We start from the raw sequence: 102,718 nt of genomic DNA, 5'->3' as shown, positions 1-102,718 counted from the left end.
ACATGCCTGAGCCCGGCGGACGGGGTCCGCCGGGCTCAGGTGCTGCCGCCGTCCGGTGCGGAGGGACGGGGGCGTCGGTCGTGCCTGATTCCGCTGGTCAGTGGCTTCGGTGGGTCTCGCCGGAGTCGGCGAGACGCTTGATGGAGTTGGTGATCTCCTCCTCCGCCTCGGCGCGGCCGACCCAGTGGGCGCCCTCGACGGACTTGCCCGGCTCCAGGTCCTTGTAGACCTCGAAGTGGGCACGGCCGCGGAGGAGCTGGCCTGTCGTTGCTGGGGCGTGTCTGTCGTTGTTGGCCACCCCCGAACGGCCGAGAGACCGCCCCGAAAACGGCCCGGCTCACGCGTTCGCGACTTGGGCTCGGGCCCCTTCTCGTTCATCCTTCTAGCTGTCGATCTCCGCCAGCCCCTTCAACTGCGAGTACATGTCCTTTCGTACGGTGCTGCGGAACTGAGCATCGCGCAGTTGCTCCTGGCGGTTCGGCAGCTCGCCGAGCGGCTGCCGCAGCCACTCCATGCACTCGGTCGTGGCATCCAAGCGCTTCACGCCAAGCAGTTCACGCTCGAAGCACCACTCTTCGACAAGGTCCGCCTCTTCGTACACCGCCACGTTGCGCTCGTGAAAGGTCAAGGTCGGTACAACCACTCGGGTCGTGTGGTGCACCCAGCGCTGCATCAGCAGATTGATACCCGAAGTGCTCAGGCACGCAATGCGTTCGCCCTCTTCCAACTGCTCCGGGGTGACGTAGCAGCCCTGAACGAACATGGCTGCGGCGTGTGAGCTGCCCAACTCGACCACGAGGTCCGGGAGAGGCATGAAGCGAAAGTTCCCAGTCCAGCTGCTCTTGGACTCACGGGGTTCAACCTCGACTGTGAGCAGCTTGGGAACGAGGTTGACGCCGTCCAGTCGAAGTGCACAGGGGTGCTCAACGAGCATGACCGTACGGCGCCGAATGGTCCCGTCAAGGTCAAGTGCCGGCACCTCACCGAAGATGTCTCCGGTCAGGATAGGGCGAGTGTCTGCGACCTCCTCCGAGCTGCGGGCGCGGTAGAGCTCGGAGCTGTTGCGAGGCTTTTCAAGGGAATGGGACACGGATCACTTGTCCTTGAGGCGAATAGACAGCTCGCCGTCTGATTCCTCGTAGACCTCAAAGTCCGACCGGAACCGTTCGCGCCACGCCCCGTCGTAGTCCGTCAGCATCTGCTCCGGATCGCCGTGGCCGCTGGCATGATCGAAGAGGATGTCCATGCGTCCCTCGGCGTAGAGATCGGTGGGAGTGAGCGGTGCATCGCCTGAGATGGGCATCTCGAACCAAGATGCGATCTCCTCAACAAGGTAGCGCTCGCTGATCAGGTCGCAGAGCGCCAGCAGGTTGGCGATGTTGCGCCTGTTGTGTCCGGTGATGCCGCCGCTTCTCCGCCACTTCTGGACCGCAGGGACACTGACCCCCAACATCCGGGCCACATCGCGCCAGGAGAAGCCAAGCCTCGCAAGCTCGTCGAGCAGCGTAAGCGGCGCAGTCTTGGCACGGCGGGCAGTCCGATGCTGCCAATCCTTGAAGAGCGCTTCCTCGTGCAGGCCGCGTACGTCCTCGTGAAGAGCCTTGGTTTGGCTGCGCAGTGAGCCAACGGTGTCGGTTAGGTCCATGACCAGACCAGAGGAGGTCGGGATGGGGGGCGCCTGATCGGTCAGCTCGGCACTCGGAATCGTCGGGCTCGTGCCGGGCCGGGTTCCAGCAGCGACTGAGATGCGGACGGAGCCGAAGGGGTCACCGGACATAACGCAACACCTCTTCCCGAAGCTTGTCTGTGATCAACTGCTCGAACAAGTCGTAGGCGCTGAGGCTCGCTTCGTTGTACCTCGCCTCCAGCTCACCCCACTCAAGAGGCGGTGTCTCGCCTTCAGGAGTCCAGAAGCAGTCCATATCGAGCAGGAAGAACGGACCTGGGGGCGGAGCAACACGCTGGAGATCACCGACAGGGTTCACGGCGTACCCCTCGAAGGCGCCATGCCGTACGACCACCCCAGCCGTCTGGGTGCCGAAGATTGCCAGACCCTGCCAGCTCTGCAGCTCCATGCCATTGGCTGGCTTCAACGAAGCCGGCCCGGTGAGGGACGGTGCAATCCAGCGCGACCACTCGCTAGGGGACTCCAGCTCTGGCACCCGAATCTCGTTCACAAACCGGATGCCCAACCGCTCCACGCCATCGATAGACGCGACCTTCTGCCTCGCGGCCACTGCCATCTCAAGCAGGGCGCGAAGCTCACTGCGGCGCTCATATCGGGTCGTCTCAACCACGATCGCGTCGTCCCGGTAGGTCACCGACGATGTGCGGTCTCGGGACATGAACCGAGGGTCGGTGGTCACCGTGGCCGACGTGCCCGAAGCGTTAACACCAAGGTTCATCCGCTGAGCGGGCTTCCACAGCGGGAAGGAGGCAGATAGGAGTGACTTGAGAGCCGTCTTATCCGGCTCGGACAGGGGCGGAGAGGTCGAATGCCGCACCTCGGCCGCTACCAGCGCTAGAGGTGCACTGGGGTAGATCTCGCGGGGGGCCATGCTTCGAGAGTACTGAGGTGAAACCACAGCGACAACCAAAAAGACAACTCAGGAACCAATCGATCACCCGAACGAGATCGGTTGAGGCCGAGGGCCTACGGCGACGCCCACCGCCTCGCGCCCCCGGGTGCCCTTGACCCAGTTCATTCCCCGCATGCCCCGCCAGCGACTTCCCAACCGCGTGGGCTCAGCTGCTCCGTCGAGCAGTTTGCATTCGCCTTGAGTGCGTCGTAGACCAGCTGGACCTGTAATCGCAGTTGCTCCAGGCGCGCGGCCTCCAGCTGGTACACATCTCCAGCTGCTCCTCAATCTGCTGCGGCTCGAAGTGCTCACCAAGCTTGACTCGTGCGGTCCGGTACGCCTGCCGGAGGCCAACGAGCTGGCCAACGGGGTAGGGGCCATTGGGGGCGAGCATCTGCGGGTACTGTCGCCCGTTCAGGCGCTTACGCCACTCGCCGGGGATCTGGTCAAACATCCGCTTCACGGCAGACTGCTCCCATGGGCCGCGTGCGGTTCCGGGCGGATCAATGGGCTCGGGCCAGCCCTCTGTCCGCACCCTGCGAGTAGCTCACATGTTCGCGTTTCTCGCGCTCGGCGACCCGTGCCGGTCCCGCACGGTCACTGCTCCGGGCAAAGCGACGGGACGGGCACAGCCGTTGACTGCTGAGCGCGCGTTCTCGGTTCGTCAGGTCTTGCCTGTTCGTTACCGGGCGATGGTCGACGCGGCCGGCGGCTGCGGACTCCGCCAGGGCGGGGTGTTCGGTCTTTCCGTGGACGAGATCAGGTTCGACACTGGGTGGCTGCACGTCGGCTGCCAGGTCAAGGACCTCAGCGGACACCTGGTCTTCGCTCCGCCGAAGCGCGGCAAAGTTCGGGACGTTCCCCGGGCGGGCGCGATCGCCCGGGCCGTCGAGGAGCACATGGGGACGTTTCCCCCGTCGAGGTGACGCTCCCTTGGCTCACACCGACCGGACCTCTCGTGACGAAGCGTCTGCTGTTCACCACCCAGACGCCGCTGCGGTGGAGCGGAGTGTCTTCAACAGGTACTCCGGGAAGCCCGCACTGGCCAGCGCTGGCATCATCCCCGTGCCCGAACGCGGCAAGGCGTACCAGGCAGCACGGGAGGAGGGCATTCGCGCGCTGAGGCACTTCTACGCCTCGGTGCTGCTGGACGCCGGGGGAGCATCAAGACGCTCAGCACGTACCTGGGCCACGCGGACCCCGGCTTCACGCTCCGGGTCTACATCCACCTGCTGCCGAACAGTGACGAGCAGACGCGACAGGCCGTTGACCAACTCTCTGGCGGCGGCGATGACGAGAGCGATTTGGAAGGAGGGTTAGACACCTCACCGTAGGTGGGGCCAAGGGTCTTCCCACACGGCCCGAATCTGCTGCTCCTCGCGCCAGTGCATGTACATCGGTCGGTCCGATGCTATGACTCCCACCCATCCCTCGTCGAGGTGGGTGAGGAGACTGATGATGAAGTCGATCGAGCGTCCTTCAAACGGAAGCCATTCGCCGTGGCGGGCAAGGACCATCACGGGCCACGTATCGGGGTCGGGGTCTGTGGTGTCCCAGAAGACGTGGTTGCCGGACCAGTCCATGGCCCATGAGAGGCGATTCGTGAGATCCGGATCTTCCCCAGGGACCAGCCCGAGAAGCCCGAAGCCGGACTCGTTCACCGTGGTCAGGGTGAGCGGACTGTCGGGGTGAGTCCCAGCGTCGACCGGGATGCCGACATGGAAAGAGTTATTGAGCGACCCGGCCCCGTAAAGAGCTACGAAGTCCCTGTAATCGGTCGGAAACCGAAGACCCCACCGCTCCGCGACGACGTCCCAGTCGACGAGATCCCCGGAGCCGGGGCGTGGGGGCATCAACTCCGACAGCCTGTCAACGCTCGGATGCATGGTGGACCCCTCACGATCGCCCTAAAGAAGACCAGATGATAGGCACGTGGATCACCCGGCCGACATCGGAGCATCGGCGGTCATGCTTGCGTGTCCGCGCTGACAGATGCGGCTTGGTCCTTTGACGGCCCACAGACGACCCCAGAAATGATCACATGCCTGAGCCCGGCGGACGGGGTCCGCCGGGCTCAGGTGCTGCCGCCGTCCGGTGCGGAGGGACGGGGGCGTCGGTCGTGCCTGATTCCGCTGGTCAGTGGCTTCGGTGGGTCTCGCCGGAGTCGGCGAGACGCTTGATGGAGTTGGTGATCTCCTCCTCCGCCTCGGCGCGGCCGACCCAGTGGGCGCCCTCGACGGACTTGCCCGGCTCCAGGTCCTTGTAGACCTCGAAGAAGTGCTGGATCTCCAGGCGGTCGAACTCGGAAACGTGGTGGATGTCGCGCAGGTGCTCCCAGCGCGGGTCCGAGGCCGGGACGCAGAGCAGCTTGTCGTCGCCGCCTGCCTCGTCGGTCATGTGGAACATCCCGATGGCGCGGCACTTGATGACGCAGCCAGGGAAGGTGGGCTCCTCAAGGATGACGAGCGCGTCGAGCGGGTCGCCGTCCTCACCGAGGGTCCCGTCGACGAAGCCGTAGTCGGCCGGGTAGCGGGTCGAGGTGAAGAGCATGCGGTCGAGGTAGATGCGGCCACTCTCGTGGTCCACCTCGTACTTGTTCCGCGAACCCTTCGGGATCTCGATCGTGACGTCGAACTCCAAGGCTCTCCTCCAATATCAGTGGGTGCAGCCAATAGTGTCTCCTACGGCGTGGAGTGCTCAGGAATGGGGAAGGGCCGGATGGGGAACTGGCGGGCAAAGGCGCAGGCCGTGTGGGCGGCACGGGCTGCGGCGGCGGCTCGGGCATGGGCCCGGACGAGAGAGACGCGCGAGCGGACGACGGAGCGGACCGCGCGCGTGACCGCACGGGTGACCGCGCGCGGCAGGGCGCGGGCGGCGACGACCGCGCGGGCCCTCGGGACGCGGCTGCGTCCGCTGCTGCCGCACGCGAGGCGCCTCGGCCGCCGGTACGCGTACGCCCAGACCCGGCAGGTGGCCGGGATCGCGGGCGGGACCGGCCTGGTGCTCGCTCTCGTCCTGATCACCGTGACCGGCCCGTGGGCGGGCGGCCAGCGCGTCAGCGAGCAGCTGCCCCGGAGTGTCTCCGGCGGAGCTCACGGCGCGCCCAGGCCCGCCGGGCCGTCCGCGCCGTCCTGGCAGCAGGCCGCCGCCGTGCTGGCCCCGGTGGGCGGTGCGGCGGGTGCCGCCGGAACCGTCGGGCTCCCGACGCAGAGCGGGCTGAGCAGCGCGCTCGCCGGACCGCTGGCCGACCCCACCCTGGGCACCGTCACCGCGGACGTGGTCGACGTCGCCGACGGGCGGACGCTCTACAGCGCGAACGCCGACCAGCCGCAGACGCCCGCCTCGACCAACAAGCTCGCCACGGCCACCGCCGCGCTGACCCTGCTCGGCCCCGACCACCGCTTCACCACCCGCGTGGTCGGCAACGCCCGCACCGGCCTGGTGCTGGTCGGCGGCGGGGACGCGACGCTGAGCGCGAGCACCGGTCCGGACAGCCTCACCGCCCTCGCCGCCGCCACCGCGACGGCGCTGCACGCCCAGGAGAAGCAGCAGCCGACCCACGGGAAGACGACAAGCGCCCCGATCGCGCTGCACTACGACCTCTCGCTGTTCGGCGCGCCCGCGCTGCACCCGATAGGGGTCAACGACAACATCGCCCTGGTCCAGGCGCTGACCGCGGACGAGGGCCGGATCGATCCGACCAGCACCGAGAACGCCCCGCGCTGGCCGGACCCCGCCGCGCACGCCGCCGCCCAGTTCGTCGCGGCGCTGGCCGCCGACGGGGTCCAGGTCGCCCCGGCCCCGACCGAGGGCACCGCCCCGGCCGGTGCGGCGACGCTGGCGCAGGTGCAGAGCGCGCCGCTCAGCGACGTCGTCGAGCAGATGCTCACCAACAGCGACAACGACATCGCCGAATCGCTCGGCCACGCCTGCGCCGTCGCGGCCCACCAGCCGGTCACCTTTTCGGGCGGCGCGACCGCGGTGATGTCGACGCTCACCCGTCTGGGCGTCACCTGGGGCTCGGCCCGGCTCCTCGACTCCAGCGGCCTCAGCGACCAGGACGCGATCCCGGCGCGGGTGCTGACGCAGCTGCTCGTCCTCGACGCCTCTCCCGCGCACCCGGAGCTCCGCCCCATCGTCACCGGTCTGCCGGTCGCCGGGTTCACCGGGACGCTCGACAACCGCTACGGCGGCAACGGCACCGAGGCGGGACTCGGCGTCGTCCGGGCCAAGACCGGCTCGCTCACCAGCGTCAACACGCTGGCCGGGCTGGTGGTCGACCGCAGCGGGCGGCTGCTCGCCTTCGCGTTCATGTCCAACGCGGGCGGCGACGCCACCACCGCCCGCGACGGCCTCGACCGCCTCGCCTCCGCCGTCGCCCAGTGCGGCTGCGGCGGGTAGCCGACAGGCGAACGGCGGAGTCTCCTCGGCCGGGTCCGGCGTGTGGCCGCATACGGTCCCCAGAACGCCGAAGAGAACGTACGGTTGAACGCATGACGAGCGCCGGTGGTAGCGGACACAGCGGTAACAGCGGTAGCAAGGGCACGGACATGATCGACTGGGATCTCGCGGTCGCCACCGCGAGCCGCTTCGCGCGGCCCGGACCGGAGGTCACCCGTGAGGAGGCCCGCGCCGCCGTCGCGGAGCTGCGCGCCCACGCCCGCGAGGCGGAGGCCCACGTCCGCGAGTACACCCGGCTGAGCTCGCCGCACGGCGGGACGCCGGTGCTGGTCGTGGACCGGCCCGGCTGGATCAAGGCCAACGTGGCCGGGTTCCGCACCGTCATCTCCCCGCTGGTGCAGAAGATGGCGACCCGCAGGGCCGCCACGCCGGGCGGGGCCGCGCTGGGCGCGGTCGGCGGCAAGGTGACCGGCGTCGAGCTGGGCCTGCTGCTGGCGTTCCTCTCCACCAAGGTGCTCGGCCAGTACGAGACCTTCGCCCCGGCGGACGTGCCCGCCGACCTCTCCGGCATGGACAAGCCCGCCACGCCGCCCGGCCGGCTGCTGCTTGTCGCCCCGAACATCGTCTCCGTCGAGCGCGAACTTGACGTCGACCCGCACGACTTCCGCCTCTGGGTCTGCCTGCACGAGGAGACCCACCGCACCCAGTTCACCGCCGTGCCGTGGCTGCGCGACCACATCGAGGGCGAGATCCAGGCCTTCCTGGCGGAGACCGAGATCGACCCGGCCACCCTGCTGGAGCGGCTGCGCGAGGCGCTGAGCGGCGGCGGGCTGACCGGTGGCGGGCAGGGCCCCAGCAACCTGGTCGAGGTCGTGCAGACGCCGAACCAGCGCGAGATCCTCGGCCGGCTGACGGCCGTCATGTCGCTGCTGGAGGGCCACGCCGACGTGGTGATGGACGGCGTCGGCCCGCAGGTCGTGCCGAGCGTGGGGGAGATCCGGGAGAAGTTCCAGCAGCGCCGGGCCAAGGGCGCCGGACGGATGGACCTGTTGCTGCGTCGCCTGCTGGGCATGGACGCCAAGCTGAGGCAGTACCAGGACGGCGCGGTCTTCGTGAACGCGGTGCTGGACGCCGTCGGCATGGAGGGCTTCAACAAGGTCTGGACGTCCCCGAACACCCTGCCCACCAAGGAGGAGATCCACAATCCGGCCGCCTGGGTGGCCCGCATGCACCGCTGATCCGCCGATCGGCATCGCCTGAACCGACGTCAATTCCCGTCCGCGTTCCCGGGCAGTTCACTCGAACGCGGGAACAGAAGATGCGCGACGACGACGCAACAGCGTGTCGAACGTGACTTCTGCGACGATCTGCGACCAGACGGTCACTCTGGGTATGAGAAGATGCGGCAGCCTCCTGCGGAGGCCCTGCTCCCCAAACCGCACGCTCCGAGGAGTGATCGACCATGGGTCCCCACCCCGCAGTGGCGGCGATACGCCTGGCGGTGCGCCGGGTGCTTGCCGAGTTCGCCGACGACATGCCCGCCGTTCCGGCCACCTTCGCCGGTGCGGAACACCCTGACGCCCGCCCTCCCGTCGCCCGCCCGCTCATCAATGCTGTCGGTGACGTCGATCCCCGTCACGCAAAGTACCGAAAGCCCCGGCCGCGCCCGGCGGACTCCGCGCCGCTGGTGCTGGTGGCCTGCTCCGGCGGCGCCGACTCCATGGCGCTGGCCGCAGCGACCGTCTTCGAAGCCGCCAAGCTCGGCGTCCGCGCCGGTGCCGTGACCGTCGACCACGGCCTGCAGTCCGGCTCCACCACCCGTGCCCTGGAGGTCGCCGCCCGGCTGCGCGCCCTCGGGCTGGACCCGGTGGACGCCCTCGGCGTGAACGTTCCCGCCTCCCGCGGCCACGGCGGCCCCGAGGCCGCCGCCAGGGACGCCCGCTACGCCGCGCTGGCCGCGGCCGCCGAACGCCACGGCGCCAGCGCCGTCCTGCTCGGCCACACCCGCGACGACCAAGCGGAAACCGTCCTGCTCGGCCTCGCCCGCGGCAGTGGCACCCGCTCGCTCAGCGGGATGCCCGCCGTGACCGGCCGCTACCGTCGTCCCTTCCTGGAGCTGGAGCGGGCCACCACCCGCGAGGCCTGCACCGTGCTCGACCTGCCGGTCTGGGACGACCCGCACAACATCGACCCCGCCTACGCCCGCGCCCGCGTCCGCCACGAGGTGCTGCCGGTGCTGGAGAAGCACCTGGGCGGCGGTGTGGTCGACGCCCTGGCCCGCACCGCCCGGCTCTTCCGTGACGACGCCGACGCGCTGGACGTCTGGGCGGCCCAGGTGGAGACCGAAGTCACCCACCCCGACGGCCTGGACGCCCCGCGCCTGGCCGAGCTGCCCGCCGCCGTCCGCCGCCGGGTGCTGCGCCGAGCCGCGCTGGACGCGGGCGCACCCGGCGGTGAGCTGTTCGCCCGCCACGTCGAGGCCATGGACCTGCTGGTGACCTCCTGGCGCGGCCAGGGCCCGGTCCACCTGCCCGGCAACGTGCGGATGCGGCGCCAGTCGGGCCGCCTCACCTTCCGCCGCGCCTGAGCTGCTTCCGGACGGTCCGTTGTGCCGGAGTCGCTCCCGTAAGGTTGACGATGCAGCCGCAGGGTGGACGACTCTGCGATCTCCATGATCTCCAGCTCTGAGGAAGTAGCGCGGGTGGACGAGAAGGACATGGGCACCGACCTTGCCAAGGTGCTCATCAGCAAGGACGAGATCGACGCCAAGCTCGCGGAACTCGCCGCGCAGATCGACCGCGACTACGCGGGCAAGGAACTGCTGATCGTCGGCGTGCTCAAGGGCGCCGTCATGGTGATGGCGGACCTCGCCCGCACCCTGCACTCGGACCTGACCATGGACTGGATGGCGGTGTCCTCCTACGGCATGGGGACCAAGTCGTCCGGTGTGGTCCGCATCCTCAAGGACCTGGACACCGACATCTCCGGCCGGGACGTCCTGATCGTCGAGGACATCATCGACTCCGGCCTGACCCTGTCCTGGCTGCTCAGCAACCTGCAGTCGCGCAACCCGGCCTCCCTGGAGGTCTGCACCCTGCTGCGCAAGCCGGACGCGGCCAAGGTGTCGATCGACGTCAAGTACGTCGGTTTCGACATCCCCAACGAGTTCGTGGTCGGCTACGGCCTGGACTACGCCGAGAAGTTCCGTAACCTCCCCTTCGTGGGCACGCTCGCGCCGCACGTCTACGGCGGCTGAGGGATTTCTCTCCAGAACGTGGGGAACCGGGCGGGAACAGTGCCCGGTTTCCCTCCGTTGGACCCTGGGAAGAGCCGTTTGACACGGGAACGCAACCATCTCGATGGAGAATGGCTGCGGTACCGTCCAATAATTCGCTGTTCCTATCGGGACGGTCGAGGACAAACACAGACATAGGACGCACCCCCGGCGTAGAGCCGTGGAGGTGCCGCACAGTGGCAGGAGGGACGGGGCGGCTCTGGTCGCCCCGCATGGATGGACGTGAAGCGATACTTCCGTGCGCCGGTGATGTGGATTGTGCTGGCCGTCCTCGCCGTCGTCGTGCTGATGCAGGTCGTCTCCTCGACCCAGGGCTACAAGACCGAGGACACGAGCCAGGTCATCAGCCAGATCGACCAGGGCAACGCCCAGTCGGTGCAGGTCACGACGGGCGACAGTCAGTTGATCAAGGTTCAGCTGAAGGACGGCAAGACCGTCGACGGCACGAACATGATCCAGGCGCAGTACGCATCGGACCAGTTCGCGGCTGACCTGCAGAACAACCTGCAGCAGTCGGTGGACCAGGGCAAGCTCGGCAGTTACACGGTCAAGCAGGACAAGCAGAACGCCTTCGTCGGCATCCTGCTCTCGCTCCTGCCGTTCGTGCTGATCGTCGTGGTCTTCCTGTTCCTGATGAACCAGATGCAGGGCGGCGGCTCCCGCGTCATGCAGTTCGGCAAGTCCAAGGCGAAGCTGATCACCAAGGACACCCCGAAGACGACGTTCTCGGACGTCGCGGGCGCCGACGAGGCGGTCGAGGAGCTCCAGGAGATCAAGGAGTTCCTGCAGGAGCCGGCCAAGTTCCAGGCCGTGGGAGCCAAGATCCCCAAGGGTGTGCTGCTCTACGGTCCGCCCGGAACCGGTAAGACCCTGCTGGCCCGCGCCGTCGCCGGCGAGGCCGGGGTGCCGTTCTACTCGATCTCGGGTTCCGACTTCGTCGAGATGTTCGTCGGTGTCGGCGCCTCCCGAGTCCGTGACCTGTTCGAGCAGGCCAAGGCGAACGCCCCGGCGATCGTCTTCGTCGACGAGATCGACGCGGTCGGCCGCCACCGCGGCGCCGGCCTCGGCGGTGGTCACGACGAGCGCGAGCAGACCCTGAACCAGCTGCTCGTCGAGATGGACGGCTTCGACGTCAAGGGCGGCGTGATCCTGATCGCGGCGACCAACCGGCCCGACATCCTCGACCCGGCGCTGCTGCGTCCGGGCCGCTTCGACCGGCAGATCGCCGTGGACCGGCCGGACCTGATCGGCCGACTGGAGATCCTCAAGGTCCACCAGAAGGGCAAGCCGGTCGCCCCGGACGTCGACCTCATGGCCGTCGCCCGTCGCACCCCCGGCTTCACCGGCGCCGACCTGAGCAACGTCCTCAACGAGGCCGCGCTGCTCACCGCGCGTGGTGACAAGAAGCTGATCGACAACAACACCCTGGACGAGGCGATCGACCGCGTCGTGGCGGGTCCGCAGAAGCGCACGCGGATCATGTCCGACAAGGAGAAGAAGATCACCGCGTACCACGAGGGCGGTCACGCCCTGGTCGCGGCGGCCTCGCCGAACAGCGACCCGGTGCACAAGGTCACGATCCTCTCCCGCGGCCGCGCCCTCGGTTACACGATGGTGCTGCCGGACGAGGACAAGTACTCGACCACGCGCAACGAGATGCTCGACCAGCTCGGCTACATGATGGGCGGGCGCGCGGCGGAGGAGCTGGTCTTCCACGACCCGACCACCGGCGCGTCCAACGACATCGAGAAGGCGACCGCCACCGCGCGGGCCATGGTCACCCAGTACGGCATGACCGAGCGCCTCGGCGCGATCAAGTTCGGGACCGACTCCTCCGAGCCCTTCCTGGGCCGTGAGATGGGCCACCAGCGCGACTACTCGGAAGAGGTCGCCGCCCTGGTGGACGAGGAGGTCAAGAAGCTGATCGAGAACGCCCACAACGAGGCGTGGGAGATCCTGGTCGAGAACCGCGACGTGCTGGACACCCTGGTTCTGGAGCTCCTCGACAAGGAGACCCTGAACAAGGAGCAGCTCGCCGAGATCTTCGCCCCGATCGTCAAGCGTCCGCCGCGTCCGGCGTGGACCGGCTCGCCGCGACGGACTCCGTCCACCCGCCCGCCGGTGCAGTCGCCGCGCGAGCTCACCCTCACCAACGGCGTCAGCGACGCGACCCCGTCCCTGGACAAGGGCACCTCGCTCCCGCCGCTGCCGGGTCTGGACCAGCCGGAGCTGTAGTCCCTGGCGGCTATCCGGAATGAACGCTGCTGCCCCAAGGCTATTAGCCTTGGGGCAGCAGTCCGTTTGTCCGACGTTTTTTGCTCTGCTTCGTTCTGAGGAGAACCGCCCATGATCGACCCGGTGACCATCGACGGTTCGTCCGGCGCCGTCCGGGAGTTCGACCAGAAGCGAGCGGAGGACGCGGTCCGGGAACTGCTCATCGCCGTCGGCGAGAACCCCGACCGCGAGGGCCTGCAGGACACCCCGGCGCGCGTGGCACGGGCGTACAAGGAGATCTTCGCGGGTCTCTTCCAGGAGCCCGAGGACGTGCTGACCACCGTCTTCGACCTGGGCCACGACGAGCTGGTCCTGGTCAAGGACATCGAGCTGGTCTCCTGCTGCGAGCACCACCTGCTGCCGTTCCACGGCGTGGCGCACGTCGGTTACATACCCGCCGAGAACGGCAAGATCACCGGCCTCTCGAAGCTGGCCCGCCTGGTCGACGTCTTCGCCCGCCGCCCGCAGGTCCAGGAGCGTCTGACGACGCAGATCGCGGACTCGCTGATGCGGATTCTCGAGGCCCGCGGCGTGATCGTGGTCGTCGAAGCGGAGCACATGTGCATGAGCGTGCGCGGCATCCGCAAGCCCGGCGCCAAGACGATGACCTCCGCGGTCCGCGGCCAACTCCGCGACGGCAAGACCCGCGCGGAGGCCATGAGCCTCATCGTCAGCCGCTGACTTTTCGCAAAGGGCCACTCAGGGGCGCGGGGAACTGCGCGACAAGCCACCCAGACAGGTAGAGCCCCGAATGTTCAGGGCCATCCGCTCCGGGTGGTTTCTCGCGCAGTTCCCCGCGCCCCTGGGTGTTGCAACTGAACGTCAGGCGGTACCGGTGCTCCCCGGGACGACCAGGTGGTTTGCCACCCACGGGACCGCCAGCGGGGTTTCCTGGTTCCACGTAGTGAAATTGTGGCCACCCGACACCAGGAACAGCGACGAGATCGCGAACGGCGGCTTCCCCTCGACCGCCTTGATGAACGCCTGCGTGTCCTTGTAGTCCGCCTCGGTCTTGCTGCTGGTCACCAACAGCGACACCGGCGAAGCCGGAAGGTGCGCCACCCGCCACATCAGGTCGGCCTGGTTGCGCAGCGCCTGGCTGCCGCCGAACAGGTTGCCGGTGGTGGAGTCCTCCGCCGCCTTGTAGTAGCCGGAGAGCGACGCCGCCGCCGTGAACGAGCCGGGCTCGCGCATCGCGAGCGACAGCGCGCAGTAGCCGCCAGTGGAGTCGCCGATCACGCCCCACGCGCTGCCCGCGGTGGAGACGTTGTACTGCGTGGCCAGCGCACGCCGCAGGTCCTTCGCGAAGAAGGTCTGCGCCTGCGGCCCGCCGGGGACGTCCTGGCACTCGTTGTCGCGCGGCATCACCACGGACGGCCGCATCAGCACCATCACCGTCGGCGGCATCTTCTTCTGGAAGATGTCCTGCGCCGCGATCGTCGGGTACTTCATCCGCGAGATCAGGTTGTCCGGCGTGCCCGGGTAGCCGGTGAAGACGACCATCACCGGGAACTTCCTGTGCGCGCTCGCCGCGTCCTTGTACGCGGCCGGCAGGTAGACGAACGCGGGCTCGGTCAGGCCCGTCGAGCCGCCCTGTATCGAGACCTGCTGGACCGAACCGCCGCTCGCGCCGGCGCCCGCGCCGCCCAGCTGGAGCGCGACCGGCTTGCTGTTCTGGACGGTGACGCTGCCCACGCCCTTGCTGTCCGACGTCTGCCTGCTGTGGTCGACGATCGTCGGCGCCGGACCCTGGTCCGTGCCGAAGAGGTCGCTGAAGGAGCTGTAGAAGCCGCCCCAGTTGTTGGCGACCAGCCCGATCGCGACCAGGCTCAGTACCTGGCTCAGCAGCAGCGTGCCGACCCGTCCGCTGACGGCCTTCCAGTTCCGCCCGCTCAGCCTGGGCCAGAGCCAGACCGTTCCGACGAAGCTGGCGATCGCCAGTACTGCGACGAGCAGCTCCAGTTTCTTGCTGGTGAGTCCCATGTCGTGCCTGCGCCCAAACCTCTGTCCCGATGACCGCCCGTCGCTGTCCGGCGACGCCGCGTGTCCTGCTCCGGCCCGATTGGTGGTTCGGGTCCGGAGGTCCGACGTTCCAGCATGCCTGAGCGGTTCCTGAGCACCCGCACTGTAGTCCCCGTACGCCTGCTATTCATGTGTGCTCATCACCTACGACGTCCCGCCGGGAACCAAGTCCTTACCTGTGCGTCTACGCTTTGCTCCCATGAGTGAACCCGTGGCCACCGAGCGACCGACCCGCAAGGGCCTGCCGATCCCCAAGGTCTCCCGCCCCTGGGTGCCACGTGCAGTCGGCTACGCCACGGCCCTGATCGGCATCTTCGACATCGTCGCCGGGGTGGAGCCGCACTTCCGCGAGAGCGACGCCCACAAGATCGCCAGCCTGCTGCCGGGCACGGTCACCACGCTGGCCACGGCCGCGTCGCTGGTCGTCGGCATCCTGCTGATCATGCTGGCGCACGCGCTGCGCCGCCGTAAGGCGCGCGCGTTCCGTGCTGTGGCCGTGCTGCTGCCGGTCGGCGCGCTGGTCGAGCTGCTGCGCTGGCACCACACCGGCACGGCGGTGATCTCGCTGGTCGTCTGGGTGCTGCTGCTGGTCAACCACCGTGAGTTCTACGCCCTGTCCGACCCGCGCACGCGGTGGCGGGCGCTGTTCAACTTCGTGCTGATGCTCGCGCTGAGCTTCGGGCTCGGCATGATCATCGTCAGCTCGCACGCCAAGACGACCGTGGGCGATCCCACACTGCGGGAACGATTCTGGGAGGTCTTCTGGGGCCTGCTCGGCATCGGCGGCCCGATCCAGTACGTCGGTGACCGCACCGGCGACCTGGTCTACTACTCGCTGGCCGGCCTCGGCCTGTTCACCGCGGTCAGCACGGCGTGGCTGGCGCTGCGCCCGTCCAAGCCGGTCGCCCGCCTGGACGCGTCCGAGGAGCAGCGGGTCCGCGAGCTGCTGATCAAGCACGGCGCCCGCGACTCGCTCGGCTACTTCGCGCTGCGGCGCGACAAGAGCGTGATCTTCTCGCCCACCGGCAAGGCAGCGGTGGCCTACCGCGTCGTCTCCGGTGTGATGCTCGCCTCCGGCGACCCGATCGGCGACGTCGAGGCGTGGCCGGGCGCGATCAAGTGCTTCATGGAGGAGGCCTACCGGCACGCCTGGGTCCCCGCCGTGATGGGCTGCAGCGAAACCGGCGGCGAGGTCTGGACCCGCGAGGCGGGCCTGGACGCGCTGGAGATCGGCGACGAGGCCATCGTCGAGGTGGCCGACTTCACGCTGGAGGGCCGCGCCATGCGCAACGTCCGCCAGATGGTGAAGCGCATCGAGCGGGCCGGCTACGAGTGCCGGGTCCGCCGCGTCGAGGAGCTGGACGCGACGGAGCGCGAGGCGATCCGCCACGCCGCGGACACCTGGCGCGGTACGGAGACCGAGCGCGGCTTCTCCATGGCGCTGGGCCGCTTCGGCGACGTCCGCGACGAGGGCTGTGTGGTCGTCACCGCCCACAAGGCGGTCGAGGGAGCGCCCGAGGGGGCCTCGGACATCCGCGCCGTGCTGCACTTCGTGCCGTGGGGCAAGGACGGCATCTCGCTGGAGCTGATGCGTCGCGACCGCGACGCCGACCCGGGCCTGAACGAGCTGCTGATCGTCAAGGCGCTGGAGGCCGGTCCGTCCCTGGGCGTCAACCGGGTCTCGCTCAACTTCGCCATGTTCCGCTCGGCGCTGGCACGCGGCGAGCGGATCGGCGCGGGCCCGGTGCTGCGCGCTTGGCGCGGGCTGCTGGTCTTCCTGTCGCGGTGGTTCCAGATCGAGTCGCTGTACAAGTTCAACGCGAAGTTCCGCCCGATCTGGGAACCGCGGTTCCTGGTCTACCCGAGCGCCTCGGACCTCCCGCGCATCGGCATCGCCGCGCTCCAGGCGGAGGCGTTCATCGTGATGGAGCTCCCGAAGTCGCTGCGGCGCTTCCAACGGGCGGTCTCCGACCCGAACGAGGCGATCACCATTCCCGCGCCGAGGTAGTGCAACTTCCCGCTCTGCGTGTGGCGGGATAATCAGGGCATGGAAACTCCGCGCCGTACTCTCCCCGGGCTGCCTGACTGGGGCCGCTGTGGGGTGATGGGCATTGTCAACGTCACCCCGGACTCCTTCTCCGACGGAGGGCTCTGGCTCGATCCGGACAAGGCCGTCGCCCACGGCGTCGAGCTCGCCCGGCGCGGAGCCGATCTCGTGGACGTGGGTGGTGAGTCCACCCGTCCGGGGGCCAAGCGCGTGACCGAGGAGGAGGAGCTCCGGCGCGTGCTGCCGGTGGTTCGCGGCCTCGCCGCGGAGGGCGTGGTGGTGAGCGTCGACACCATGCGCGCCGCCGTCGCGGACGCGGCCGTCGCCGCCGGGGCGAAGGTGATCAACGACGTCAGCGGCGGGCGTGCGGACGCGACGATGGTCAAGGTCGCGGCCGAGACGGGTGTCCCCTTTGTGGTGATGCACTGGCGTGGCCAGTCGACCGAGATGGACGCCCTGGCCCGCTACGGGGACGTCGTCGGCGAGGTGGTCCGCGAGGTCGAGCAGCAGATGGAGGCCGTCGTCGCGGGCGGCGTGCGCCCGGAGCAGGTGATCGTCGACCCGGGGCTGGGCTTCGCCAAGACCCGCGAGGACGACTGGGCGCTGCTGGCCCGGGTCGACGCCTGGGCCCGGCTGGAGCGGCCGGTCCTGGTCGCCGCCTCGCGCAAGCGGTTCCTCGGGACGCTGCTGGCCGACGCGCAGACGGGCGAACTGCGCCCCGCGCGCGAGCGGGACGCCGCGACCGCCGCGGTCACCGCGCTGGCCGCGGCCGGCGGGGCGTGGGCGGTCCGGGTGCACGAGGTGACCGCCAGCGCGGACGCGGTGCGCGTCGAGGCGGCCCTGCGGGCCGCGAGGTGACCGAGGGAGTGCCCACGGGCACCGACGCGGACGTCGCCGCCGTCACCGAGGCCAACCTCGCCCTCTACACCGCCCTGGAGGAGGGCGACCTGGACGCCCTCACCGACGTCTGGGTCTCCGGCGCGGACGCGGACGACGTGCACGGCGCGGTCTGCGTCCACCCGGGCTGGCCGGTGCTGCGCGGGCGGGCCTCGGTGCTGCGCTCGTACGCGCTGATCATGGCCCACACCGACTACATCCAGTTCTTCCTGACCGACGTCGAGGTCGAGGTGCTCGGCGATGTGGCACTTGTCACCTGCACCGAGAACATCCTCTCCAGCGGCGACGTCGAGACCGAGGGGGAGCTGGGTCCCCTGGTCGGGGGACGGGCGGTCGCGACGAACCTGTTCCGACGTACGAGTGAGGGTTGGCGGCTCTGGTCGCACCACGGTTCCCCGGTGCTGACGAGCGGTGGGGACGACGACGGCGAGGGCGACGACGAGGGCTGAGGCCGGGGCTGAGACGGGGCCGACGCGGACTGAGCCGTACGGCCGCGTGCGGCTGTGTGCGTCAGGTGGGCATTCCGGTCGTATTCGTTGGCTACAGGGCGCGCCCCTGGGATTCACAAGGGGGCCGCGCGGGATTGTCAGTATTGCAAGGTAGCTTGGACCTGTAGGCAAAGAAGCCTGATCGCTCCCGCGTGTCGTCGGTGAGCCGGACCACAGGGAGTCGTCACATGCTCGACCGGATTGCGGTCAAGGGCCTGCGGGCCCGTGGCCACCACGGGGTCTTCCCGCGTGAACGGGAGCACGGCCAGACCTTCGTCGTCGACGTGGTGCTCGGCGTGGACACGCGCAAGGCCGCGTCCGGCGACGAGCTCGCCGCGACGGCGCACTACGGTGTCATTGCCGAAGAGGTCGTCGCCGTCGTCACCGGAGACCCGGTGGACCTCATCGAAACCCTCGCCCAGCGCATCGCCGACCAGTGCCTCACGCACGCCGCCGTCGAGGAGGTGGAGGTCACCGTGCACAAGCCGGACGCGCCGATCACCGTCCCCTTCGACGACGTCACCATCACCATCGTTCGGAGCCGCGGATGAGTCCCATGATTCCCATGACGCCCGACCCCACTGCCTCGCCGGTCCCGGCCGAGATCAAGGCCGCAGTCGACTCGGCCGACACCACCCTGCACAACCCCCGCCGCGCGGTCATCGCCCTCGGCAGCAACCTCGGCAACCGCCTGGAGACCCTCCAGGGCGCGGTCGACCTGCTGGAGGACACCCCCGGTGTCCGGGTCAAGGCCGTCTCGGCGGTCTTCGAGACCGACGGCGTCGGCGGCCCGGAGGGCCAGCCCTCCTACCTCAACGCCGTGCTGGTGCTGAAGACCACCCTGCCGCCGCTCTCCCTGCTGGAGCGCGCCAACGCCATCGAGGACGCCTTCGGCCGGGTCCGCGAGGTCCGCTGGGGCCCGCGCACGCTCGACGTCGACATCGTCGCCTACGAGGGCGTCGAGCAGGACGTCCCCGACCTGGTCCTGCCCCACCCGCGCGCCCACGAGCGCGGCTTCGTGCTCGCCCCGTGGTTCGACGCCGAGCCGGAGGCCGAGCTGCCGGGCCGCGGCCGCGTCGCCGAGCTGCTCGCCGTGGTCGGCGAGGAGGGCGTCCGCCGCCGAGAGGACATCGCACTGCACCTGCCGCGCTGAGCGCGGTAGCGGTCCGCGTTCCACCGACCCGCCGGCCCACCCTTCCGCCGACCCGGCAGCCGGGCAGCCCGTCGGCCCGCCGACCCGCGCTGACCTCGCGTCAGCGTGTCGTGCGGCAGGTACGGTAGAGCGCATCCTGGCTTGGAGGGACCGCTGTGAAGCCGCTTCGCCCACTCGTACTGACCGTGATCACCCTGGTCGCGGGGGTGCTGTCCTGGGCGGGCGCGCGCCTGTGGAACTCGGTCGGCACGCTTCCCGGCGTTCCGGCCGCTGCCCCGATCGTGCTGGCGGTGATCGCGGTCGTGCTTGCCGCGACTGCGATCTCGCTGCGCGGGCGGCTGCGTGCCCAGCGCGAGCGCGTACCGGGCGCCAAGGGCGTTGATCCGCTGTCGGCCGCCCGTGCGGTGGTGCTGGGCCAGGCGAGCGCCCTGGTCGCGGCGCTGGTGACCGGCGTCTACGGCGGCATGGGCGTCTTCCTGCTCACCCTGATGAGCAGCGTCCCGGCCCGCAAGGGTCAGGCGCTGACCGCCCTCTTCGCGGTGGTCGCGGGCGTCGCTGTGATGGCCGCCGGGCTCTGGCTCCAGCATGTCTGCAAGCTCCCCGAGGACGAGGACGAGCAGGACCCGCGCCAGCCCCGCTGACCGGCCGCCGGATCGGCCTGCATGATCGGGTCGCCGGATCAGGTCGCCGGATCGGGAAATGTGTCAGGGAAGTCAGCGAATATGTCAGCGAACGAGCCCCTGACGGCCGTGTCCACAGCCTGTCAAGGGTGTATTTGACCCCTCGCCTGACATAAGTCGGACGATCACGCTAGATTTTTGGCCATGTCTCGTGGTCGCCACCGCCAAGCCTCGTCGCTTCGCCGGACGCTCCCCTCGCTCGCCTCTACCGTTCTGGCGCTCGCCGCACTTGCTGCGGCGTTGCTGACGAACAGTCTGACCGTGCAGCGGGTGCTGGTGATCAGCGTCGCGGTCGGCGCGTGCGCCATAGCGGCGTTGCTACGCCAGCGAGACCGGGCGGCCGAGCTGGACGTCGTCGCCGAGCAGTCGGCCCGCACCCGGGACCAGGAGCGCTTCGAGGAGCGGATCGCGGAGCTGGAGTACCAGTCCGAGGTCGCCGAGGAGCAGGTCAAGCGGCTGGAGCGCCGGGTTCTCGCGCACCGCAGCCAGGTGGCCCAGGCCGAGGCGGCCAACGCCCACCTGCTGCGCGAGCGCGCCCGGATCGTCGCCGAGCAGGCGCTGCGCGAGGCCGAGACCAGGCAGAACCGTGAGGTGTCCCAGCGCGGCACCCGGCCGACGCCGACGCTCTACCTGCGGGCCGCCTCCGCCCTGCGCACCATGGAGCGGCGTGCCGAACAGGCCGAGGCCGGTGCGACGCTGGCGCTGCGTCAGGCGCAGCTGCCGAACGTCGCGCGGCCTGCCCAGTCCGCGCAGCCCGTCCCGGTGCCGGTCCAGGTCCCCGTTCCGCCGGCGCCGGTCGCGCCGAACCCGGGCATTCCGGCGCAGTCCACGCCCAAGGCGGGCACCCAGGACGCCGCGCGGGGCGCCGATTCGGTGAGCATTCGTCAAGAACTTCCGGGCGCACCGGCCGCACCAGCAGCACCGACCGACCGTCCTACGGAGGGTCAGCAGCCTGCGGCGGCCGAGCAGGAGCGGTCGAACGGGCCGTCCTCGCAGGTGCCGGCCCAGCCGTCCTCCCGGGTGGCCGCCCAGCCGGGTTCGGCGCTGGACGCGTTCGCGGCGCGGCAGGCGGCGACGGGGCGTCAGCCGTCCGGCTCCACCGCCGTCACCGGCACGGGCGGGGCCCAGCGCGGGCTGGTCGCCCCCTACATGTCCGGCCCCGGGCGGTCCGTCGCCTCGGGCGTGGAGCCCTCGGCCGCGATGGCCCCGGCGTGGGCGCGGGCTGCGCTGCCCCCGCTGCGTCCGGCGGCGGCCGTGCCGCCGACCGCGATGCCGCGTCAGGACCGGGCGACGGGCACGTTCAACTTCTTCTCCCGCCAGGAGACGGCGATCGGCGCCAAGCTCGGCGAGGAGCAGACGGAGTCCGCCGCCCCCGCGGCGAAGCCGGTCGACACGGCGGCTGCGCGGGCCGACAGCATGGACACCGCGGACGTCGTCGGCGACGAGGCGGTGGCCGCCCAGGCCGGGTACGTGGCCGCGCCCACCGCGCCGTCGGTCCTGCCGACCCATGACCGCGAGCGGATCGAGCACACCCTGGTCGACCTCACCGCCGAGGACGAGACCGAGCCGATCGACGTCCGGGCCGTCCGCGCAGTCTGACGTACCGACAGCCGAGCCCCGCTCCACCGACGGTGGAGCGGGGCTCGTGTCGTTCGTTCGGCCGGCCGCGTGCTACTTGTCGACGTCGCCGACGACGAAGAACATCGAGCCCAGGATCGCGACCATGTCCGGGACCAGCGTCCCGGGCAGGATCTCGCTCAGCACCTGGAGGTTGTTGAACGACGCCGAGCGCAGCTTCAGCCGCCACGGGGTCTTGTCGCCGCGCGAGACCAGGTAGTAGCCGTTGACCCCCAGGGGGTTCTCGGTCCACGCGTAGGTGGTGCCCTCAGGGGCCTTGAGGACCTTGGGCAGCCGCACGTTGATCGGACCGGGCGGCAGCTCGGCGATCCGGTCCAGGCAGGCGTCGGCCAGGTCCAGGCTGTTGTGGAGCTGCTCCAGCAGGCACTCGAACCGGGCCAGGCAGTCGCCGGTCTCCCGGGTCGGCACCCGGAGCACGTCCGCCAGCTCGCCGTAGGCCAGGTACGGCTCGTCCCGGCGCAGGTCGAAGTCGACGCCCGAGGCGCGGGCGATCGGCCCGCTCACCCCGTACGCGTGCACCAGGTCCTGACGCAGCACGCCGACGCCGGTGGTCCGGGCGCGGAAGATCTCGTTGCCCAGCACCAGCCGGTCGAAGATCTCCGTCTTGGCCCGGACGGCGGCGACCGCGCCGCGCACCCGCCCGTACCAGCCGGCGGGCAGGTCCTCCTTGAGGCCGCCGACGCGGTTGAACATGTAGTGCATCCGGCCGCCGGAAGCCTCCTCCAGCGCCGCCTGGAGCCGCTCGCGCTCGTCGAAGGCGTGGAAGATCGGCGTGATGCCGCCGAGCTCCAGCGGGTAGGAGCCGAGGAACATCAGGTGGTTGAGCACCCGGTTCAGCTCGGCCAGCAGCGTCCGGGTCCAGGTGGCCCGGACGGGCACCTCCATGCCCAGCATCCGCTCGACCGCGAGGACCACGCCCAGCTCGTTGCCGAAGGCGGACAGCCAGTCGTGCCGGTTGGCCAGCATGATGATCTGGCGGTAGTCGCGCGCCTCGAACAGCTTCTCCGCGCCGCGGTGCATGTAGCCGATGACCGGCTCCGCCTCGCTGATCCGCTCGCCGGAAAGGCGAAGCTTCAGCCGCAGCACGCCGTGGGTGGACGGGTGCTGCGGACCGATGTTGAGCACCATGTCGCTGGTGCCCAGCTCGGTCGCGGCGCCCGCGCCAATGCCGACCGTGGTCTCCTTCATGTGCACAGAGTCTGCCATCCCGCCGGGATCTCCATGTCCACAGCCTGTGCACCCCAGAGGAACGAGCCCAGCCCGCCGACCGCGATCAGCTCGGCCGCCTCCCCGGCCGCGGACAGCGCGCGCAGGTATCCGGCCGGGTTGCTGGAGGCCAGCGTCAGCGGCGGACGGGCCCCGGAGACGCCGAGCGAACGCAGTGCCTCGCGCTGCGTTGTCCACAGGCTGTGGGTGACGCGCGGGTTCGCGCGGACGGCGGCGTCCAGGCAGGCGTCGAGGGCGACGTGGGCGGTCAGGTCGCAGCTGCCGTCCGGGACGGGGGCGACCTGTCGGCCGTCCCGGTAGCCGGTGAGGGTGCCGAACGGCGGACGGGAGTCGCGGGTGTGCGCGTAGTCGGCGGTCACCGCGAGACCCCGGCCCAGCGCCGCGACCGCCGCGGACCACGCCCGGTCGCGGGGGAGGCCCAGCTCCGCCCGGCCGCCACGTGGGAGGGCCGGGTACTGGGCGGCCAGCCAGGCCGCGTCCTCGGGCGTGAGCGCAGGGCCCGGCTGCTCCTCGCCGGTCGCCGGGTCGACGAGCAGGTAGCGGGCGGTGCCGTCGTCGTCGACCTCGGCGACGTCCACCGGGACGTTGTCCAGCCACTCGTTGGCGAAGAGCAGGCCGTGGGGGAGCGGTTCGATCTCCGCACCCCACGCGATCGCGTCCGGCAGCCCGTCCGGGCGCGGGGCGCGCTCGACGGCGCGCAGCTCCAGCCGCGCGCCGAGCTCCGTGCCGTCGGTGAGCTGCGCGAGCGCGACCAGCAGCTCACCGCGTCCGGCGCCGACGTCGCAGACGACCAGGCGGTCCGGTCGGCCGAGGTCCTCGTCCACCCACTCGACCAGCCGCAGCACCGCTCGGGCGAAGAGCGGACTGGCGTGCACGGACGTGCGGAAGTGCGCAGCCGGTCCGGCCAGCCCATCCGGCTGCTCGGGCCGGTCGGGCAGGCCAGGCCGGTCGGTGTCCGGGCGGACGAAGAACCCGTTCGGCCCGTAGAGGGCCGCCTCCGTCGCCTGCCGCCAGGGCACCATGCCGGTCCCGCCCTCGTTCATGGCCGCGCCATCGCTCATGACCCCACCATCCCAGCGGGTGCCGAAGCCAACCAACTCCGACCTGCGGAGGATGCGCGAGTCCGCCCGACGGCGGACGGTTCGGGCGTTCCGGGCTGCCTAATCTGTAACCGTGCAACTCCTCTACAGCTGGTTCCGCCGCCACCCCACGGTGTCCGACACCGCCTGGGCCGCGTTGGTGTTCCTGCTGTCGCTGATGGGAGTCATCGGCGAGCGCAGCATCGGCCAGCTGCTGCTGGCCTTCGCGCTCTGCGGCCTGATGTGCGTCCGACGCATCTATCCGGACGCCGCCATGTGGGCGGCCGTGGCGCTCGCCTTCGGGCAGATGGCGTACGGCAACAACGTCTACCCCTCCGACATCGCGCTGCTGGTCCTCACCTACGGCGCCGCCGCGTTCGGCCGTCCCTGGACCTCGCGGGCCGCACTGCTGCTGGCGTTCCTGTCCGGCCCGTTCGCCATCCTTGCCTTCAACAGCGGACCCCCGCACGGGATCTTCCAGCTGATCGTGATCTCGCTGGTCGCGTCGACGCCGTTCGTGCTCAGCTGGGTGCTCGGACGCTTCACCAGCATCCGCCGCGCCTACTACGCGCAGCTTGAGGACCGCGCCGCCCGGCTGGAGCGCGAGCGCGACGCCCAGGCCAAGATCGCCGTCGCCGCCGAGCGCGCCCGGATCGCCCGTGAGCTGCACGACGTGGTGGCCCACAACGTCTCGGTGATGATCGTCCAGGCGGACGGCGCGTCCTACGTCATGGACTCCTCGCCCGAGCAGGCCAAGGAGGCGCTGGCCACCATCGCCGGCACCGGCCGCCAGGCGCTGGCGGAGATGCGCCGCCTGCTCGGCCTGCTGCGGGCCGAGGACAGCGTCGGCGAGTACGTGCCGCAGCCCGGCGTCGAGCAGCTCCCTGACCTGCTGGAGCAGGTCCGCAGCGCGGGCCTGCCGGTCGAGTTCCGGATCGAGGGCGAGCCGCGCCCGCTGCCGCGCGGGGTCGAGCTGACGGCCTACCGGATCGTCCAGGAGGCGCTCACCAACGCCCGCAAGCACGGCGGCCCGGAGGCCTCGGCCAAGGTGCAGCTGCGGTTCCATGACGGCGACCTGGCCATGGTCATCGAGGACGACGGCCGCGGCGCGAGCGCGGAGCTGGCCCGGGGCGGCGGCGAGGACGGCTTCGGCCACGGCCTGATCGGCATGCGCGAGCGCGTCGGCATGGTCGGCGGCAGCCTGGACGCCGGCCCGCGCAGCGGCGGCGGCTTCCGCATCGAGGCCGTGCTGCCGCTCGGCCCGGCCAAGATCTGACGCTGGACCTGACGCTGACGCGACGAGGCTGACGCGCACGAAGAAGGGGACTCTGGGGTGACCGTCCGGATCATGCTGGTCGACGACCAGGAGCTGTTGCGCACCGGCTTCCGCATGGTGCTGCAGTCGCAGCCCGACATCGAGATCGTCGCGGAGGCGGGCGACGGCGCCCAGGCCCTGGAGGTGCTGGCGCAGACCCCCGTCGACGTGGTCCTGATGGACGTCCGCATGCCGCGGCTCGACGGCGTCGAGGCGACCCGCCGCATCTGCGACGGCTCGGTCCCGCTGGCGTCCTCGCCGCGGGTGCTCATCCTCACCACCTTCGACCTGGACGAGTACGCGTTCTCGGCGCTGAAGGCCGGCGCCAGCGGCTTCCTGCTGAAGGACGTCCCGCCGACAGAACTGGTCGCCGCGATCCGCGCCGTCAGCAGCGGCGAGGCGGTGGTCGCCCCGACCACCACCCGCCGGATGATCGACCGCTTCACGGCAGTGCTGCCGTCCGCGTCGGCCCCCAAGCTCACCCCGGAGCTGGAACGCCTGACGGAACGTGAACGCGAGGTCCTGCTGCTGGTCGCCCAGGGGCTCTCCAACGGCGAGATCGCGGAACGCCTGGGCCTGTCGGAGGCGACGGTCAAGACGCACGTCGGAAGGATCCTGACGAAGCTGGATCTCCGCGACCGGGTGCAGGCGGTTGTGCTGGCGTACGAGACGGGACTCGTCCAGGCCGGGGGGTAGCTGCACTATCAGGGGCGCGAGGAACTGCGCGAGAAACCACTGATGAGCGGATTGCCCTGTTAGGTCGGGGCTCTACCTCGCAGAGTGGCTTGTCGCGCAGTTCCAGACTCACCCGAGCAGCGTCAGGAACTCCTTGAGCGCGTCCGCGACGTCCTCCGTGGTCCACTCCAGCGCCGGGCCCGCGACCGTGATCTCCGTCAGGGCGAAGCCCGGGATCGCCGAGTCCCGCCAGCCGCCGAAGAGGACCCTGCGGGACTCCTCTGCCTGACGGAGCGTCGCCTCGTTCAGCTGGTCCGCCGTGAACGGGAGCCAGAACTGGAACTGGTGCGTCTGCGGCACCTCGGGGTGCACCCGGCCGCCCGGCGCAGCCGCCAGCGCTGCGGCGACCGTCTTCGCGTGGTCCACGTACGCGTCCAGGCGCGGGAGTTCACGGTCCAGCCCGACCAGCGCCGCGAGCACCGCGGGCCACTGCTGGAAGAGCTGGCCGCCGTAGCGGTGCCGCCAGGCCTTCGACTGGGCGATGAACTCGGTGGGACCGGCCAGGGCCGCGCCGCTGATGCCGCCGAGGGTCTTGTAGAACGAGACGTAGACCGAGTCGGCCAGGCCCGCGATCTCCGGCAGGCTGCGGCCGAAGTGCGGTTCGGTCTCCCACAGTCGCGCGCCGTCGAAGTGGACCACCGCGTCCCGCTCGCGCGCCGCCTCGACCGACGCGGCCAGCTCGTCCCAGGACGGGAGCACGAAACCCGCGTCGCGCAGCGGGAGTTCCAGCATCAGGGTGCCGAACGGCTCGTCGCAGTCGGCGATCTCGGCCGCGGAGGGGAGCCGCGGCGCGGTCGTCGGCCAGACCGTGCGCATCCCCGTCAGCTGGGAGTACGCCTGGCGTTCGTGCACCTCGGGGTGGGCGAGCGGGTGCATCGCCACCAGCTGGTTGCCGGTCCGCTCCGCCCAGCAGCGCAGGGCGACCTGCTGGGCCATGGTGCCGGTCGGGAAGAAGGCCGCAGCCTCGGTGCCGAGCAGCTCGGCGACCCGGTCCTCCAACGCGGCGACGATGCCGTCGCCGTAGACGTCGGGGCGCCCGTCCAGATCGAACGCGGCGCGTCCGTCCTCGCCGGAGAGGTCGGCGAGGCGCTCGGCGAGGCTCTGCGGCCGGATCCCGGACAGCTGGCGCTCGCAGCCGCGCACCGCAGCGAAGCGGCGGTCGGCCGGGTCGATACCGGTGGCGGTGGTGCTCTCGTCTGTGTGTCCCATAGGGCCCAGTCTCACAGCTCACGGCCCATTCCGGCCGAATGTTCGACCCGGCCGTCGGGTGGTCAGGTTGTCGGCCGGGACGTCGGCGTCGCTCCGGCGTGTCCTGGAGGCATCGGCCATGTCCGGACAGACCCGGTGCTGCCTGTCGCGACCGGCCGGGGGAGTCAGTGGATGCGCACGCGACCGTTGGTGAAGTGGGCAAGAGCCGCGTCGATCTCCGGCAGTGGCCGACGCAGTGTTCGGACCGAGAGCCACAGGCCCCTCATGCCCAGAACCTTGCTTCGCAGAGCACGCTGGATGTCGGGGTGATCGAGTCCGACGACTCCCGGCGTGGCCGCGGTGACACCGTCCGCGAGATCCAGCACGATCACCGGCCCGCCGCGGGCCTGGTGATTGACCCGGAGCCCGGCAAGGGCGGGCCACGGAAGAAAGAGCGGTGCGGTGGAGAAGGTGCAGCTCAACCCAGTGGCGGAGATGCGCATCGCCACCGGTGGGATACCGTCGGCCGCCCAGGTTCGCCGCAGGCGTCGCGCCGCGGTGAACTGGCGTGAGCTGCTGGACGCCAGGATCAGGCCAGGCAGGAGGAAGAGCAGGAGCGCGCTGCTGTTGCGCCACCCGAGAGTGATGCCGGCAGCGAACGGAATGGCGCAGATGATGCCGCCACCGACCACCCCCGTCCATGCGGATATGTTGAGCGCGCGGATGGTCGCCCTCCGGGCGCGGGCCACCGACTCGGTGTCGACCTCGACGACGTACTCCGGCATGACTCCAGGTACCTGATGCATCAGCACATTCTGAAGCAGGGCGTTGGAGGCGCAAACCCCCGGACGCCTGCCGCCTCCCGACACGGCTACCGCCCCGAACACGGCTGCCGTCCTGGGGGGAGGATGGCGTACGATCCGCTGCGCCCGCCCGTCAACCCCGGAGGAACCGTGTCGCAAGCGCTCGCCAAGCTGGTGCTGTCCCCTTTGACGCGGATGGTCTACCGGCCCGTCGTGGTGGGCCGGGAGAACGTGCCGAAGCGCGGCCCGGTGATCATTGCGAGCAACCACCTGGCGGCGATCGACAGCGCGGTGATCCCGCTGCTGGCACCGCGTCCGGTGTCGTTCCTGGCCAAGGCGGAGTACTTCACCGGCTCGGGGCTCAGGGGGCGGCTGAACAAGATCTTCTTCACCGCGATGGACTCGATCCCGGTCGAACGCGGCACGCACCGCTCGGCTCAGGCGTCGCTCGACGCGGGCCTTGAGGTGTTGCAGGGCGGCGGGGCGTTCGGCATCTACCCGGAGGGCACGCGCTCGCGGGACGGTCGGCTGTACCGGGGCCGTACGGGCGTGGCGTGGCTGGCGCTCGCCTCGGGCGCGCCGGTGGTCCCGGTCGCGTTGACCGGCACGGAGCGGATCCAGCCGGTGGGCAAGCTGCTGCCGCGGATCCGGCGGGTCACCATCCAGTTCGGCGAGCCGCTGGACTTCTCCGCGCGGATCGGGGAGACGCCGGTGGGACCGGTCCGGCGCGAGATCACGGACCAGATCATGGACGCGATCCACGCGCTGAGCGCGCAGCCGCGCGCGGACGTCTACAACGAGCCGCCGAAGGCGTAGCCCGCACCTCACTCCATGACACAGGCCACAGCGACAGGCCCGCCTCCCGCCGTACACTGGCTCGGAACGTCTGGTACCCGCTGAGGACTGGAACGGAACTGCACCGCTGTGAGGCGTGAGCAATGAGCACAGACGACTTCGGGCTGCCCACCCTCGGGTCGCCGGACCCGGACGCGCCCGACAACAGGCCGGGGCGTCTCGCCGTCGGCGTGGTCGGGACGGGACGGGTCGGGCCCGCGCTCGGCGCGGCGCTGCAGTACGCCGGGCACAAGGTCGTCGCCGCCTCCGGCGTCTCCCTCGCGTCGCAGCGGCGTGCCGAGAAGCTGCTGCCGGGCGTACGGCTGGTGACGCCGCCGCAGGTGATGGCCGCCGCCGACCTCGTGCTGCTGACCGTGCCCGATGACGTGCTCGCCGATCTCGTCGCGGGCCTCGCCGCGACCGGCGCCGTGCGACCGGGCCAGCTGATCGTCCACACCTCCGGTGCCCAGGGCATCGCCGTGCTGGAGCCCGCCACCCGGGCCGGCGCGCTGCCGCTGGCCCTGCACCCCGCGATGACCTTCACCGGCACCAGCGTCGACGTCGCCCGCCTCGCGGGCTGCCCCTTCGGCGTCACCGCGCCCGAAGAGCTGCGCCCGGTGGCGGAAGCGCTGGTCGTGGAGATGGGCGGGGAGCCCGAGTGGGTGCCCGAGGAGGCGCGTCCGCTCTACCACACGGCGCTGGCACACGGCTCGAACCACCTGGTCACGCTGGTCTCCCAGGCAATGGAGCTGCTCTCCCTCGCGGGGGTCAACGAGCCCGGCCGGATGCTCGGGCCGCTGCTCGGCGCCGCGCTCGACAACACGCTGCGCGCCGGCGACGCCGCGCTGACCGGCCCCGTCGCCCGGGGCGACGCCGGGACGGTGCGCGCCCACGTCGCGCAGCTGCGCCGGACCACGCCCCAACTGCTGGACGCCTACCGGGCCATGGCCCGGGCCACCGCCGACCGCGCGCTCGCGAACGGGATGCTCAAGCCCGAGGCCGCCGAGGCTCTGCTGGACGCCCTCGCGGACGAGACACGGGAGTTCTGATGACCGTTCTGGTGCACACCAAGGCCGAGCTGGAGGCGGCGGCCGCCGCCTCCGGTCGTCCGCGCGCGGTGGTGATGACCATGGGCGCGCTGCACGAGGGCCACGCGACGCTGATCCGCACCGCACGGCAGCAGGCGGGCGCGGAGGGGACGGTCGTCGTCACCGTCTTCGTCAACCCGCTCCAGTTCGACCAGCGGGACGACCTGGACCGCTACCCGCGCACGCTGGAGGCGGACCTCGTCCTGGCCGCCGACTCCGGCGCGGACGTCGTCTTCGCGCCGAGCCTGGACGAGGTCTACCCGGGCGGGGAGCCGCAGGTGCGGCTGAGCGCCGGGCCGATGGGCACCGGCTACGAGGGCGCGTCCCGGCCCGGCCACTTCGACGGGATGCTGACGGTGGTCGCCAAGCTGCTCCACCTCACCAGCCCCGACCTGGCCTTCTTCGGCGAGAAGGACGGCCAGCAGCTGGCCCTGATCCGGCGCATGGTCGCCGACCTGAACTTCCCGGTGGAGATCGTGGGCGTGCCGACCGTCCGCGAGCCGGACGGGCTGGCGCTGTCCAGCCGTAACCGGTTCCTCTCCGCCGCGGAGCGGGAGCGCGCGCTGACGCTCTCCCGCGCCCTGTTCGCCGCCCGCGACGCGCGGGAGGCGGGAGGCGACCCGTCGGCGGTACGCAAGGCCGCCTCGACCGTCCTTGAAGAGGCGGGGAGCACCATCGCCCTCGACTACCTCGGACTGATCGACCCGGCCGACTTCACCGAGATCGACCGGGACGACTTCACCGGCGAGGCGGTCCTGGCCGTCGCCGCCAAGGTGGGGGCGACCCGGCTGATCGACAACGTCCGACTCCGGTTCTGACCGCCCGGTCCGCACCGGCATGTATCCCGACCGGCATGTACTTCCACAGGAGACGTGACCACCCCATGATCCGCACGATGCTCAAGTCCAAGATCCACCGGGCCACCGTCACCCAGGCCGACCTGCACTACGTCGGCTCGGTCACCGTGGACGAGGACCTGCTCGACGCCGCCGACATCCTGCCCGGCGAGCTGGTCCACATCGTCGACATCGACAACGGCTCGCGCCTGGAGACCTACACGATCGCCGGGGAGCGCGGCACCGGCGTGATCGGCATCAACGGTGCGGCGGCCCGTCTGGTCCACCCCGGTGACCTGGTGATCCTGATCGCCTACGGTCAGATGGAGGACGCTGAGGCCCGCTCCTACGAGCCGCGTATCGTCTTCGTCGACCGCGACAACCGGATCACCCACACCGGCGCGGACGCCGCCGCTGCCCCGGAGGGCAGTGGTCTGACGCGGGGCGACGCGATCGTGCCGAACCCCCTCGCAGCAGTACGGAGTCACTCATGACAGCGGCATCGGCAGGGTCATCGGCATCGGCGTCGGTCCGGAGACTGGCCGCACCGGCCCCCGGCTGGACGACGACCGCGGACGTGGTCGTCGTCGGGTCCGGCGTGGCCGGGCTGACCACCGCGCTGCGCGTGCGTGCGGGCGGCCTGCGGGTGCTGGTCGTCACCAAGGCGATGCTGGACGAGGGCTCGACCCGCTGGGCGCAGGGCGGCGTCGCCGCCGCGCTCGGCGAGGGCGACACCCCCGAGCAGCACCTGGCGGACACCCTGGTCGCGGGCGCGGGCCTGTGCGACGAGGACGCGGTGCGGATGCTGGTCACCGAGGGCCCCGGCGCGGTCCGCCGCCTGATCGAGACCGGAGCGTCCTTCGACACCGACGCCGAGGGCGAGATCCTGCTGACCCGCGAGGGCGGCCACCACCGCCGCCGGATCGCCCACGCTGGCGGTGACGCGACGGGCGCGGAGATATCGCGTGCGCTGGTCGAGGCCGTCCGCGACGACGAGGGCATCGAGCTGATCGAGCACGCCCTGGTGCTGGACCTGCTCACCGACGCCGAGGGCCGCACCGCCGGGCTGACCCTGCACGTGATGGGCGAGGGCCAGCGCGACGGCGTCGGCGCGGTCCACGCACGGGCCGTGGTGCTGGCCACCGGCGGCCTGGGCCAGATCTACTCCGCCACCACCAACCCGGCCGTCTCCACCGGCGACGGCGTCGCGCTCGCGCTGCGGGCCGGCGCGGAGGTCGCCGACCTGGAGTTCGTCCAGTTCCACCCGACCGTGCTCTGGCTCGGCCCGGACGCGGAGGGCCAGCAGCCGCTGATCTCCGAGGCGGTCCGTGGCGAGGGCGCCCACCTGGTGGACGCGGACGGCGTGCGGTTCATGGTCGGTCAGCACGAGTTGGCCGAGCTGGCACCGCGCGACGTCGTGGCCAAGGGCATCATCCGGCGGATGGCCGAGACCGGCGCGGAGCACATGTTCCTCGACGGCCGCCACTTCGGCGCGCAGATGTGGGAGGAGCGGTTCCCCACGATCCTCGCCTCCTGCCGGTCCCACGGCATCGACCCGGTCACCGACCTGATCCCGATCTCCCCGGCCGCGCACCACGCCTCCGGCGGGGTCCGCACCGACCTGCGCGGGCACACCTCCGTCTCCGGCCTCTACGCCTGCGGCGAGGCGGCCTGCACTGGCGTGCACGGCGCGAACCGGCTGGCGTCGAACTCGCTGCTGGAGGGCCTGGTCTTCGCGGAGCGGATCGCGGCGGACATCATCGAGCGCGACCGGCTGGGCAAGCTGGCCCCGCGTCACGAGGACACCACCCGCCCGGTCGAGGTCGTCCCGCTGCTGGCCGCGGAGTCGCGCGCGGAGATCCAGCACGTCATGACGCGCGGCGTCGGCGTCCTGCGGAGCGCGGCCAGCATGGCCGACGCGGTCGAGCGGCTCGCCGCGCTGGCGGAGTCGGAGCCGGAGACGGAGAAGCGCGAGCCGGTCCAGGTCGAGACCTGGGAGGCCACCAACCTCCACCTGGTCGCTTCGGCGCTGGCCGCGGCGGCGCTGCTCCGCGAGGAGACGCGCGGCTGCCACTGGCGCGAGGACGCGCCGGATCGCGACGACGAGCGGTGGCGCAGGCACCTGGTCACGACGCTGGTCGACGGAACGCTCCGAATCAGTGAGTGAGTCGTGGGTGCGGCACTTCTGGACGTGGGGACGTTGCCCTTCCTAGGGGCGCGGGGAACTGCGCGACAAGCCACTCCGTGTGGTGAGTCCCCGAACGGGCAGGGCCATCCGGACGTCGGTGGTCTCTCGCGCAGTTCCCCGCGCCCCTGGACAGTGCATGGCTTCTCGCCTGCAGAACCTCTGCGCCCCTGATAGTGCAACAACCCTCTGAGTACAAAGGATCTGACCAGTGCACACCCACGATGAGCTCCCCGTCGTCCAGGACGCCTGCGGCGACGACTGCGCCTGCGGCGAGTACGAGACAGGCCTCGACCCCGAGCTCGCGGCCCTGCTGGAAGCAGCGGGGCTGGACCCGGTCGAGGTCGAGGACATCGCGACCCTCGCGCTCGCCGAGGACCTCGCCGGGGGCGAGGACGTGACCTCGGTGGCCACCGTCGCGGCCGACGCAGTCGCGACCGCGGACTTCACCGCGCGTCAGGCCGGGGTCGTCTCCGGGCTGCGCGTCGCGGAGGCCGTGCTCTCGCTGGTCGCCGAGGAGGAGTTCACCGTCGAGCGGCACGTCGAGGACGGCGCGAGCGTCGAGGCCGGCACGGTGCTGCTCTCGGTGACCACCCGGACCCGTGACCTCCTCACGGCGGAGCGCTCCGCGCTCAACCTGCTCTGCCACATGTCCGGGATCGCGACCGCGACCCGCGCCTGGGCCGACGCCCTCGCGGGCACCGGCGCCGTCGTCCGGGACACCCGCAAGACCACCCCGGGCCTGCGCGCGCTGGAGAAGTACGCGGTCCGCTGCGGCGGCGGCGTCAACCACCGGATGGCGCTGTCGGACGCGGCGCTGGTCAAGGACAACCACGTGGTCGCCGCCGGTGGCGTCGCCGAGGCGTTCCAGGCCGTGCGCAAGGCGTACCCGGAGCTGCCGGTCGAGATCGAGGTGGACACGCTGGAGCAGATCCCGCCGGTGCTGGAGGCGGGCGCGGACCTGATCCTGCTGGACAACTTCACCGTGCCGCAGCTGCGCGAGGCCGTCGCGCTGGTCGCGGGCCGGGCGAAGCTGGAGTCCTCCGGCGGGCTCACCCTGGACACCGCGCGCGAGGTCGGCGAGACCGGCGTCGACTACCTGGCCGTGGGCGCCCTGACGCACTCGTCCCCGGTCCTCGACATCGGCCTGGACCTGCGCGGCTGACCACCGCGTCCTCTCTGTCCTGTCCCTGCCCACCCCACGACCAGGAACGGCGCGCCCATGCTGCTCACCATCGACGTCGGCAACACCCACACCGTGCTCGGTCTCTTCGACGGCGAGGAGATTGTCGAGCACTGGCGGGTCTCCACCGACCCGCGCCGCACCGCCGACGAGCTGGCGGTGCTGATGCAGGGGCTGATGGGCGCGCACCCGGTGCTGAAGACCGAGTCCGTGGACGGGCTGGCTATCTGCTGCACCGTGCCGTCGGTCCTGCACGAGCTGCGTGAGGTGACGCGGCGTTACTACGGCGACGTCCAGGCCGTCCTGGTCGAGCCGGGCGTCAAGACCGGCGTGCACGTGCTGACCGACAACCCCAAGGAGGTCGGCACCGACCGGATCGTCAACACGCTGGCGGCCAAGCACCTCTACGGCGGCCCGTGCATCGTCGTCGACTTCGGCACGGCGACCAGCTTCGACGCGATCAACGAGCGCGGCGACTTCGTGGGCGGGGCGATCGCGCCGGGCATCGAGATCTCCGTGGAGGCGCTGGGCGTCCGCGGCGCGATGCTGCGCAAGATCGAGGTGACCCGGCCGCGCGGCGTGATCGGCAAGAACACCGTCGAGGCGATGCAGTCCGGGGTGCTCTTCGGCTTCGCCGGACAGGTCGACGGGATCGTCAACCGGATGGCGGCGGAGCTGGCCGAGGACCCGGACGACGTCCAGGTCATCGCGACCGGCGGCCTGGCGCCGCTGGTGCTGGGCGAGGCGACCAGCATCGACGTGCACGAGCCCTGGCTGACGCTGGTCGGGCTGCGGCTGGTCTTCGAGCGCAACACCGCGACCTCGTAGGGCAATTCCGATTCGAAAACGGAAAGGGAGAAATCGGACGACCCGCCGAAACTGGCGTGGTTCATCCGATTTTCCCTTTTCGTTACGTACAGTCGTCCCATGCCTACGCCTCACGGGTCTCGCGGCGGCATGGCCTTCAGCGCAGACGAGCTGCGGGTCCTCCGTCGGGCCCTCGCCCACGTCCTCAATCCACCCGTCGCGTTGAATGCGACGAGCACGGTCAGCACGGTCAGCGTCAGCGCTGTCAACGCCGAGAACAGACCCGACGTCTTCGGTCTGGTCCCGCGAGCCGCACACGGCTCACACGTCCCGCACGGCGCGCGCGCCGCCTGGGTCGAGGACGTCCAGGACGTTCTGTGCCTCTCCGAGGCGATCGACGAAGCGGTGCACGAAGGCGGGAGGATGCGGGCGTTCGCGCTGGCGGAGCTGGTCCGCTACCGCGCCGCGCTGCCCGGCAGTGCCGGCGGCTATCTGGAGCGACTGGAGGAGGCCGTCGCCGACGGCTACCTGCCGGACTCCGACGACCTCTCCGCCCTGCGCGCCCTCGGCGCGATGCCCTGCGCGACTGCCGAACGCAACCGCCGCCAGGCCCTGCGCCGCCGCTGCGCCGAGCTGGCGGAAGCCAGTGTCCGCAAGCGACTTGACGGTCCGTCCGGAGTGCCGCGCCCGGCGCTTCCCGAGGGGGAGGGGCGCGAGCCCGCCGCTCAGCTGGTCGCGTTGAGCGCGCCGCGTGGTCAGCAGCAGGTGCCGGAGCGGCCCTCGCCGGGCCCGTTGGCGCCGATCGGGGGAGCGGCGCAGGCGGTGCCGGAGATTCCGCGCCCGCCGCGGATCGCCAGCGTGCTGAGCGGGGGGAAGGTGGCGGACTTCGCCCGAGCGAACCGCCCGGCCAGGCTGCGCGAGAAGACCCGCGCGGAGTCGTACCCCCTGCCCATCCGTCGTGGAGGAACGATCGCCATGAGCAGCAACACCGAGCGCCCGACCCCGGCGTCCACCCCCGCGTCCGAGTCCGACCCGCAGCGCCGGACCCCGGCCCGCCCCGCCGCCGACCGCCCGGTCCGGCCGATCCCCACCCCGGGCGACCTCTTCCCGCGCGGCGTCCGCCCGAACACCGGCCAGGACGAGGAACTCGCCACGGGAACCGGCTGACCGGCCGTCACCGGCCTCGGTCCGGCGATGCCCTGACCGAGCGCCCCGGCTGAGAGCGCCCTGACCGGCGGATAACGGTCGGGCCACAGCTCTGGCCTGCGAGAGCGGTGAAGTGGTTGGATCCAGCGCACCCTTCACACTTCGCTCACGTGGGAATCACAGATGCCTTTCATACGCACGCGTGCCGCAGCTCGTCTCGGAGCTGCGGCCGCTGCCGTTCTCATCGTGGGCGGCCTCACCGCCGTCCCGGCCGGCGCTGCCGGTGCGCAGTTCGTCGCGGTGGTCTCCACACCGCAGGTGACACTGCTTCCGCAGTCGTCCGGCGCGCAGGCGCTGCAGTACCACAGCGTCGGCGTCTCGGTGATGGCCGAGCAGGCTCCGCTCTCCGGTGTGCAGGTGGCCGTCGACGCGAGCCGGGTCGCCGGTGTGGCGGGCCTCTCGCTGCCGGGCAACTGCCGCTTCACCGACGCCGCCAGGCTCCACGCCGCGTGCTCGCTCGGCTCGGTCGACGGGGTCGGCCAGGTCGAGGTGGGCCTTCGTTCGCTGCCGGGAGCCAAGGTCGCCGCCAAGGGCTCGGTGCGGTTCACGGTCACCGCCGCCAACGCCACCGAGGACCCGAGCAGCCCGCCCACCACGACCACGGTCGTCGTCGGCGACGGCCCCGACCTCGCCGTGCTGCCGCTGCCGACCACCCTGAGCCTCACCCCGGGCGGCACCCTGACGGTGAATCCGCAGGTGGCCAATGTCGGTGACCGGGACGCCTCCGGCATCACCCTGCTGCTCGACTCGGTCGAGGGCGGTGCCTGGTCGGTGGGCGGCGGTTTCGGCAACTGCCGCTACGGCGCGGACGCGGGCCTGGGCGCCCCGACCGCGGTGGTCTGCCACTTCAACACGGTCGTCAAGCCCGGCGAGACCTACCAGCTCGCCACCCCGGCCCCGGTCTCGGCCGTGTCGCAGGCCCCGGACGGCGTGCTGATGTACGGGTGGGACGTGACCGGCGGTCAGATCGACTCCTCGATCACCGGTGGCACGCCCGGCCACGGCGCACCACTCGCCCTCGTGCCGGTCCCGGCCTCGGCCCGGCATGCGCTGCCGAACGTGGCCCCCGACATCAACTACGACAACAACGTCGCCGTCTCCCAACTGCATCTGGTCAGCGCGGACGACGTCGCCGCGGTCGCGCACGACGTGACCGGCACCGTCGGCCGGAAGGTCACCACGGTGTTCGGCGTCCGCAACGACGGGACGGTGCCGACCCGTCAGGTGCCCGGCGCTCCCGGTGGGACCACGGCGGCGCTGCTCGCGATGCTGCCGCAGGGCGTCAGCGTCGTCTCCGCACCCAAGGGCTGCCAGGCCGAGTCCCTGGACGGTCCGCCGCCCGTGGCCGCGCTCGCCCGCGTGCGCGCCCAGGCCGCCGGTGACGGCGTCCCCGGCGCGGTCTACGCCTGCCTGGTCACCCGGGCCCTGCAGCCCGGCGCGGAGGCGGACTTCGCCTTCACCCTGAAGCCGACCCGGACGCTGCACGCGGCGCAGGGCACCGTCGTGGCGGTCGGTCAGCCGGACGACAACACGCCGCTGGACAACATCGCGACCTTCCAGGTGACGGCCACCCCGGCGGCAGGGACCCCGTCGGCCTCCGCGTCCCCGGTCGCGCACCCGTCGGCCTCGGCGACCGCAGCCGCGACGGCTCCCGCTGCGCCGACCGGTCCGGGCGGCTCGCTGGCGCACACCGGCGGCGGCGACGACACCCTCCCGCTGGTCGGTGCGGGCCTCGCGGCCGTCGTCCTCGGCGGAGCGGCACTGGCGCTCACCCGCCGTCGTCGCGGCGGAACGGCGGGCGGCAGCCACAGCTGACGCTCCGACCCGCGCCCAGCACGGCAGGACGCGAGGACGGGAGGACGGGACAGAAGTCGGTAAGAACTGATGGCTCTTTGCCGTCGGCTGTCCCGTCCCGGCGTCGGAATTCAGTTTGTCGACGATGTGTCGATCCTTGGAGCATCCCGAGCATTTTCTGTGTTTCCCGAGGCTGAACAGCGGCTCCCCGCGCCGCGCTCCCACGCTTATCGAGTGGCGGGGCACGCCCGTGCGGTCGATACCCTGGTGGCGTGAGCGATGAGCAGACCCCCGCAGCCGCAGCAGGCACCGCCGTAGGCGCGTCCGACGAACTTCCCGAGCAGATGCGCGTCCGGCGCGAGAAGCTGGAGCGGCTGCGCGCCGCCGGCATCGACCCGTACCCGGTCGGGTTCCCGCGTACCAGCACGCTGGCGGACCTGCGGGCGGCCTACCCGGCCATGGAGCCGGACACCCAGACGGGCGACCGCGTCGGCATCACCGGCCGCGTGATCCTGAGCCGCACCGGCGGGAAGCTCTGCTTCGCCACGCTGCGCGACGGCACCGGAGACCTCCAGGTCATGCTCTCGCTCGACAAGCTCGGCGAGGAGCGCCTCGCACAGTGGAAGACGGACATCGACCTGGGCGACCACGTCGGCGTCGAGGGCGAGGTGATCACCTCCCGCCGCGGCGAGCTGTCGGTCATGGTCGACCGCTGGGAGCTCACCTCCAAGTGCCTGCGTCCGCTGCCGGAGAAGCACAAGGGTCTGGCAGACCCGGAGGCCCGCGTCCGCCAGCGCTACGTGGACCTGATCGTCAACCCCGAGGCCCGCGAGATGATGCAGCTGCGCGTCCGCGTGCTGCGCTCGCTGCGCGACACCTTCGAGCGCCGCGGCTTCCTCGAGGTCGAGACGCCGATGCTGCAGCCGATCCACGGCGGCGCCAACGCGCGTCCGTTCACCACGCACATCAACGCGTACGACATGACGCTGTACCTGCGCATCGCCACCGAGCTCTACCTCAAGCGGCTCATGGTCGGCGGCGTGGAGAAGGTCTTCGAGATCAACCGGAACTTCCGCAACGAGGGCGCCGACGCGACCCACAACCCGGAGTTCACCGCGATCGAGTCCTACGAGGCCTACGGCGACTACGACACCCAGGCCGAGCTGACCCGTGAGCTGATCCTCAACGCGGCCAAGGACGCCCTCGGCACCACCGTCATCAAGGGCCTGGACCAGCACGGCGAGGAGGTCGAGATCGACCTGGCCGAGCCGTGGGAGCAGGTCAGCGTCTACCCCGGCATCAGCGCCCACCTCGGTGTCGAGGTGACCCCGGAGACGTCCGTGGACGAGCTGCGCAAGCTCGCCGACGAGCACGGCGTGCCCTACGAGAAGAAGTGGGGCCACGGCCAGCTGATCCTGGAGTTCGTCGAGCGGCTGCTGGAGCACAACGCGGTCAAGCCGACCTTCATCCGGGACTACCCGACCGAGGTCTCGCCGCTGACCCGCAAGCACCGCTCCATCGACGGTGTCGCGGAGAAGTGGGACCTGGTGATCTTCGGCAAGGAGGTCGCCACCGCCTACTCCGAGCTGATCGACCCGGTCGACCAGCGCGAGCGCCTGACCGCCCAGTCGCTGCTGGCGGCCGGCGGCGACGTCGAGGCGATGCAGGTGGACGAGGACTTCCTGCGGGCCCTGGAGTACGGCATGCCGCCCACCGGCGGCATGGGCATGGGTGTGGACCGACTGGTGATGCTTCTTACCGGCAAGCCGATCCGGGAGACCCTCCTCTTCCCGCTCGTGAAGCCCGAGTAGAGTCGAGCCCATGCAGTACATCGAGGCACTCACTCCGCCCACCGTGATGGCCGTCTTCTTCGGCCTGATGATCCGTGCGCTCTTCCGCAACCAGGGTGGCGCGGCCGCCGCCAAGGAGGACGCGGTGGCCGAGGCCATCACGTCGTCGCAGAGCGCGCAGTGAGTCTCTTCTGAGCCTCTTCTGAGGGGCGCGACGGCCTCCGGCCGCCCTCGCGCCCCTCAGTCGTGCCTCCGGGCCGCCATGCCTTGTGGATTAATTCGGGCAAAAGTGATATTTGCACTGTCATGGCCCGTCCCCTCGGTGAACTCGAGAACGAAGTGATGACCCGGCTCTGGCAGTGGAACCGGCTCGTCACCGTTCGCGAGGTACTGGAAGATCTGCAGCAGGAACGCGAGATCGCTTACACCACCGTGATGACGGTGATGGACAAGCTGTTCCAGAAGGGGTGGCTGCGTCGGGAACAGGAAGGCCGCGCCTATCGATATGCGCCGGTCTCGACGCGCGAGGCGTATACCGCGACCCTCATGAACGACGCGTGGGAGACGAGTGACAACCCGGCGGCGGCTCTGGTGCACTTCTTCGGCATGATGTCGCCGGAGCAGCAGGAGGCGCTCGGCGACGCATTGCGGGTGTTCGCCCCGTCCATCTTCCCCGTGGAAATCGACGCCTCCGACGAGGGGCCCGGGGAGGCCCGGTAGCCGACGCGGTAGCGTCTCTCCATGCAGGTCACCATCCGCCGCGCGCGGACCACCGATGTGTCCACGATCCGCCGTCTCGTCGACAGCTATGCGCGTCAACACATCCTCCTCAACAAGCCGACGGTGACCCTGTTCGAGTCGTTGCAGGAGTTCTGGGTGGCCGAGCGCGACGACAATGCGGAGGTTGTCGCCTGCGGCGCGCTGCACGTGATGTGGGAGGACCTGGCCGAGGTGCGTACGCTGGCCGTGGACACCTCCTGCCGCGGCACCGGGATCGGTCACCTGCTGCTGCAGAAGCTGGTGGAGACCGCGCGCTGGATCGGCGTGCGTCGTATTTTCTGCCTGACGTTCGAAGTCGAGTTCTTCACCAAACACGGCTTCCAGGAGATCGCCTCGACTCCGGTCGACGCCGACGTCTACGACGAGCTGTTGCGGAGCTACGACGAAGGTGTCGCGGAGTTCCTGGATCTCGAACGCGTCAAGCCCAACACCCTCGGCAACACGCGGATGCTCCTGCATCTGTGAGAGATGAGTTCTACAGGGCCGGTTGAATTTTTCGCGGGAAGACGGTTTGCTTTCCTACAAGTAATCCAGGCTTTTGAGGAAAGGGACGCCCGTGGCGCAGAAGGTCCAGGTCCTTCTTGTCGACGATCTCGAAGGCGGCGAGGCGGACGAGACAGTGACGTTCGCTCTCGACGGGGTTGCCTACGAGATCGACCTCACCCATGCAAATGCGGGGAAGCTGCGCGAGCTGCTCACTCCCTACACGGACAAGGGCCGCAAGCAGAGCGGCCGCGCCGGTGCCCGTGGCGGACGGGGTGGCCGTGCGGCCGCCACCGCGCGTCCGGTCGGCGGCAACCCGGACACGGCGAAGATCCGTGCCTGGGCCAAGGAGCAGGGCTACGAGGTCAACGAGCGCGGCCGGGTGCCGAGCAACGTCCGTGAGGCGTACGAGAAGGCCCACGGCTGAGCCACCCCCGTTCGCCGGTGCCGCTCCAGCTGCACGCGGGCACAGGCGTCCGCGCAGGTGTCGACGAGGCGGGCCAACGGCTCCCCGCAGGGGGAAGCGTCGGCTCGCAGCAGCCGTAGGCCGACGGGACGCGGGGCCTCGGCCGGAACGGCCGTCAGCACCCCGTCCAGGTGGGCCCAGCCCAGCCAGCACAGCAGGCCCGACAGCTGCTCCGCCGCCCCCGCGGGGACGGTCAGCAGCAGCCGGTCCCGCACCAGGAGGACCGGCCCGGTCGGCCGGGCCAGCCGGTCCATCCGGGCCACCACCCGCACCCCTGCAGCGAACGGCATGCCGAGCAGGTCGCAGCTCCCCACGTCGGGAGCCGCGGCCTGCTTGTCATGAGGCTGCGTGTCACGAGGCCGCCCGTCGCGAGGCTGCGTGTTGTGTGCGGAATGGGGCACACTCGTAGCAACTGCTTGCAGCAGATTCCGGTTACGGCTGGACCCCGAGCCGACCGGGTCGACGCTGGATTCCTCGGTGGGCGAACACCAGACGGAGTCACCCCGGTATGGACGGGGTACGCCAGAGGGTATGAATGCCCATGTGGGAGGCCGGATGCGGTGGCGTCGCGGCGTGTCGGCGGATGCGTTCGCCGTCGGCGTAGCGATTCCAGGTGGATCTGCCTGGCCTGCGGGAACACCATCCCGCAGCATTCGGTTGGAGTCATTGTCGGCCGTCGCACGGTCCCCCACTGGCGGGTGTCGACGGTTGGAGTGAGGAGCTGTTCCGGCCCCCGGGACTAGCATGCGGTAGGACAGGGAGGGGATTCCCTCACTGCCCCGACCGCTCTGAGGAGCGATTAACGATGTTCGAGAGGTTCACCGACCGCGCGCGGCGGGTTGTCGTCCTGGCTCAGGAAGAAGCCCGGATGCTCAACCACAACTACATCGGCACCGAGCACATCCTTCTTGGCCTGATCCACGAGGGTGAGGGTGTCGCCGCTAAGGCCCTGGAGAGCCTCGGGATCTCGCTCGAGGCGGTTCGCCAGCAGGTCGAGGAGATCATCGGTCAGGGGCAGCAGGCCCCGTCCGGCCACATCCCCTTCACCCCGCGGGCGAAGAAGGTCCTGGAGCTGTCGCTCCGCGAGGCCCTCCAGCTGGGTCACAACTACATCGGCACGGAGCACATCCTGCTCGGCCTGATCCGCGAGGGCGAGGGCGTCGCCGCGCAGGTCCTGGTCAAGCTGGGTGCCGACCTGAACCGGGTCCGGCAGCAGGTCATCCAGCTGCTCTCCGGCTACCAGGGCGGCGGCAAGGAGGCCGCGACGGCCGGTGGTCCCGCCGAGGGCACCCCGTCGACCTCCCTGGTCCTCGACCAGTTCGGCCGCAACCTGACGCAGGCCGCCCGCGAGGCCAAGCTCGACCCGGTCATCGGGCGCGAGAAGGAGATCGAGCGGGTCATGCAGGTGCTGTCCCGCCGCACCAAGAACAACCCGGTCCTCATCGGCGAGCCCGGCGTCGGCAAGACCGCCGTCGTCGAGGGTCTGGCCCAGGCCATCGTCAAGGGCGAGGTGCCCGAGACGATCAAGGACAAGCAGCTCTACACGCTTGACCTCGGTGCCCTGGTCGCCGGCTCCCGCTACCGCGGTGACTTCGAGGAGCGCCTGAAGAAGGTGCTCAAGGAGATCCGGACCCGCGGCGACATCATCCTGTTCATCGACGAGATCCACACCCTGGTGGGTGCGGGTGCCGCCGAGGGCGCGATCGACGCCGCCTCGATCCTCAAGCCGATGCTGGCCCGTGGCGAGCTGCAGACCATCGGCGCCACCACGCTGGACGAGTACCGCAAGCACCTGGAGAAGGACGCGGCCCTTGAGCGCCGCTTCCAGCCGATCCAGGTCGCCGAGCCGTCGCTCGCCCACACCATCGAGATCCTCAAGGGTCTGCGCGACCGCTACGAGGCGCATCACCGCGTCTCCATCACGGACGCCGCCCTGGTCGCCGCCGCCACGCTGGCCGACCGCTACATCTCGGACCGCTTCCTGCCGGACAAGGCCATCGACCTGATCGACGAGGCCGGCTCCCGGATGCGCATCCGTCGGATGACCGCGCCGCCGGACCTCCGCGAGTTCGACGAGAAGATCGCCGACGTCCGTCGCGAGAAGGAGTCCGCGATCGACGCGCAGGACTTCGAGAAGGCCGCGTCCCTGCGCGACAACGAGAAGCAGCTCCTGACCGCGAAGGCCAAGCGCGAGAAGGAGTGGAAGGCCGGCGACATGGACGTCGTGGCCGAGGTGGACGAGGAGCTCATCGCCGAGGTCCTGGCCACCGCCACCGGCATCCCGGTCTTCAAGCTGACCGAGGAGGAGTCCTCGCGGCTGCTCCGCATGGAGGACGAGCTGCACAAGCGCGTCATCGGCCAGAAGGACGCCATCAAGGCGCTCTCCCAGGCTATCCGGCGCACCCGTGCGGGCCTCAAGGACCCGAAGCGTCCGGGCGGTTCGTTCATCTTCGCCGGCCCGTCCGGCGTCGGTAAGACGGAGCTGTCCAAGACGCTCGCCGAGTTCCTCTTCGGCGACGAGGACGCGCTGATCCAGCTCGACATGTCCGAGTTCAGCGAGAAGCACACCGTCTCGCGGCTGTTCGGCTCCCCGCCCGGCTACGTCGGGTACGAGGAGGGCGGCCAGCTCACGGAGAAGGTGCGCCGCAAGCCGTTCTCGGTCGTCCTCTTCGACGAGGTCGAGAAGGCCCACCCGGACATCTTCAACTCGCTGCTGCAGATCCTGGAGGACGGTCGCCTGACCGACTCCCAGGGCCGGGTCGTGGACTTCAAGAACACGGTCATCATCATGACCACCAACCTCGGCACCCGGGACATCTCCAAGGGCTTCAACCTGGGCTTCGCCGCCCAGGGCGACATCCAGACCGGCTACGACCGGATGAAGGCCAAGGTCGGCGAGGAGCTCAAGCAGCACTTCCGCCCCGAGTTCCTCAACCGTGTCGACGACATCGTGGTCTTCCACCAGCTCGGCGAGGACGAGATCATCCAGATCGTCGACCTGATGGCCGCCAAGGTGGACGAGCGCCTCAAGGACCGCGACATGGGCCTCGAGCTCCGTCCGGCCGCCAAGGCGCTGCTCGCCAAGCGCGGTTACGACCCGCTGCTGGGCGCGCGTCCGCTGCGTCGCACGATCCAGCGCGAGATCGAGGACATGCTGTCGGAGAAGATCCTCTTCGGCGAGCTGCGCTCCGGCCACATCGTGGTCGTGGACGTCGAGGGTGAGGGCAAGGACGCCAAGTTCACCTTCACCGGCGCGGACAAGACCCCGGTCGCGGACGCTCCGCCGGTCGCGGCGGGCCCGGACCTGACCAAGGGCTGATGCGCTAGGCCGTAAGGCAACGGAAGGGCCCGGTTTCCCCGAGGGGAGCCGGGCCCTTCGTCATAGCACGACGTACCAGTTGAACCGCTCCGCGGAGGCGATGCGAGGGCTCGGGACCCGCTCCGTCCCGAGCGGAGCAAAGGGGTGCGTTGTCGCGAGCAGGGTCTCCGGGCGGAGCCCCTCCACGTCGGGGATGCCTTCGTGGAACCAGACGGCGTGCAGGCCGGGGAACGTCGTCGCCACCCGGTCCAGTGCCGTCGAGCCCGAGTGACGACGGAGGTGCAGGGTGTGGACCTGGGGGAGCGGCGCCATTCCGGTCAGGGCGCGCAGATCAAGCTCTTCAAGGTCCAGATCGGTCAGAGGCTGGTGACGTCGCAGAGTGTCCCAGTCGGCTGGGGTCAGGTCGGGTGCCATCAGCCGAAGTGATGCCAGTCTGGGCGCTCCCAGAACCAGCGGCAGGTGAAGCTCGCCGCGCTGGGAGGCCCCGATCGCAGCCAGGCTGAGGTGTTCCAGCGCCGTCATCCGCCCGAGCGCCGCCAGGCCGGTCACGGCCGCACAGCCCAGGACGATCACGCGCTTGACCGCCGTCCTGGCCAACGGTGCGAGGTCGAAGCGGCCGGTGTTGTTGAGCAGCATGAACATCGAGAGCGTGGGCGCATCGTGGACCAGGGACAGGTCGATGCCGTAGGGGTTCTCGTGGAACCGCAGCTCCTGCAGATCCGTTCGTGGGACCAGGCGGACGGTCTCCTCGGTCAGAGCGCCGGAGAACTCCACCCGGTGCACCGCGGGAAGCGTGGCCAGGAACTCCGCCTCCGCCCTGCTGGTCACCATCAGTCGGACGTCCTCGCGCGCCGCGAGCCTTGCGACCACGGCGCGTCCGTACTCCCTGGTGTCGAACCGCGGCCAGGAGAAGGCGAGTTGCGACCGCACTTCCAGCGCGGGATGGTCCGCGTAGGCGGCGAGCAACGGGATCGCCCGCTCGGTGCCGATCGTGGTGGCGCAGACGACCACCGCGTGGGCGGTCGCGTCGTCCAGCCCCTCCGGGCCGGGCAGCAGCTCCAGGACGACCGGGCCCGCGTCCGCCAGCTCCTTGGCAGCCTCCGTCGTGCGCGGCGGTATCAGCGCCGCTGCGGCTGTCGTGACCGCCTCGCGTACGGCCGGGTCCAGCTCGACCGCGAGCTCCAGGCAGGCGGCGGCGAGCAGCCGCAGCCGGTGCGCGTGCTGCGGCTCCTCCTCCGCACGGCGCAGGATGCGCGCCAGCAGCTCCGCGCGCTCGCGACGGCGCGCGTGGCCTACGGCGAGGCGGATCACGTCCTCCCACTGGTCCTCGTGCGCGTGGTCGACCAGCATCGGGATGTCGCCCTCCTCGATCGCCGCCTGCGCGCCGAGGTAGTCCTGGAACGTGCGGTGTACGAAGTCGACCACTCCGGGCTCCGGTTGACGCAGCACGCCGCTGCGGACCGTCAGCTGCCGCAGCACCCGGCCCGGGTCGCCCTGGATCTGCGGCATCTGTGGCAGCGCGTGCTCGATCCGGCCCAGCGCCTGGTGCTCGGACAGCTCCGACTGCCCGTTGCGGATCAGCCAGTACGCGAGCTTCTGCAGCAGCGCCTGCTGCTGCAGCTCGCTCAGCGCCAGCCCCTCCGACGCCGGGTCGACGCCGCGCTCCTCGTCGCGGCGGACCAGCAGCATCTCCAACGCCGCGTCGTAGAGGGCCATCCGGCCGGACGGCAGGTGGCCCTGCCGGTCGGCGTTGAGGGCGCAGATCAGCGAGCACATCAGCGGGTTGGCGGCGAGCCGGCCCAGGTCCTGGATACGGCCGACCGCGTCGACGAGCAGCTCGCGCCAACGGGCGAGTCGTTCCCGCTGCTCCTCGTCCCCTTCCGCCGCAGCCGCAGCGGCGGTGTGCCAGCGGTCGATGAACGCGGCCACGTCGCCCCGGCTCATGGGCAGCATGTCCAGCTCGGCGAAGCCGAGTTCGGCGAGCCAGCCCTCGCGGACGGCGGACGGCCGGGTGGTGACCAGGCAGCGGACCCCGGGATAGGCGGCGAGCAGCCCGGTCAACCACTCCCGGACGCGCCGCCGTTCGCCCGCGGGCGCCTCGTCGATCCCGTCAACCATCAGCAGCACCCGGCCCTCGGCCATCCGGCGGCTGACCCAGCCCTCCGATCCGGGGTAACCGGCCAGGGGATTGCCGGAGGCCTTCAGGAACTCCTCGGGACCGGGCAGGGGCTGCCCGGGGCGGGCGATCGTGCGCAGCTTCAGCAGGATCGGGATGCAGTCCTTGAACTGGTGCAGTTGGTCCGGCAGTTCGTCGCGAGCAGAGCGGGTGGTGAGCCACTGCAGCAGCGTCGTCTTGCCGGACCCGGCGTTGCCGCGCAGCAGGATCCGCTGCTGCTGCGCGAGGGCGTCCTCCACGCGCCGGGCCGCAGGGGCGGGATCCTCGTCGCCGAGCTCGCGCTGCGGGCGTTCGCTGCTTGCCAGTTCGAGGCTGAGGTAGGCGACGTCGAGCTGCCACGCGCCGTCCCCGCGCCCGGAGCGGGTGACGCCGTAGATCCGGACCTTGCCCCACTCCCGGCCGAGGTACTCGCGCAGGCGGTCCTCGAAGGAGTCGGTGGGCGGCTCGAGGGACGTCATGGTGAACGTGACGTTGTTGTCCTCAAGGATGCGGCGAACCTCGACGTGCAGCATGAACTCCTCGCAGAGGGTCAGCTCCAGCCGCGCCTCGCCCCACTGCTGCGGCACCGAACGGACCAGCCCCACCAGGGAGTTGTCCAGGAAGACCGGCGCGCCGGACATCCCTGCCCAGGGCGGGCCGTCCGCCGAGGCGGCCGGGGGCGCGTGCTCGCTGTCCAACACGGGCCGACCGCTGACGAGCCCGGTGGCGGGTTTGAGCGTGCCGACGATCTGCTCGCTGTCCAAGCGCCGGTCGGGTGACCGCTGGACCTGGGGGAATCCGACGGCTGCTGCCCCGGCCAGCGCGGTGAGACCGTTCAGCAGCCCCCAGGAGAGTCGTTCGAATCCTCGGACCGCGTTGCTCGGCAGGAGATCCTCCTCGGCGGCCAACAGCGCGGCGTCGCACCGGTCGTCCTGCCGTCGCCACACCACCCGGCACGTCTTCGGCCCGCCGGATCCGGGAATCGCCACCTGCGCCGTCGGCTCCTCGCCCACGACGTGCGCCGCGGTGACCACCGTCCACGGATTCAGCAGGTACCCGCTGCCCTGGCCGCCCGCGCCGAGCACCACCGCCAGCCGTTCGCGCTGCGGATGCGCCACCCCTCGTCCTTCCCCCGAAAGCCCTGCTCACCGCTGTTGCACAGCGGTGACAGTTCACGGATCTTTCACATACCGACCGTGCGCCAAGATTCTCGTGTCGCCGGGGAACGGACCGCAAGCGAAGCGGTCGGGGGTCGAGTCGCCGGACGCCGGACATCCTTTCGTTCTTCATCATGCGCCTGGGGGGCCACTCATGAACATTCGTCACCGTCTCGTCGGGGCCGTCGCCGTCGTCGCCGCCGCCGCATCCGGCGCGCTCGCCCTGCTGCCCGGCACCGCGAACGCCGCCACCCCGGCCACCGTCGGCAGCCCGCTGACGATCTCGTCCACCGCCGCGCAGGCGGGCCCGCTGCTGCCCGGTGTGGCGAAGACCTTCGACTTCTCGGTCACCAACCACTCCGACGCGGCCCTGCCGGTCACCGGCGCCCTCGGCGGCTCGCTGCACGGCGCGATCCCGGCGCAGTACGGCGGTGTCACGGTCGGCGTCCAGGCGGTGCACGCACCGGCCACGACGTCGATGTTCGGCAGCCAGGACGGCGGCTACATCGGTGCGTTCTACCCGAAGGGCGGCCAGTGGGGGAGCGACTTCAAGCTGCCCGCGCACGCCACCTACACCTGGAAGATCACGGTCGAGGCGGGCAAGGCCTTTCCGATCAACGACGACGGCTTCCAGCTCAACTTCGGCGTGGACGACACCGCCAACTACAAGAACTCCGTGGGCCGCACGCTCGACTTCCGCGTCGGCACCTGGAAGTCGGGCGGCCCGATCGTCACCACCGTCCAGGGCCACGGCACGTTGACGCCCCAGCGGCCGGTCGACCTCCAGGTCACCTTCACCAACCGCACCGGCCAGCCGCTGGCCGAGCAGCTCAGCCCGTGGATCGGCACCGAGCTCAACTCCGGCTCGCTGAAGAACGTGGAGCTGGCCTTCGACCTGTGGAAGAACGGCCACTGGGTGCAGCTCGGTGACTACAACGGCGGCCTGCCGGTCCTTCCGGCCCACCTGGCGAACGGCTCGTCGGTGACGGAGATGGTCCGCGTCCGCGTCGTGAGCTGGGGCGCGACGAAGGCGACCGCCGGCGAGATCCCGGTCTCGGTCGCGTACGACGGCTTCACCGGCCTGGTGACCAAGGACGTCTACACCGTCCGCTGAGCATCACCGGCACTGACGGCGAGCGCGCCGGGACCCCTTGGGACCCGGTGCGCTCGTCGTTCTGCATTGAGGCTTCGTCAGAAGCCCGACAGATCCGGTGCCGTGTGGTTGCCAACCTCCAGTGACCCGCCGGTCGTGCGGGACTTCGGCGTGAGCGTGACGGCGACCCGATGGGTGCGGTCGTACGCTTCGCCCACCTCCCCGTCGACGGAGAACACCCACGCCCGCACCCCGCCCTTGGCCCGCGCGTCGCGCTTCAGCGCCACGGTGAACTCCAGCTCGATCGGCCCGACTTCGAAGCCGATGTCCGCGCCGGCTCCGCGCCCGGCGGCGTCGACCAACTGGTCCCGGATGGCGGTGATCGCGTCGGCGAGGTCGATGGGGTCCTCGGGGTTCGTCATACAGGTCATGATCCGTCATGCATCCGATGGACCGTCAAGCGCTTCCCCAACTCGTCGCCTCCGGTCAACTGTGGTTCCTCTTCGCGATCCCGGGTGAAGGAGACACGGATCGACGTCGTTGTGTTGATGAGCGGACGCAGGTCGAAGGAGTCGACACTGTTCGTGAGGAGGAGTTCGATGTGCCCCAGAGCAGGGAAAATCTGCAGTATCTCGCCGAGCCACTGGTCCTCTCCGGGCTCTCCGTGGGCGTTGAGGAAGGTGCTTCGTACGCCGGGCTGTGTGGTTCGGCCCGCGAGCCCCCGTACCTCGGCGGGGCCGAGACAGATCTCGGTGCAGGAGTCCAAAGCTTGCACGATCTCTCGAAGGTGCTCGGTCGGGACCGCCGGGAGGTCCCACAGGCTCAGAGATTCCGGGCGGAGCGCCGGGATACACCCGAGATCACTGAGAGCTGGACAACTGCTCAGAGTCAGTTTCCGCAGCGTCGTGTGTCGGCTGAGGAGTTCGAGATCCTCTAGATCTGGCGAGTTCACCACATAGACGCGAGAGGTCCCGGGGGGCAATTTATGTGCGCGCAGGTCGGCCGCCGACAGGTCGAACAGTGTTACTGCCTCGGAGGAACCCAGCCTGTCCAGTTCGCGTAGGTGTTCCCGACTGGACAGAAAGAGGTGTCGTTCAGCCGGTTGAAGTGGCGCCAGCACCAGGTCCGCAAACTGTGCCGCGTCGAAGCATCTCCACTCCGTTGTCAGATCGTCGAGGCGGTTGTCGGCCCGGCACTGGTCGATTCCGGTGGCCAGGGTGCGCAGAGCGGCGGAGGTACCGAGTCGTCCGAGCAAGGTCGCGTAGTCCGAGGAGCGTTCGGCCCAGATCGTCGGCGGGACGATCGTCAGTACGTCATCGCCCACCCGATCCAGTTCCCGTAGCCGGCTGGTGTGCACCAGCGGCTCCAGCCGATCCAGGACGAGTGCACGCGTCTCCGGAGCGAGACGCGGAGCGAACGGGAGACAGCTCCCGGCGAGCAGGGCGCGGTTCTCGTCGCGTGGATCCTCACCCAGCCTTTCGAGCAGCAGGCTCCGGTCCCGTGGGGCGCAGTGGCCGACGGTCATCCGGATGACGTCCGCCCACTGTTCGTCGTCCGCATGCGAGAGCAGGCTGTTGAAGGAGCGGTCCTCGCTGAACTCCTTCGCCGCCAGGTAGTCCTGGAAGGTGCGGTGGATGAACTCGAAGGTGTCCGTCGTCGGCTCGTAGAGCAGTCCGCTCCGCTCCAGCACGTACGCGTAGAGCGACTCGGCCGAGCGCCCGCGCAGATCCGTGCTCAGGTGGCCCTGCAGCCGTCGGATCTGGTTGACGGCGTCCGCGCGGTCGCCCTCGACCCGGCCCTCCTTGACCAGCCAGTGGGCCAGCCCCTGGAGCAGCGCCAGGTGGTCCTCCTCACTCAGCTCGACCTCGACCTGGCGCTCCATGTCGCGGCGGGCGAGGAGCATGCTGAGGGCGGCAGCGTAGATGGCCATACGGCCTTGGGGCAGGGCGCCGTTGCGGTTGCGGTGCAGGGCGCAGAGCATCGCGCAGAGAAGCGGGCTGGCGGTGAGCGAGGTGAGAGCGGGGGACCTGTCCAGGGTGCGGAGCAGGCCTTCGCGCAGTTCGCCCGGTGCCCCTGCGGCGCGGTGCCACAAGTCGACGAAAGTCTTCCGGTCCTCGCCGGTCATCGGCAGCAGGGTCAGCTCCTCGAAGCCGTCTGCAGCAAGCCATTCCGAGCGGACGGCTGACGGCCGGGCGGTGACGACCGCTGCCGTGCCCGGATAGAGCCTGAGCAGTTCGGAGAGCCATTCCCGGGCGCCTTCGCGTCGGTTCTCGGGGATCTCGTCCACGCCGTCAACGAGGAGCAGACCGCGTCCTGCACGGAGAACCGCCGTGGTCCACCCGCGTGGCTCGCTGTCCGCCACCACACTGCGGCTCGCGACGAGGAACTCTCCTGGACGCGGGAGCTTGTGGAGGCTGCGCAGCTTGAGCACGAAGGGGATCCGGTCCTCGAATCCGCTCAACTCCGCGGCATGGAGGGCGAGCCACTGCACGAGGGTGGTCTTGCCGGAGCCGGCCCCGCCGCGCAGCAGGGTTCGCGTGCGGTCGGCGAGCAAGGTCTCCGCCCGGCCGGTCCGCCGTTCGGTGATCTCGGGCAGGATGTCCCAGCGCCGACTCTGGTGGGCACTCAGGCTCAGGTACGCGGTGTCCAACTCCATCCGGTCGACGGTGTCGCGCACCCGGTCGTCGAGGTCCAGGCCGAAGATCCGGATCCGGCCGTACTGAGCGTGCAGCGACTCCCGGTAGTCGAGCTCGAATGCCTCGGATTCGGTGAGCGTCGGCGGCGGCACGAGGACGGTTGCCTTCGAGGCGTGCCTGAGCAGGGCATCCGACAGCTCCTCGTCGAGTTCCTGCACTTCGAGTTGGCTGTGGCCCCATCGGGCTGGGCTGTGATCGGCCGTCACGATGCCGAGCAGGGTGGTTCCGTGGAAGACGCCGGCCCCGGACAGCCCCGCCCACGGGGAGTCGGTGCCCGCGGACGGGATGGACGGCACGGACGGCCTGGACGGCGTCGGAGGTCGGTGGGCGGTCTCCAGGATGCGCCGACCGGGAGTACGCCCGGGGCCCGGCTTCAGGGTCCCGGTGACCTGGTGACTGCCGAGTGTTTCCTGGGCGTCGCGCTCAGCGGCCGGAAACCCGGTCGCGTGGCAGCCCGGGAGCGGGATGAGTCCTTGTGGCCGGGCGACCGGCAGGGGGGACAGCTCGCCGTCGACCAGTGGTCGGGCGGCCTGGAGGAGCACCACGTCGTCCACCCGGACGACGACCGTGCACGAGGTCCAACCGGTGCCGCCCCTGACCGCGGCTGTGACCGATTCGGCGTTGCCGACCACATGCCCGGCACTCAGCAGGAAGGTCGAGGTCAGCAGCACCCCGCTGCCCTGCGCACCGTCCGCGCCCCTGACCACCGCCACACGTTCGAGCTCCAGCGCCATACCGGCATGATCCCTGAACTGCCCTGCGCGCAGGGCCGGTTCCGACTGTTGCAGAGCCATGACACTCCGGGGATCGGACACGAACCGTTCGTCCGCGAGGATCTAGGTGTCGCCGGGAGGGCGATCGCTGAAGGTGCTCGTGGTGTGGGGGGTTGGGACATGTCCGCTCGTCGTAAGGTCGCTCGTCGCAAGGCTGTTGCGGGGGCCGCTGCTGTTGTCGCCGCGGCTGCGGCCGTCGTTCTGCCCGGGGTGGCGCAGGCGGCGCCGGCCGGGGTGGGGGCCGGGGCGAAGAGCCCGCTGGTGCTGACGTTGGGTCGGATGCAGGCCGGTCCGCTGATGCCGGGTGGGCGGGCGGAGGTGTTCGACCTGTCGGTCACCAACACCTCCGGCACCGACGTCGCGTTCGGGAGTGAGCTGGGCGGCGGGGCGCGCGGGGCGCTGCCGGTGGGGGACAGCCAGGTGACGCTGGGTGTGACGCCCGTGCACGCGCCCGCCACGGCGCTCACGTTCGGCGGTCAGGACGGCGGGCTGCTCGGGTCGTTCTACCCCAAGGGCGGCCAGTTCGGCGACGCGTTCACGCTGCACGCGCACGCCACCTACACCTGGAAGGTCACCCTGGCAGCCGGCAAGGCCTGGCCGGTGAACGACGACCGCCTGCTGCTCGGCTTCAACGTCGGCACCATCGGCGGCGGGGCCACCGTCTCCAAGCAGGTGGACCTCCAGGTCGGCACGGCCAGGACCGGCGGTCCGATCGTCCAGACGCTGACCGGCGGCGGCAGCGCCGTCTCGGCCTCGCAGCCGCTGGTGATGCGCTACACCCTCACCAACCGCACCGGCGCGCCCGTCGCGCAGTCGCTCGTGCCGGGACTGCTGACCACGTCCTACGAGTCCGTGCCGCTCACCACGAGCCTGGCCTACGACGTGTGGGAGAACGGCCGTTGGGTGCCGCTCGGCACCGACAGCGCCGGGCTGCCCGCGATCCCGGCCCACTGGGCGAACGGCGCATCCGTCAGCTACACCGTCCGGGTGCGGGTGGCCGGTTGGGACGCCGGGGCCGGGAAGGGCGACACGGTGTCGGTCGAGGCCTCGTACGACCCGTTCGCGAGCTCCGCGGACCGCGTGGTGACCGTCACCCGCTGACGGTCACCGGTCACCCCATTCAGCGGTCGCGAGGCGATCGCTCAGGCCTCCGCGCCCTGGGCCATCGCCTCGCTGACCTCGTCGACACGGGCCGTCTCCTCCGCCGCGAAGCGTTCGGCGTCGAGCTTCTCGGCGATCTCCTCGTCCTGCTGCATCAGCAGGTCCAGGTTGGAGTCGCCGAGGTCGAAGACGCCCATGTCGACGTAGGCCTGCTGGAGCTTCGGGCCCCACAGGCCGATGTCCTTGACGCACGGCACGATCCGCGAGAAGAGCAGCTTGCGGAAGAACTGCAGGTACTCGCTCTGCTCGCTGATCTCGTCCGCGTCCTTGGCCGGGATGCCGAAGTGCTCCAGCACCTCCACGCCGCGCAGCCGGTCGCGCATCAGGTAGCAGCCCTCGATCACGAACTCCTCACGCTCGGCCCGCTCGGCGTCCGTCAGCTGCGCGTAGTAGTCACGCAGCGCCATCCGCCCGAAGGCCACGTGGCGGGCCTCGTCCTGCATCACGTAGGCCAGCAGCTGCTTGGGCAGCGGCTTGGTGGTGGTGTCGCGCAGCATCCCGAACGCAGCCAGGGCCAGGCCCTCGATCAGCACCTGCATCCCGAGGTACGGCATGTCCCAGCGGGAGTCGCGCAGGGTGTCGCCGAGCAGCGACTGCAGGTTGTCGTTGATCGGGTAGAGCATGCCGATCTTCTCGTGCAGGAAGCGCGAGTAGATCTCGACGTGACGGGCCTCGTCCATGGTCTGCGTCGCCGAGTAGAACTTGGCGTCCATGTCCGGCACGGACTCGACGATGCGCGCCGCGCAGACCATCGCGCCCTGCTCACCGTGGAGGAACTGGCTGAACTGCCAGGAGGCGTAGTGGCGGCGCATGTCGGCCTTGTTCGCCTCGCTCATCTTGTCCCAGTAGGGCGTGCCGTAGAGGGTCATCGCCTCGTCGGGGACGCCCAGCGGGTCGTACGGGTCGACCTCCAGGGACCAGTCGATCCGCTTGACCTGGTCCCACTGCTTGTCCTTGCCCTTCTGGTACAGGTTGAGCAGCCGCTCCCGGCCCTCGTCGTACTCCCAGTTGAAACGTGCCGAGCCGGAGGCCGGAACGGTCCACAGCTGCTCGGTGGGCGGGGTGGCGTAGAGGTCGTTCGTCGACATGCTTGGCTCCTTTGCCGCAGGCTCAGCAGGAGCGTCACATGGTGTTACCAACCGGTCAACCACGGTCGGGGACAGCGCCGAACCACCTGGCTCGGTACGAACCTTGTGGCCACTGGCTATTGACATCCCGTCGAATAAAGGGAGTTCCAGGTCGGGAGCTCGCGTGCGAATGCGGTGCTCAGCGCGCCGGGTAGAGCGCGTAGCCGGGGAAGTTGCCGAAGAGCTTCTCCTCCGCGCCGCCCGGCCCGTAGGTGACCGCCTGGACGAGCAGGTCGCCGCCGACGAACGCGCCCTTCCAGGACGCCCCGAGGCCGCCGAAGACCTCCGCGCGGTCGCCGCGCGAACGCGGCTTGTTGACGCCGACCTTGAACGCGAGCAGGTCCGGCGCGATCCGCTCGGCGAAGTCCGGGTCGTCGGTGGCGATGCTGGCCACCAGCGATCCGTTGCCAGCGTTCATCGCGGCCAGCAGCTCGGCCTCGGTGTCGACCAGCACGATGGAGTCCAGCGGCCCGAACGGCTCGCTGTGGTGCAGCGACCAGCTCGCGGGCGGCGACAGCACGGCGGCCGGCGCGAGGTAGGCGGAGGTGTCCTGGCCGTCCAGGAACCCGCCGTCGGCCAGGGAGCCCTGATGCAGCGGGATCGCGCACCCGGCCACCGCCTCGTCGAACTGGCCGCGCAGCTCGGCCGCCTTCGCCGCATGGATGACCGGCCCGAAGTCCAGGTCCGGCAGCGGATCGTCCGGGGAGGCGACGGCCAGCGGATGGCCGAACCGCAGACCGCCGAGGACCGCCAGATAGGCTTCCAGGAACTGCGGGAAGAGCGACCGCTGCACGACGTAGCGCGGATAGGCGGTGCAGCGCTGCTTGGCGTACTCGAAGCCCTTGCGCAGATGCGCCGACAGCGCCGTCCAGTCGCTGAACTCCCAGATCCCCCAGGTGTTCAGGCCTTCCTGCTCCAGGAAGTGACGCCGGTTCAGATCGGCCAGCGCCGTGGCCGCCCGACGGCCGTTGGCCCGGCCGCCGACGAACGCGAGCGCGCCCAGCCCCGGCGCCCGGATCAGCGCGTCGGCGAGCAGCGAGCCCGTTCCGGACAGCAGCGTGACCGGCAGCCCCGCCCGGTGCATCAGCGCGTGGGCCAACGTCAGGCAGTGGAAGCCGCCCTGGGACGGTGTCTTGGCCACCACCGCGTTCCCGGCGAGCAGTTGCACCAGCTCGCCGTGGACCTGCACGCTCATCGGGTAGTTCCAGCTGGCGATGTTGGAGACCGGACCCGGCAGCGGCGTGCGCGGCGTCGCCGAGCCGAGGCCCAACTGGCGCTCGATCTCGGCCAGGTACCAGCGTGCCCCGTCCAGGCAGCGGTCCACGTCGGCGCAGGCCAACCGCCAGGGTTTGCCGATCTCCCAGACCAGCAGCATCGCCAGCAGGTCCCGGTGCTCGGCGAGGGACTCTACGGCGGCGGCGACCCGCTCGCGTCGCACGTCCAGCGGGACGCGGGACCACTGCGCGTGCTCGGCGATCGCGAAGTCGACGGCCGCGTGGGCCTCGTCCACGCCGACCCGGGGCGGACCGGGGATCGGCGTCCCGTCGACCGGCGTGGTGTGCTCGCCGGGGACGCCGACGGCGTGCCAGTCGCCACGGACCAGGTTGCGCAGCCGGTCGGCCGCGAAGGCCTCAGGGGCGGCGGCCAGGCAGCGCGCGTAGGTCGCGTCCCAGGATGTTCCGGGTTTGGGTGCGAGGGTCACGGAAGCTCCAACGCGGGGCGGCGTGTTGCTTCGACCGTAACCGCGTGCGGCCGGAGCCGCAGCTCAGGCGCGGCAGGCCCTGGAGCTCTGGCGGGCTCAGCCTGGCGGGATCGGGCGTCGGCCGGGCTCAGACGTCGGCCGGGGTCTTGCCGATCCGGTCGGCGACGTCCAGCGCGATGCGGAGCGCCACGTCGCGGCGGGCGGCCTGGTCCGGCAGCGGCGCGACGTCCTGCGGGTCTCCCTCGCACGCCTGCGCCTCCGCGACGAAGGCGGCCACGTTGATCGTCATCAGCCCGACGGCGGCCCGCACCCGGTCCTCGTAGCTGGGGTTCGGCCCCTGCAGCAGCCGCGTGAGCGCGATCATGCGCTCCTTGAACTGGTTGCCCGCGTTCAGCTCCCGGATGGCGGGCTGGTTCTCGTGGAAGAAGCGCAGCAGCGGCTGCCGGTCGGCCATGCCCTCGGCGAAGCGGCGCAGGATCGCGTCGCGCACCTCCGGGCTGTACTCCTGCTGCTCGCCCCAGGCGATGGCCTCCTCGATCGGGGCCGCCATGTTGGCGACGATGCCCGCGAGGATGTCCTCCTTGGTGCGGAAGTGGTAGTACAGCGCCGCCTTGGTGACGCCCAGGCGGTCGGCGATCTCCCGGAGCGAGGTCTTGTCGTAGCCGTGTTCCACGAAGAGCTCCAGCGCGACGTCGAGGATGCGCGCCCGGGTGTCGCCTCGGGGGGTCTGGCTGGTCATGGCTCTCTCGCTCCGCCGGTGAGTGTGTGCGTCCGCGCTGTGCAGTTGTTGCAGGGTGCGTGGTGCAGGTGTGCGGTGGTGCAGTCGTGCGGCCGTTCGGTTGGTACTGCCCCCGTGGCACGAGCTTAGCGTGCTCGGGGCGGCGGTACTAGCCGGTCGGCAAGTAAGGCTGCCGTTTCATCGTACTGCGGGCCGCGGCGAGTTCGACGCGGGGAGTGGAGTCGGGAAGCGGCGCAGTCGGACAGCGAGGCCAGGGAGCTCAGCGAGGTCAGCGAGGGAGCCGGTAGACGCCGGGCGCGACCGGCTCGACCAGACCGTCCGCCACCAGGCCGTCCAACGCGCGGGCGCGCTGGACCGAGTCCTCCCACACCTTGTCCAGTTCCGCTTGAGGGACGCTGTCGTGGGCCTCGCGCAGGACGGCCAGCAGCTTGCCGCGCACCTGCCGGTCGGTCCCCGCGTACGTCTGCCCGCGCCGGGCCGGACCCTGGTGCGGCGGGCTGCCGGCCTGCCGCCAGGCGCAGTCGCTCCGTATCGGGCACCGGCCGCACTCGGGGCTGCGCGCCGTGCAGACCAGCGCGCCCAGCTCCATCACGGCGACGGCCCAGGTCGCGGCGGTCTCCGGCTCGTCCGGCAGCAGCGCGTTCGCCGTCCGGCGCTCGGCGGCGGTGGTGGCGTTCGCCGGGTACTCCTGCCCGTCCACGGCCCGCGCGAAGACCCGCCGCACATTGGTGTCCAGCACCGCGTGCCGCTGCCGGAACGCGAACGACGCGACGGCGGCGGCGGTGTACTCGCCGACGCCCGGCAGTGCGAGCAGCGCGGCGTGCGAGGACGGCACCTCCCCGCCGTGCTCGTCCCGGATCGCCGTCGCGGCTGCGTGCAGACGCAGCGCCCTGCGCGGGTAGCCCAGCCGCCCCCAGGCCCGGACGGCCTCTCCCGGCGCGTCCGCGGCGAGCGCCGCGGGCGTCGGCCAACGACGGAGCCACTCCTCGTAGACGGGGAGGACGCGCTTGACGGGGGTCTGCTGGAGCATGAACTCACTCACCATGACCGCCCACGGAGTCGCCTCCGGCGCGCGCCAGGGCAGGTCCCTGGCGGAGGCGGAGTACCAGGCGAGGACGGGGCGATGCAGATTTTCCATGGCGGGTGGGAGTTTAGTCGTGCGGGGAGCAGGCGATTCGCAGACGGGACGTTGCACTTCCGTCAGGGGCGCGGGGCTCTGCTGATATGCGGCTCCGCCGCGTGGGCGCGAGAAACCACTGACATGCGGATGGCCCTGAACGTTCGGGGCTCCACCTGCGCGGGTGGCTTGTCGCGCAGTTCCCCGCGCCCCTGGATAGTCCAACCACCTGCGGGAGCGAATGCTCAGCTGCCGCGCTTACACGGCGGAGCCGCACGTGGGCAGAGCCCCGCGCCCCTGGGCGGTGCAACTACCCCATCAACTTCAGGTTCAGCGTCTGCGTCAGCCAGTTGCGGTGGGTGGGTTCCTGGAACGGCGTGCCGCTGAGTGGCAGCCGCAGGCAGAAGCGGGTGCCGTGGCCGCCTGGGGCCTCGGAGATGGTGATCGTGCCGCCGTGGAGGGCGGTCTGCTGGGCGACGAGGGTGAGGCCGAGGCCCGTGCCGGGGCTGTCCTGGCCGCGGGTGAAGCGGTCGAAGACCGCGCCGCGGCGGGAAGCCGGAATGCCGGGGCCCCAGTCGTCGACCGTCAGGACCGCGTGGCCGCCGTCGACCTCCGGCGCCGCCGTCAGGGTCACCGCGATCCGCGAGGCCTCGCCGGGCGCGTGGCCGTGGACGACCGCGTTGGTGAGCAGGTTGGTGACCAGGATCTTCAGGCCTGGTTCCCACGCACGCACCCGCAGGCCGTAGCCGCCGCTCAGCATCAGCTGTGCCTCCGGCGCGCTCCGCGCGACCGCCTGGACGCAGGAGTCGACGAGCTCGCCGAAGTCGAGGTCGGTGAAGGCCTCCGCCTCGACCAGGTCGCCGCGCGCCAACGTGCGCAGCGCGGTGAGGAGTTCCAGCAGTCGCCCGTGCTCGCCGCGCAGGTCGGCGACGATCTCCTCGCGCTCGTCCGGAGCGAGGGCGGAGCCGTGCGTGGCCAGCACGTCGAGGTTGGTCTGCATGGACATCAGCGGCGTGCGCAGCTCGTGCGAGGCGGCGGAGGCGAAGGAGCGGGCGGTCTCCAGGGCCTCGCCGGTACGGGTCGCCTGCTGGTCGTACCGGGACAGGACCGCGCTCAGCGCGGCGGCCAGGTCGTCGACCTCGGTGATATGGGAGGTCCGGTGCCGGAACGAGTCCGCGCCGTCGCGCGGGTCGAGGGCGGAGGCCTGGGCGCTCAGCGTCCCCAGCGAGCGGGTGGCGCGGCGGGCCAGTGCCAGCGTCAGCAGGCCGGCCAGCGGGGCCGCCAGCAGGGCGACCAGCAGTACCCGGCCCCGGATCGCGGAGAGCTGCGCGTTGTCCGCGCTGACCGGCGCGAAGACCCAGAGCGTGCCGCCCTGCGCGAGGGACTCGCCCAGCGCGTGGAACCCGGCGACCGTCTCGGGGCGGCCGGTCGGCGCGGGCAGCACGACCGTCGGGCCGGGTTGCGGGCCGCCGCTCAGCACCGTCGTGCCGTTCGGGTCGAGGACGAGGACGCCGGAGTCGAGCGCGGAGTCGAGGACGCGCCGGTTCTGGTTCTGGGCCGCCCTCGGGCGGCCCGCCCGGTCCGCCGCGAGCAGCGACCGCACGTCGGGCGTGACGGCGACGGCGAGCGTGCGCAGCCGGGTGTCCTGCTGCTGGGTGATGTCGTGCCCGACCAGGCCGAGCAGCAGCGCGCCGGCGGCCAGCACCAGCAGCGGCACGGTCAGCGAGACGGACAGCGCTATCCGTGTGGAGAGCTTCATCCTCTTCCCGCCTCCTCGCCGGCCTTGGGCAGCCGCAGCACGAAGCCCACCCCGCGCACGGTGTGCAGCAGCCGCGGGCGTCCGCCCTCCTCCAGTTTGCGCCGCAGGTAGCTGACGAAGGTGTCCACCGCGTCGGTGCGGACGTCGAAGTCGTAGCCCCAGACGCGGTCGAGCAACTGGTCCCGGGTGAGCACGATGCCGGGGTTGCGGACGAACTGCTCGAGCAGCGAGAACTCGCGCCTGGTGAGCCGCAGTTCGACGCCGTCGCGGAAGGCCTGGCGGGTCGTCGGGTTGACCACCAGCGGGCCCGCCTGCAGCACCTCCGTCGGCGGGGGAGCGGGACGCCGCCGCAGCAGGGCGTGAAGCCGGAGCACCAGCTCCTCCAGTGCGAACGGCTTGATCAGGTAGTCGTCCGCGCCCGCCTGCAGCCCGGCCACGCGGTCGGCCAGCTCGTCCAACGCGGAGAGCATCAGCACCGGCGTCTCGTCGCCGCCCGCGCGCAGCCTGCGGCAGACCTCGGTGCCGCTCAGTCCGGGCATGGAGACGTCGAGCACCAGCACGTCGGGGGAGGCGGTGGCGATCAGGTCCAACGCCGCCGTCCCGTCGGCGGCGAGCAGCACGGTGAAACCGCTCAGCCGCAGTCCGCGTTCCAGGGAACGCCGGATCGCCGCGTCGTCGTCGACGACGAGGACCCGTCCGGCTCCGGTGGTGCCGGTCATAACGCCTCCAGTCCCAACATCAGCCGAGCGGAGGACCGCTGACCATCAGTCGGCTCAACAGGACGATGATGTGAAAGAAGAGGCAGCAGGTACGGTGGTGTTGCACAGAGCCGGGGTGGAACTCTCGTAAGGTTTGCTCGTGCCTTCTCTGCGCAATCCCGTCGGACCGCTGCCCGCGTCAATCTACTGGCGGCGGCGCCTCGTCGTGCTGGCGGCCCTTGCTGGCGCGGTCGTACTGGTGTCCGTACTGGCTTTCGGCGGCGGAGGCGGCGGCAAGCAGGCCTCGGCGGGCAGCGTGAGCACGCCGGTCGGGTCGATCACACCCGGACCGACGAGCACGGGCCACGGCTCCAACGACGGCACGGCGGGCGGCACCAACCCGAGCGCCCCCGCGGGCGCGTCGAGCACCCCGACCCCCTCGCCGAGCGGGCCCCCGGTGGTGACCCTGCCGGGCGGCGACGGGTCCACGGGAGGCTCGTCCAGCGGGTCGACGTCCGGCGGCACGGGCAGCACCGGCTCCGGCGGCTCCGGCCAGGCCGCGCCGAACCTGCCCGGCACGATGAGCCTGGCCGTCTGCAACGCGGCCGACCTCGACCTCAGCCTGAACAGCAACGAGCAGACGTACGCGGCCTCGCAGCTCCCGCTCTTCCGGCTCGACATCGCCAACACCGCGCAGAGCCCCTGCCGGATCGACCTGGGCCAGAAGTCGGCGGTGCTGACGATCACCGCCGACACCGGCGCGCAGGTCTGGTCCTCCGGCGACTGCCCGAAGGACACCTCGTCCCAGTGGTACGCGGTCCCGGCGGCCGCCGACGGCCCGCTGCAGGCGGCGTTCGGCTGGGGACGGACGACCTCCAAGCCGGGCTGCACCCCGGGCACCGGCGGCGCCGCCGTCCCGGCCGGGACCTACGTGGTGCACATCGGCATCAACGGCGTCGCCACCCAGCCGTGGCACTCGTTCAAGCTGGCGCAGTTCGGCAGCTGACCGCCCGGGTCTGGCGGCCTCGCGGGGCACCTGGGCGGCCCCTGAGCGGCCCCTGGACTCCGCCGATCGGGTGAGCCGTCAGATTGTCCGGAATGTCCGGAAGTCGCAGTCGAAGTAGCGCCCGACGTCGGGCGCTACTGGCGTCGTCAGACGTAGCGCTCGAGGATCGACGACTCCGCCAGACGGGAGAGGCCCTCGCGGACCGAGCGGGCCCGGGACTCGCCGACGCCCTCGACCGTCTGCAGGTCGTCGATGCTGGCGGCGAGCAGCTTCTGCAGGCCGCCGAAGTGGTCCACCAGCCGCTCGATGACGGTGTTGGGCAGCCGCGGGACCTTGGCCAGCAGGCGGTAGCCGCGCGGGCTGACGGCGGAGTCCAGTGCCTCGGGGGTGCCCGGGTAGCCGAGCGCCTTGGCCACCGTCTGGATCTCCAGCAGCTCGGTGTGGGTCAGCGCCTCAAGGTCGGTGAGGACGTCCTCGACGGTGCGCCCGCGCTTCGCGGCCCGCTCCGGGAAGTAGTCGCGGGCGACCAGCTCGCGGTCCGGCTCGACTCCGGCGATCAGCTCGTCCAGCTGGAGCGAGAGCAGTCGGCCGTCGGTGCCCAGCTCCACCACGTAGCCCGCGATCTCACTGGCGATCAGGCGGACCATCTCCTGCCGCTGGGCCACGGCGGCGACGTCACGGACCGTCACCAGGTCCTCGATCTCCAGCGCGGAGAGCGTGCCGGAGACCTCGTCCAGCCGGAGCTTGTACCGCTCCAGGGTGGCCAGCGCCTGGTTGGCGCGGGAGAGGATCGCGGCGGAGTCCTCGATCACGCGACGCGAGCCGTTGACGTAGAGGGCGATCAGCCGCATCGACTGGCTGACCGAGACCACCGGGTAGCCCGTCTGCTTGTTGACGCGCTCGGCGGTGCGGTGCCGGGTGCCGGTCTCCTCGGTGGGAATGTCGGCGTCGGGGACCAACTGGACGCCGGCGCGCACGATCTTGGTGATGTCCTTGTCCAGGACCACCGCACCGTCCAGCTTGCACAACTCGCGCAGGCGGGTCGCGGAGAATTCCACGTCGAGCACGAAACCGCCCGTGCAGAGCGCCTCGACCTGCTTGTCGAAGCCCACCACAATCAGGCCGCCGGTACGGCCGCGCAGCACGCGTTCCAGGCCGTCACGCAGCGCGGTACCTGGTGCGACGGCACTCAGCGAGGCCCGGAGCAGGGCCTCCTCGCGGGAGGAACGATCCGCCCGGTCGTTGGCTGCCACGAGGGCGACTCCTCCGGTGGGGGTGCGGTGTGCGCGTACGAGTTTACCGATGACCGCCTACGAGTGTGTCGGGATATTGCGGGGGCAGGGCAAACGGTGCAACGCGTTCGGGCGTCTCCCAGGTTTCTCCCAGCCGTGGATCATTTGCGGATTACCGCGAACTACTCCGGTTCGATCTCGTCCCAACCGCGCATCAGCTCGTCCGGGCTGTCGGGAATGTCCAAGTATCCGGGCACCGAGCGTTGCTGGTCGTTCGTGAGATCGACCTTGTCGGTCTGGTTGGCGAGGCTGTCGCGCTCCATCAGCTCGCTGACGGACTTGCGCCGCTGTCCGTTGCTGCTGCGCCCACGGCGGTCGGGGTCCCTGCCGATACGTCCGGGCTTGCCCGGAATTGCCGCCATGGCGTCGCCGATCGTGGTGACCTCTATCACGCGCATTCCCTTGGGCACCTTGCCCGGCTCCGGCGGGACCAGCGCATGGGTGAAGCCGAGCCGGGCCGCCTCCGCCAGCCGCCGCTCCACGCCGGTGACCCGCCGCACCTCGCCCGCGAGGCCCACCTCGCCGATGGCGACCAGCTCCTGAGGCAGCGGCGTGTCCGCGGCGGAGCTGGCCAGGGCCAGCGCGATGGCCAGATCCGCGGCAGGCTCGGAGAGCCGCACCCCGCCGACGGTGGCGGCGTAGATGTCCATCTTGCCGAGCCGGACCCCGCCGTGGCGCTCCAACATGGCCAGGATCATGGCGATCCGGGGCGACTCCAGGCCGGAGGTGGCCCGGCGCGGCGACGGGATCGACGAATCCACCAGCAGCGCCTGCACCTCGGCGACCAGCGGCCGCCGCCCCTCCAGGGTGACGGTCAGGCAGGTGCCGGGCACCGGCTCGGCCCGTTTGGTCAGGAAGAGGCCCGACGGGTCCGGCAGCCCGGTGATGCCGGAGTCGTGCAGCTCGAAGCAGCCGACCTCGTCCGTCGCCCCGTAGCGGTTCTTGACGCCCCTGATCAGCCGCAGCCGGGCGTGCCGGTCGCCCTCGAAGTGCAGCACCACGTCGACCAGGTGCTCCAGCAGGCGCGGCCCGGCGATCGCGCCCTCCTTGGTGACGTGACCGACCAGCAGCGTCGACATGGCCCGCGTCTTGGACTCGCGGATCAGCGCGCCCGCGACCTCCCTGATCTGCGCGGGCCCACCGGGCGCGCCGTCCAGCTCGGCGGAGGCGATGGTCTGCACCGAGTCGAGGACCAGCAGGGACGGCCGGACCTGCTCGATGTGCCCGAGCACGGCGGCCAGGTCCGTCTCGGCGGCGAGGTAGAGGTGCGGCGACAGGGCCTTGATCCGGTCCGCACGCAGCCGCACCTGGCTCGCGGACTCCTCACCGGTGATGTAGAGCGTCCGGTGCTCGGGGCCTGCGGCCTTGGCGGCGACGTCCAGCAGCAGTGTCGACTTGCCGACGCCGGGCTCCCCCGCCAGCAGCACGACGGCGCCGGGCACCAGCCCGCCGCCGAGGACGCGGTCCAACTCGTCGATATTGGTCGCCCGCGAGGCCGCGATCGTGGCGTCCACCTGCCCGATCGGCCTCGCCGGGGCGGAGACCGGCCCCGCCGCCGTCGTCCGCACGGCGGGTGCGCCGGCCTCCTCGACCGTGCCCCAGGCGTTGCACTCGCCACAGCGTCCGGTCCATTTGGGCGGCGTGGCACCGCAGTTGGTGCAGCGGTAGCTGCTGCGGGACTTGGACGAGCTCGATCGTGCGGCCATGACGGGAACGCTACAGCGAACCACTGACAGAGCCGGTGGGCAGCTGGGCCCGTTGCACTGCCTCGCCAGGGGCAAGCGGGGACGTTGCACTACCTCAGGGGCGCGGGGAACGGCGCGAGACGCCACTGACGAGCGGATGGCCCTGTCCGTTCGGCGCGCAACGTGGGTGGGTGGCTTGTCGCGCAGTTCCCCGCGCCCCTGATGGTGCAACCACCTGCGGGAGCGAAAGCTGCCTCAGCGGCAGCTGTACATCACCCGAAAGGGTGGATCGGAGGCGCATCCCCCGAGGGGGGTGGCGCGGCGCGCCTACCGTCGGAGGCGTGGACACCGTGCTGGACCAGCTCGCCGACGCCCTGTTCAGCTACAGCCTCTCCGTGCTGTGTGACCAGGACGAAGCCGTTGCCGCCGTGCGCCAGACACGGCGGCTCGCCGTGCGTCACCGCCGGCGTCTCCGCCGGCCCGAGCTGCAACGTGCCTGGTTGTACGCGCTGAATCGTCACGTCTGCCTGCTCCGGCTGGAGGCCCGTACCGCGCCACCCCCGGCGCAGACCGCGCACACCGCGCACACCGCGCAGACCGCGCGCTCCCGGCTCGCGCGGCTCGCCTGGCCGGAGGCGGCGGGGACGACGCCCGCCCAGCGGGAGGCGTTGGAGCTGTCCGCGCGGCACCAGCTGGAGACGCCCGAGGTCGCCGCCGTCCTCGGCCTGCGGCTGGACGCCGCTGCGGTGCTGCTCGCGCAGGGAACCTGCGAGGTGGAGCGGACCGCCGCCGCGCTCGCCGTGCTCGCCGCGGACGTGTGCCCGGAGCTGACCCGGATCGGGCGCGGGCGCGGGCCGGTACTCGGGCGGGCGCTGCGCGGTGAGCTGGTGCGCCATGTCGACGAGTGCCCGACCTGCCGCGGCGCCGCCGAGCGTGGTGCGGCGGAGGGGCCCTGGCCGGGGACGCCGCGTGACACCGGGGCGCTGCCGCTGGTCCACCTGCCGCGTGCCGCCCTGCGCACCCCGCGCGGGGAGGAGCCGCTCCCGGATCCCCGGTTCGACCGGCGCGGCTTCCCGGTGCACCTGCCGCCGCAGGCGGAACGCGCGGTCGTGGTCCGGCATCGCACGGTCATCGGCTCGGTCGCGGCCGCGGTCGTGGCCGCGCCCGCCGTCGCGCTGTGGGCGATGCACCTGGCGGACGCGCCCGGCATTCCGGCGGCGCAGGTCACCTCGGTGCGGGTGTCCGACCCGCAGTCGGCCGACCCGTCCGAGGGCCCGGCCGCTCCCTCGGGGTCGGCGACGGGCCCGGTCGACTCGGGTGGTGGGCGCCTCGGCGAGAACGTCGCGTTCACGGTCACGACCCCGGGCGTCACCACCCCGCCGGGGACCGTCCCCATACCGGTCGGCTCCTCGGGTGTCGGCGCGGGGCAACTCGACGTCGGCGCGGCCGAGTCGGGCGGTCGGACGCTGATCACGCTCACCAACACCGGTGGCAGCGCCCTGCTCTGGACCGCTTCGGTGCAGGCTCCCTGGATCAGGCTCAGCCGGGACGGCGGCACGCTCGCTCCGGGCGCGCAGCTCACCGTGCTGGTCACCGTCGACGAGGACGCCACGCCGCGCGACCCCTGGAGCGCCCAGATCGTCTTCCAGCCCTCGGGCAGTACGGTCACCCTCTACGGCACCGGCAGCTCCCGTCGCGGCATCCCGTCCCCGACGCCGAGCCCGACCTCCGCGTCGCCCACGCCGCCGCCGACACCGTCGAGCTCGCCCACGCCCACACCTACGCCCACACCGACCCCGTCCGCCTCGGCGTCCGGGACTCCGTCGACAGCGCCCTCCGGCGCCACGCCGCCCGGTTCCCCGTCGGCCGACCCGACGCCGCAGTCGTCCGACACACCGTCAAGCGGCAGCCCCGTCCCCACCGACGGGCACTGACGCGGCGGATCAGCCCGCGGGCTGGTCCGCCGGGTGCGGGGCGACCGGGCCGGACGGGTTGGCGAGGTGGCGTTCGCACTGGCGGACCAGTTCGGCGTAGCCGCCCGCGCCCATCAGCTCGACCAGCTCCGCGCGGTAGCTGACGTAGACCGGGTCGGCGCCGACGTGCGCGTCGGGGCTGCCGGTGCACCACCACTGCAGGTCGTGGCCGCCAGGGCCCCAGCCGCGGCGGTCGTACTCGCCGATGGTGATCTGCAGGTAGCGGGTCTCGTCCGGGCGGTCGATCCAGTCGTAGGCGCGGCGGATCGGGAGCTGCCAGCAGACGTCCGGCTTGGTCTCCAGGGGTTCGAGGCCCTCGCGCAGCGCCAGCGTGTGCAGCGCGCAGCCCTCGCCGCCGGGGAAGCCGGGACGGTTCAGGAAGATGCACGCGCCGTCGACGCGGCGGGTGCGCAGGTCGCCGTCCTCGTCGGGCTCGGAGATGCCCTTGGGGCCGGTGCCCTGCTTGTGGAACTGCCAGGTCTCCGGGGTCAGCCGCGCGGCGTGGCCGAGGACGCGCTTCTGGTCGTCCTCGTCGGACCAGTGCGCGCCGAGCGTGCAGCAGCCGTCGCTGGCCCGGCCGGGGCGGATGCCGTGGCAGCCGCGGCCGAAGACGCAGGTCCAGCGGGAGGTGAGCCAGGTGAGGTCGCACCGGAAGACCTGCTCGGCGTCGTCGGGGTCGACGAACTCCACCCAGGCGCGGGGGAAGTCCAGCCCGACCTCGCGCTTGCGCGCCGCCTTGGCGGCCTTCTTGGCCGCCTTCAGGTCCATCGTGCCGCTGATCTGTACGTCTACTACTGCCACCCGCTCAGCCTATGCCGGTTCTGCCGCACCACGGCCACGGCCTGCGGGGGAGTATCGGACGATTTTCCCGACAACCTGTCGGCACGCCTCTCGCCGCGGCACCCACCAGGGCCGAGCGTGTGAGCGGCCAGGTCCAGCCGGATGAACCGGCAGGTCGCGACGGAGCGCCGGGCCTTCCCACCCGGAGCATGGGCCGCATGCTGCCGCCATGACGATCGGGTGGAGATCTTCTTGTCGGACAAGCGTTCTGACGATGTGTCTGACGGCCTGTCTGGCGACCGCGCTGGTGGCCGTCGGCGTGGTGCTCCCGGGGGACCGGGCTCGCGCCGACGAGGGGACCGTGTCGCAGGACACGCTGCGCACCGGCTGGGACCGGAGCGAGCCGGGCCTCACGCCCGCGCAGGTGTCCAGCTCGCGGTTCGGCCGGCAGTTCTCCACAGCTGTGGACGGCCAGGTCTACGCCCAGCCGCTGGTCATCGGGACGACGCTGATCGCCGCGACCGAGAACGACAAGGTCTACGGCATCGACGCGGCCACCGGAGCGATCCGCTGGACCAGGACCCTCGGCACGCCCTGGCCCGCCTCCGCGATCGGCTGCGGTGACCTCACTCCCAACCTCGGCGTGACCAGCACCCCCGTCTACGACTCGGCCGACAACACGGTCTACCTGACCTCCAAGGTCAACGACGGCCCCGACCAGACCCACCCGAACTGGTACATCCACGCGATCGACCCGGCTTCCGGAGCCGAACGCAGCGGCTGGCCGGTCAAGGTCCAGGGGGCGCCGACCAACGACCCGAGCCGCCCGTTCGACGCCTACACCGTCAACCAGCGGGCCGGTCTGCTGCTGCTCGACGGCAAGGTCTACGCGGGCTTCGGCTCGCACTGCGACATCAACCCCTATGTCGGCTACATCGCCGGGGTCGACACCGGCACCCGCTCGCTCAAGCTCTGGGCCACCGAGAACAGCGCCGCCGACGGGATGGCGGGCGTCTGGCAGTCGGGCGGCGGGCTGGTCTCCGACGGGTCGGGCCGGATCCTCTTCTCCACCGGCAACGGGATGTCGCCCGCGCCCGACCCGGGCAGCAGGCCGCCGGGGCAGCTGTCCGAGTCCGTGATCCGACTCGGCGTCAACAGCGACGGTTCGCTGCACGCCCAGGACTTCTTCAGCCCGTCCAACGCGCCCACCCTGGACCAGGACGACGCCGACTTCGGCTCCGGCGGACCGGTGGCGCTGCCCGCCTCGCCCTTCGGGGCCAGCTCCGCCCACCCGCACCTGCTGGTCCAGGTCGGCAAGGACGGCCGGGTCTTCCTGCTGGACCGGGACAACCTGGGCGGACACGACCAGGGCCCCGGCGGCGGTGACGCGGTGCTCGGCGTCACCGGCCCGTTCGAGGGCGTCTGGGGGCACCCGGCGGCCTACGGCGGCGGGGGCGGCTACGTCTACGAGATCGGGTCGCGCGGACCGCTGCGCGCCTTCCAGTTCGGGCTGAACGGCAGTGGCAACCCGACGCTGACCCCGGCCGGGGCGAGCCCGGAGACCTTCGGCTACACCTCCGGCTCGCCGGTGATCACCTCGGACGGGACCACGCCCGGCTCGGCGACCGTCTGGGCCGTCTACGCGGACGGCAGCAACGGCGCCAACAGCCAGCTGCGCGCCTACGACGCGGTGCCGAACAGCGGCTCGATGCACCTGCTCTGGTCGACGCCGATCGGGACCGCGTCCAAGTTCTCGGTGCCCGCGACGAGCGGCGGCCGGGTCTACGTCGGCACCCGTGACGGGCACGTGCTCGCCTTCGGCCTGCCCGCCGCGTCGGCGCTGATCGGCTCCCCGGCGGCGCTCGGCAACGTCGCCGTCGGCACGACCGGGGCCGGGACGCTGACCGTGCGGGCCACCCAGACGGCCACCGTCACCGCCGTGACCACCCCCACCGGCAGCCCCTTCACCGCGGCGCCGAGCGGGCTGCCCAAGTCGCTCACCGCCGGGGCGAGTTACTCGGTGCCGCTGACCTTCGCCCCGACCGCTCCCGGACCGGCCAGCGGGGTGGTCAGCTTCACGGTGAAGACCGGAGCGACCACCGCCACCATCGGCTTCGGCGTGACCGGCTACGGCACCCGGCCCGGCTTCACCGCCTTCCCTGCCTCCCTCGACTTCGGCCAGGTCGCCACCGGCACCACGAACACCCTGGGCGTGAGCATCACCAACACCGGCACCTCCGCCGAGACGGTGACCTCGACGTCCGCGCCCAGCGCCCCCTTCTCCGCGTCCGGGCTGCCCGCGTCCGGGACGGTGGTGCAGCCGCAGCAGTCGGTGACCGTCCAGGTGACCTACGCGCCGACGGCCGCGTCGTCCGGCGACACCGGCTCGCTCAGTGTGGTGGGCCCGGACGGGACGGCGACGGTCCCGCTCACCGGCAGCGCGGTGACCGGGGCCGCGCACCTGACGATCACCCCGACCACGACCTCGTTCGGGTCCGTGCCGATCGGCAGTTCCAAGACGTTGACCTTCGACATCAGCAACACCGGCAACATCCCGCTCACCATCACCAAGGCCGCGCCGCCCGCCGCGCCTTTCCTCGCCACGGCCCCGATCAGCGAGGGCCAGGAGCTGGACCCGGGCGCGGTGGTGCACCAGAGCGTCACCTTCTCGCCGACGTCGACCGGCAGCTTCACCGGCGTCTACCAGATCACCTCCGACGACGGGAACGGCCCGCAGCCCGAGACCCTGACCGGCACCGGCACGCAGCCGTCCGGCGGGATCGTCGTGCCCGACCCCGGCGCGGGCGGCTGGCAGCTGAACGGCTCCGCGTCGGTCTCGGGCGGCGACCTCGACCTGACCCAGGCGCTGGCCCGGCAGGCTGGTTCCGCCGTCTTCCCGGTCCCGGTGGTCACCAATGGGTTGAACGCCACCTTCACCGCGGTCATCGGCGGCGGCACGGGGGCCGACGGGCTCTCCTTCGCCCTGCTCGACCCGGCCAGGGTCACCCCGACCGCCGTCGGACAGCCGGGCGGATACCTCGGCTGGGCCCCGCTGCCGGGCGTCGCGGTCACCCTCGACACCTACAAGAACGCGGCCAACCCGTCGAACAACTTCGTCGGCCTGGCCACTGGTTCCAACGCCAACGGGCTGACCTACGCGGCGACCAGCACGAAGGTCCCGAACCTGCGCAGCGGACCGCACACCGTCGGTGTCCAGGTCAGCGGCCGGACGGTGACGGTCACCGTGGACGGCGTCCGGCTCTTCGCCACCTCGGTCGCCTCGCTGCCGCCCGCCGCGTTCCTCGCCTTCACCGGCGGGACGGGGGCGCTGACGGACATTCACACGGTCAGGAACGCCGCGATCACCGCCCCCGCCTACGCGGTCCCGCCGCCCGGACCCAATGGCTGGGTCCGCAACGGCTCGGCGACGATGGTCGGCACCACGCTCCAGCTCACCCCGGCCAAGCCCGACCAGGCCGGATCGGACTTCCAGTCCACCGCCGTCCCGTCCGCCAATCTGGCGGCGACCTTCACCGCCACGATCGGCGGCGGGACCGGGGCCGACGGCCTGACCTTCGCGATGCTCGACGCGAGCAAGCGCGGGCCGGCCTCCCTGGGCGCCGACGGCGGCGGACTCGGCTGGCTCGGCCTGCCCGGCGTCGCGGTCGCCCTGGACACCTACAAGGACCCGACGAACCCCTCGGCCAACTTCGTCGGGGTCACCGTCGGCTCGACCGCCGGGCACCTCGTCTACGCGGCCACGTCGAGCGCGATCCCCAAGCTGCGCTCGGGCCCGGTCGCGGTCACGGTGACGGTGTCCAACGGCACCCTGCTGGTCTCCGTCGGCGGCAAGCAGGTGATCGCGGTGAAGGTCACCCTGCCGACCGACGTCCGGGTCGGCTTCACCGGGGGCACCGGTGCGAGCACCGACGTCCACTCCGTCAGCGGCGTTACGATCAAATACTGAGGGGCCGAGGAGGCCGCAATGCCCGTCACGCATCCCGTCCGGCATCCTGTGAGGCGCAGGCTGGTGCCCATGGCCGCGCTCGCCGTCGCGCTCGTCCCCGCCCTCGTCGGAGCCGCGCCCGCGCCCATGCCCGCGCCGATGCCGGCGCCCGCCTCCTCCGGGCCGCCGTTCACCGTGCTGGTCGTCGACACCGACACCCAGGGCCGCGTGCTCAGCGACCTGGACGGTCTCGTCCTCTACCACTTCGACGGCGACCAGCCGTCGACGCACGTCTTCGGGTGCACCGGAAGCTGCCTGACCACCCGTCATCCGCTGCTGACCACCCCGGGCACCTCGCTGCACCTGCCGCCCGGCGTCCCCGGGACGCTGGCGGCGACGCAGCGCCCGGACGGCGTCGGCGACCAGGTCACCTACGACGGGGCCCCGCTCTACACCTACGCGGGCGACCAGCCGGGCGACACCAACGGCGTCGCGCCGGGCTGGCACGCGGCCCAGGTGTCCCACGTGACGCCGCCCGGCCTGCCCTGACCGGCGACGATCCGCGCGGCGATCGCGTAGCGTGGGCAGTTATGCGACTTGGCGTACTCGACGTGGGATCCAACACCGTCCACTTCCTCGTGGTGGACGCACACCCGGGCGCTGCGCCGCTGCCCGCTTACTCGCACAAGATCGAGCTGCGTCTTGCCGAGCTGCTGCACGTGGACGGATCGATCCACGAGGACGGCGTGGAGCGGCTGGTGGAGATGGTGTCCTCGTCGATGCGGGTCGCCGAGGACAAGGGCGTCGAGGAGGTCCTGCCCTTCGCGACCAGCGCGATCCGCGAGGCCACCAACGGCGAGAAGGTGCTCAAGCGGGTCCTCGACGAGACCGGCGTCGAGCTGCGGGTCCTCTCCGGCGGCGACGAGGCCCGGCTCACCTTCCTGGCGGCCCGCCGCTGGTACGGCTGGTCGAGCGGCCGACTGCTGCTGCTCGACATCGGCGGCGGCTCGCTGGAGATCGCCTGCGGCCTGGACGAGCAGCCCGACACCGCGATCTCGCTGCCGCTCGGCGCGGGCCGGCTCACCGCCTCCTGGCTCCCGGGCGACCCGCCCGACGCGGAGCGCGTCCGCGAACTCCGCAAGCACGTGCGGGCGGAGATCGCCCGCACCGTCGCGGAGGTCTCCCGGCTGGGTCCTCCGGACCACGTCGTGGGGACGTCCAAGACCTTCAAGCAGCTCGCCCGGATAACGGGCGCCGCCCGCGAGGCCGACGGCCCGCTGGTCCCGAGGCGGCTGACCCGCAGCTCGCTGGAGGACTGGGTCCCGCGCCTGGCCGCGATGAGCACGCAGCAGCGGGTGCTGCTGCCGGGCGTCTCGGTGGGACGCGCGAGACAGCTGCTGGCCGGCGCGCTGGTCGCCGAGGGCGCGATGGACCTCTTCCGCGTGGACGAACTGGACATCTGCCCGTGGGCGCTGCGCGAGGGCGTCATCCTGCGGCGCTTGGACCGGTTGGCCTCCGGCCAGTAGGACCGGGCACATGGGCTGATTGCACTGTGCAGTGCAATCCGCACAGGGTGGTGTCTCGCGCAGTTCCCCGCGCCCCTGAGGTGAGTGCAAGTGCCCGTTCGCCCGGAGCGCTTCTCTAAGCTGATTGCTGTGGCGAAAGCACGCGGTACCGATGTGAACCGAGACGACGAGTGCATCCTCGTGCCCAAGGCAAAGGTCGCGCTGTCCACCGCCTCCGTCTACCCGGAGAACACCGCCGCCGCGTTCGAGATCGCGGGGCGGCTCGGTTACGACGGCGTCGAGGTGATGGTCTGGACGGACCCGGTCTCCCAGGACATCGAGGCCCTGCGTCGTCTCTCCGACTACCACCAGGTGCCGATCCTCGCCGTGCACGCGCCCTGCCTGCTGATCACGCAGCGGGTCTGGGGCACGGACCCCTGGCAGAAGCTGGAGCGGGCCCGCTCCGCCGCGGAGAAGCTGGGGGCGAGCACCGTCGTCGTGCACCCGCCGTTCCGTTGGCAGCGCCAGTACGCGCGGGAGTTCGTGCAGGGCGTGTGGCGGATGGCGGACGAGACGGACGTGCGCTTCGCCGTGGAGAACATGTACCCCTGGCGCTACCGCGACCGCGAGGTCGCCGCCTACGCGCCGGACTGGGATCCGACGACCGAGGACTACCGCCACTTCACCATCGACCTCTCCCACGTCTCGACCTCGCGCGCCGACGCCCTCGCCATGCTGGACCGGATGGGCGACCGGCTCGGCCACGTCCACCTCGCCGACGGGTCCGGCTCGGCCAAGGACGAGCACCTGATCCCCGGGCGGGGGAACCAGCCCTGCGCCGAGCTGCTGGAGAGGCTGGCGCGGAACAGCTTCGACGGGCACGTGGTGCTGGAGGTCAACACCCGGCGCGCACCGGGGCCGGTCGAACGGGAGGCCGACCTCGCCGAGGCGCTGGCCTTCACCCGGCTCAACCTCGCCGCCGCACCCGCGACTCCGCCGGCAGGCCCGCCCGGCGGAAGTGACCGCATCTCGGACAGCGTGTCCGATGGGCGGTCATAGGGCGTACCCTCGACGGCACTAGCCAAGGAGTTGAGAACAGTGCCGCAGCTCAGGTCTCGAACGGTCACCCACGGTCGCAACATGGCGGGCGCGCGCGCTCTCATGCGCGCCTCCGGTGTAGCCGGCGAGGACATCGGCAAGCCGATCGTCGCGGTCGCCAACTCCTTCACCGAGTTCGTCCCCGGCCACACGCACCTGGCGCCGGTCGGCCGGATCGTCTCCGCGGCGATCAAGGCCGCGGGCGCGGTGCCGCGCGAGTTCAACACCATCGCGGTGGACGACGGCATCGCCATGGGCCACGGCGGCATGCTCTACTCGCTGCCCTCGCGCGACCTGATCGCGGACAGCGTCGAGTACATGGTCGAGGCCCACTGCGCCGACGCGCTGATCTGCATCTCCAACTGCGACAAGATCACCCCGGGCATGCTGATGGCCGCGCTGCGGCTCAACATCCCGACGGTCTTCGTCTCCGGCGGACCGATGGAGGCCGGGAAGGCCACCCTGGTCGACGGCACGGTCCGCAAGCTCGACCTGATCAACGCCATCGCGGACGCGGTCAACGAGAACGTCTCCGACGAGGACATCCGCCGGATCGAGGAGAACGCCTGCCCGACCTGCGGCTCCTGTTCCGGCATGTTCACCGCCAACTCGATGAACTGCCTGACCGAGGCCATCGGCCTCTCGCTCCCCGGCAACGGCTCGGTGCTGGCCACCCACACCGCCCGTCGCGACCTCTACGAGCGCGCGGGCCGCACGGTGGTGGAGCTGACGAAGCGTCATTACGAGCAGGGCGACGAGACCGTGCTGCCGCGCGCGATCGCGTCCAAGGCCGCGTTCGAGAACGCCATGTCCCTGGACATCGCCATGGGCGGCTCGACCAACACGATCCTGCACCTGCTGGCCGCCGCGCAGGAGGCCGAGGTGGACTTCACCGTCCACGACATCGACCGGCTCTCCCGCAAGGTCCCGTGCCTGGCCAAGGTCGCCCCGAACGTCGCGCCGACCACGACCTACTACATGGAGGACGTGCACCGCGCGGGCGGCATCCCGGCCATCCTCGCCGAGCTGCACCGAGGCGGCCTGCTCAACGAGGACGTCCACACCGTCCACTCCGACTCGCTGGCCGAGTGGCTCAAGACCTGGGACGTGCGCGGCGGTTCCCCGACCGCCGAGGCCGTCGAGCTGTGGCACGCGGCCCCCGGCTGCGTCCGCTCCGCGGAGGCGTTCTCGCAGTCGGAGCGCTGGGACACGCTGGACACCGACGCGTCCGGCGGCTGCATCCGCTCCGTCGAGCACGCCTACTCCAAGGACGGCGGCCTGGCCGTGCTCCACGGCAACCTGGCCGCGGACGGCTGCGTGGTGAAGACGGCCGGTGTCGACGAGTCGATCTGGACCTTCGAGGGTCCGGCGGTCGTCTGCGAGTCGCAGGACGAGGCGGTCGAGAAGATCCTCGCCAAGCAGGTCAAGGAGGGCGACGTCGTCGTCATCCGCTACGAGGGCCCCAAGGGCGGCCCCGGCATGCAGGAGATGCTCTACCCGACCTCGTTCCTCAAGGGACGCGGCCTGGGCAAGGCCTGCGCGCTGATCACCGACGGGCGCTTCTCCGGCGGCACCAGCGGGCTCTCCATCGGCCACGTCTCGCCCGAGGCGGCCTCCGGCGGCATCATCGCGCTGGTCCAGGACGGCGACCGGATCCGGATCGACATCCCGAACCGCGGCGTCGAGCTGCTGGTGCCCGAGGCCGAGCTGGCCGCGCGCCGGGAGGCGCTGGGCGGCGTCTTCGCGCCGAAGAACCGCGAGCGCAAGGTCTCGGCCGCGCTGCGCGCCTACGCCGCGATGGCCACCAGCGCTGACAAGGGCGCGGTCCGCGACGTCTCGAAGCTCGGTTGATCCAGGGCTGATCCGGGGCTGAGCCGGGTGGTCCGCCGGTCCACCCGGCGGACCACGCATAATCGAAGGGTGTCCCCGCGCGCCGAGAACCCCGCCCAGAGTCCTGTGAACTCCGCCAGTACCGCCCCCGCCCCCGAGCCGATCCGCTGGTTCGGCACCACGTGGGTGGAGCGGGGGAGCGCCTACTGGCTGCGCCGGGTCGGGGTCAGCATCGGCGCGCTGGTCGCGGCCTTCCTCGGCGGCTACGTCATGCAGCTCGCGGTGGAGGGCGTCTTCATCGCCCAGACCGGCGGCTTCGTCGAGGCCGTCATGGTCCTCGCGATCGTCGTCTGCAGCTGCATCGCCGCGCTGCGGAACTGGACCATCCTCGCCCGTGGCAAGGAGTCGCTGTCCGGCTGGATGGAGGACGACAAGTCCATGGGCGTGCCCATGATCGTCGGCTTCGTCGGCTCGCTGGTCGCCTACTTCTTCCGCAGCCTCGTCGAGGCCCCGGGCGAATCCGTCCTCCGCGCCCGTTACGAGCAGGCCCTGGCCGCCCACGCCCGCCGCAAGCCCAAGCCGCAGAAGGCCCGGCCCGGCGGCGGTCGCAAGCGCTGACCGCCGCAGTGACCGCCGCAGTGACAGCCGCGGATCAGGTGCGGCTGAGCTGTCCGCAGCCCTGACGCTTGGTGTCCGGGAGCTTGCTGCGGTCGTACGGGTCCTCGGCGGGGCCGGACGGGGTGGCGGTGTCCATGTTGGCCACGCTGGGGAACTCCGGGTTGATGTACCCGTTGCTGACCCCGCAGGCGCTGTTGCCGATGTCGGGGGTGTAGTTGGTGATCCACAGCTTGCCGGGGGTGTGCTGCCAGTGGGTCGCGTCGGGCACGTCGAAGTCGACGATGCGCCGGATGATGCTGCGGGCCACGTCCCAGTCGTCGGGGGTGTCCGTCAGTGAGGCCTGGACCGCCGCCCCCGAGGCGCTCGGCGACGCGGTCAGCCACGGAGCCGGGTGCGGACCGGGTTGCAGCGGGTACACGAACGTGACGTCGGCATGGATGTTCAGCCCGCCCTGTCCGTCCGACGCGTAGCTCAGCTCACCCTCGACCTTGATCACCGAGCCGATCAGCCGCGCCTGGTCGGGGTTGAAGCGGGTGAACATGTCGGTCGGGTCGTTCTTGGCGGAGGGATGCGCCAGATCGGTGCGGAGCGGGTCCACCAGCTGGGTCTCCAGCGGATCGATCAGGCCCAGGGCGGCACTCGGGTAGCCGCCGCCGACCACGTCCGGGGAGAGGTTGCTGTCGACGAGGAACTCCTTGGCGCGTGCCAGGTACTCCGCGACCGTGCTCGCGCTGTACACCCCGACGGCGTGCGCGCTCGGCACCGTGATCGCTGCCGCGCCGGCCGGCCAGGCGTCCGCCGGGGAGCCGGCGAACGGGTGCTCCAGCGTCGGCGTGGTCGGGTCCGCCGCGGTGGGCGGAGCGGCGGTGGGCAGGGCCGTCTCCGGTGCCTGGGCGGCCTGGACGTTGTCCGCCGCCTGCGCCCCCGGCGCCTTGCCGAGCGCCCAGTCGTGGAGCGCGCGGGCGTTCAGGCTGGCCAGCACCAGCCCGGCGGCGAGCACCATGAAGACCGGCACCTGCCAGCGGCGTCGACGCCTGATCGGCGTGACCGGGGCCCGCCACCCGGTGTCCTGCGGAGGCGTGTGCTTCCACCTGGCCGAGAGCATCCGGGCACGGGCGGACTGCTCCTTGTGCTCGGCCCCCTGGATGAAGTCCTCGTCGAGCTTCAGCCCCTCGAACGGGTCCTTCTCTTGATCGTCTGTCGCTGGCACCGCGCCAGTATGGCGACGGCCAAACCTCCGCGCCGGAGTGATCGGTTAAGAATCTGACAAGATCGTCAGCTCCCGGAGGACTTCCGGCGGGCTCCCGCGACGCTGCTGACCACGCCGACTATGGCGTAGAGGATCGCCGCGTGCCACAGCCCGGTGAGGATGCTGCCCAGGATCCCGGACGAGCTGAAGACGAACTCCGTCACCGCGTTGGTCACCCACAGCGCGCCCGCAGGGGCGAGCGCGGCCTCCCACGGGTGCTCGGCGGCCCAGCGGCGGATCCGGTGGTCCCCACCCCGCTTGGTGAGCGCCGCGCCCGCGCCGCCGACCAGGAAGAAGAGGAACAGGCCGATGCTGGCCGGACCGGCCAGGATGCTCAGCGACCAGTGCAACGTGATCAGATCGACGGCCACGGCTGCACCTGCGCCGACCGCGCCCACGGCAGCCGCGGTCTTCCAGGGACCGCGCGACGCCGAGGCGACAGCAAGCGTGCCGGACTCGCGCCGGCTGACCTCACCACTACTCATATGTCCACGGTGCGCCTCCGACGGCCCGGAAGCCATAGGGGACTTCCCTGAGTTTGCCCCTAGTCAGCCAGGATGACGGCCCGCAGCCAGGATGACGGCGTGGCCGGGATCCGTGCGGCGCGCGGCCTGCCGGGGCTGCACGACAGGCCCGCAGGGAGGCCCTAGCCTTGGGCCCATGCTGTCCCGTCGTGTTCTGCTCGCCGCCGCGCGGAGTCCGCAGGCGCAGCGGGCGGTGGTGGCCGCGCCCGGTGGGCGGGCCGTGGTGGAACGTTTCGTCGCGGGGGAGACCCGCGACGAGGCGGTGGCCGTGACCGACCGGCTGGTGGCGCGTGGCCTGCGGGTCACCTTGGACCACCTCGGCGAGGACACCGTCGACGAGGACCACGCCGCGGCCGTCGCCGCCGAGTACGCGGGCCTGCTGCGCGCCCTGGACGACGCCGGGCTGGCGCGGCGGGCGGAGGTCTCGGTCAAGCTCTCCGCGCTCGGCGCGGGCCTCGGACGCGACGGCGCGGAGCTGGCGCGCGGACACGTCCGGGCGATCTGCGAGGCGGCCCAGGCCGCCGGCACCACGGTCACCCTGGACATGGAGGGCCACACCGCCACCGACCTCACCCTGGAGACCGCCGCCTCGCTGCGCGCCACGTTCCCGTGGCTGGGTGTGGTGCTCCAGACGTACCTGCGCCGGACCGAGTCCGACTGCCGCGACCTCCTGGGCGCGGGCTGCCGCGTGCGGCTGGTCAAGGGCGCGTACGCCGAGCCGGACTCCGTCGCGTACCGGGAGCGGGACGCGGTGGACCGCTCGTACGTGCGCTGCCTGCGGTTGTTGATGGAGGGTCAGGGCTACCCCATGGTGGCGACGCACGACCCCCGGCTGATCGCGATCGCCGGAGCCCTCGCCGTCCGCGCGGGACGCCCGCAGGACGCCTACGAGTTCCAGATGCTCTACGGCGTGCGCGAGGACGAGCAGCGCCGCCTGGCGGGGGCGGGCGAGACCGTCCGGGTCTACCTTCCGTACGGCGTGGACTGGTACGCGTACTTCGTGCGCCGGCTGGCCGAGCGCCCCGCGAACCTGGCGTTCTTCGCCCGCGCGCTGGTGCGGGGCTGACGTCCGGCACCGGGGCACCACGCCGGTGACCGCCACTCGGACGCGTCCGCGAGACGCGGCGGCCGGGTGCCACACTGGCTCCATGACGCAACGAGTCGCCGTCCTCGGTACCGGAAAGATCGGTGAGGCCCTGGTCTCCGGCCTGCTGCGGGCCGGAAAGGCGCCTGCCGACGTCCTCGTCACCGCGCGCCGCCCGGAGCGCGTGGCGGAGCTGCGCGAGCGCTACGGCGTGGAGCCGGTGACCAACGCGGAGGCCGTCAAGCTCGCCGACACCCTGATCCTCACGGTCAAGCCGCAGGACATGGGCGCGCTGCTGGAGGAGCTGGCCCCGGCGCTCCCGGCCGACCGGCTGGTGATCTCCGGCGCGGCGGGCATCCCCACCTCCTGGTTCGAGGAGCGGCTCGCCCCCGGCACGCCCGTGGTCCGCGTCATGACCAACACCCCGGTCCTGGTCGACGAGGCGATGAGCGTCATCTCCCCCGGCTCCCACGCCGGCGAGGAGCACCTGGCCCGCGCCGAGGAGATCTTCAGCCAGGTCGGCAAGACGCTGCGCGTCCCGGAGAACCAGCAGGACGCGGCGACGGCGCTCTCCGGCTCCGGCCCTGCCTACTTCTTCTACCTGGTCGAGGCGATGACCGATGCGGGCATCCTGCTCGGCCTGCCGCGCGCTGTCGCGCACGAGCTGATCGTCCAGGCCGCGGTGGGCGCGTCGGTGATGCTGCGCGACTCCGGCGAGCACCCGGTCAAGCTGCGCGAGGCGGTCACCTCCCCGGCCGGGACGACGATCGCCGCGATCCGCGAGCTGGAGAACCACGGTGTCCGCGCGGCCCTGTTGGGCGCGCTGGAGGCCGCCCGCAACCGCTCCCAGGAGCTGGCCTCCGGCGGGAAGTAGGGCGGGGCCCGGCGGCAAGTAGGGTGGGCCGGGTGCTGCGCTACGACCTGGTGATCTTCGACAACGACGGCGTCCTGGTGGACAGCGAACCGCTCTCCAACCGCCTCCTCGCCGACTACCTGACCGAGCTCGGATTCCCGACCACGATCGAGGACTCCTACCGCGACTTCATGGGCGCGGCGGCGCACACGGTCCACGACGTCATTGCCGAGCGCTACGCGGGGGCGAAGCTCCCCGCCACCTTCGACGAGGACTTCCACGCCCGCGTCTTCGCGTCCTTCCGCGAGCGGTTGACGCCGGTGGCGGGCGCGCCGGAACTGCTGACGTGGGTGCGCGAGCAGGGCATCCGCTACTGCGTGGCCTCCTCCGCGCACCACGAGTGGATCCGCACCGCTCATTCGGTGACCGGCCTGCGCCCGTTCTTCTCCGACGACCTCCTCTTCAGCGCCCAGGACGTCGGCCGCGGCAAGCCCGAACCCGACCTCTTCCTCCACGCCGCGGAACGGATGGGCGTCGCCCCGGCCCGCTGCGTGGTCTTCGAGGACAGCCCCCTCGGTGTCGCGGCAGCACGCGCGGCAGGCATGGACGTCTACGGCTACGCCGCGCTGACGCCGCGGCAGCGGCTGTCGGGGGCGACGGGGTTGATAGACGACCTGGGCCAGGTCCCGGCGCTGCTGTGAGATGGGGCAGCGGGGAAGTTGCACTCACCTCAGGGGCGCGGGGAACCGCGCGCTAAGCCACCCACGCAGGTAGAGCACCGAACGGGCAGGGTCATCCGCACAGGGTGGTTGCTCGCGCCCGCGCGGCGGAGCCGCACATCAGCAGAGCCCCGCGCCCCTGGCTTTGCAACGTCCCTAGTCTTCAACAGTGAACCGCCGCCCCCGGCAGGGGGTTCCGGGGCACTCCTCGATGCGGAACGGCAACGCCAGCCCCACGCTGTTCTCCGCCCGCACCCGCAAACTCGGCTCCAGCGCGTCCGCGCTGTTGCCGACGCAGGCCAGCGGCGTCCCCGCCGCGACGTGCTGGCCACGTCGAGGCAGGACACTGCCCTCGCGGAGGCCGCTGAGGACGATCACGCCGCGGTCGGTGCCGATGCGGACGTGGTTGCCGTCCGGGTGGTTGGCGGACGCCACCTGCGGGGCGTGGTCCGGCAGGCCGTCGACCGCGGCCAGGATCACGCCGTCGACGGGGCAGTGCACCGGATGACCGAAGACCGCGTACCGCTCGTTGGACGCGGGGGCCAGCCCCAGCGCGCGACGGCCGCGCCACTGCGGGCCGTCGCCGAGCTGGACCAGGTCCGCGGCGTAGCGCAGGGCGCGGTCGCCGCCCGGCTGGAGTGAGGCGTCCGCGTGGCGGTTGGTCGCCGGGCCGCCCGCCTCGGTGAAGACGAAGGTGCCGTCGCGCAGCGGCGAGCGGAGCAGCAGCGGATGGGCGGTCGGCGCGCCCGGGACGGGGCGGGCCCGGTGCCGCGTCCAGGCCGTCAGGCCGACCACGCCGACGCAGAGTCCGATCTCCGGCAGCCCCGGCATCCCCCACGGGAGGCCGACGCCGAGGACCCGGGCGAGCGCCAGCAGGGTGACCACGATCGGCGCCGGCGCGAGGAGCCGGAACCACGGGGGCAGCGCGTGGGTGGGCGCGGTCCGCAGGACGTACCAGGCGAACGCGGGGGTCTGCGCCAGGATCAGCAGCCAGCCCGTGCCGGACCCGGTGATCCAAGGGAACGTCAGTTCTGCTGCCGTCGCCCCGGAGTAGGCGAGCACCGTGCGTTGTAGGGACACCGCAGCCGCCGACTTCGCGACCAGAGGTGCCGCCGGTTTCGGGGTCGTCACTACCGCTGGGGGAACGACAGGCGTCGGCGTGTCCGCCACAACCGCTGCCGGGACCGGAGCCACAACCGCCGGCGCCGCGACCGGCGCCGCGACCGGCGCCGGAGGGACCGCCCCCTCCGCCGGGCGGCTGGGCGCGGGGACCGTGGCCGTGGCGTGGCGGGCCGTCAGCGCGCCGGGGCCGGTGACGAAGGAGACCAGGCGGCCGTCCTCGTCCAGGCGGGCCCAGACCAACTCCGAGCCGCCGCCGGTGAAGACGAGCAGGTGCAGGTCACGCCGCCGTCGCACGCCGCGCAGCTCGCCGTGGCGTTCGCGCAGGCCGTCCAGCGTCTCCTGCAGCCGGTGCACCGGCACCCGCCCCAGCAGCCGCTCGCTGATCAGCATCGGCTCGACCTGGGGCGCCCCGAAGAGCGCGACGAGCGCCTGCGAGACCGGATCGGTCCCGCCGGACGCGCGGAGCCGAAGACGCGTACCCATTCCCATGGGCCCACCGTAGGGAACCGGAGCCCGGCAGCACGGGAGCGACGCAGCAGCGGGAACGACGTGGTCCGACGCGGGTTGCCTTTTGCGATCACTTTTCGGACGGGGGTTCCGCTCCCGGCCGCGAGTCCGTACGCTCACGCCAACCTGATCGGATACCGGCCGGTAGTAACCGGTTCCAGCACGGACAGCAGGGACCGCGCGGACAGCGCGGACAGTACGGACAGTACGGCCCAAGCACGACAGCACGACCGAAGCGGACAGGCAACGCACGACAGCCAAGCGTCACAGCCGGCACGCCGGCCAACAGCAGAGGTGCTCCCGGATGACCACAGCAACACCCGAGATCACGCCGAGACTTCGGCAGGCCCGCACCTCCCTGCTGGTCAGCTACGTCGCGCAGGGGACCGTCTTCGCGCTGCTGGTCACCCGCATCCCCGGGATCCAGAAGCAGTACGGCATCAGCGACGGCCTGCTGCCGGTCTTCCTCGCCGCCGTGCCGATCCTGGCCGGAGTCGGCTCCATCTCCATGGAGTACGTCGTCAAGCGGACCTCGCCGCGAGCCGTGCTGCGGGTGGTCCAGCCGATCGTCTGCCTGACCCTGGTCGGCGTCGGACTCGGCGACAGGATGTGGGAGGCCGCGATCGCGCTGGCCGCGTTCGGGCTCTCGGTCGGCGGTCTGGACGCCAGCCAGGCGATGTCGGCGGTGGCCCTGCAGCACCGCTACGGCCGCAGCATCATGCAGACCTTCTACGCCGCTTTCAGCCTCGGCGGCATTTTTGGAGCGTCGCTGGCCTGGGCGCAACTCCACTTCAAGCTCAGCCTGCTGTCCATGTTCGGCGGCGTCGGCATCGTGGTCGCGGCGGTCGTGCTGGTCGTCGGCCGCTGGTACGCGGGCCCGCAGGAGCTCGGCCACGCCGTCGAGGAGGCCGCGGCGGCCGCCGCCCGCTCGATCCCGTGGAAGCCGCTGCTGCCGCTCTGCCTGGCCATGTGCGCCGCTTACATCGGCGACGCGACCGTCTCCAACTGGGCCGCCAAGTACCTCCAGGAGGGCCTGCACAGCTCCGACCAGATGACCACCGTGCCGTACAACGCGTACATGGTCGTCATGCTGGTCGGCCGACTGCTCGGCGACGCCCGGGTGCAGAGCTGGGGCAGTGTCCGGACCGTGCGGCTCGGCGCGGCGGTCTGCGCGGTCGGGTTCCTGCTGGTCTCGCTCTCGCCGACCTCATGGGTGGCCGTCGCCGCGTTCGCCGTCGTCGGACTCGGCATCAGCGTCATCGTGCCGCAGGTCTTCGCGGCGGGCGGGCGGCTCTTCCCGAAGGACTCGGACGCGGCCGTGGCCCGCATCAACATCTTCAACTACGTCGGCTTCCTGGTCGGCGCCCCGCTGGTCGGCGGGCTGGCCGGGGCCATGGGCTACCGGATCGCGATGCTGGTGCCGATGGTGCTCATCCTCGCCGTCTTCCTCGTCAGCAAGTCCTTCGGCGCGAGTGCGGTGACCGCGGCAGATGCGGATGCCGATACCGTGACGGTATGACCCTTACGCGGCTGTACTGGGACGACGCCCTCACCAGGTACGACTTCGGACCGGGCCATCCGATGAACCCGGTCCGGCTTCGGCTGACCTGGGACCTGGTCCGCGCGTTCGGGCTGGACGGGCTGCCCGACGTCGAGGTCCTCGCCGCGCCCTCGGCCGGGGAGTCCACGCTGAACCTGGTCCACGAGCCCGGCTACGTCACCGCCGTCGAGGCGGTCGCCGAGACCGGCATCCCCAACCCGGCGCGCGGCCTCGGCACCGAGGACAACCCCGCCTTTCCGGCCATCCACGAGGCCTCCGCCCTGATCGCGGGTCAGTCGGTCGCGGCGGCCGAGGCGGTGTGGCGCGACGGCGGCCACGCGGTCAACTTCGCGGGCGGCCTGCACCACGCGATGCCCGGCCAGGCGTCCGGCTTCTGCATCTACAACGACGCCGCCCTGGCCATCGCCCGCCTGCTGGAGCTCGGCGCGGAGCGGGTGGTGTACATCGACGTCGACGTCCACCACGGCGACGGCGTCGAGAAGATCTTCTGGAACGACCCGCGCGTCCTCACCATCTCCCTGCACGAGCACCCCCGCACGCTCTTCCCGCAGACCGGCTGGCCGGAGGAGGTCGGCGGTGCGGCGGGTTCGGCGGTCAACGTGGCGCTGCCCGCCGGGACCGGCGACTCGGGCTGGCTCCGGGCGTACCACGCGATCGTGCCGCAGCTGGTCGAGGCGTTCCGCCCGCAGGCGCTGGTCACCCAGCACGGCGCGGACACGCACATCGAGGACCCGCTCGCCCACCTCGCCGTCAGCGTGGACGCGCAGCGGGCGCTGATGGTCGCGGCGGCGGAGCTGGCGTCGGCGCACGCGGACGACCGCTGGATCGCCCTGGGCGGCGGCGGGTACGCGGTCGTCGACGTGGTCCCGCGCAGTTGGACCCACCTGGTCGCGATCGCGGCCGGGCGGCCGATCGACCCCGACGCGGAGACCCCGCAGCCGTGGCGCGAGGAGGTCCGCGCGCTGACGCGCTCCCACGCGCCGGAGCGGATGAGCGACGGCTTCGCCGCGACCTGGAAGGACTTCGACGCCGGGTACGACCCGGCGGACCGGGTGGACCAGGCGATCATCGCTACCCGCAAGGCGGTTTTTCCCCACCACGGGCTGTTGTTGTAACTGGGTAGTGCAACGGCCGACGGAGGCTTTGTGACTGTCAGCCGCGACGACCTCGTCGCTCATCTCCTCAAAACCCGCCTCGCCGGATACGTCGGGACCCTGCGTGAGAACAACCTCCGCAACTACTCGCGCTTCGCGCGGCGAGATCCCGACGTTCTGTTCGGGCTCGATCCGGACACCGCGTGGAGCAAGGACGAGGTGCTCGCGCTGATGGCGCGCCGCTGTGGGGTCAATCCCGACCCCGGGTACCTGCACGGGCCGGACACCATCGATCCGCAGCTGACCGTCGACGCGCTCGACCGCCTCGCGGTCGTGCTGCGGGAGACTGCCGACGCAGGTGGCAGCGTGCTGTTGGGGACCGGGCATCCGTCCCACCTCGCGGCGATGTACGCCGCCTTCGGGCGGGCCTTGCACGCTGCCGGGTGCGACCTGCGTACGCCCGCGCGCGGGCGGAGCTTTGCGATGCACTTCGCCGAGGGCCCGCGCCGGTGTGCCCTTGACTACCGGGAGCGCGTCGGCGTGCTCAGGGTGTATGAAGAGAGCGCGTCAAGTAACCGGCAGGACCTCCGTCCCGCCCTCGGCGACCCCGTCCACACGCACTCGCCGCAGCCGGTGCGGATCGCCCTCGCGGCCCTGGCTGAGGAGGGCGAGAGCCTGCCTGACCTGGTGCTCGGCGACCACGGGTGGGCCTGCGGCGCGGGTCGGCTCGGGCTCCGCGCGGTCGGCTTCGCCGACAGCAACGACCCGGCGGTGTTCGTCGCGGAGGCGGCCGGACTGGTCGCGGTGACGATCCCGCTCGACGACGGTCTGCGATCCGACTGCTACAGACTGCTGACTGCCTACGTACTGCAACTGGCCGGTATGTCTCAGTAATGAGAGGCCGGTTCTCCCCCTTCCCACCCGTACCACCCGCAACTACTCTGGGGATACGCGTGTGCTGGCTGGAGTCACCGGAGGGGAAGCCGGTGCCCGTCACACGGAGAAGGTTCGGTGTTGTCATGGCGTCTGGAGAGCGGCCTCTGAACGAGGTCAACTTCCTCACCGTGGCGGAAGTCGCCTCGGTGATGCGAGTGTCGAAGATGACCGTGTACCGCCTGGTGCACAGCAGTGAGTTGCCCGCGATCCGTGTGGGCCGCTCGTTCCGTGTACCCGAGCAAGCGGTGCACGACTACCTCCGCGACTCCTACGTGGGACGGGAGACCGCGTAGCCGGGTGGTTAGGCACGACTACTGAACGACTACTGAACACAGCACGAGTGAACAGCACGAGTGAACCGTAATCCGGCCCGGCGTCGCGCACGCCGGGCCGGATTACGTTTCACGGGCCGACTTGGGTAGTCTGTTGGCCTACATCAGTCGTTTGGACCCTGTTGCCCGCACTCGCGGGTGTCCAGTGAGTGAGGTTGTCAATGGGTTCCGTCATTAAGAAGCGTCGCAAGCGTATGGCCAAGAAGAAGCACCGCAAGCTTCTCAAGCGCACGCGCGTTCAGCGTCGTAACAAGAAGTAACACCGCTCGGCACTGCCGATGGTGTCCTGCCGCCCGCACCGACGTTAGTGTCTGGTGCGGGCGGTTTTCTGTGTTCCGCCGATCTCTGCACCGAGTGCATCGAGAAGGGCTGTCGTCGTGGGGAACGTCGTGCTCGTCACCGGGGTCGGCCGGCATCTGGGGAGCCGTTTCGCGCGGGTGATCCGGGACCAGCCAGGCGTCGACCACGTCGTCGGGGTCGACGTGCAGCCTTCCCCCGAGGGGGAGCCTGAGGGCCTCGCCCCCTACACCTTCGTCGGCGCGGACATTCGCAGGCCCGTGGTGGCCCGGGTGATAGCGGAGCACGGCGTCACCACCGTGGTGCATCTCAACGTCAGCACCACGACGCTCGGTTCGACCAGCCGTGGCGTGGTCAAGGAGACCAACGTCATCGGCACCATGCAGCTGCTCGCCGCGGTGCAGAAGGCGCCGAGCGTCAAACGGCTGGTGGTGAAGTCGACCACCAGCGTCTACGGCTCCGCGCCGCGCGACCCGGCCGTCTTCCACGAGTTGATGCAGCCCAAGGTGCTGCCCAGCGGCGGCTTCGCCAAGGACGCGGTCGAGGTCGAGGGCTACGTCCGCGGCTTCGGGCGGCGACGACCGGACGTCGCGGTGAGCGTGCTGCGCTTCGCCAACATCATCGGCCCGGACGCGGACACCCCGCTCAGCGAGTACTTCGGACTGCCGGTGCTGCCCACGGTTCTCGGCTTCGACCCGAGACTCCAGTTCATCCACGAGGACGACGCGGTCGAGGTGTTGCGGCTGGCGGCGACGGAGCCGCGGCGCGGCACGACGACCAGCGGCACGTTCAACGTGGCGGGGGAGGGCGTGATGGTGCTCTCCCAGGTCGCGCGGAGGCTGGGCAAGCCGACCGTCCCGATGCTGCTGCAGGCCGTCAGCTGGGTGGCCGGACTCGCCCGGCAGACGCGGTTGTTGGACTTCTCGCCGGAGCAGCTGCGGCTGCTCACCCACGGGCGGGTCGTCGACACCACCATGTTGCGCGAGACCTTCGGCTACACCCCGGCCTACACCACCGAGCAGGCCTTGGCCGACCTGGCCAAGGCCCAGGGGACCGGCCTGCTCGCGCCGGAGCGGATCGCCGACTGGACCGATCGGGCGGCGGAGTTGCTGCCGTCCACCAGCACGAGGAGCGAGGGATGAGCCGGGCCAGGGAACGGGCATGGCGCGAGGAGCGCGAGGCCAAGGTCATCCCGATCCACCAGCGACGCGGCGCACCCGCGGCGCAGCCGCCGGCCGAGGCGGTCGAGTCGGCCGCGCAGGGAGCTGACGTCGCTCCGTCGACGGACGGCGGGATCGCCGACACGGTCGCGCAGGCGGTCGGCGGCGCGCTGGCCGGGCCGCTGGGCGGAGCCATCGGAAAGGTCTTCGGTGACGGCTGGGAGACCCGCGCGGCGAACGGCCTGGGCTTCCTGCGGCGACGCCTCACCGGCGACTACGAGGTCGACGAGTTCGGCTTCGACGCGGAGCTGACCGAGCAGGTGCTGTTGTCGCTGGCGCGACCGCTCGCGGAGAAGTACTTCCGGCTGGAGGTGCGCGGCGCCGAGAACCTCCCTGCGGAGGGCGGCGCGCTGGTCGTGGCCAACCACTCGGGCGTGCTCCCGCTGGACGCGATCGTCACCCAGGTCGCGATCCACGACCACGCGGGACGGCATCTGCGGATGCTCGCGGCGGACCTGGTCTTCGTCCTGCCCGGCGTCAACGAGATCGCCCGCAAGGCGGGTCACACCCTCGCCTGCAACGAGGACGCGCAGCGCCTGCTGGAGAACGGCGAGATCGTCGGCGTCTGGCCGGAGGGCTTCAAGGGCATCGGCAAGCCGTTCGCCGACCGCTACAAGCTGCAGCGGTTCGGCCGGGGCGGTTTCGTCTCGTCGGCGCTGCGGGCCGGCGTCCCGATCGTGCCGTGCTCGATCGTCGGTGCGGAGGAGACCTATCCGATGATCGGCAACGCGAAGACGCTGGCGCGTCTTCTGGGGCTGCCGTACGTGCCGATCACGCCGACCTTCCCGTGGCTGGGCCCGCTGGGCGCGGTGCCGCTGCCGACGAAGTGGGTCATCCAGTTCGGCAAGCCCATCCCGACGGACGCGTACCCGCCGGAGGCGGCGGACGACCCGATGCTGATGTTCAACCTGACGGACCAGGTCCGCGAGACGATCCAGCACACGCTGTACCGGATGCTGGTGCAGCGGCGATCGGTGTTCTTTTAGACAGGGGCGCGGGGAACTGCGCGAGCAACCACCCTGTGTGGATGGCCCTGCTCGCTGAGCGACTCACCACCTGGGGTGGCTTGTCGCGCAGTTCCCCGCGCCCCTAGACGTTTGCAACGTCCCCTTTGCTGAAAGAATCAGCTCCCGCCGGAGAGGCCGATGCCGATGGTGGGGAGGAGGCCCGGGACCAGCGGGGGGACCGTCAGGCCGCTGCCTCCCGTGCCGCCGGTGCCGGTCGACGTGCCGTCGGACTGGCTGCCCGACGGGGACGGCGCCCCGCTGGTCGACGCGGCGGAGCCGCCGTTGCCGAGGACGCCGGTGAGGCCGCCGACGAGGGCGCCCGTGCCGGAGGTCGTCGTACCGCTCGGGGTCGTGGACGGACTCGCGCCCTGCATCGTGCCCGTGCCCGACGTGGTGCCGCCGGAAGGCTGCTGCTGCGGCTGGGACGCGGTGCCGCCGGTCGTGGGCGAGGCCGAGGCGTCACGGGGGGCGGTGGAGGTGGAACCGCTGCCCGACGTGGGCGGCAGCAGCGGGGTGACCTCTGCGTTTATCCCCGAGAGCAGGCTGCGCACCTGCGTGGCCACCGGGTCCAGCTGGCCCGGGAGTCGGGGCTCGATGGTGTTGAGCGCCTGGCTCTGCGTCGTCGCGAAACCGGCCAACTGCCGGAGCGGGGCCAGCGAGTGGCTGCTCCGGTAGATCGCGTTGAGCAGGTCGCGACCGCGCTTGCCCTCGACGTTCATGTCCGTGAGGGCGCGGTGGACGTCCTCGATCGTCTGCGGGCTGAGGGTGTGTCCGCCCGAGCGGCTCATCAGGGCCCGGGCCTCGGTCATGCGGGTGGACGCCTCGTCCAGCAGCAGCCTGCCGCGTTGCGCGTCGGAGCCCGCGAGGTTGAGCCGCCAGTCCTCCAGGCCGCGCTTCATGCCGTAGAGCATGTCTCCCGGCAGCGCGTTGGAGCTGGCGACCGCGACCCCGCCCAGGGTGCCCAGCGCCATCATGGACGCCAGGCCGCCTACGGCGAGACGCCGACCCCAGCGGCCGGGCGGCCAGGCCACCGCGGGCCCGCGCATCGCGCGGTGCGAACCGCGCCGACTCCGCTGCTCGGGAACGACGGCCCCGCCCCCACCGGCGAAGGCCCGCTCGAACTCGGCCACCAGCAGGGCACGTTGGGTGAGCCGTACCTCGGGGTCGAGGGTGGGCCCGGGAACGGTGGCCAACGAGGCCACCGTGGCGATCAGATGGTCGTACTGACCATCGCCGTCGGGATTCTCCTCGTCGAACCGGGCCTCGCGAGCGTCCACGGCGTCGGCGAAGGCTCTCGCCCGGCGGAATTCCAGCACGTTGGCTGTCATGGGCAGCACCTCCTCTCGGCGTTGTCGACTACTCGGCCGACCGGTTGGTTGCTCCATAACGCCACGGACCACCCGTTCGAGTGAAGCTGACCCCCGGTTCGGGTCTTGCATCCTGCGCAACGAGTGGGGAAGTGCGTGGTTACGCGACCTGCCGGGATCAGCGTGCGTCGCTCGGCAGCAGTCGAGCGAGGGTACGCACAGCACGGTACTGGAGGGTCTTGATCGCACCCTCGTTCTTGCCCATGATCCGGGCGGTCTCGGCCACCGAGAGGCCCTGCAGGAAACGGAGCGTCACACACTCCTGCTGCTGCGGGTTGAGCCGTCGGACGGCCTCCAGCAGCGCCGCGTTGGAGAGCGACTCCAGCACGGAGTCCTCCGGGCTGGGCTCGACCTGGTTGGAGTCGAGCATCTCGCCGGTGGTGACCTCCAGCCGGAACCGGCTGGACTTGAAGTGGTCGGCGACCAGGTTCCGCGCGATGGTGACCAGCCAGGCGCCGAAGTCCCGGCCCTGCCAGGTGAACGTTCCGATCCGGCGCAGCGCGCGCAGGAAGGTCTCGCTGGTGAGGTCCTCGGCCGTGGCCCGGCCGCCGACCCGGTAGTAGATGTACCGGTAGACCGTGTCCGAGTAGTGGTCGTAGAGCTGCCCGAAGGCCTCGCCGTCGCCGTCCTGGGCGCGCTCGACCAGCGCCATCATCGGATTGCCGGCAGAGCTCTCCCAGCCGGTCGAGGCGGTGCTCGTGCCGTTGCCGCTGCCCGCGCCGCCGCCGTTCGTGCTGTCGGAGCCGTTCGCCCCGCCGCTCGTGCCGCTGCCCGCGCCGGAGCCGCCGGCGGCCCCGCGGGTACGGGTCGACGACGTCCGGGTGCGCAGGACGACGGGCGCCGGGGGTGCGGCGATCGGGACTGCTCCGCTGCCGGCCGCGAGCGCGTACGCAGGGGAGTACGCAGGCATCGGGTGCAGCTGTTCCTGATGGAGCAGACTGCGCAGCAGGGTCAGGCCGTCGTCGTTCCGGACGTGTGGGTACACGGGACTCCCAGGGCAGGACTGTGACGTGCAGGGGGTGGGGACCGCTGGACGAGGATAACGCTTCGTGCAACAACAGCTACACCCAGTTGCCAAATTCACCGCTTCAGTCACTTCTGTTGCCGCCCGGTGGCAGAATGTGACCGACTATGCCCCGGTCAGTTGGCGGGCTCGGGCGCGGAGTTGACCCTCATCGGCCGTGTGCTGACTGCAATCCGGAGTGTTCGACGGCGCGTTCCCGGGCGCGCACGCCGGAAACTCCGAGCAACTGCGCGAGCAGTGACCGATCAGAAGCGATCATTCGGTGAAGGCCCCGTCATCCGGGGAGAAGCAGGCCGTGACGGCCTGTGACATGGTTGCTGAGCGTGTTTCAGCGGTGCCGGTTGCGGTAGATGGCCACGGCCGCCGCCGTGCCGCCCGCGGCGGCGCCGAGCCCGGCCGCGGCCGGGATGCCGACCTTGGCGGCCTTGCGCCCGGTGCGGAAGTCGCGCACCCGCCAGCCGTTGCGCCGGGCGTGGCGGCGCAGTTCGGCGTCCGGGTTGATCACGTACGGGTAGCCGACCAGCGAGAGCATCGGGATGTCGTTGGCCGAGTCGCTGTACGCGGCGCAGCGCGACAGCTCCAGGCCCTCGCGTGCGGCGAGCGACTTGACCGCCTCCGCCTTGGCCGGCCCGTGCAGCGGCTCGCCGACCAGGCGGCCGGTGTAGACGCCGTCCAGGGTCTCTGCGACGGTGCCGAGCGCGCCGGTCATGCCGAGGCGGGCGGCGATGACCCGCGCCGCCTCCTGCGGTGCGGCCGTCACCAGCCAGACCCGCTGGCCCGCCTCCAGGTGCATCTGCACCAGGGCGCGGGTGCCGGGCCAGATCTTCTCGGCCATGTACTCGTCGAAGACGTCCTCGCAGATCGCCTCCAGGTCGGCGGCGCGATGGCCCTGCACGATCGAGAGCGCGCTCTCCTTGGCGTCCGCCATGTGCCCGGCGTTCTCCGCGCCGTGCAGCCGGAAGTACGCCTGCTGCCAGGCGAAGCGGGCCAGTTCGCGGGAGCTGAAGAACTTGCGCTTGTAGAGGCCTCGGCCCAGGTAGAAGATGGCCGCGCCCTGCATGATCGTGTTGTCGCAGTCGAAGAAGGCGCCCGCGTGCGGATCGACCGACGGCTCGTCGGTCTCCTCCGAGTACCGCTCGTGCAGGTCCCGGTCCTTCGCGGCGGCGTCCGCGGACGCTTCGCCCGCGAGTCGCGTGGAGCCGTTCCGCTCCTGGGTGTTCCGCTGCCTGGCCATGCGGCGAGCATAGCCAGACGGAGCCCCGAACCTCGTATCCGCAGCGTGGAGACGCCGTTAACTCTGCGTGGTCCAGAATGTCGGTATGGCTCCTCTTCTTCCGCGCCGCAGCACGAAGCAACCCGCCGACCACGTGGTGACGCTGATCGGCAAGCCCGACTGCCACCTCTGCGAGGATGCGGAGGCGGTGATCGACGCGCTGGCCACGGAGTTGGGCTTCGCGGTGGAGAAGCTGAGCATCAACGACGACAAGGAGCTGTTCCGCAGGTACTGGGAGCAGATTCCGGTGACGCTCGTCGACGGCAAGCAGCACGACTTCTGGAAGGTCGACCCCAAGCGGCTGCGCACGGCCCTTGGCGCGTAGCGCCCCTTGAGCGGGTTGCAACTTGGTCTCAGGCTGGAAGGTTTGTTCGGTTTGTCGGGTTGTAAAGCGTAAGCCGCCGCCGTTGGTGCGCTTACCATCGAGGGGTTTTGTGACGCGGGGGGCAGGACTGAGAAGGAGCCCCACGTGCCGTCGCCGCAGTTGCCGACCTCCCGGGGGCTCGCCGTCGTGGACGTCGAGGCGAGCGGGCGGAGCCCCTGGCGGCATCGGGTCGTGGAGATCGGCGTGGTCCTGCTCGACTACCCCCTGCTCCGCGTCGAGGCGGAGTTCAGCACCCTCATCGACCCCGGCGGACCGGTCGGTCCCACTGCCGTGCACCGGATCGTGCAGGAGCAGGTCGTCGGGGCGCCCGTCTTCCGGGAGATCGCACCGCATCTGGCGGACCTGCTGCGCGGGCGCGTGCTCGTCGGGCACCACGTCCGGTGCGACCACGGCTTCCTGGCACGCGAGTTCGCCCGGATCGGCGTCCAACTGCCGGAGCTGCCGACGCTCTGCACGATGGCGCTGGCCGAGCGGGCGCTCGGTGACGCGGTGGCCGAGCACGGCCGAGGCCTCGCGGCCTGTGCCGCCGCGCTCGGGCTGCCGGAGTTCGACGCGCACACCGCTCTCGGCGACGCCCGCGCCACCGCCGCGCTGCTGCGCAGGCTGCTCGCCACCCCGACCGGCAACGCCGAGCCGATGCGTGCGCTGGTCGACGCGGCCCAGGCCGCGGCATGGCCGAAACTGCACCACCGGGCCGCGCCGCTCCACACGCAGAATCGTTCCCTCGCACCCGCGCCGACCGGCCTTCGCAGCACCGCCCGCAGTGCCTCCCGTACCGCCGCTCGCGCCGCCGTCAGCGGTCGGCGCTCCGCGTACGGCGTACCGTGCGCCGTACCGTACGGCGTCCCAGCTGTTCCTTCCGTGGTCATGGGGGAAATGGCGTGATGCGCATCACTCCTGGTGGACAAAACGGACACCATCTTTGTGCACGCGTTCACAAACGCATAGCCTGGCAGGCGCAGTCGAAGCCCAGCTTCACCAACAGGAGCACCGTGGCAACTGGCCGAACCACCCAGAACAACCCGAACCCCGCCGGCGGCGGCGCTCGTCGCAGCCGTGGTCGGGGCATCCCCGACGCGACGGTCGCCAGGCTGCCGCTGTACCTCCGCGCGCTCACCGCACTGTCCGAGCGCTCGGTGCCGACCGTCTCCTCCGAGGAGCTCGCCGCGGCGGCCGGGGTCAACTCCGCGAAGCTGCGCAAGGACTTCTCCTACCTCGGCTCCTACGGGACCCGCGGCGTCGGCTACGACGTGGAGTACCTCGTCTACCAGATCTCCCGCGAGCTCGGTCTGACCCAGGACTGGCCCGTGGTCATCGTCGGCATCGGAAACCTCGGCCACGCCCTCGCCAACTACGGCGGCTTCGCCTCCCGTGGCTTCCGCGTCGCCGCGCTCCTCGACGCCGACGCGGCGCTCACCGGCCAGTCGGTCGCGGGGCTGCCGGTCCGGCACACCGACGAGCTGGAGGAGATCATCCGCTCCGAGCGGGTCTCCATCGGCGTGATCACCACGCCGCCCGGCGCGGCGCAGCAGGTCTGCGACCGCCTGGTCGCGGCCGGGGTGACCAGCATCCTGAACTTCGCGCCCACCGTGCTGTCCGTGCCGGACGGGGTGGACGTGCGCAAGGTCGACCTCTCCATCGAGCTGCAGATCCTCGCCTTCCACGAGCAGCGCAAGGCGGGCGACGACCTGCCCGAGGACGACGGCCCGGCAGCGCCGTACGAGCGCGACGGGCGTGACGAACGCAACGCGCGCAACGAACGTGACGAGCGCGACGCCCGGGACGAGGCCGAAGAAGCACCTTCCGCCTCCCCCGCCGCAGTAGTCTCGCGGCCGGGACACGTCGGCCGTGCCGGTCGCGTGGACCGCACGGACCGCAGGGACCGCGACGACGCAGCGCCGCAGAAGTTCGAGGAGGCAGCCGGATGAGTCTGCTTGTCGTGGGCCTGAGCCACCGCAGCGCACCGGTCCAGCTGTTGGAGCGCGCCGCGCTGACCGACCACCAGCCCTCCCGCCTGCTGCACGCCGCCGCCGCGGTCGCGCCGGTCGGCGAGGCCGCGCTGGTCAACACCTGCAACCGGATCGAGCTCTACGCGGACGTGGACAAGTTCCACGCCGGTGTCGAGAACCTCTCCACCCTGCTGGCCGAGCACTCCGGCGTCGGCCTCGAGGAGCTGACCCCGCACCTCTACGTGCACTACGAGGACCGGGCCGTCCACCACCTCTTCTCGGTGGCGTGCGGGCTGGACTCGATGGTCGTCGGCGAGGGCCAGATCCTGGGCCAGCTGCGCGACGCGCTGAACACCGCGCAGGACCAGCACACCGCCGGGCGCTCGCTCAACGAGCTGTTCCAGCAGGCGCTGCGGGTCGGCAAGCGCGCCCACAGCGAGACCGCGATCGACAAGGCCGGCCAGACCCTGGTCACCTTCGGCCTGCAGCAGCTCGCCGAGGTCTGCGGCCCCGCCGAGGGCAAGCGGGCGCTGGTCGTCGGCGCCGGGTCGATGAGCTCGCTGGCCGCGGCCACCCTCGTCCGCGAGGGAGTCGGCGAACTGGTCGTGGCCAACCGGACCTTGGCCAAGGCCGAGCGCCTCGCCGCGCAACTGGGCGGCACGGCCGTGCCGTTCGGCGAGGTCGGGGCCGCGCTGGCTGAGGCCGACCTGGTCATCTCCTGTACCGGGGCGGCCGGGATCGTGCTCACCGCCGAGATGGTCGAGGCCGCCGCCGAGAAGCGCAGCGCCTTCGCCCTGCCGCTCGCCCTGCTCGACCTGGCCATGCCGCGCGACGTCGACGCCGCCGTGCAGGCGCTGCCCGGCGTCCACCTGGTCGACATCGAGTCGCTGGCCACCGCGGCCCAGCACACCAGCTCCGGCGCGCTCGACCTGGACGCGGTCCGCCGGATCGTGACCGACGAGGTCGAGGCCTTCGGCGCCGCGCAGCGGGCCGCGGCGATCACACCGACCGTGGTGGCGCTCCGGGCGATGGCCAGCGAGCTGGTCAACGCCGAGCTGGAGCGGCTCGACGGCCGCCTCCCCGGGCTGGACGAGCGCACCCGCGCCGAGCTCCAGCAGACCGTCCGCCGCGTGGTGGACAAGCTGCTGCACCAGCCGACCGTTCGCGTCAAGCAGCTCGCGGGCGAGCCCGGCGGTGCCTCCTACGCGGAGGCGCTGCGCGAGCTGTTCGACCTTGATCCCATGGCCGTTGAGGCCGTCAGTACCACCAGGATGATCTCATGACGGGTCAGACGAGCATGACACCACCCCCCGCGCACGGTGCCGCGGCCGAGCTCCCCCCGCTCCGGCTCGGCACCCGGCGCAGCGCTCTGGCGATGGCGCAGTCCGGCATGATCGCCGACGCCGTCAGCCGACTGACCGGCCGTCAGGTCGAGCTGGTCGAGATCACCACCTTCGGCGACGTCTCCCGCGAGGCGCTCGCGCAGATCGGCGGGACCGGCGTCTTCGTCTCCGCGCTGCGCGACGCGCTGCTGGCCGGGACGATCGACTTCGCCGTCCACTCGCTCAAGGACCTCCCCACCGCCGCGCCCGAGGGCCTGGTGCTGGCCGCCGTCCCGCTCCGCGAGGACCCGCGCGACGCGCTGGTCGCCCGCGACGGGCTGACGCTCCCGGAGCTGCTGGAGAAGGGCGCGCACACGCGCCCGGCCCGGATAGGCACCGGCTCTCCGCGTCGCATGGCCCAACTCAACGCGTACGCCCGGTCGCAGGGCCTGCCCGTGGAGACGGTCGCGATCCGCGGCAACGTCGACACCCGGATTGGCTACGTCCGCTCCGGCGAGCTCGACGGCGTGCTGCTGGCCGCCGCCGGCCTCAACCGCCTCGGCCGCCTCGGCGAGGCCACCCAGATCCTCGACGCCGAGCTGATGCTCCCGGCCCCCGGCCAGGGCGCGCTCGCCGTCGAATGCGCCGCCGGCAACACCGAGTTGGCGCAAGCCCTGTCGGGTCTCGACGACGCGCCCACCCGCGCCGCCGTCACCGCCGAACGCGCCCTGCTGGCCGCCCTGGAGGCGGGCTGCTCCGCGCCGGTCGGCGCGCTGGCCCTGCCTCGCCGGGTCGAGTCCGACGAGATTGAACTGCGTGCCCTCGTCGGCACGGTCGACGGTGCCACCGTCGTGCAGATGTCCGCCACCGGCCACGACGCCGCGGACGAGCTGGGACGCGGCCTCGCCGCGCGCATGCTCGCCGCCGGTGCGGCCGGTCTGATGGGGGAGCGAGCCAAGTGAGCCCCACGAGTCCAGACACGCCGCGCCGTCCCGTCGGCCAGGTCACCTTCCTGGGCGCGGGCCCGGGTGACCCCGGCCTGCTGACGCTGCGTGCCGTCGAGGTGCTGACCTCCGCCGACGTGCTGGTGGCCGACCCGATGACCGCCGACGCGGTGCGGGCCTACTGCCCCGAGACCGTCGAGGTGCACCACGCGGCCGACCCGTCCGACGCCTTCGTCCTGGACGAGGGCGGCGTGCTGGGCAGCGACGGCGGCGAGTCCGTCTCGCGCTTCTTCGGCGCGGTCCGCAGCGGCAAGCACGTGGTCCGCACCGTCGACGGCGACCCCGGCCTGGACGGCCGCGCCGCCGAGGAGATGCTGGCCTGCGCCCAGGCGCACGTCCCGTTCCAGGTCGTGCCCGGCGTCGCCCAGTCCGTGGGTGTGCCCGCCTACGCCGGCGTCCCGCTGCGCGCGGGCATGCAGGGCGCGGACGTCCGCTTCGTCGACGCCGGCCACATGCTGCCGGAGGCGGTCTGGAGCGACCTCGGCTCGTGCGAGTCGACGCTGGTCGTGCGCACCCTGCTGGGCTCGATCCCGAGCGCAGCACAGACCCTGGTCGCCCACGGCCGGAAGCCCGACACCCGGGTCTCCGTCACGCTGGAGGGCACCACGACCCGTCAGCGCACCTACTGCGGCACGCTGGGCACGATCGCGGCCGAGCTGAAGTCGGCCAAGGTGCTGCCCTCGCCGGTCTCCGCGCCGGTCGACCCCGCGAGCAACGTCATAGTCGTGATAGGCGAGCAGGTCGAGCACCGGGCCGAGCTGTCCTGGTTCGAGACCAAGCCGCTCTTCGGCTGGAACGTCCTCGTCCCGCGCACCAAGGACCAGGCGGGCGCGCTCAGCGACCAGCTGCGGACCTACGGCGCGGTGCCGAGCGAGGTCCCGACCATCGCGGTGGAGCCGCCGCGCACTCCGCAGCAGATGGAGCGCGCGATCAAGGGCCTGGTCACCGGCCGCTACGAGTGGATCGCCTTCACCTCGGTGAACGCGGTCAAGGCGGTGCGCGAGAAGTTCGAGGAGTACGGGCTGGACGCCCGTGCCTTCGCGGGCATCAAGGTCGCCGCCGTCGGCGAGACCACGGCCCAGGCGCTGATCGACTTCGGCGTCAAGCCGGACCTGTGCCCCAGCGGCGAGCAGAGCGCCGCCGGCCTGCTGGACGACTGGCCGCCGTACGACCCGGTCTTCGACCCGATCGACCGCGTCCTGCTGCCGCGCGCGGACATCGCGACGGAGACGCTGGTCGCGGGCCTGGTCGAGCTGGGCTGGGAGGTCGACGACGTCACGGCCTACCGCACGGTCCGGGCTGCGCCCCCGCCGGCGGAGACCCGCGAGGCGATCAAGGGCGGCGGCTTCGACGCGGTCATCTTCACCTCGTCCTCGACGGTCCGGAACCTGGTCGGCATCGCGGGCAAGCCGCACAACGTCACCGTGATCGCGTGCATCGGCCCCGCGACGGCGAAGACGGCGGAGGAGCACGGGCTCCGCGTCGACGTGCTGGCCCCCGCGCCGTCCGTCCACGCCCTCGCGGAGGCGCTCGCCGAGTTCGGCGCGGCCCGGCGCGACGCGGCGACGGAGGCGGGCGAGCCGGTCTACCGCCCGTCCGAGCGACGCCCCGGCTCCCGCCGGAAGGCGCGCTGAGTCGGAGTACTGTCGCTAGTGCCTGAGGTTGCAACGCCTAGGGGCGCGGGGCTCTGCTGATATGCGGCTCCGCCGCGTGGGCGCGAGAGACCACCGATGAGCGGATGGCCCTGCGCGTTCGGTGGTCTACCTGCGTGGGTGGCTCGTCGCGCAGTTCCTCGCGCCCCTAGGTGTTGCAACTTACTGATCTTGCAGAGGAGTTCGCAGCACATGGGTATCGAGAGTCCGTACATCCGCCCCCGGCGGCTGCGTGCCACCCCCGCTGTTCGGCGGCTCGTCGCCGAGACGCGGCTGCACCCCGCGGAGCTGATCCTGCCGATGTTCGTGCGGGAGGGGATCAGCGAGCCGGTGCCCGTCGCCTCGATGCCGGGAGTCGTCCAGCACACCCGCGACACCCTGCGGAAGGCCGCCGTCGAGGCCGCAGCCGCGGGCATCGGCGGCATCATGCTGTTCGGCGTGCCGGAGGTGCAGGACGCCGTCGGTTCTGAGGGCACCAACCCCGACGGGATCCTGCAGCAGGCGATCCGTGACGTCGTCGCCGAGGTCGGGGACCAGGTCGTCGTCATGTCCGACCTCTGCCTGGACGAGTACACCGACCACGGCCACTGCGGCGTCCTCGCCGCGGACGGCAGCGTCGACAACGACGCGACCCTGGAGCGCTACGCGGAGATGGCCCGGGTGCAGGCCGACGCGGGCGTCCACATGGTCGGTCCTTCCGGGATGATGGACGGTCAGGTCGCGGTGGTCCGTGAGGCGTTGGACGAGGCCGGGCACCAGGACGTGTCCATCCTCGCCTACACCGCCAAGTACGCCTCGGCGTTCTTCGGTCCGTTCCGCGAGGCGGTCGGCTCGTCGCTCAAGGGCGACCGCAAGAGCTACCAGCAGGACCCCGCCAACGCCCGCGAGGCGCTGCGCGAGCTGGAGTTGGACATCGCCGAGGGCGCGGACCTGGTGATGGTCAAGCCGGCCATGGCCTACCTGGACGTGCTGCGCGAGATCGCCGACCACAGCCCGGTGCCGGTCGCGGCCTACCAGGTCTCCGGCGAGTACGCGATGGTCGAGGCTGCCGCCGCGAACGGCTGGATCGACCGCGACCGCATGATCATGGAGACGCTGACCTCGATCCGCCGCGCGGGCGCGGAGCAGATCCTGACGTACTGGGCCGTCGAGGCCGCCCAGCACCTCCGCGACAGCTGAACCCCGCACAACCGAACACCGCACAACGCGACCGCGGCCCCGGGAGTCGGAAGACTCCCGGGGCCGCGGCCGTCAAAACTGGAGGGACAGGATCGGCGGTGATCAGCCGATCAGGTGCGACGCGGCGGCGTCGCCGTCGGTCTGCGTCGGCTGGCCGACGTTGCAGATCTGGTGCTCCTGCTGGTTGAGGACCGGCACGTCGGCCTGGACGGGGATGAGGCCGACCTGGACGTGGTGGATCTCGGGCAGGCAGATGTTCGGGTTGTCCAGGAAGTGGTAGTTCGGGCTGTCGTTGCCCCACGTCCCGGTGATGTTGGTGCCGCCGGCGCCCTGGGAGGAGACGGCCGAGCCGTCCGAGTCACCGATGGCGGAGGCGGGGGTGGCCGTGGCAGCCAGCGCGGCGGCGGCGAGGCCGGTGTAGGCGAGAGCCTTCTTCAGCATGGGGTCTTTCTCGTTTCTGTACTCGGTGGTGCCTGGTTGAGCTCGACAGAGTTCGACAGAGCTCGGTGGAGCCGTGGTGCTCGGTCAGCCGATGAGGTGGCTCAGCGGCGCGTCGCCGAAGGTCTGCGTGGTCTGGCCGACGTTGCAGATCTGGTGGCCCTGCTGGTTGAGGACCGGCACGTCGACCTGGACCGGGATGAGGCCGACCTGGACGTGGTGGACCTCGGGCAGGCAGATGTTCGCGTTGTCGGCCGCGTGGTAGTTGGGGCTGCCGTTGCCCCAGGTGCCGGTCACGTCGGTGCCACCGGCACCCTGGGTCGACATCGCCATGCCGTCGCTGTCGCCGATGGCGAAGGACGGGGCGGCGGTGACGGCGAGCGCGGCGGCGGCCAGGCCGGCGGCGGCCAGGGACTTCTTGATCACGGGATTGCTCCTGGTGGGTTGGGGGTGCGCCGCGGCACCGGAGTCAGTAACCGGTCACTGCGGGGCGGAACTGGAACGCGAGGGGATGGCTCAGCCGATCAGGTGCGACAGGGGGGCGTCGCCGTCGGTCTGCGTGGCCTGGCCGATGTTGCAGATCTGGTGCAGCTGCTGGTTGCCGACCGGGACATCGGCCTGGACCGGGATGAGGCCGACCTGGACGTGGTGGATCTCCGGCAGGCAGATGTTCGGGTTGTCCAGGAAGTGGTAGTTGGGGCTGTCGTCGCCCCAGGTGCCGGTGACGTTGGTGCCACCGGGACCCTGCACCGAGCTGGCCATGCCGTCCGAGTTGCCGAGGGCCATCGCAGGGGTAACGGACGCCGCGATCGCAGCGGCGGCGAAACCGACACCGGCAAGGGACTTCTTGAGCATTGCTGCGCGCCTTTCTGAGCACCTATCGATTCATCGAGCTGGCACACAAATCAACGAAACCTGAAGCGGCTGGTTGCGCCTCCGAACGGGCGAATCCCTCCTGGTCACCAAGAGGACCGGGGTAACTCGATAGGCGGAACCGGGATCGCGCCGGAGCGAATGCGCATCCGCGTAATGGGCCGGACGGGTGGTTTCGGCAGCGGCCTTGCGACGCCGGGCTGTTGAATCGACCTCATCCCATGCCTCGAACCGGGCCCGCTTCCGCCGGTCATCGGAAATCCGTCCAGCAACCCGTCCGGGCAAGAATGTTCGGACAGGAATGAGTGTCACGATGAACAAGTCCCTCCGCGGTACGGCCGTCGCCCTCGCGGCGTGCGCGGCGCCGGTCCTGGCCGCGGTGAACGCCACCGGCGCGCAGGCGGCGGCGCAGCTGACGCCCCAGCAGCAGGAGGCGCTGGAGCAGTCCGCCGCGCGGATGCAGGTGCCCTTCGCCGTCCCGCTGGGCACGGTGGTACAGCATGTGACGGGCGATCACTCGGACACCGGCGTCGAGGGCACCCTCCCGGCGCTGCCGCTGCAGCCGCCGACGATGGCCGCCAACCACAACCAGCTGATCCCCGACCCGCTGGTTCCGCAGCTGAACTCCGCGCCGCAGACGCCGTCCCTCGACGCCACCGCGCCGATGCCGTCCCTGGACGGCACGGTCCACGACGGCGGCGCGACCCTGGCGCTGCCGGCCGCCCCGACGAAGGCGCTGGGCGCCGCGCTGGGCCTCGGCCACCCGGTCACTTACCAGGGCCGCGCCATCCCGTCCGCGCTGGACGCGCCGTCGCGCGTGGAGGCCGCGCAGGCCGAGCAGCAGAGTGCGCTGCCGCAGTTGCCCCAGGTCGACCTCTCCCGGCTGCAGCCGGCGATCACCGAGCCGAGCCTCTCCAGCGCGCCCGGCGGCCAGCTGTCGCTGGACCAGCGCACGCCCGACGCGAACGTCGTCAAGCCGGTCCAGGACATCGTCGCCGACGCCCAGGGCACCCTGAACCGCGCGCGCTTCTAGCCTTCCGGCACCTGGGGACGTTGCAAACGTCCAGGGGCGCGGGGCTCTGCTGATCTGCGGCTCCGCCGCGTGGGCGCGAGCAGGTGGGCGCTTTGCTGCCGCAGGTAGTTGCAAATGTCAGGGGCGCGGGGAACTGCGCGACAAGCCACCGTGTGTGGTGTGTCGCTGAACGAGCAGGGCCATCCCGACAGGGTGGTTGCTCGCGCAGTTCC

91 protein-coding genes and 1 pseudogene are annotated in these 102,718 nt (G+C 71.2%); 59 read left to right on the top strand and 33 right to left on the bottom strand.

What is annotated here, in order from left to right; translation table 11 throughout:
- Positions 1-97: 97 nt before the first annotated feature.
- From I2501_RS36680 to I2501_RS36665, 4 genes and pseudogenes are all read right to left on the bottom strand, one after another.
- Positions 98-235: pseudogene (locus tag I2501_RS36680) on the bottom strand (inorganic diphosphatase); the annotation flags it as partial.
- Between the two features lie 147 nt (positions 236-382).
- Complete coding sequence (locus I2501_RS36675; RefSeq protein WP_196198405.1) at positions 383-1,090, bottom strand: hypothetical protein; 708 nt, start codon at positions 1,088-1,090, stop codon at positions 383-385.
- A 3-nt stretch (positions 1,091-1,093) separates the two neighbouring features.
- The gene (locus I2501_RS36670; protein WP_236047906.1) at positions 1,094-1,777 is read right to left on the bottom strand and encodes a helix-turn-helix domain-containing protein; all 684 of its coding nucleotides are present in this window, start codon (positions 1,775-1,777) and stop codon (positions 1,094-1,096) included.
- Positions 1,767-2,558, bottom strand: a complete 792-nt coding sequence (locus tag I2501_RS36665) for a TIGR04255 family protein (protein WP_196198404.1) — start codon at positions 2,556-2,558, stop codon at positions 1,767-1,769. The genes I2501_RS36670 and I2501_RS36665 overlap by 11 nt, the downstream gene beginning before the upstream one ends.
- A 692-nt stretch (positions 2,559-3,250) precedes the next feature.
- On the opposite strand from I2501_RS36665, the gene I2501_RS40880 reads away from it, so the two are divergent.
- Positions 3,251-3,505: a hypothetical protein gene (locus I2501_RS40880; protein ID WP_215910281.1), complete on the top strand. Its 255-nt coding sequence runs from the start codon at positions 3,251-3,253 to the stop codon at positions 3,503-3,505.
- A 399-nt stretch (positions 3,506-3,904) separates the two neighbouring features.
- On the opposite strand, the gene I2501_RS36655 is transcribed toward I2501_RS40880, so the two are convergent.
- Both I2501_RS36655 and I2501_RS36650 read right to left on the bottom strand, forming a co-directional pair.
- Positions 3,905-4,465, bottom strand: coding sequence for an SMI1/KNR4 family protein (locus tag I2501_RS36655; RefSeq protein WP_196198403.1), 561 nt, complete (start codon positions 4,463-4,465; stop codon positions 3,905-3,907).
- A gap of 250 nt (positions 4,466-4,715) precedes the next feature.
- On the bottom strand, positions 4,716-5,219 hold the full coding sequence (locus tag I2501_RS36650) for an inorganic diphosphatase (protein ID WP_196198402.1): 504 nt from the start codon (positions 5,217-5,219) through the stop codon (positions 4,716-4,718).
- Between the two features lie 195 nt (positions 5,220-5,414).
- Here I2501_RS36650 and dacB point away from each other — a divergent pair, with 195 nt between their 5' ends.
- From dacB to folE, 6 genes are all read left to right on the top strand, one after another.
- Positions 5,415-6,980, top strand: coding sequence for a D-alanyl-D-alanine carboxypeptidase/D-alanyl-D-alanine endopeptidase (gene dacB / locus I2501_RS36645; protein WP_328806858.1), 1,566 nt, complete (start codon positions 5,415-5,417; stop codon positions 6,978-6,980).
- 92 nt (positions 6,981-7,072) lie between these two features.
- Positions 7,073-8,218 carry a zinc-dependent metalloprotease gene (locus I2501_RS36640; RefSeq protein ID WP_196198400.1) on the top strand — a complete coding sequence of 382 codons (1,146 nt, stop codon included), beginning with the start codon at positions 7,073-7,075 and terminating at the stop codon, positions 8,216-8,218.
- A 224-nt stretch (positions 8,219-8,442) separates the two neighbouring features.
- Positions 8,443-9,567 carry a tRNA lysidine(34) synthetase TilS gene (gene tilS, locus I2501_RS36635; RefSeq protein ID WP_196198399.1) on the top strand — a complete coding sequence of 375 codons (1,125 nt, stop codon included), beginning with the start codon at positions 8,443-8,445 and terminating at the stop codon, positions 9,565-9,567.
- Between the two features lie 84 nt (positions 9,568-9,651).
- Entirely contained in the window at positions 9,652-10,236 is a 585-nt protein-coding gene (gene hpt, locus I2501_RS36630) for a hypoxanthine phosphoribosyltransferase (RefSeq protein ID WP_215910280.1), read from the top strand.
- 255 nt (positions 10,237-10,491) lie between these two features.
- The gene (ftsH, locus tag I2501_RS36625; RefSeq protein WP_196198398.1) at positions 10,492-12,510 is read left to right on the top strand and encodes an ATP-dependent zinc metalloprotease FtsH; all 2,019 of its coding nucleotides are present in this window, start codon (positions 10,492-10,494) and stop codon (positions 12,508-12,510) included.
- 111 nt (positions 12,511-12,621) lie between these two features.
- The gene (gene folE / locus I2501_RS36620; RefSeq protein WP_196198397.1) at positions 12,622-13,230 is read left to right on the top strand and encodes a GTP cyclohydrolase I FolE; all 609 of its coding nucleotides are present in this window, start codon (positions 12,622-12,624) and stop codon (positions 13,228-13,230) included.
- Positions 13,231-13,371: 141 nt separating this feature from the next.
- On the opposite strand, the gene I2501_RS36615 is transcribed toward folE, so the two are convergent.
- Positions 13,372-14,532, bottom strand: coding sequence for an alpha/beta hydrolase (locus tag I2501_RS36615; protein ID WP_196198396.1), 1,161 nt, complete (start codon positions 14,530-14,532; stop codon positions 13,372-13,374).
- A 238-nt stretch (positions 14,533-14,770) separates the two neighbouring features.
- Here I2501_RS36615 and I2501_RS36610 point away from each other — a divergent pair, with 238 nt between their 5' ends.
- From I2501_RS36610 to I2501_RS36580, 7 genes are all read left to right on the top strand, one after another.
- Positions 14,771-16,579, top strand: coding sequence for a phosphatidylglycerol lysyltransferase domain-containing protein (locus tag I2501_RS36610; protein ID WP_196198395.1), 1,809 nt, complete (start codon positions 14,771-14,773; stop codon positions 16,577-16,579).
- A gap of 96 nt (positions 16,580-16,675) precedes the next feature.
- Positions 16,676-17,476 (top strand): dihydropteroate synthase, encoded by an 801-nt coding sequence (folP, locus tag I2501_RS36605; RefSeq protein ID WP_196198394.1) that lies wholly within the window; start codon positions 16,676-16,678, stop codon positions 17,474-17,476.
- 8 nt (positions 17,477-17,484) lie between these two features.
- Complete coding sequence (locus I2501_RS36600; protein WP_328806857.1) at positions 17,485-17,964, top strand: nuclear transport factor 2 family protein; 480 nt, start codon at positions 17,485-17,487, stop codon at positions 17,962-17,964.
- 227 nt (positions 17,965-18,191) lie between these two features.
- Positions 18,192-18,554: a dihydroneopterin aldolase gene (folB, locus tag I2501_RS36595; RefSeq protein WP_196198392.1), complete on the top strand. Its 363-nt coding sequence runs from the start codon at positions 18,192-18,194 to the stop codon at positions 18,552-18,554.
- Between the two features lie 14 nt (positions 18,555-18,568).
- The gene (gene folK / locus I2501_RS36590) at positions 18,569-19,156 is read left to right on the top strand and encodes a 2-amino-4-hydroxy-6-hydroxymethyldihydropteridine diphosphokinase (protein WP_196198391.1); all 588 of its coding nucleotides are present in this window, start codon (positions 18,569-18,571) and stop codon (positions 19,154-19,156) included.
- Positions 19,157-19,311: 155 nt separating this feature from the next.
- Positions 19,312-19,797 (top strand): DUF3180 domain-containing protein, encoded by a 486-nt coding sequence (locus I2501_RS36585; protein ID WP_196198390.1) that lies wholly within the window; start codon positions 19,312-19,314, stop codon positions 19,795-19,797.
- 183 nt (positions 19,798-19,980) lie between these two features.
- Entirely contained in the window at positions 19,981-21,435 is a 1,455-nt protein-coding gene (locus tag I2501_RS36580; protein ID WP_196198389.1) for a hypothetical protein, read from the top strand.
- 72 nt (positions 21,436-21,507) lie between these two features.
- Here the strand turns inward: I2501_RS36580 and I2501_RS36575 are convergent, their stop codons facing one another.
- The gene (locus tag I2501_RS36575) at positions 21,508-22,662 is read right to left on the bottom strand and encodes an NADH-quinone oxidoreductase subunit D (protein ID WP_196198412.1); all 1,155 of its coding nucleotides are present in this window, start codon (positions 22,660-22,662) and stop codon (positions 21,508-21,510) included.
- Positions 22,659-23,762 carry an SAM-dependent methyltransferase gene (locus I2501_RS36570; RefSeq protein ID WP_196198388.1) on the bottom strand — a complete coding sequence of 368 codons (1,104 nt, stop codon included), beginning with the start codon at positions 23,760-23,762 and terminating at the stop codon, positions 22,659-22,661. The genes I2501_RS36575 and I2501_RS36570 overlap by 4 nt, the downstream gene beginning before the upstream one ends.
- A gap of 112 nt (positions 23,763-23,874) precedes the next feature.
- Between I2501_RS36570 and I2501_RS36565 the strand changes: the two genes are divergently transcribed.
- Positions 23,875-25,056 carry a sensor histidine kinase gene (locus I2501_RS36565; protein ID WP_196198387.1) on the top strand — a complete coding sequence of 394 codons (1,182 nt, stop codon included), beginning with the start codon at positions 23,875-23,877 and terminating at the stop codon, positions 25,054-25,056.
- Positions 25,057-25,113: 57 nt separating this feature from the next.
- Positions 25,114-25,791: a response regulator gene (locus I2501_RS36560; RefSeq protein WP_196198386.1), complete on the top strand. Its 678-nt coding sequence runs from the start codon at positions 25,114-25,116 to the stop codon at positions 25,789-25,791.
- Between the two features lie 108 nt (positions 25,792-25,899).
- Here the strand turns inward: I2501_RS36560 and I2501_RS36555 are convergent, their stop codons facing one another.
- The gene (locus I2501_RS36555) at positions 25,900-27,039 is read right to left on the bottom strand and encodes a threonine aldolase family protein (protein WP_196198385.1); all 1,140 of its coding nucleotides are present in this window, start codon (positions 27,037-27,039) and stop codon (positions 25,900-25,902) included.
- A 164-nt stretch (positions 27,040-27,203) separates the two neighbouring features.
- Positions 27,204-27,803, bottom strand: coding sequence for a hypothetical protein (locus I2501_RS36550; protein ID WP_196198384.1), 600 nt, complete (start codon positions 27,801-27,803; stop codon positions 27,204-27,206).
- A 168-nt stretch (positions 27,804-27,971) separates the two neighbouring features.
- Here I2501_RS36550 and I2501_RS36545 point away from each other — a divergent pair, with 168 nt between their 5' ends.
- The 14 genes from I2501_RS36545 (at position 27,972) to I2501_RS36480 (ending at position 41,234) form a co-directional block, all read left to right on the top strand.
- Positions 27,972-28,637, top strand: a complete 666-nt coding sequence (locus tag I2501_RS36545) for a lysophospholipid acyltransferase family protein (RefSeq protein WP_328806856.1) — start codon at positions 27,972-27,974, stop codon at positions 28,635-28,637.
- 122 nt (positions 28,638-28,759) lie between these two features.
- Complete coding sequence (locus I2501_RS36540; protein ID WP_196198382.1) at positions 28,760-29,704, top strand: Rossmann-like and DUF2520 domain-containing protein; 945 nt, start codon at positions 28,760-28,762, stop codon at positions 29,702-29,704.
- Entirely contained in the window at positions 29,704-30,561 is an 858-nt protein-coding gene (gene panC, locus I2501_RS36535) for a pantoate--beta-alanine ligase (RefSeq protein ID WP_196198381.1), read from the top strand. The genes I2501_RS36540 and panC overlap by 1 nt, the downstream gene beginning before the upstream one ends.
- 65 nt (positions 30,562-30,626) lie before the next feature.
- Positions 30,627-31,073, top strand: coding sequence for an aspartate 1-decarboxylase (gene panD / locus I2501_RS36530; protein ID WP_196198380.1), 447 nt, complete (start codon positions 30,627-30,629; stop codon positions 31,071-31,073).
- On the top strand, positions 31,070-32,746 hold the full coding sequence (locus tag I2501_RS36525; protein WP_196198379.1) for an L-aspartate oxidase: 1,677 nt from the start codon (positions 31,070-31,072) through the stop codon (positions 32,744-32,746). The genes panD and I2501_RS36525 overlap by 4 nt, the downstream gene beginning before the upstream one ends.
- Before the next feature lie 229 nt (positions 32,747-32,975).
- A complete protein-coding gene (gene nadC, locus I2501_RS36520) occupies positions 32,976-33,929 on the top strand; it encodes a carboxylating nicotinate-nucleotide diphosphorylase (protein ID WP_196198378.1) in 954 nt (317 codons plus the stop codon).
- Positions 33,930-33,986: 57 nt separating this feature from the next.
- A complete protein-coding gene (locus I2501_RS36515; RefSeq protein ID WP_196198377.1) occupies positions 33,987-34,775 on the top strand; it encodes a type III pantothenate kinase in 789 nt (262 codons plus the stop codon).
- A 99-nt stretch (positions 34,776-34,874) separates the two neighbouring features.
- Positions 34,875-35,921, top strand: coding sequence for a hypothetical protein (locus tag I2501_RS36510; protein WP_236047903.1), 1,047 nt, complete (start codon positions 34,875-34,877; stop codon positions 35,919-35,921).
- A 225-nt stretch (positions 35,922-36,146) separates the two neighbouring features.
- Positions 36,147-37,775 carry an LPXTG cell wall anchor domain-containing protein gene (locus tag I2501_RS36505; RefSeq protein ID WP_196198376.1) on the top strand — a complete coding sequence of 543 codons (1,629 nt, stop codon included), beginning with the start codon at positions 36,147-36,149 and terminating at the stop codon, positions 37,773-37,775.
- Between the two features lie 251 nt (positions 37,776-38,026).
- Positions 38,027-39,565, top strand: coding sequence for a bifunctional lysylphosphatidylglycerol synthetase/lysine--tRNA ligase LysX (lysX, locus tag I2501_RS36500; protein WP_196198375.1), 1,539 nt, complete (start codon positions 38,027-38,029; stop codon positions 39,563-39,565).
- Between the two features lie 10 nt (positions 39,566-39,575).
- Positions 39,576-39,728 (top strand): hypothetical protein, encoded by a 153-nt coding sequence (locus tag I2501_RS36495; protein ID WP_196198374.1) that lies wholly within the window; start codon positions 39,576-39,578, stop codon positions 39,726-39,728.
- Positions 39,729-39,850: 122 nt separating this feature from the next.
- On the top strand, positions 39,851-40,264 hold the full coding sequence (locus I2501_RS36490) for a BlaI/MecI/CopY family transcriptional regulator (protein ID WP_196198373.1): 414 nt from the start codon (positions 39,851-39,853) through the stop codon (positions 40,262-40,264).
- Positions 40,265-40,285: 21 nt separating this feature from the next.
- Positions 40,286-40,789 (top strand): amino-acid N-acetyltransferase, encoded by a 504-nt coding sequence (locus I2501_RS36485; protein WP_196198372.1) that lies wholly within the window; start codon positions 40,286-40,288, stop codon positions 40,787-40,789.
- A gap of 91 nt (positions 40,790-40,880) precedes the next feature.
- Entirely contained in the window at positions 40,881-41,234 is a 354-nt protein-coding gene (locus I2501_RS36480; protein WP_196198371.1) for a histone-like nucleoid-structuring protein Lsr2, read from the top strand.
- On the opposite strand, the gene I2501_RS36475 is transcribed toward I2501_RS36480, so the two are convergent.
- Positions 41,165-41,563 (bottom strand): hypothetical protein, encoded by a 399-nt coding sequence (locus I2501_RS36475; protein ID WP_196198370.1) that lies wholly within the window; start codon positions 41,561-41,563, stop codon positions 41,165-41,167. The genes I2501_RS36480 and I2501_RS36475 overlap by 70 nt on opposite strands.
- A gap of 515 nt (positions 41,564-42,078) precedes the next feature.
- Between I2501_RS36475 and I2501_RS36470 the strand changes: the two genes are divergently transcribed.
- Complete coding sequence (locus I2501_RS36470; RefSeq protein WP_196198369.1) at positions 42,079-44,592, top strand: ATP-dependent Clp protease ATP-binding subunit; 2,514 nt, start codon at positions 42,079-42,081, stop codon at positions 44,590-44,592.
- Positions 44,593-44,652: 60 nt separating this feature from the next.
- On the opposite strand, the gene I2501_RS36465 is transcribed toward I2501_RS36470, so the two are convergent.
- On the bottom strand, positions 44,653-47,865 hold the full coding sequence (locus tag I2501_RS36465; protein WP_196198368.1) for an NACHT domain-containing protein: 3,213 nt from the start codon (positions 47,863-47,865) through the stop codon (positions 44,653-44,655).
- Between the two features lie 193 nt (positions 47,866-48,058).
- On the opposite strand from I2501_RS36465, the gene I2501_RS36460 reads away from it, so the two are divergent.
- Positions 48,059-49,018, top strand: coding sequence for a hypothetical protein (locus tag I2501_RS36460; RefSeq protein WP_196198367.1), 960 nt, complete (start codon positions 48,059-48,061; stop codon positions 49,016-49,018).
- 77 nt (positions 49,019-49,095) lie between these two features.
- On the opposite strand, the gene I2501_RS36455 is transcribed toward I2501_RS36460, so the two are convergent.
- A complete protein-coding gene (locus I2501_RS36455) occupies positions 49,096-49,419 on the bottom strand; it encodes a trypco2 family protein (RefSeq protein ID WP_236047901.1) in 324 nt (107 codons plus the stop codon).
- 5 nt (positions 49,420-49,424) lie between these two features.
- On the bottom strand, positions 49,425-52,427 hold the full coding sequence (locus I2501_RS36450) for an NACHT domain-containing protein (protein WP_196198365.1): 3,003 nt from the start codon (positions 52,425-52,427) through the stop codon (positions 49,425-49,427).
- A 159-nt stretch (positions 52,428-52,586) separates the two neighbouring features.
- Here I2501_RS36450 and I2501_RS36445 point away from each other — a divergent pair, with 159 nt between their 5' ends.
- Positions 52,587-53,567 carry a hypothetical protein gene (locus tag I2501_RS36445; protein WP_196198364.1) on the top strand — a complete coding sequence of 327 codons (981 nt, stop codon included), beginning with the start codon at positions 52,587-52,589 and terminating at the stop codon, positions 53,565-53,567.
- A gap of 41 nt (positions 53,568-53,608) precedes the next feature.
- Here I2501_RS36445 and I2501_RS36440 read toward each other — a convergent pair whose 3' ends face one another.
- The 6 genes from I2501_RS36440 to I2501_RS36415 form a co-directional block, all read right to left on the bottom strand.
- Positions 53,609-54,715, bottom strand: a complete 1,107-nt coding sequence (locus I2501_RS36440; protein WP_196198363.1) for a ferritin-like domain-containing protein — start codon at positions 54,713-54,715, stop codon at positions 53,609-53,611.
- 178 nt (positions 54,716-54,893) lie between these two features.
- Positions 54,894-56,456 carry an aldehyde dehydrogenase family protein gene (locus tag I2501_RS36435; RefSeq protein ID WP_196198362.1) on the bottom strand — a complete coding sequence of 521 codons (1,563 nt, stop codon included), beginning with the start codon at positions 56,454-56,456 and terminating at the stop codon, positions 54,894-54,896.
- Positions 56,457-56,583: 127 nt separating this feature from the next.
- The gene (locus tag I2501_RS36430) at positions 56,584-57,195 is read right to left on the bottom strand and encodes a TetR/AcrR family transcriptional regulator (RefSeq protein ID WP_196198361.1); all 612 of its coding nucleotides are present in this window, start codon (positions 57,193-57,195) and stop codon (positions 56,584-56,586) included.
- A gap of 268 nt (positions 57,196-57,463) precedes the next feature.
- On the bottom strand, positions 57,464-58,333 hold the full coding sequence (locus tag I2501_RS36425) for an A/G-specific adenine glycosylase (RefSeq protein WP_196198360.1): 870 nt from the start codon (positions 58,331-58,333) through the stop codon (positions 57,464-57,466).
- 289 nt (positions 58,334-58,622) lie between these two features.
- On the bottom strand, positions 58,623-60,071 hold the full coding sequence (locus tag I2501_RS36420; RefSeq protein ID WP_196198359.1) for a sensor histidine kinase: 1,449 nt from the start codon (positions 60,069-60,071) through the stop codon (positions 58,623-58,625).
- Positions 60,068-60,790, bottom strand: coding sequence for a response regulator transcription factor (locus I2501_RS36415; RefSeq protein WP_196198358.1), 723 nt, complete (start codon positions 60,788-60,790; stop codon positions 60,068-60,070). Before I2501_RS36415 ends, I2501_RS36420 begins: the two co-directional genes overlap by 4 nt.
- Positions 60,791-60,929: 139 nt before the next feature.
- Between I2501_RS36415 and I2501_RS36410 the strand changes: the two genes are divergently transcribed.
- Complete coding sequence (locus tag I2501_RS36410; RefSeq protein WP_196198357.1) at positions 60,930-61,775, top strand: hypothetical protein; 846 nt, start codon at positions 60,930-60,932, stop codon at positions 61,773-61,775.
- 146 nt (positions 61,776-61,921) lie between these two features.
- Here I2501_RS36410 and disA read toward each other — a convergent pair whose 3' ends face one another.
- Entirely contained in the window at positions 61,922-63,028 is a 1,107-nt protein-coding gene (gene disA, locus I2501_RS36405; RefSeq protein WP_196198356.1) for a DNA integrity scanning diadenylate cyclase DisA, read from the bottom strand.
- Positions 63,029-63,189: 161 nt separating this feature from the next.
- Positions 63,190-64,773 carry a DNA repair protein RadA gene (radA, locus tag I2501_RS36400; RefSeq protein WP_236047899.1) on the bottom strand — a complete coding sequence of 528 codons (1,584 nt, stop codon included), beginning with the start codon at positions 64,771-64,773 and terminating at the stop codon, positions 63,190-63,192.
- 320 nt (positions 64,774-65,093) lie between these two features.
- Between radA and I2501_RS40875 the strand changes: the two genes are divergently transcribed.
- Positions 65,094-66,686: a BACON domain-containing protein gene (locus tag I2501_RS40875; protein WP_196198355.1), complete on the top strand. Its 1,593-nt coding sequence runs from the start codon at positions 65,094-65,096 to the stop codon at positions 66,684-66,686.
- A 9-nt stretch (positions 66,687-66,695) separates the two neighbouring features.
- Here I2501_RS40875 and I2501_RS36390 read toward each other — a convergent pair whose 3' ends face one another.
- A complete protein-coding gene (locus I2501_RS36390) occupies positions 66,696-67,493 on the bottom strand; it encodes a hypothetical protein (RefSeq protein WP_196198410.1) in 798 nt (265 codons plus the stop codon).
- A 286-nt stretch (positions 67,494-67,779) separates the two neighbouring features.
- Here I2501_RS36390 and I2501_RS36385 point away from each other — a divergent pair, with 286 nt between their 5' ends.
- From I2501_RS36385 to I2501_RS36360, 6 genes are all read left to right on the top strand, one after another.
- Entirely contained in the window at positions 67,780-71,472 is a 3,693-nt protein-coding gene (locus tag I2501_RS36385; protein ID WP_196198354.1) for a choice-of-anchor D domain-containing protein, read from the top strand.
- A gap of 69 nt (positions 71,473-71,541) precedes the next feature.
- Positions 71,542-72,000, top strand: a complete 459-nt coding sequence (locus I2501_RS36380) for a COG4315 family predicted lipoprotein (protein ID WP_196198353.1) — start codon at positions 71,542-71,544, stop codon at positions 71,998-72,000.
- Positions 72,001-72,041: 41 nt separating this feature from the next.
- The gene (locus I2501_RS36375; RefSeq protein WP_196198352.1) at positions 72,042-72,977 is read left to right on the top strand and encodes a Ppx/GppA phosphatase family protein; all 936 of its coding nucleotides are present in this window, start codon (positions 72,042-72,044) and stop codon (positions 72,975-72,977) included.
- 174 nt (positions 72,978-73,151) lie between these two features.
- Positions 73,152-74,015, top strand: coding sequence for a sugar phosphate isomerase/epimerase family protein (locus I2501_RS36370; protein WP_196198409.1), 864 nt, complete (start codon positions 73,152-73,154; stop codon positions 74,013-74,015).
- 39 nt (positions 74,016-74,054) lie between these two features.
- Entirely contained in the window at positions 74,055-75,905 is a 1,851-nt protein-coding gene (gene ilvD / locus I2501_RS36365; RefSeq protein WP_196198351.1) for a dihydroxy-acid dehydratase, read from the top strand.
- Positions 75,906-75,974: 69 nt separating this feature from the next.
- A complete protein-coding gene (locus I2501_RS36360) occupies positions 75,975-76,502 on the top strand; it encodes a hypothetical protein (RefSeq protein ID WP_196198350.1) in 528 nt (175 codons plus the stop codon).
- A gap of 34 nt (positions 76,503-76,536) precedes the next feature.
- Here I2501_RS36360 and I2501_RS36355 read toward each other — a convergent pair whose 3' ends face one another.
- A complete protein-coding gene (locus tag I2501_RS36355; protein ID WP_196198349.1) occupies positions 76,537-77,712 on the bottom strand; it encodes an SCO2583/SCO2584 N-terminal domain-containing protein in 1,176 nt (391 codons plus the stop codon).
- Positions 77,713-77,777: 65 nt separating this feature from the next.
- The gene (locus tag I2501_RS36350; RefSeq protein WP_196198348.1) at positions 77,778-78,236 is read right to left on the bottom strand and encodes a hypothetical protein; all 459 of its coding nucleotides are present in this window, start codon (positions 78,234-78,236) and stop codon (positions 77,778-77,780) included.
- Positions 78,237-78,411: 175 nt separating this feature from the next.
- Here I2501_RS36350 and I2501_RS36345 point away from each other — a divergent pair, with 175 nt between their 5' ends.
- The 3 genes from I2501_RS36345 (at position 78,412) to I2501_RS36335 (ending at position 80,913) form a co-directional block, all read left to right on the top strand.
- Positions 78,412-79,341 carry a proline dehydrogenase family protein gene (locus I2501_RS36345; RefSeq protein ID WP_215910277.1) on the top strand — a complete coding sequence of 310 codons (930 nt, stop codon included), beginning with the start codon at positions 78,412-78,414 and terminating at the stop codon, positions 79,339-79,341.
- Between the two features lie 82 nt (positions 79,342-79,423).
- Positions 79,424-80,233 carry a pyrroline-5-carboxylate reductase gene (gene proC, locus I2501_RS36340; RefSeq protein ID WP_196198347.1) on the top strand — a complete coding sequence of 270 codons (810 nt, stop codon included), beginning with the start codon at positions 79,424-79,426 and terminating at the stop codon, positions 80,231-80,233.
- 35 nt (positions 80,234-80,268) lie between these two features.
- Positions 80,269-80,913, top strand: a complete 645-nt coding sequence (locus tag I2501_RS36335; RefSeq protein ID WP_196198407.1) for an HAD family hydrolase — start codon at positions 80,269-80,271, stop codon at positions 80,911-80,913.
- A gap of 174 nt (positions 80,914-81,087) precedes the next feature.
- On the opposite strand, the gene I2501_RS36330 is transcribed toward I2501_RS36335, so the two are convergent.
- The gene (locus I2501_RS36330) at positions 81,088-82,542 is read right to left on the bottom strand and encodes a hypothetical protein (protein WP_196198346.1); all 1,455 of its coding nucleotides are present in this window, start codon (positions 82,540-82,542) and stop codon (positions 81,088-81,090) included.
- 322 nt (positions 82,543-82,864) lie between these two features.
- Between I2501_RS36330 and I2501_RS36325 the strand changes: the two genes are divergently transcribed.
- The 7 genes from I2501_RS36325 to I2501_RS36295 all read left to right on the top strand — a co-directional run bounded on the left by I2501_RS36325 (position 82,865) and on the right by I2501_RS36295 (position 88,986).
- On the top strand, positions 82,865-84,079 hold the full coding sequence (locus I2501_RS36325; protein WP_196198345.1) for an MFS transporter: 1,215 nt from the start codon (positions 82,865-82,867) through the stop codon (positions 84,077-84,079).
- The gene (locus tag I2501_RS36320; protein WP_196198344.1) at positions 84,076-85,236 is read left to right on the top strand and encodes an acetoin utilization protein AcuC; all 1,161 of its coding nucleotides are present in this window, start codon (positions 84,076-84,078) and stop codon (positions 85,234-85,236) included. Before I2501_RS36325 ends, I2501_RS36320 begins: the two co-directional genes overlap by 4 nt.
- A 30-nt stretch (positions 85,237-85,266) precedes the next feature.
- Positions 85,267-86,109, top strand: coding sequence for a phosphatase (locus I2501_RS36315; protein WP_196198343.1), 843 nt, complete (start codon positions 85,267-85,269; stop codon positions 86,107-86,109).
- A 125-nt stretch (positions 86,110-86,234) separates the two neighbouring features.
- A complete protein-coding gene (locus I2501_RS36310; RefSeq protein ID WP_037602249.1) occupies positions 86,235-86,444 on the top strand; it encodes a helix-turn-helix domain-containing protein in 210 nt (69 codons plus the stop codon).
- A gap of 200 nt (positions 86,445-86,644) precedes the next feature.
- Complete coding sequence (locus I2501_RS36305) at positions 86,645-86,743, top strand: 30S ribosomal protein bS22 (RefSeq protein ID WP_003948845.1); 99 nt, start codon at positions 86,645-86,647, stop codon at positions 86,741-86,743.
- A 117-nt stretch (positions 86,744-86,860) separates the two neighbouring features.
- On the top strand, positions 86,861-87,922 hold the full coding sequence (locus I2501_RS36300; RefSeq protein ID WP_196198342.1) for an NAD-dependent epimerase/dehydratase family protein: 1,062 nt from the start codon (positions 86,861-86,863) through the stop codon (positions 87,920-87,922).
- Positions 87,919-88,986, top strand: coding sequence for a lysophospholipid acyltransferase family protein (locus tag I2501_RS36295; RefSeq protein WP_196198341.1), 1,068 nt, complete (start codon positions 87,919-87,921; stop codon positions 88,984-88,986). Before I2501_RS36300 ends, I2501_RS36295 begins: the two co-directional genes overlap by 4 nt.
- A gap of 137 nt (positions 88,987-89,123) precedes the next feature.
- On the opposite strand, the gene I2501_RS36290 is transcribed toward I2501_RS36295, so the two are convergent.
- The 3 genes from I2501_RS36290 to I2501_RS36280 form a co-directional block, all read right to left on the bottom strand.
- The gene (locus I2501_RS36290; RefSeq protein WP_196198340.1) at positions 89,124-90,335 is read right to left on the bottom strand and encodes a DUF5667 domain-containing protein; all 1,212 of its coding nucleotides are present in this window, start codon (positions 90,333-90,335) and stop codon (positions 89,124-89,126) included.
- Between the two features lie 157 nt (positions 90,336-90,492).
- Positions 90,493-91,359 carry an ECF subfamily RNA polymerase sigma factor, BldN family gene (locus tag I2501_RS36285; RefSeq protein WP_196198339.1) on the bottom strand — a complete coding sequence of 289 codons (867 nt, stop codon included), beginning with the start codon at positions 91,357-91,359 and terminating at the stop codon, positions 90,493-90,495.
- 367 nt (positions 91,360-91,726) lie between these two features.
- Positions 91,727-92,632 (bottom strand): HAD family hydrolase, encoded by a 906-nt coding sequence (locus I2501_RS36280; protein WP_196198338.1) that lies wholly within the window; start codon positions 92,630-92,632, stop codon positions 91,727-91,729.
- 85 nt (positions 92,633-92,717) lie between these two features.
- Between I2501_RS36280 and I2501_RS36275 the strand changes: the two genes are divergently transcribed.
- From I2501_RS36275 to hemB, 7 genes are all read left to right on the top strand, one after another.
- Positions 92,718-92,996 carry a glutaredoxin family protein gene (locus I2501_RS36275; protein ID WP_196198337.1) on the top strand — a complete coding sequence of 93 codons (279 nt, stop codon included), beginning with the start codon at positions 92,718-92,720 and terminating at the stop codon, positions 92,994-92,996.
- Positions 92,997-93,140: 144 nt separating this feature from the next.
- Positions 93,141-93,941, top strand: a complete 801-nt coding sequence (locus I2501_RS36270; RefSeq protein WP_196198336.1) for a 3'-5' exonuclease — start codon at positions 93,141-93,143, stop codon at positions 93,939-93,941.
- Between the two features lie 107 nt (positions 93,942-94,048).
- Positions 94,049-94,984, top strand: coding sequence for a redox-sensing transcriptional repressor Rex (locus I2501_RS36265; RefSeq protein WP_328806855.1), 936 nt, complete (start codon positions 94,049-94,051; stop codon positions 94,982-94,984).
- On the top strand, positions 94,981-96,288 hold the full coding sequence (locus I2501_RS36260; protein ID WP_196198335.1) for a glutamyl-tRNA reductase: 1,308 nt from the start codon (positions 94,981-94,983) through the stop codon (positions 96,286-96,288). The genes I2501_RS36265 and I2501_RS36260 overlap by 4 nt, the downstream gene beginning before the upstream one ends.
- A 14-nt stretch (positions 96,289-96,302) precedes the next feature.
- On the top strand, positions 96,303-97,289 hold the full coding sequence (gene hemC, locus I2501_RS36255; protein ID WP_196198406.1) for a hydroxymethylbilane synthase: 987 nt from the start codon (positions 96,303-96,305) through the stop codon (positions 97,287-97,289).
- Positions 97,286-98,965 carry a bifunctional uroporphyrinogen-III C-methyltransferase/uroporphyrinogen-III synthase gene (locus I2501_RS36250; protein ID WP_196198334.1) on the top strand — a complete coding sequence of 560 codons (1,680 nt, stop codon included), beginning with the start codon at positions 97,286-97,288 and terminating at the stop codon, positions 98,963-98,965. Before hemC ends, I2501_RS36250 begins: the two co-directional genes overlap by 4 nt.
- A 210-nt stretch (positions 98,966-99,175) precedes the next feature.
- The gene (hemB, locus tag I2501_RS36245) at positions 99,176-100,162 is read left to right on the top strand and encodes a porphobilinogen synthase (protein WP_196198333.1); all 987 of its coding nucleotides are present in this window, start codon (positions 99,176-99,178) and stop codon (positions 100,160-100,162) included.
- Between the two features lie 102 nt (positions 100,163-100,264).
- Here hemB and I2501_RS36240 read toward each other — a convergent pair whose 3' ends face one another.
- The 3 genes from I2501_RS36240 to I2501_RS36230 form a co-directional block, all read right to left on the bottom strand.
- Positions 100,265-100,603, bottom strand: a complete 339-nt coding sequence (locus tag I2501_RS36240) for a rodlet layer protein (RefSeq protein WP_196198332.1) — start codon at positions 100,601-100,603, stop codon at positions 100,265-100,267.
- An 84-nt stretch (positions 100,604-100,687) separates the two neighbouring features.
- The gene (locus I2501_RS36235; RefSeq protein WP_196198331.1) at positions 100,688-101,026 is read right to left on the bottom strand and encodes a rodlet layer protein; all 339 of its coding nucleotides are present in this window, start codon (positions 101,024-101,026) and stop codon (positions 100,688-100,690) included.
- Between the two features lie 90 nt (positions 101,027-101,116).
- Positions 101,117-101,455: a rodlet layer protein gene (locus tag I2501_RS36230; protein ID WP_196198330.1), complete on the bottom strand. Its 339-nt coding sequence runs from the start codon at positions 101,453-101,455 to the stop codon at positions 101,117-101,119.
- Positions 101,456-101,786: 331 nt separating this feature from the next.
- Here I2501_RS36230 and I2501_RS36225 point away from each other — a divergent pair, with 331 nt between their 5' ends.
- Positions 101,787-102,506, top strand: coding sequence for a hypothetical protein (locus tag I2501_RS36225; protein ID WP_196198329.1), 720 nt, complete (start codon positions 101,787-101,789; stop codon positions 102,504-102,506).
- The last annotated feature ends 212 nt before the right edge of the window (positions 102,507-102,718 follow it).

It is taken from the genome of Streptacidiphilus fuscans, assembly GCF_015690355.1.
Taxonomy (GTDB): Bacteria; Actinomycetota; Actinomycetes; order Streptomycetales; family Streptomycetaceae; genus Streptacidiphilus; species Streptacidiphilus fuscans.
Note: the sequence above shows the minus strand (reverse complement) of the source record. Positions and strands in the feature narration are given on the sequence as shown.

What these genes read in the sequence shown, in the direction of transcription:
- I2501_RS36290 (WP_196198340.1), bottom strand. Translation starts at nt 90,335, where the DNA reads ATGACAGCCAACGTGCTGGAATTCCGCCGGGCGAGAGCCTTCGCCGAC.
- radA (WP_236047899.1), bottom strand. Translation starts at nt 64,773, where the DNA reads ATGGCCGCACGATCGAGCTCGTCCAAGTCCCGCAGCAGCTACCGCTGC.
- I2501_RS36415 (WP_196198358.1), bottom strand. Translation starts at nt 60,790, where the DNA reads ATGACCGGCACCACCGGAGCCGGACGGGTCCTCGTCGTCGACGACGAC.
- I2501_RS36510 (WP_236047903.1), top strand. Translation starts at nt 34,875, where the DNA reads ATGCCTACGCCTCACGGGTCTCGCGGCGGCATGGCCTTCAGCGCAGAC.
- I2501_RS36390 (WP_196198410.1), bottom strand. Translation starts at nt 67,493, where the DNA reads ATGGACCTGAAGGCGGCCAAGAAGGCCGCCAAGGCGGCGCGCAAGCGC.
- I2501_RS36580 (WP_196198389.1), top strand. Translation starts at nt 19,981, where the DNA reads ATGTCTCGTGGTCGCCACCGCCAAGCCTCGTCGCTTCGCCGGACGCTC.
- folB (WP_196198392.1), top strand. Translation starts at nt 18,192, where the DNA reads ATGCTCGACCGGATTGCGGTCAAGGGCCTGCGGGCCCGTGGCCACCAC.
- I2501_RS36515 (WP_196198377.1), top strand. Translation starts at nt 33,987, where the DNA reads ATGCTGCTCACCATCGACGTCGGCAACACCCACACCGTGCTCGGTCTC.
- I2501_RS36555 (WP_196198385.1), bottom strand. Translation starts at nt 27,039, where the DNA reads ATGGGACACACAGACGAGAGCACCACCGCCACCGGTATCGACCCGGCC.
- I2501_RS36615 (WP_196198396.1), bottom strand. Translation starts at nt 14,532, where the DNA reads ATGGGACTCACCAGCAAGAAACTGGAGCTGCTCGTCGCAGTACTGGCG.
- I2501_RS36260 (WP_196198335.1), top strand. Translation starts at nt 94,981, where the DNA reads ATGAGTCTGCTTGTCGTGGGCCTGAGCCACCGCAGCGCACCGGTCCAG.
- I2501_RS36665 (WP_196198404.1), bottom strand. Translation starts at nt 2,558, where the DNA reads ATGGCCCCCCGCGAGATCTACCCCAGTGCACCTCTAGCGCTGGTAGCG.
- I2501_RS36445 (WP_196198364.1), top strand. Translation starts at nt 52,587, where the DNA reads ATGTCCGCTCGTCGTAAGGTCGCTCGTCGCAAGGCTGTTGCGGGGGCC.
- I2501_RS36540 (WP_196198382.1), top strand. Translation starts at nt 28,760, where the DNA reads ATGAGCACAGACGACTTCGGGCTGCCCACCCTCGGGTCGCCGGACCCG.
- I2501_RS36640 (WP_196198400.1), top strand. Translation starts at nt 7,073, where the DNA reads ATGACGAGCGCCGGTGGTAGCGGACACAGCGGTAACAGCGGTAGCAAG.
- I2501_RS36330 (WP_196198346.1), bottom strand. Translation starts at nt 82,542, where the DNA reads ATGGGAATGGGTACGCGTCTTCGGCTCCGCGCGTCCGGCGGGACCGAT.
- I2501_RS36420 (WP_196198359.1), bottom strand. Translation starts at nt 60,071, where the DNA reads ATGAAGCTCTCCACACGGATAGCGCTGTCCGTCTCGCTGACCGTGCCG.
- I2501_RS36455 (WP_236047901.1), bottom strand. Translation starts at nt 49,419, where the DNA reads ATGACGAACCCCGAGGACCCCATCGACCTCGCCGACGCGATCACCGCC.
- tilS (WP_196198399.1), top strand. Translation starts at nt 8,443, where the DNA reads ATGGGTCCCCACCCCGCAGTGGCGGCGATACGCCTGGCGGTGCGCCGG.
- I2501_RS36380 (WP_196198353.1), top strand. Translation starts at nt 71,542, where the DNA reads ATGGCCGCGCTCGCCGTCGCGCTCGTCCCCGCCCTCGTCGGAGCCGCG.
- hemB (WP_196198333.1), top strand. Translation starts at nt 99,176, where the DNA reads ATGGGTATCGAGAGTCCGTACATCCGCCCCCGGCGGCTGCGTGCCACC.
- I2501_RS36425 (WP_196198360.1), bottom strand. Translation starts at nt 58,333, where the DNA reads ATGGAAAATCTGCATCGCCCCGTCCTCGCCTGGTACTCCGCCTCCGCC.
- I2501_RS36460 (WP_196198367.1), top strand. Translation starts at nt 48,059, where the DNA reads ATGAACATTCGTCACCGTCTCGTCGGGGCCGTCGCCGTCGTCGCCGCC.
- hpt (WP_215910280.1), top strand. Translation starts at nt 9,652, where the DNA reads ATGATCTCCAGCTCTGAGGAAGTAGCGCGGGTGGACGAGAAGGACATG.
- folK (WP_196198391.1), top strand. Translation starts at nt 18,569, where the DNA reads ATGACGCCCGACCCCACTGCCTCGCCGGTCCCGGCCGAGATCAAGGCC.
- panD (WP_196198380.1), top strand. Translation starts at nt 30,627, where the DNA reads ATGATCCGCACGATGCTCAAGTCCAAGATCCACCGGGCCACCGTCACC.
- I2501_RS36310 (WP_037602249.1), top strand. Translation starts at nt 86,235, where the DNA reads ATGGCGTCTGGAGAGCGGCCTCTGAACGAGGTCAACTTCCTCACCGTG.
- I2501_RS36570 (WP_196198388.1), bottom strand. Translation starts at nt 23,762, where the DNA reads ATGAGCGATGGCGCGGCCATGAACGAGGGCGGGACCGGCATGGTGCCC.
- I2501_RS36450 (WP_196198365.1), bottom strand. Translation starts at nt 52,427, where the DNA reads ATGGCGCTGGAGCTCGAACGTGTGGCGGTGGTCAGGGGCGCGGACGGT.
- I2501_RS36305 (WP_003948845.1), top strand. Translation starts at nt 86,645, where the DNA reads ATGGGTTCCGTCATTAAGAAGCGTCGCAAGCGTATGGCCAAGAAGAAG.
- I2501_RS36295 (WP_196198341.1), top strand. Translation starts at nt 87,919, where the DNA reads ATGAGCCGGGCCAGGGAACGGGCATGGCGCGAGGAGCGCGAGGCCAAG.
- I2501_RS36225 (WP_196198329.1), top strand. Translation starts at nt 101,787, where the DNA reads ATGAACAAGTCCCTCCGCGGTACGGCCGTCGCCCTCGCGGCGTGCGCG.
- I2501_RS36610 (WP_196198395.1), top strand. Translation starts at nt 14,771, where the DNA reads ATGAGTGAACCCGTGGCCACCGAGCGACCGACCCGCAAGGGCCTGCCG.
- I2501_RS36485 (WP_196198372.1), top strand. Translation starts at nt 40,286, where the DNA reads ATGCAGGTCACCATCCGCCGCGCGCGGACCACCGATGTGTCCACGATC.
- folE (WP_196198397.1), top strand. Translation starts at nt 12,622, where the DNA reads ATGATCGACCCGGTGACCATCGACGGTTCGTCCGGCGCCGTCCGGGAG.
- I2501_RS36280 (WP_196198338.1), bottom strand. Translation starts at nt 92,632, where the DNA reads ATGGCCAGGCAGCGGAACACCCAGGAGCGGAACGGCTCCACGCGACTC.
- I2501_RS36495 (WP_196198374.1), top strand. Translation starts at nt 39,576, where the DNA reads ATGCAGTACATCGAGGCACTCACTCCGCCCACCGTGATGGCCGTCTTC.
- I2501_RS36475 (WP_196198370.1), bottom strand. Translation starts at nt 41,563, where the DNA reads ATGCCGTTCGCTGCAGGGGTGCGGGTGGTGGCCCGGATGGACCGGCTG.
- I2501_RS36430 (WP_196198361.1), bottom strand. Translation starts at nt 57,195, where the DNA reads ATGACCAGCCAGACCCCCCGAGGCGACACCCGGGCGCGCATCCTCGAC.
- I2501_RS36550 (WP_196198384.1), bottom strand. Translation starts at nt 27,803, where the DNA reads ATGCCGGAGTACGTCGTCGAGGTCGACACCGAGTCGGTGGCCCGCGCC.
- folP (WP_196198394.1), top strand. Translation starts at nt 16,676, where the DNA reads ATGGGCATTGTCAACGTCACCCCGGACTCCTTCTCCGACGGAGGGCTC.
- panC (WP_196198381.1), top strand. Translation starts at nt 29,704, where the DNA reads ATGACCGTTCTGGTGCACACCAAGGCCGAGCTGGAGGCGGCGGCCGCC.
- I2501_RS36230 (WP_196198330.1), bottom strand. Translation starts at nt 101,455, where the DNA reads ATGCTCAAGAAGTCCCTTGCCGGTGTCGGTTTCGCCGCCGCTGCGATC.
- I2501_RS36470 (WP_196198369.1), top strand. Translation starts at nt 42,079, where the DNA reads ATGTTCGAGAGGTTCACCGACCGCGCGCGGCGGGTTGTCGTCCTGGCT.
- proC (WP_196198347.1), top strand. Translation starts at nt 79,424, where the DNA reads ATGACGCAACGAGTCGCCGTCCTCGGTACCGGAAAGATCGGTGAGGCC.
- I2501_RS36525 (WP_196198379.1), top strand. Translation starts at nt 31,070, where the DNA reads ATGACAGCGGCATCGGCAGGGTCATCGGCATCGGCGTCGGTCCGGAGA.
- ftsH (WP_196198398.1), top strand. Translation starts at nt 10,492, where the DNA reads ATGGACGTGAAGCGATACTTCCGTGCGCCGGTGATGTGGATTGTGCTG.
- I2501_RS36240 (WP_196198332.1), bottom strand. Translation starts at nt 100,603, where the DNA reads ATGCTGAAGAAGGCTCTCGCCTACACCGGCCTCGCCGCCGCCGCGCTG.
- I2501_RS36385 (WP_196198354.1), top strand. Translation starts at nt 67,780, where the DNA reads ATGTGTCTGACGGCCTGTCTGGCGACCGCGCTGGTGGCCGTCGGCGTG.
- I2501_RS36670 (WP_236047906.1), bottom strand. Translation starts at nt 1,777, where the DNA reads ATGTCCGGTGACCCCTTCGGCTCCGTCCGCATCTCAGTCGCTGCTGGA.
- I2501_RS36490 (WP_196198373.1), top strand. Translation starts at nt 39,851, where the DNA reads ATGGCCCGTCCCCTCGGTGAACTCGAGAACGAAGTGATGACCCGGCTC.
- I2501_RS36345 (WP_215910277.1), top strand. Translation starts at nt 78,412, where the DNA reads ATGCTGTCCCGTCGTGTTCTGCTCGCCGCCGCGCGGAGTCCGCAGGCG.
- I2501_RS36325 (WP_196198345.1), top strand. Translation starts at nt 82,865, where the DNA reads ATGACCACAGCAACACCCGAGATCACGCCGAGACTTCGGCAGGCCCGC.
- I2501_RS36275 (WP_196198337.1), top strand. Translation starts at nt 92,718, where the DNA reads ATGGCTCCTCTTCTTCCGCGCCGCAGCACGAAGCAACCCGCCGACCAC.
- I2501_RS36655 (WP_196198403.1), bottom strand. Translation starts at nt 4,465, where the DNA reads ATGCATCCGAGCGTTGACAGGCTGTCGGAGTTGATGCCCCCACGCCCC.
- I2501_RS36575 (WP_196198412.1), bottom strand. Translation starts at nt 22,662, where the DNA reads ATGAAGGAGACCACGGTCGGCATTGGCGCGGGCGCCGCGACCGAGCTG.
- I2501_RS36350 (WP_196198348.1), bottom strand. Translation starts at nt 78,236, where the DNA reads ATGAGTAGTGGTGAGGTCAGCCGGCGCGAGTCCGGCACGCTTGCTGTC.
- I2501_RS36375 (WP_196198352.1), top strand. Translation starts at nt 72,042, where the DNA reads ATGCGACTTGGCGTACTCGACGTGGGATCCAACACCGTCCACTTCCTC.
- I2501_RS36440 (WP_196198363.1), bottom strand. Translation starts at nt 54,715, where the DNA reads ATGTCGACGAACGACCTCTACGCCACCCCGCCCACCGAGCAGCTGTGG.
- hemC (WP_196198406.1), top strand. Translation starts at nt 96,303, where the DNA reads ATGACACCACCCCCCGCGCACGGTGCCGCGGCCGAGCTCCCCCCGCTC.
- I2501_RS36320 (WP_196198344.1), top strand. Translation starts at nt 84,076, where the DNA reads ATGACCCTTACGCGGCTGTACTGGGACGACGCCCTCACCAGGTACGAC.